The 99,132-nt window shown below is 56.2% G+C and carries 91 protein-coding genes and 2 pseudogenes; 46 read left to right on the top strand and 47 right to left on the bottom strand.

Annotation, left to right across the window (positions count from 1 at the left end; all coding sequences use genetic code 11):
• The 10 genes from G9C82_RS20480 to G9C82_RS20435 all read left to right on the top strand — a co-directional run.
• Nucleotides 1-323 (top strand): hypothetical protein (locus G9C82_RS20480; RefSeq protein ID WP_206508227.1); only part of this gene is annotated, 323 nt, incomplete at its 5' end.
• A 7-nt stretch (nucleotides 324-330) separates the two neighbouring features.
• Nucleotides 331-2,406: a hypothetical protein gene (locus tag G9C82_RS20475; protein WP_127015171.1), complete on the top strand. Its 2,076-nt coding sequence runs from the start codon at nucleotides 331-333 to the stop codon at nucleotides 2,404-2,406.
• The gene (locus G9C82_RS20470) at nucleotides 2,403-3,245 is read left to right on the top strand and encodes a hypothetical protein (RefSeq protein WP_127015170.1); all 843 of its coding nucleotides are present in this window, start codon (nucleotides 2,403-2,405) and stop codon (nucleotides 3,243-3,245) included. The genes G9C82_RS20475 and G9C82_RS20470 overlap by 4 nt, the downstream gene beginning before the upstream one ends.
• Before the next feature lie 2 nt (nucleotides 3,246-3,247).
• Nucleotides 3,248-4,924: a hypothetical protein gene (locus G9C82_RS20465; RefSeq protein ID WP_127015169.1), complete on the top strand. Its 1,677-nt coding sequence runs from the start codon at nucleotides 3,248-3,250 to the stop codon at nucleotides 4,922-4,924.
• Nucleotides 4,924-8,190, top strand: coding sequence for a VirB4 family type IV secretion system protein (locus G9C82_RS20460; protein WP_127015238.1), 3,267 nt, complete (start codon nucleotides 4,924-4,926; stop codon nucleotides 8,188-8,190). The genes G9C82_RS20465 and G9C82_RS20460 overlap by 1 nt, the downstream gene beginning before the upstream one ends.
• The gene (locus tag G9C82_RS20455) at nucleotides 8,183-8,560 is read left to right on the top strand and encodes a hypothetical protein (protein WP_008313557.1); all 378 of its coding nucleotides are present in this window, start codon (nucleotides 8,183-8,185) and stop codon (nucleotides 8,558-8,560) included. Before G9C82_RS20460 ends, G9C82_RS20455 begins: the two co-directional genes overlap by 8 nt.
• Entirely contained in the window at nucleotides 8,557-9,021 is a 465-nt protein-coding gene (locus G9C82_RS20450) for a hypothetical protein (protein ID WP_127015237.1), read from the top strand. The genes G9C82_RS20455 and G9C82_RS20450 overlap by 4 nt, the downstream gene beginning before the upstream one ends.
• A complete protein-coding gene (locus tag G9C82_RS20445; RefSeq protein WP_127015236.1) occupies nucleotides 9,018-9,755 on the top strand; it encodes a relaxase/mobilization nuclease domain-containing protein in 738 nt (245 codons plus the stop codon). The genes G9C82_RS20450 and G9C82_RS20445 overlap by 4 nt, the downstream gene beginning before the upstream one ends.
• Complete coding sequence (locus tag G9C82_RS20440; RefSeq protein WP_127015235.1) at nucleotides 9,752-11,968, top strand: type IV secretory system conjugative DNA transfer family protein; 2,217 nt, start codon at nucleotides 9,752-9,754, stop codon at nucleotides 11,966-11,968. The genes G9C82_RS20445 and G9C82_RS20440 overlap by 4 nt, the downstream gene beginning before the upstream one ends.
• 1,173 nt (nucleotides 11,969-13,141) lie before the next feature.
• The gene (locus G9C82_RS20435) at nucleotides 13,142-13,453 is read left to right on the top strand and encodes a hypothetical protein (protein ID WP_127015243.1); all 312 of its coding nucleotides are present in this window, start codon (nucleotides 13,142-13,144) and stop codon (nucleotides 13,451-13,453) included.
• A 2-nt stretch (nucleotides 13,454-13,455) separates the two neighbouring features.
• Here G9C82_RS20435 and G9C82_RS20430 read toward each other — a convergent pair whose 3' ends face one another.
• From G9C82_RS20430 to G9C82_RS20395, 8 genes are all read right to left on the bottom strand, one after another.
• A complete protein-coding gene (locus G9C82_RS20430; protein ID WP_154021066.1) occupies nucleotides 13,456-13,608 on the bottom strand; it encodes a hypothetical protein in 153 nt (50 codons plus the stop codon).
• Between the two features lie 632 nt (nucleotides 13,609-14,240).
• Nucleotides 14,241-15,383, bottom strand: coding sequence for an SOSS complex subunit B family protein (locus G9C82_RS20425; protein ID WP_127015234.1), 1,143 nt, complete (start codon nucleotides 15,381-15,383; stop codon nucleotides 14,241-14,243).
• Nucleotides 15,384-16,609: 1,226 nt separating this feature from the next.
• Nucleotides 16,610-16,762, bottom strand: coding sequence for a hypothetical protein (locus G9C82_RS20420; protein WP_155120731.1), 153 nt, complete (start codon nucleotides 16,760-16,762; stop codon nucleotides 16,610-16,612).
• A gap of 80 nt (nucleotides 16,763-16,842) precedes the next feature.
• Nucleotides 16,843-17,208, bottom strand: a complete 366-nt coding sequence (locus G9C82_RS20415) for a hypothetical protein (protein ID WP_127015233.1) — start codon at nucleotides 17,206-17,208, stop codon at nucleotides 16,843-16,845.
• Nucleotides 17,209-17,346 (bottom strand): hypothetical protein, encoded by a 138-nt coding sequence (locus G9C82_RS20410; protein WP_164734807.1) that lies wholly within the window; start codon nucleotides 17,344-17,346, stop codon nucleotides 17,209-17,211.
• Nucleotides 17,347-17,416: 70 nt separating this feature from the next.
• Nucleotides 17,417-17,572 carry a hypothetical protein gene (locus G9C82_RS20405; RefSeq protein WP_164734806.1) on the bottom strand — a complete coding sequence of 52 codons (156 nt, stop codon included), beginning with the start codon at nucleotides 17,570-17,572 and terminating at the stop codon, nucleotides 17,417-17,419.
• 23 nt (nucleotides 17,573-17,595) lie between these two features.
• Nucleotides 17,596-17,856, bottom strand: coding sequence for a hypothetical protein (locus G9C82_RS20400; RefSeq protein ID WP_127015232.1), 261 nt, complete (start codon nucleotides 17,854-17,856; stop codon nucleotides 17,596-17,598).
• Nucleotides 17,857-17,938: 82 nt separating this feature from the next.
• The gene (locus G9C82_RS20395) at nucleotides 17,939-18,184 is read right to left on the bottom strand and encodes a hypothetical protein (protein ID WP_127015231.1); all 246 of its coding nucleotides are present in this window, start codon (nucleotides 18,182-18,184) and stop codon (nucleotides 17,939-17,941) included.
• Between the two features lie 469 nt (nucleotides 18,185-18,653).
• Between G9C82_RS20395 and G9C82_RS21075 the strand changes: the two genes are divergently transcribed.
• The 4 genes from G9C82_RS21075 (at nucleotide 18,654) to G9C82_RS20375 (ending at nucleotide 22,061) form a co-directional block, all read left to right on the top strand.
• Complete coding sequence (locus tag G9C82_RS21075; RefSeq protein WP_164734805.1) at nucleotides 18,654-19,016, top strand: zinc-ribbon domain-containing protein; 363 nt, start codon at nucleotides 18,654-18,656, stop codon at nucleotides 19,014-19,016.
• A gap of 531 nt (nucleotides 19,017-19,547) precedes the next feature.
• Entirely contained in the window at nucleotides 19,548-19,700 is a 153-nt protein-coding gene (locus tag G9C82_RS20385) for a hypothetical protein (RefSeq protein ID WP_164734804.1), read from the top strand.
• Nucleotides 19,701-19,866: 166 nt separating this feature from the next.
• Nucleotides 19,867-20,994, top strand: coding sequence for a hypothetical protein (locus G9C82_RS20380; RefSeq protein WP_127015229.1), 1,128 nt, complete (start codon nucleotides 19,867-19,869; stop codon nucleotides 20,992-20,994).
• A 260-nt stretch (nucleotides 20,995-21,254) separates the two neighbouring features.
• A complete protein-coding gene (locus G9C82_RS20375; RefSeq protein ID WP_127015228.1) occupies nucleotides 21,255-22,061 on the top strand; it encodes a hypothetical protein in 807 nt (268 codons plus the stop codon).
• Between the two features lie 491 nt (nucleotides 22,062-22,552).
• Here the strand turns inward: G9C82_RS20375 and G9C82_RS20370 are convergent, their stop codons facing one another.
• The 4 genes from G9C82_RS20370 to G9C82_RS20355 all read right to left on the bottom strand — a co-directional run bounded on the left by G9C82_RS20370 (nucleotide 22,553) and on the right by G9C82_RS20355 (nucleotide 26,721).
• A complete protein-coding gene (locus G9C82_RS20370) occupies nucleotides 22,553-23,575 on the bottom strand; it encodes a hypothetical protein (RefSeq protein ID WP_127015227.1) in 1,023 nt (340 codons plus the stop codon).
• A gap of 864 nt (nucleotides 23,576-24,439) precedes the next feature.
• Nucleotides 24,440-25,021: a hypothetical protein gene (locus G9C82_RS20365; RefSeq protein ID WP_127015226.1), complete on the bottom strand. Its 582-nt coding sequence runs from the start codon at nucleotides 25,019-25,021 to the stop codon at nucleotides 24,440-24,442.
• Nucleotides 25,022-25,572: 551 nt separating this feature from the next.
• On the bottom strand, nucleotides 25,573-26,385 hold the full coding sequence (locus tag G9C82_RS20360) for a hypothetical protein (protein ID WP_127015225.1): 813 nt from the start codon (nucleotides 26,383-26,385) through the stop codon (nucleotides 25,573-25,575).
• A 57-nt stretch (nucleotides 26,386-26,442) separates the two neighbouring features.
• Nucleotides 26,443-26,721: a hypothetical protein gene (locus G9C82_RS20355; RefSeq protein WP_127015224.1), complete on the bottom strand. Its 279-nt coding sequence runs from the start codon at nucleotides 26,719-26,721 to the stop codon at nucleotides 26,443-26,445.
• Between the two features lie 154 nt (nucleotides 26,722-26,875).
• Here G9C82_RS20355 and G9C82_RS20350 point away from each other — a divergent pair, with 154 nt between their 5' ends.
• A complete protein-coding gene (locus tag G9C82_RS20350) occupies nucleotides 26,876-27,169 on the top strand; it encodes a helix-turn-helix transcriptional regulator (protein WP_127015223.1) in 294 nt (97 codons plus the stop codon).
• A gap of 322 nt (nucleotides 27,170-27,491) precedes the next feature.
• Here the strand turns inward: G9C82_RS20350 and G9C82_RS20345 are convergent, their stop codons facing one another.
• Together G9C82_RS20345 and G9C82_RS20340 are read right to left on the bottom strand one after the other, a co-directional pair.
• Nucleotides 27,492-27,797 carry a hypothetical protein gene (locus G9C82_RS20345; RefSeq protein WP_127015222.1) on the bottom strand — a complete coding sequence of 102 codons (306 nt, stop codon included), beginning with the start codon at nucleotides 27,795-27,797 and terminating at the stop codon, nucleotides 27,492-27,494.
• A 21-nt stretch (nucleotides 27,798-27,818) separates the two neighbouring features.
• Complete coding sequence (locus G9C82_RS20340; protein ID WP_127015221.1) at nucleotides 27,819-28,748, bottom strand: hypothetical protein; 930 nt, start codon at nucleotides 28,746-28,748, stop codon at nucleotides 27,819-27,821.
• A 290-nt stretch (nucleotides 28,749-29,038) separates the two neighbouring features.
• On the opposite strand from G9C82_RS20340, the gene G9C82_RS20335 reads away from it, so the two are divergent.
• Nucleotides 29,039-30,064: a site-specific integrase gene (locus G9C82_RS20335; protein ID WP_127015220.1), complete on the top strand. Its 1,026-nt coding sequence runs from the start codon at nucleotides 29,039-29,041 to the stop codon at nucleotides 30,062-30,064.
• 222 nt (nucleotides 30,065-30,286) lie between these two features.
• Nucleotides 30,287-32,650 carry a DEAD/DEAH box helicase gene (locus tag G9C82_RS20330; protein ID WP_158600532.1) on the top strand — a complete coding sequence of 788 codons (2,364 nt, stop codon included), beginning with the start codon at nucleotides 30,287-30,289 and terminating at the stop codon, nucleotides 32,648-32,650.
• 453 nt (nucleotides 32,651-33,103) lie between these two features.
• Here G9C82_RS20330 and G9C82_RS20325 read toward each other — a convergent pair whose 3' ends face one another.
• The 3 genes from G9C82_RS20325 to G9C82_RS20315 form a co-directional block, all read right to left on the bottom strand.
• Complete coding sequence (locus tag G9C82_RS20325) at nucleotides 33,104-33,391, bottom strand: helix-turn-helix transcriptional regulator (RefSeq protein ID WP_121513558.1); 288 nt, start codon at nucleotides 33,389-33,391, stop codon at nucleotides 33,104-33,106.
• A 127-nt stretch (nucleotides 33,392-33,518) separates the two neighbouring features.
• On the bottom strand, nucleotides 33,519-33,785 hold the full coding sequence (locus tag G9C82_RS20320) for a hypothetical protein (RefSeq protein ID WP_127015218.1): 267 nt from the start codon (nucleotides 33,783-33,785) through the stop codon (nucleotides 33,519-33,521).
• A 64-nt stretch (nucleotides 33,786-33,849) separates the two neighbouring features.
• Nucleotides 33,850-34,674, bottom strand: coding sequence for an N-6 DNA methylase (locus G9C82_RS20315; RefSeq protein WP_127015217.1), 825 nt, complete (start codon nucleotides 34,672-34,674; stop codon nucleotides 33,850-33,852).
• A 222-nt stretch (nucleotides 34,675-34,896) separates the two neighbouring features.
• Between G9C82_RS20315 and G9C82_RS21140 the strand changes: the two genes are divergently transcribed.
• Nucleotides 34,897-35,232 carry a HalOD1 output domain-containing protein gene (locus tag G9C82_RS21140; protein ID WP_394343591.1) on the top strand — a complete coding sequence of 112 codons (336 nt, stop codon included), beginning with the start codon at nucleotides 34,897-34,899 and terminating at the stop codon, nucleotides 35,230-35,232.
• Nucleotides 35,233-35,263: 31 nt separating this feature from the next.
• On the opposite strand, the gene G9C82_RS20305 is transcribed toward G9C82_RS21140, so the two are convergent.
• On the bottom strand, nucleotides 35,264-35,608 hold the full coding sequence (locus G9C82_RS20305; RefSeq protein WP_241244177.1) for a hypothetical protein: 345 nt from the start codon (nucleotides 35,606-35,608) through the stop codon (nucleotides 35,264-35,266).
• Nucleotides 35,609-35,756: 148 nt separating this feature from the next.
• Here G9C82_RS20305 and G9C82_RS20300 point away from each other — a divergent pair, with 148 nt between their 5' ends.
• Both G9C82_RS20300 and G9C82_RS20295 read left to right on the top strand, forming a co-directional pair.
• Nucleotides 35,757-36,008 carry a hypothetical protein gene (locus G9C82_RS20300; RefSeq protein WP_127015216.1) on the top strand — a complete coding sequence of 84 codons (252 nt, stop codon included), beginning with the start codon at nucleotides 35,757-35,759 and terminating at the stop codon, nucleotides 36,006-36,008.
• Between the two features lie 90 nt (nucleotides 36,009-36,098).
• Nucleotides 36,099-36,278, top strand: coding sequence for a hypothetical protein (locus G9C82_RS20295; protein ID WP_127015215.1), 180 nt, complete (start codon nucleotides 36,099-36,101; stop codon nucleotides 36,276-36,278).
• A 125-nt stretch (nucleotides 36,279-36,403) separates the two neighbouring features.
• Here G9C82_RS20295 and G9C82_RS21135 read toward each other — a convergent pair whose 3' ends face one another.
• Nucleotides 36,404-36,853 carry a hypothetical protein gene (locus G9C82_RS21135; RefSeq protein ID WP_127015214.1) on the bottom strand — a complete coding sequence of 150 codons (450 nt, stop codon included), beginning with the start codon at nucleotides 36,851-36,853 and terminating at the stop codon, nucleotides 36,404-36,406.
• Nucleotides 36,854-36,959: 106 nt separating this feature from the next.
• Here G9C82_RS21135 and G9C82_RS20285 point away from each other — a divergent pair, with 106 nt between their 5' ends.
• Nucleotides 36,960-37,328 carry a hypothetical protein gene (locus G9C82_RS20285; protein WP_127015213.1) on the top strand — a complete coding sequence of 123 codons (369 nt, stop codon included), beginning with the start codon at nucleotides 36,960-36,962 and terminating at the stop codon, nucleotides 37,326-37,328.
• An 8-nt stretch (nucleotides 37,329-37,336) separates the two neighbouring features.
• On the opposite strand, the gene G9C82_RS20280 is transcribed toward G9C82_RS20285, so the two are convergent.
• The 3 genes from G9C82_RS20280 to G9C82_RS20270 form a co-directional block, all read right to left on the bottom strand.
• Nucleotides 37,337-37,723 carry a hypothetical protein gene (locus G9C82_RS20280; protein WP_127015212.1) on the bottom strand — a complete coding sequence of 129 codons (387 nt, stop codon included), beginning with the start codon at nucleotides 37,721-37,723 and terminating at the stop codon, nucleotides 37,337-37,339.
• Between the two features lie 75 nt (nucleotides 37,724-37,798).
• Complete coding sequence (locus tag G9C82_RS20275) at nucleotides 37,799-38,698, bottom strand: transcription initiation factor IIB family protein (RefSeq protein ID WP_127015211.1); 900 nt, start codon at nucleotides 38,696-38,698, stop codon at nucleotides 37,799-37,801.
• 57 nt (nucleotides 38,699-38,755) lie between these two features.
• Entirely contained in the window at nucleotides 38,756-39,442 is a 687-nt protein-coding gene (locus G9C82_RS20270) for a hypothetical protein (RefSeq protein WP_127015210.1), read from the bottom strand.
• Between the two features lie 227 nt (nucleotides 39,443-39,669).
• Here G9C82_RS20270 and G9C82_RS20805 point away from each other — a divergent pair, with 227 nt between their 5' ends.
• The gene (locus G9C82_RS20805; protein ID WP_164734802.1) at nucleotides 39,670-41,562 is read left to right on the top strand and encodes an HNH endonuclease; all 1,893 of its coding nucleotides are present in this window, start codon (nucleotides 39,670-39,672) and stop codon (nucleotides 41,560-41,562) included.
• A gap of 116 nt (nucleotides 41,563-41,678) precedes the next feature.
• On the opposite strand, the gene G9C82_RS20260 is transcribed toward G9C82_RS20805, so the two are convergent.
• The 11 genes from G9C82_RS20260 to G9C82_RS20210 form a co-directional block, all read right to left on the bottom strand.
• Complete coding sequence (locus tag G9C82_RS20260) at nucleotides 41,679-41,894, bottom strand: hypothetical protein (protein ID WP_127015208.1); 216 nt, start codon at nucleotides 41,892-41,894, stop codon at nucleotides 41,679-41,681.
• Nucleotides 41,887-42,090, bottom strand: a complete 204-nt coding sequence (locus G9C82_RS20255; protein ID WP_127015207.1) for a metallophosphoesterase — start codon at nucleotides 42,088-42,090, stop codon at nucleotides 41,887-41,889. Before G9C82_RS20255 ends, G9C82_RS20260 begins: the two co-directional genes overlap by 8 nt.
• A 233-nt stretch (nucleotides 42,091-42,323) precedes the next feature.
• On the bottom strand, nucleotides 42,324-42,689 hold the full coding sequence (locus G9C82_RS20250; RefSeq protein ID WP_127015206.1) for a hypothetical protein: 366 nt from the start codon (nucleotides 42,687-42,689) through the stop codon (nucleotides 42,324-42,326).
• Between the two features lie 57 nt (nucleotides 42,690-42,746).
• The gene (locus G9C82_RS20245; RefSeq protein WP_127015205.1) at nucleotides 42,747-42,986 is read right to left on the bottom strand and encodes a hypothetical protein; all 240 of its coding nucleotides are present in this window, start codon (nucleotides 42,984-42,986) and stop codon (nucleotides 42,747-42,749) included.
• Nucleotides 42,983-43,189, bottom strand: a complete 207-nt coding sequence (locus G9C82_RS20240; RefSeq protein WP_127015204.1) for a hypothetical protein — start codon at nucleotides 43,187-43,189, stop codon at nucleotides 42,983-42,985. The genes G9C82_RS20245 and G9C82_RS20240 overlap by 4 nt, the downstream gene beginning before the upstream one ends.
• Nucleotides 43,180-43,494: a hypothetical protein gene (locus G9C82_RS20235; protein ID WP_127015203.1), complete on the bottom strand. Its 315-nt coding sequence runs from the start codon at nucleotides 43,492-43,494 to the stop codon at nucleotides 43,180-43,182. Before G9C82_RS20235 ends, G9C82_RS20240 begins: the two co-directional genes overlap by 10 nt.
• Entirely contained in the window at nucleotides 43,491-43,781 is a 291-nt protein-coding gene (locus G9C82_RS20230; protein ID WP_127015202.1) for a hypothetical protein, read from the bottom strand. Before G9C82_RS20230 ends, G9C82_RS20235 begins: the two co-directional genes overlap by 4 nt.
• 304 nt (nucleotides 43,782-44,085) lie before the next feature.
• A complete protein-coding gene (locus G9C82_RS20225) occupies nucleotides 44,086-44,613 on the bottom strand; it encodes a hypothetical protein (RefSeq protein WP_206508226.1) in 528 nt (175 codons plus the stop codon).
• Complete coding sequence (locus tag G9C82_RS20220; protein WP_127015200.1) at nucleotides 44,610-45,368, bottom strand: hypothetical protein; 759 nt, start codon at nucleotides 45,366-45,368, stop codon at nucleotides 44,610-44,612. Before G9C82_RS20220 ends, G9C82_RS20225 begins: the two co-directional genes overlap by 4 nt.
• Before the next feature lie 101 nt (nucleotides 45,369-45,469).
• Nucleotides 45,470-46,315, bottom strand: a complete 846-nt coding sequence (locus G9C82_RS20215) for a DUF6884 domain-containing protein (RefSeq protein ID WP_127015199.1) — start codon at nucleotides 46,313-46,315, stop codon at nucleotides 45,470-45,472.
• 359 nt (nucleotides 46,316-46,674) lie between these two features.
• Nucleotides 46,675-47,616, bottom strand: coding sequence for a DUF6610 family protein (locus tag G9C82_RS20210; protein WP_127015198.1), 942 nt, complete (start codon nucleotides 47,614-47,616; stop codon nucleotides 46,675-46,677).
• Between the two features lie 100 nt (nucleotides 47,617-47,716).
• Between G9C82_RS20210 and G9C82_RS20205 the strand changes: the two genes are divergently transcribed.
• Nucleotides 47,717-48,601 carry an HNH endonuclease gene (locus G9C82_RS20205; RefSeq protein ID WP_127015241.1) on the top strand — a complete coding sequence of 295 codons (885 nt, stop codon included), beginning with the start codon at nucleotides 47,717-47,719 and terminating at the stop codon, nucleotides 48,599-48,601.
• Here the strand turns inward: G9C82_RS20205 and G9C82_RS20200 are convergent.
• The 7 genes from G9C82_RS20200 to G9C82_RS20170 all read right to left on the bottom strand — a co-directional run bounded on the left by G9C82_RS20200 (nucleotide 48,566) and on the right by G9C82_RS20170 (nucleotide 54,426).
• Nucleotides 48,566-49,318, bottom strand: coding sequence for a hypothetical protein (locus G9C82_RS20200; RefSeq protein WP_241244174.1), 753 nt, complete (start codon nucleotides 49,316-49,318; stop codon nucleotides 48,566-48,568). The genes G9C82_RS20205 and G9C82_RS20200 overlap by 36 nt on opposite strands.
• 74 nt (nucleotides 49,319-49,392) lie before the next feature.
• Nucleotides 49,393-50,355 (bottom strand): ArdC-like ssDNA-binding domain-containing protein, encoded by a 963-nt coding sequence (locus G9C82_RS20195; protein ID WP_127015197.1) that lies wholly within the window; start codon nucleotides 50,353-50,355, stop codon nucleotides 49,393-49,395.
• A gap of 97 nt (nucleotides 50,356-50,452) precedes the next feature.
• Complete coding sequence (locus G9C82_RS20190) at nucleotides 50,453-51,001, bottom strand: hypothetical protein (RefSeq protein ID WP_127015196.1); 549 nt, start codon at nucleotides 50,999-51,001, stop codon at nucleotides 50,453-50,455.
• A 130-nt stretch (nucleotides 51,002-51,131) separates the two neighbouring features.
• Nucleotides 51,132-51,389 (bottom strand): hypothetical protein, encoded by a 258-nt coding sequence (locus tag G9C82_RS20185; RefSeq protein WP_127015195.1) that lies wholly within the window; start codon nucleotides 51,387-51,389, stop codon nucleotides 51,132-51,134.
• Between the two features lie 122 nt (nucleotides 51,390-51,511).
• Nucleotides 51,512-52,384: a hypothetical protein gene (locus G9C82_RS20180; RefSeq protein ID WP_127015194.1), complete on the bottom strand. Its 873-nt coding sequence runs from the start codon at nucleotides 52,382-52,384 to the stop codon at nucleotides 51,512-51,514.
• Nucleotides 52,385-52,508: 124 nt separating this feature from the next.
• Complete coding sequence (locus tag G9C82_RS20175; RefSeq protein WP_127015193.1) at nucleotides 52,509-53,228, bottom strand: hypothetical protein; 720 nt, start codon at nucleotides 53,226-53,228, stop codon at nucleotides 52,509-52,511.
• A gap of 160 nt (nucleotides 53,229-53,388) precedes the next feature.
• Nucleotides 53,389-54,426 (bottom strand): hypothetical protein, encoded by a 1,038-nt coding sequence (locus tag G9C82_RS20170; protein ID WP_127015192.1) that lies wholly within the window; start codon nucleotides 54,424-54,426, stop codon nucleotides 53,389-53,391.
• 207 nt (nucleotides 54,427-54,633) lie between these two features.
• On the opposite strand from G9C82_RS20170, the gene G9C82_RS20165 reads away from it, so the two are divergent.
• Together G9C82_RS20165 and G9C82_RS20160 are read left to right on the top strand one after the other, a co-directional pair.
• Nucleotides 54,634-55,572, top strand: a complete 939-nt coding sequence (locus G9C82_RS20165) for a replication factor A (protein ID WP_127015191.1) — start codon at nucleotides 54,634-54,636, stop codon at nucleotides 55,570-55,572.
• Between the two features lie 21 nt (nucleotides 55,573-55,593).
• Nucleotides 55,594-56,307, top strand: coding sequence for an RPA family protein (locus G9C82_RS20160; RefSeq protein ID WP_174790063.1), 714 nt, complete (start codon nucleotides 55,594-55,596; stop codon nucleotides 56,305-56,307).
• Nucleotides 56,308-56,309: 2 nt separating this feature from the next.
• Here the strand turns inward: G9C82_RS20160 and G9C82_RS20155 are convergent, their stop codons facing one another.
• Complete coding sequence (locus G9C82_RS20155; RefSeq protein WP_121304643.1) at nucleotides 56,310-56,513, bottom strand: hypothetical protein; 204 nt, start codon at nucleotides 56,511-56,513, stop codon at nucleotides 56,310-56,312.
• 645 nt (nucleotides 56,514-57,158) lie between these two features.
• Between G9C82_RS20155 and G9C82_RS20145 the strand changes: the two genes are divergently transcribed.
• The 5 genes from G9C82_RS20145 (at nucleotide 57,159) to G9C82_RS20125 (ending at nucleotide 67,037) form a co-directional block, all read left to right on the top strand.
• Nucleotides 57,159-57,710 carry a hypothetical protein gene (locus G9C82_RS20145; protein WP_167072376.1) on the top strand — a complete coding sequence of 184 codons (552 nt, stop codon included), beginning with the start codon at nucleotides 57,159-57,161 and terminating at the stop codon, nucleotides 57,708-57,710.
• Nucleotides 57,711-58,069: 359 nt separating this feature from the next.
• Entirely contained in the window at nucleotides 58,070-58,831 is a 762-nt protein-coding gene (locus G9C82_RS20140; RefSeq protein WP_127015239.1) for a BrxA family protein, read from the top strand.
• Nucleotides 58,832-58,834: 3 nt separating this feature from the next.
• Nucleotides 58,835-62,581 carry a hypothetical protein gene (locus G9C82_RS20135; RefSeq protein ID WP_127015187.1) on the top strand — a complete coding sequence of 1,249 codons (3,747 nt, stop codon included), beginning with the start codon at nucleotides 58,835-58,837 and terminating at the stop codon, nucleotides 62,579-62,581.
• On the top strand, nucleotides 62,578-63,198 hold the full coding sequence (locus G9C82_RS20130; protein ID WP_006182471.1) for a BREX protein BrxB domain-containing protein: 621 nt from the start codon (nucleotides 62,578-62,580) through the stop codon (nucleotides 63,196-63,198). The genes G9C82_RS20135 and G9C82_RS20130 overlap by 4 nt, the downstream gene beginning before the upstream one ends.
• Nucleotides 63,195-67,037, top strand: a complete 3,843-nt coding sequence (locus tag G9C82_RS20125; RefSeq protein WP_127015186.1) for a hypothetical protein — start codon at nucleotides 63,195-63,197, stop codon at nucleotides 67,035-67,037. Before G9C82_RS20130 ends, G9C82_RS20125 begins: the two co-directional genes overlap by 4 nt.
• A gap of 90 nt (nucleotides 67,038-67,127) precedes the next feature.
• Here the strand turns inward: G9C82_RS20125 and G9C82_RS20120 are convergent, their stop codons facing one another.
• The gene (locus tag G9C82_RS20120; protein WP_014865881.1) at nucleotides 67,128-67,607 is read right to left on the bottom strand and encodes a hypothetical protein; all 480 of its coding nucleotides are present in this window, start codon (nucleotides 67,605-67,607) and stop codon (nucleotides 67,128-67,130) included.
• Between the two features lie 124 nt (nucleotides 67,608-67,731).
• Between G9C82_RS20120 and pglX the strand changes: the two genes are divergently transcribed.
• The 7 genes from pglX to G9C82_RS20085 all read left to right on the top strand — a co-directional run bounded on the left by pglX (nucleotide 67,732) and on the right by G9C82_RS20085 (nucleotide 80,123).
• Nucleotides 67,732-72,048, top strand: a complete 4,317-nt coding sequence (pglX, locus tag G9C82_RS20115) for a BREX-5 system adenine-specific DNA-methyltransferase PglX (protein WP_127015185.1) — start codon at nucleotides 67,732-67,734, stop codon at nucleotides 72,046-72,048.
• Between the two features lie 74 nt (nucleotides 72,049-72,122).
• Nucleotides 72,123-72,683: a type II toxin-antitoxin system antitoxin SocA domain-containing protein gene (locus G9C82_RS20110; RefSeq protein WP_127015184.1), complete on the top strand. Its 561-nt coding sequence runs from the start codon at nucleotides 72,123-72,125 to the stop codon at nucleotides 72,681-72,683.
• A gap of 3 nt (nucleotides 72,684-72,686) precedes the next feature.
• Nucleotides 72,687-73,268, top strand: a complete 582-nt coding sequence (locus tag G9C82_RS20105; protein ID WP_127015183.1) for a hypothetical protein — start codon at nucleotides 72,687-72,689, stop codon at nucleotides 73,266-73,268.
• A 61-nt stretch (nucleotides 73,269-73,329) separates the two neighbouring features.
• The gene (locus G9C82_RS20100) at nucleotides 73,330-73,647 is read left to right on the top strand and encodes a hypothetical protein (protein ID WP_127015182.1); all 318 of its coding nucleotides are present in this window, start codon (nucleotides 73,330-73,332) and stop codon (nucleotides 73,645-73,647) included.
• Between the two features lie 398 nt (nucleotides 73,648-74,045).
• A complete protein-coding gene (gene pglZ, locus G9C82_RS20095) occupies nucleotides 74,046-76,211 on the top strand; it encodes a BREX-5 system phosphatase PglZ (RefSeq protein WP_127015181.1) in 2,166 nt (721 codons plus the stop codon).
• Between the two features lie 6 nt (nucleotides 76,212-76,217).
• Nucleotides 76,218-79,124 (top strand): helicase-related protein, encoded by a 2,907-nt coding sequence (locus tag G9C82_RS20090; protein WP_127015180.1) that lies wholly within the window; start codon nucleotides 76,218-76,220, stop codon nucleotides 79,122-79,124.
• An 87-nt stretch (nucleotides 79,125-79,211) separates the two neighbouring features.
• The gene (locus tag G9C82_RS20085) at nucleotides 79,212-80,123 is read left to right on the top strand and encodes a hypothetical protein (RefSeq protein ID WP_127015179.1); all 912 of its coding nucleotides are present in this window, start codon (nucleotides 79,212-79,214) and stop codon (nucleotides 80,121-80,123) included.
• Nucleotides 80,124-80,587: 464 nt separating this feature from the next.
• Here G9C82_RS20085 and G9C82_RS20080 read toward each other — a convergent pair.
• The 3 genes from G9C82_RS20080 to G9C82_RS20070 all read right to left on the bottom strand — a co-directional run bounded on the left by G9C82_RS20080 (nucleotide 80,588) and on the right by G9C82_RS20070 (nucleotide 84,334).
• A protein-coding gene (locus G9C82_RS20080) for an IS630 family transposase (RefSeq protein WP_206508225.1) occupies nucleotides 80,588-81,714 on the bottom strand; the annotation gives its coding sequence in 2 pieces (ribosomal slippage) (nucleotides 80,588-81,291 and nucleotides 81,291-81,714; 1,128 coding nt in all).
• A 420-nt stretch (nucleotides 81,715-82,134) separates the two neighbouring features.
• Nucleotides 82,135-83,289: a restriction endonuclease gene (locus G9C82_RS20075; protein WP_127015178.1), complete on the bottom strand. Its 1,155-nt coding sequence runs from the start codon at nucleotides 83,287-83,289 to the stop codon at nucleotides 82,135-82,137.
• 190 nt (nucleotides 83,290-83,479) lie between these two features.
• Nucleotides 83,480-84,334: a hypothetical protein gene (locus G9C82_RS20070; RefSeq protein WP_127015177.1), complete on the bottom strand. Its 855-nt coding sequence runs from the start codon at nucleotides 84,332-84,334 to the stop codon at nucleotides 83,480-83,482.
• A 351-nt stretch (nucleotides 84,335-84,685) separates the two neighbouring features.
• Here G9C82_RS20070 and G9C82_RS20065 point away from each other — a divergent pair, with 351 nt between their 5' ends.
• Both G9C82_RS20065 and G9C82_RS20060 read left to right on the top strand, forming a co-directional pair.
• A complete protein-coding gene (locus G9C82_RS20065; RefSeq protein ID WP_127015176.1) occupies nucleotides 84,686-86,653 on the top strand; it encodes an AAA family ATPase in 1,968 nt (655 codons plus the stop codon).
• A gap of 483 nt (nucleotides 86,654-87,136) precedes the next feature.
• Complete coding sequence (locus tag G9C82_RS20060) at nucleotides 87,137-87,829, top strand: hypothetical protein (RefSeq protein ID WP_127015175.1); 693 nt, start codon at nucleotides 87,137-87,139, stop codon at nucleotides 87,827-87,829.
• Here G9C82_RS20060 and G9C82_RS20055 read toward each other — a convergent pair.
• Nucleotides 87,826-89,100 (bottom strand): annotated as a pseudogene (locus G9C82_RS20055) (IS4 family transposase). The gene G9C82_RS20060 and the pseudogene G9C82_RS20055 sit on opposite strands and share 4 nt — an antisense overlap.
• A gap of 175 nt (nucleotides 89,101-89,275) precedes the next feature.
• On the opposite strand from G9C82_RS20055, the gene G9C82_RS20050 reads away from it, so the two are divergent.
• Together G9C82_RS20050 and G9C82_RS21130 are read left to right on the top strand one after the other, a co-directional pair.
• Nucleotides 89,276-89,494, top strand: a complete 219-nt coding sequence (locus G9C82_RS20050) for a hypothetical protein (protein ID WP_127015174.1) — start codon at nucleotides 89,276-89,278, stop codon at nucleotides 89,492-89,494.
• Nucleotides 89,495-89,992: 498 nt separating this feature from the next.
• The gene (locus G9C82_RS21130; RefSeq protein WP_058997938.1) at nucleotides 89,993-90,526 is read left to right on the top strand and encodes a hypothetical protein; all 534 of its coding nucleotides are present in this window, start codon (nucleotides 89,993-89,995) and stop codon (nucleotides 90,524-90,526) included.
• 136 nt (nucleotides 90,527-90,662) lie between these two features.
• Here G9C82_RS21130 and G9C82_RS20040 read toward each other — a convergent pair whose 3' ends face one another.
• Nucleotides 90,663-91,793 carry a hypothetical protein gene (locus G9C82_RS20040; RefSeq protein ID WP_127015173.1) on the bottom strand — a complete coding sequence of 377 codons (1,131 nt, stop codon included), beginning with the start codon at nucleotides 91,791-91,793 and terminating at the stop codon, nucleotides 90,663-90,665.
• A 1,045-nt stretch (nucleotides 91,794-92,838) separates the two neighbouring features.
• Here G9C82_RS20040 and G9C82_RS20035 point away from each other — a divergent pair.
• The 5 genes and pseudogenes from G9C82_RS20035 to G9C82_RS20015 form a co-directional block, all read left to right on the top strand.
• On the top strand, nucleotides 92,839-93,294 hold the full coding sequence (locus G9C82_RS20035; RefSeq protein ID WP_127015172.1) for a pilin: 456 nt from the start codon (nucleotides 92,839-92,841) through the stop codon (nucleotides 93,292-93,294).
• 7 nt (nucleotides 93,295-93,301) lie between these two features.
• Nucleotides 93,302-95,377: a hypothetical protein gene (locus G9C82_RS20030; protein WP_127015171.1), complete on the top strand. Its 2,076-nt coding sequence runs from the start codon at nucleotides 93,302-93,304 to the stop codon at nucleotides 95,375-95,377.
• Nucleotides 95,374-96,216 carry a hypothetical protein gene (locus G9C82_RS20025; protein ID WP_127015170.1) on the top strand — a complete coding sequence of 281 codons (843 nt, stop codon included), beginning with the start codon at nucleotides 95,374-95,376 and terminating at the stop codon, nucleotides 96,214-96,216. The genes G9C82_RS20030 and G9C82_RS20025 overlap by 4 nt, the downstream gene beginning before the upstream one ends.
• A 2-nt stretch (nucleotides 96,217-96,218) precedes the next feature.
• Nucleotides 96,219-97,895: a hypothetical protein gene (locus tag G9C82_RS20020; RefSeq protein ID WP_127015169.1), complete on the top strand. Its 1,677-nt coding sequence runs from the start codon at nucleotides 96,219-96,221 to the stop codon at nucleotides 97,893-97,895.
• Nucleotides 97,895-99,132: pseudogene (locus G9C82_RS20015) on the top strand (conjugal transfer protein); the annotation flags it as partial. The gene G9C82_RS20020 and the pseudogene G9C82_RS20015, both read left to right, overlap by 1 nt.

Genomic DNA, 99,132 nt, shown 5'->3' with positions numbered 1-99,132 from the left:
CGCTATTTGCTGGCTCGGCGATGGGCCAGACCGACGTCGGGAACATCTACTGTAACACTGCTGTCGAGGACGGCGTCAACGTCGTCTTTGGCGCACTGGCTGGTCTTGGCCTGCCAGCGACGATGGTATTCGTCGGGCGCAGCGGCCTGTCGTATATGCGGGCTTCTGGCAACCCGAACCAGCAAAACGAGGCCCGGCGAGACCTCATCCTCTCGCTGGTCGGCCTCGGCGTCGTCGTGCTGGCAATCGTGGCTCCAGAGCTTATCACGAAGTTCGGGGACAACGTCGGTTTCGGCTTCTCTGACTGCGTGACGCCATTCTGAAGATACGATGCCATCACTCCGCTCACTGCTGATGATCGCGGCCCTTTGCTCGCTGCTCTCGACAGCCGCAGCTGCGGGGCCTGCGTCCGCTGGTAGTAACCCAGTCCAGATTGAGCGGGGGACAGCACACTCCTACACCGACGCGAGTCACGGTGGCGTGGGGGTACTCCAGCAAAACGCCACCGCACCGAATGGCTCCAACCGCAAGGGAACACAGACGAATCGCACCGAAAACAACGACTCCAGCGTCCGAGACCCAATAGGCAACGAGACAGCAGGCAACAGGACAACAGCCAACGGAACCGAAGGCAACGAGTCTGCCGACCAGGGACCAGCGGCGAACCAGACAGATGTGAACAGGTCCGTCGAACTCGGAGCAAGGCGGAACCTCAGCGCGAAAGTCTCGTGCTACGAGAACGCCTCGAACCCGCCGGCCAATGCGTCAGTGGGAGAAAACGCGACGGCGGGTGTCCTGCCCCCGAACCGGTCCTACAACCACAACCACACGTTCTTCCGTGCGCTGTGGTCTGGCGACCCCGATCATCCGAACCTCACACGGGCTGACCGGGCTGAGGCTGAGAACGGCACGCTGGCCGTCCTCCCCTCATGCACGGGAGATATGGTTTCTCGCGAGCCCTCAAACACAACACTGTGGAACCGGCCCGAACACGACTCGTTCCGGACTGGCATCGAGAACGCCTCGTATCCAGTAAACGTCACGGACACTCGCTCTGGACTCTGGATTCGTGACGCCTACGTCGCGTTCTTTAGTATCGAGCCATCGACGGTCGTCCACAAAAAGTCGGGTACGGAGCGTCTGGTCCGTCCGAACGGGACCGTGCGTGCCATTCACGACTACCGGGTAGTCATCTCGGAGTTCTTCGAGGACGACTTCCGCGTCCTGAACACGTCGACGAACACGACGCTGTACGCCAACGGCACTACGATGGACAACAGCACTGCCGCCCAGCCCACGCTCAACTACACGGAGATCAACGGGACCACCGAACTCCAGTTGGTCACGACGATCTCGACGAATATCTCGGAGATAGGCGATGACGAGATTGACGAGTACGAACTGACGGTCACGGACTCGCGGACGGTCCGGGTGGAAAATCTCTCCGAGCGGGAGATGGTCGTCGAGCCCGGCGTCGTCCCCAACGGCAGAGGGGCCACGACCGACGACTATCGCATCGGGACCGTAATCCCCGGCAGCTGGCAGAGCGTCCAGTTCGACGCGGGATACGAAGTCCAGAGCAAGTGGCGGTTCTACACCCGCTCACCGCCGGGCTGGGCGAACTGGTCGGAGAACACGACGACCCCAGTACGACCACTCGAAACCCACGCTGTCCGAACCACGGAAGGCCCAGAGGTCACGGTCAACCGCGTCCAAAATGAGAGTTCCGACGGCTGGCGGTTCGTGCCGTCGCTCGAAGCGACGTATCCGACGAATGCGACTGTGAACACGACGGCGAACGCGACCAACAGGACGACGCTCCCGCCGGAGATTCGGATCAACCGTTCGGAGACGTTCACGACGGCAGATCGGTTTACGATTCGGAGTGCGGAACAACTCCGAACAGAGAACTTCGAAATCAACGGACTCGTCCGTGGGAACAGCATCGAACAGCCAGCGGACTCGACGAACCCGACGCCAATCCGCGAGGTCAATATCACCTCCGAGGTCGTCAGCTCGACTGATAACTCGACAGACCTGCTGGTCCGGGTCGAACCGACGGCTGGCTTCCCGATTGCGGCGGGGAACGTCACTGTCGCAACGGGACAGTCCCGGGTCGAACGGTCACTGTCTGGCGATGATGAGATTTCGGTCACCGTTGACCAGGGCGAAGTCTCCTCGGCGATAGTCACGTATCGCCCGGCTCAGATCTGGTGGGAGCAAGGGCGTGCTGTCCCGGTACGAGACACCCAAGAGCGGGTCGCCTACGAAGTGAACCTCCCAGACCTTGCGGAGTTCATTGACCTCGCTGTAGTGACGCTCCTGACGGTGTTGCCGGCTGTGCTGGCGCTGTATGGCTACGACGTCTGGACGAGAGGCAAATTTGTTGGTTGGTATAATCCATGACAAAGCAAGATATACCACGAAACAGCAGTATCGACCGCAGAACAGTGCTTGGACTCCTTAGCGGGGGTCTTGCCACGCTTGCAGGCTGCAGTGGCGGGCTGTCTGATAGCAGTGACGGAGACAGTGGAAGTGCCGGTCCGCCAGAAGAGCAGTCCGACTACATCGAAGAGACGAAAATTAAGGTGGTGAGAAATAATGAACTGGCCTTAGAAGTCGCCGTAACCGATGAGATTGACCCGTCATCGGTCAGTATCATCACAGAGTCCGGGCGAGAGTTCTCCAGCGATTACTTTAGTTCTGGTGAGACTCGGACCAGCCTATTGCTAACAGAAGGAGATGATAACAACGAGCCATTGCCCCGGGGCCAGCACACACTCTATTTCCGTGGGGATGGTGTCGAAACTGAAATTCCACTCGAACTGGGCACTACGTTTGAGTTTGAGAAAGTCGTCCCTGGGACTGAGCACGAAAAGATCCGCGACGATAGCTTGGGGGTGGTTGTCCGGAATGTGGGCCAGCGAACCGGAGCAGCGGTTCGGACAATCCTCAATGGAGAAAGAGACAGCAAACCGTTCGAACCAATAGAACCAGGTGAAACCGGTATTGTCGAATTTACTTTTCTCCTGAAAGACCGCGCACATTGCGTAAAAGTCGAAGAAACGACTGTAAGAGAAGAGGAATTGGCTGTTGGATTCCTCTGGAGTGACCCGGTTACTATCACCCAACCTATCAAATACACCGACAGGTTTGACAGCACCGGTAACGGGTGCAAACGAACCCTAGCTGGTGAGCCAGAGGAAGTCACTGCTACCTCAGTAGAGACGGAGACGGAGACGTAGCAATGCAGTCGGGAATTGCTGGGGATATCGTGAAGGAAATCGCTGAGAGGCTGATTAGAGAACTCTCATCGGCAATTGCAGCTGGTATCAGTGGCTTCCTCGATAACCTCAGAACAGACATAGTCGAGTATCTGAGCGGGTTTTTCCGAGCCATTATCGACCCGATGGTGCGGACGCCTGCTCCTGAAGGGCCGAATTCAGCAGCCCCCGTCGACATTGCATTTGAGTCTGCGAGTAATGCCCCGTGGAACTCGCTAATCTCAGGCATCTACTTCGACGCAATTGTTGGTTTAGCTCTTGCTCTCCAGTTTTCTGTTCTGGCGATGATTGGGCTCAGGTACGGGTCAATGAACCCTGTTATCCGGAAGAAACTCCTACGTCGCCTCGGAGTTGCCTTCCTTTCGTTGTTCTTCTGGCTCCCTGTGGCCTCACTGGGGACTCAGTTCTTCGACGCTATCGGCAAAATCATCTACCAAACCGGTCAGTCCGACAAAGAGATCGCCGCAATGATCGGTTCAGTTCAAGAAATCGCTTCGTTCAGCCTTGGAATATTCCTTGTCCTCATTGTTGTCGGACTGTACGTCTACCTCAAGGCGGCGTTCATCTTCATCACTCGGTGGCTGCTGGTCTTCCTGCTGACCCTCTCGATGCCGCTGGTTGCGACGTTCTGGGCAGTGGAAGTCTGGCCGCTGAACCGCTTCTCGGGACTGGCGAAACAGGTCGCCGGCGCGTACCCCGGAGTCCTCGCTGCAGGCATCCCGCCTGCAATCTTGATCCGCATGAGCTTTGAAGCGACAAACTGGGGACTGGCTTCTGAGCTGTCCCTGTTCATCAGCCTCGTGACGCTGTACTTGGCGGCAAAGTCCCAGAAGGTCCTCATCCAGCGCAGTAGCCGCGTGGCAATCCAAGTCAGCGAACAGGCCCTTGCTGGTGGGAAAAAGCCCCTCAAGATCGGTGCGGCGGCTGGTGGTGCGGCGGCGACAGCCGGCGCTGGCGCGGTCGGTGGCCCCGGCGCAGCAATGGCGACAGGTGGCACGATTCGAGCTGCCTCAAGCGCTGCAAAAGGGCGCGTCGGCAGTGCTGCCACGGGTGCTCAGATGGTCCACCGCCAGATGGCAGCTAACCCCGCTGGCATGAAGAGCGGTTCTAGCGGTTCCGGTGGCGGCAGTAGTCCCAACGGCTCCGGAGGTGGCGGCAACAGTGGTTCCGGCGGCAGTGGCTCAGGCGGTGCAGGCGGTTCCGCTCCGCCTTCTGGCGGCGGCAGTGGCAGCAGCGGGTCTGGTGGCTCACCGCCCTCTGGCGGTGGGAGCGGGTCCGGTGGAAGTCCCCTCAACAGCAGGTTCACCAACGGTGGTTCGTCCGGCTCGTCCGGCTCGTCTGGCTCGTCCGGCTCGTCTGGCTCGTCTGGCGACTCCGAGAGCGACGACACCTCAGTAAGTGAACCCCAGACCAAGATGGAGCGCCAGACGCAGATCAACTCTGGCGATACCAGAGTGTTCGAGTCTGAGGCTGACCCGCCGTTCTCCGACGATGACTTCGACGAGAACGATACCGAGACCACTGACTCCGATGAGTCCGAGTCGTACGACTCGCTCAAGGATGTGTTTGCGACTGATGACGATATATTAGGGCCGGATGTGTACCGCGACGGCTTGCCGCATAAGGAGGATGACGACTAATGGCTGACTCAGAAGAAGAGTACAACACGAACATCATCCACGAATCGCTCGGTGATTCGACCAACTTCTGGGGCGACTACACACTCGGGGAACTCATCTTGTTCCTCATCCCGCCGTTTGGCTTCCTCGTCGCGATGGGGATGCCGTTCGTGCCAGCAGCGCTGTTCTTCCCAACGTTGGCTCTCACAGCGGTCGTGGAAGTCTTCCTCTACATCCTGCACAAAGTCCGGCCAGATCACTATCGCCTGACTGAGTGGCTGCGGGTCAAACTGTTCTGGCTCGTGAAAAAGCGTCAGTACACTCACGGTCAGGGCAATCAGGATACCCGCCAGGTCACGCGACTAGAGCGGGTCATGCCCCACGGCATTGAGCGCGTCGACGGAGCGTACGTCGGCGCGGTCGAGGTCGAGCCCGCCAATATGTCGCTGCAGGACGACGAGAAATGGGACAAAGCCGTCAAGTCACTCACACGCTTGTCCGAGTCACTGACTGGCCGGGCGAAACTCCACGTCACGACGGCCGAGGTCGACAACGAGTCCCACATACAGGCACACGTCGACCGACTCGACGACCCCGACGCGGAGAGCCATTCGATCTTCCGAGGGGTGCTCATGGAGTTCGTCAACCGCTACATCGACGACAGCGGGAATGTCGAGACTGAGACTGAACTCCAGCGCAAGTACTACATCGTCGTTTGGGTGACTGACGACGACATTCACGACCTCCAGATGAACAGCGACTCCATCGCGGATTACCTGACTGGGATACCGGTTATTGGGCGGCTGTTCACTCGGTTCGACAGTGACACGCTCACTGACGCCGAGCGAGAGGAGTTCAAGGCCAAGAAGCTCCACGACCGGCTCGAAACCGTCGACAGAGCAGTCAACAATATGTTTCGGTGCCGTAGCCGGTCGGTCAGCCCGCATGAACTGGCGCACTTGACCGAGGACTACTGGGCCTGTGAAACCCGGTCGGAACGCGAGTACGAAGAGGCGGCCTCCGTCTCTCCGGTGACGTACTCCGCTCGGGAACTCATCAAGCACGGCAAGGGTGCCACAGCCCATGACGCTGCGGAGGGCATGGACACCGACGACGTCGGTGGGACCGACTACGAGGTCGACGAGACTGACTTCGTCTCACAACTGCACCGGCCCGGTGAGAACCACCGGTCATTGGTCGCGCCGACGGATATCGAGTGGGAAGCCGACCACGCCCTCATCGACCAAGAGACGTACACACGGTGCTTCTGGATCGAGACGTATCCCGAGCATCCGACCAGTGGAATGCTAGAGCAACTACTGCTGGATACGGACCTCGCTGTGGATGTCTCAATCCACATCGACCCATACGACGCTGATACAGCAGTGTCGGTGATGAAGGAGTGGATCTCCTCGCTGAAGATGCTGCAAAACGACAAAGGAGAGTTGGAAGCGGAGGATATCGAACAGGAGGTCAACCAGGCAAAGTACATCCGGCAGATGGTCCGGCGGAACCACACGTCGCTGTTCCGTGTCGGGGCGTTCATCCGCCTCACTGCGGAGACCGAAGAAGACCTCCGGAAGCAAACGAACCGGCTCGAAACGCTCCTGCGAGACTCACCGTCGAACTGCGGCGTCAAGCGAACGACCCGCCGGCAGGAAGCAGGGCTGGTGACTGTCTCGCCGATCGGGGCCAACGAACTCGGGCAAAACCGGCTTTCTTCGATGACCGGGGAAGCACTCGGGTCGCTGTTCCCGTTCTCGTCGAACTACCTGCGGATGGAGGACGGCATCGAGTACGGACTGCACGGCCACAACGACTCCTCGCTGTTGATCGACCCGTGGGAACTGGAAACCGGCCACTCGGAGCTGGTGACTGGAATGCCCGGCGGTGGGAAGACCCACGGCACGCAGGCTCGGGCGATGCGGATGCTGAAAAAACGGTCGGACGTCAAGCAGATCTACATCGACCCAGTCGGGGATATGCACGGCAGCGCGAAGATGCTGGACGCAAAGACGATCACGATCAGCGGCGAGACGCCGTTGAACCCGTGCGAGATGCATCCGACGCCGCCGCATGTCCTCGAACAGTCCCCGGATATGCAGCCCGTCTCAGCGAAGAAAGACGAAGTGTACGGGGTCATCGAGAACTTCCTGCAGTCGCGGGATGTCGATCTGGAGATGCACAGCGGCCTGATCACGTTCCTGATCGACAAGATATTCACTGAATCGGATATCGACCCAGCCGACCCGTCGACGCACACGCCGGAAAACTCGCCGGACCTGAGTGACTTCCTCGAAGTGGTCGACCGCCTCCAGGAAGAGCCAGAAATGTTCCCCGGAGCGACAACGGAGTCCTCCCAGCAGAAAATCCAGCAGTACGCAAACGAACTCTCGATTGCGCTGCATCCGTTCCGCCCGGGGAGTACGTTCGGCAACCTCTCGAAAGAGTCGGACCTGCGGCTGATCGACGACAGCAGCAAGGCCGTCTATCTGGACCTCCAGCAGGTCGAAGGCTCGGGCAGTGGCCTCGGCAAGCAGTCGTTCATCATGCAACTGCTGCTGAGCACGCTGTACCAGCAGGCCAAGAATATGCAGCAGAAGGTCGAGATCATCATCGACGAAGCTCACTACCTGTTCAACGACGACGCGAACTTGGAGTCGCTGAACCAGATTGCGCGGCACCAGCGCCACGCCGGACTCCGGCTAGTGATGCTGTCCCAGACGCTCTCTGAGTTCGAGGACAAGGGAGCCGCTGAGGAAATCGCGGGAATGTGCCCGATCAAGGTGCATCACCGCGAGCCGGAACTGGGCGACGAGACGGCAACAAGCGCCGGACTAACGGACGAACAGCAATCCTACATCCAGCACGCCGAAGCCGGCAAGGAGTCACTTGGCGACGGCCAAGGCTACTCGCAAGCGTTGGTTCGCGTCGACGAACATGGCGATTACCCGCTGACGATCAAGACGTCGTGGGAGGAAAAGCAGATCATTGACCTCGACGCTGACGCGGAAGATGCGCTTGACGTTGTTGCTCACGAGGCCGACTCCCGCGCTGCTGACTTCGAAGAGTTCGTACGCTCGAAGGCAGTCGAGCAAGAGCTAACGAATCACGGATTGTCCCCTGAGAAGGCTGAACACGTCCTCAACGGACTCAGCGAAGACGAGTTGGTGGACGTGGTGTCTGTAGCACTTGACCAGACACAGCCAGAAGCAGTTGTCGCTGACGGTGGTATCGAGACAGAGACTGATGCGGAGTTCGACACTACGGAGAATTCAAATGAGTAACGTCATCTCGATTCGATTGAACCCAGAACAGGGAGAACAGGTTGTAAAGCAGGCGCAGAAAGCAGATGAAAAGCTATCGGAGTACGTTCTGAAGGCTACGGAACAGCGCATTGACCGTGAGTTGAAAGAGCAACGAGCCAACGAATTGAATCTTGAGTCGGAACTTGATGATTTAGCAGATATTGTCGCAGCAGAGGTTGACGGAGCAACAGACATTGACACGGATCAGGAACTGTTCTACTCGGTCGCTCTGTGGGACTTAATTTCCTCTGAGTTCCCGGCAGACAAGCGCGCTGCTGCGATGGAAGGAGCGTCGGAGAAAGTCCAAGAAGAGGTTGAAAGCATCCGAAACAAGGAGGGTCAGGAATGACTGAGAGAGACACTCTACTCCAGATTTACACCACCGAAGCGTACAAAGAATGGTTTGACCAGTTGGCTGACGATGCGGGGACATCTACCTCGGAATACGGACACAAGGTTATTGAGGACCACATTGACCGGGAAACTGGAGAGAACCAGTATCGTCGGTACGACACTGATACGAGCATAGAGCTACTGCTGGAAGAGGCACAGCGCGAGGTGAAAGAGCTGGTAGCGGAGTTTGAGTCTGGAACAATGGAGGAGGTGAAGACCATCCAGGAGGTCAGAACAGCATACACCATTGCGATCTGGAAACTGCTTCAAGATAACTACTCAGCTGAGCAGCGACGGCTTGCGCTGAAATTTGCTGGTGAACACGTCGGACAAGATCCGGGTCTTGAATCGAGAGCCGAAGGCGACTCTGAGTCAGATGCCTCGACTGCTGCTGAATCGGCAGGTGAGAGTGCATGATGCTGAAAACAGATTACCGAGAAGGTGGTGCAGGGAACCTCGTCGACTACATTCAGCGTGATCGCGAACAGGATGCCGGAGCGACAGTTGACCTACGGAATCCCGCTGGCCGAGAACTGTCCGACCCAGAAGTAAATCGATTCGTCGACAAGAGCCGCGAGTTCGGATTCCAGCGGCACATGATCGTCTCCCCTGATCCTACGGGACAATATTCGCCAGAGGAAGTCCGTGCCAACACTCGGGACTTCATGAACAGTGAGTTTGCCCAGCAGCCGACGACTGACTACGTGTATGGGGTCCACCGAGACACAGAGTTTCCCCACGCACACATCGCGGCGACTGGCGAGCGCGCAGAGTTGGAGATGGATCGGGAAGATATCCGAGAGTTGCGCGAACAAGCAGCGACCGCGTATGAAGAGCCCTCCCGGACGAGGGACCCAACGACTGCCGCTCGCGATGCTCCGGAGAATCCCGGTCGGGTCGTGGATGAGGAAGCACGGGAGCAGTACCACGAGGCAGAACTATCGCTGAACCCCGAAGCAGAAAAAGCGCTCAAGCGGGCGACTGAGAAGAGTCAACAGAAAGACGTCGGACAGCCCACGGCTGAGAAAGCAAGCGATGAGCGGCAAACTGAGCCACTCTCAGAACAGCGTGAGGAACCGCGCGACGCTGACGCCGAAGCTGCCCTCAAACGCGAGCAGGAACCCGAGCGTGAAGTTGGGTGGTGGCAGTGAGTTCTAGTTCTTCTGCACCACCAGGACAACGCTCCGGAGAGGTTCCGAATAGTCTCAAGTACGACAACGTCGTCGGGTTCGTCTGGGCCGGGTTCATGCTGTTGTTCCCGCCAATGATCGTCGACAGCGACAAGGTTCTCCCAAAGCGGTTCTGGGCGTGGCGCTACATTTACCTCGGCTTTGGACTGATCAGCGCGGCGTTCTTCTACGACGTGCTTGTCCAGACACCCAGCGCAGCGCTGTTGTTCCCGTTCGCTCATGTCCTAGCTGCCGTCTCAGTGGGGACACTGTTCGCTGGCTTCACCGTGCCCGGCCTGTCACTGCCGATGGTCTCGTACTCGACCACGGTGATCCTGTATGCCATCTCAATCGGTATCGTGTTCTCTGGGGAACTACTCCGCCGAACGTCGCCGGAAATGCTCGCGATGAACCAGTGGGACCACGACGACGGGGAGTCCGTCGTCCCGCTGGAAGAGGTCTCTCACGAACACGAAGAGGCCGAAATGCCGTTCACGCTCGATCAGGATGTCTCCACAGCCGTCGTAGGGGAAACTGGGAGCGGGAAGACGTCGATGATGAAGCTGCTGGCCTACCAGTTCCCGTACTACAGTAACACGGCAGTCATCGCTCACGACACCGGCGAGGACTTTCAAGCATTCTACGAGGAGTTGGGCTTCGACGTTCAGCGCATTCGGCACGAGGATAGCGACGTAGTCTGGAATCTGTTCAAGGACGCCGATTCGGAGTCGGACTTCCGCGAGGTCGCCGGCGCGATCTTCGGCGAAGCCGACGGCCACGACCCGTTCCACCGGCCCGCCAAACAGACCTTTGCGGAGATGCTGATGTACCTGCATCTTAGCGCACAAAAGAACAATCGCCGTCACGCGCTCTGCCACGCCGATATCGTCTCGCTGCTCAACGAGGGTCATATCGCGCTCAAGAAAGCCCTTGACGAGTTCGACCGGCTGGATTCTGGTCATATCGACCCTGACAAGGGGAAAGGTGCACAGAACGTCTACCAGACCATCAAGGAGAACGTTGACCCCGTCTTCACCGGCGACTTCGGGGACTACGGAGAGTTCTCCCTGCAAGAGTACATCGAGAACCCGGAGGGTCGAGTCCTCATCATTGACTCGAACCCGACGGAACTGGAAACGCTCGGGCCGATGTACCAACTGCTCGTAGACTGGTCGATCCGCTACGCGATGAATGCCTCGAACCCGACGGTCCATATCCTCGACGAGATTGACGCGCTGCCGGCGCTCACTCAAGTAACGAATCTTACGGCGCGAGGCCGGAAACACAAGGCTCGGGCACTGGTCGGCGTACAGACAATCGGCCAGCTCAAAGACACATACAGTACAATCTCTGGCATTGTCGGCAACTGTCCACAGGGGGTTTACTTCGGGCCGGGTGACACTGAGTCGACGGACTTCATCCTCGACGAACTCGGCGAAAGCCGTCAGTACGACCGGTCGGAGATGGTGTCGATGAGTCACCAGGGGCGCGGCGAAAACCCACGAACGCAGGCTCGGGACACGTACAAAGAGAAGGACAAAACGCCGGTCACCTCTGGCTTGCTTCGAGACTTCCAGCCCGGTGAGTGCGTTGCCGTCTCACGAACGACGTGGGTCCACGGCCAGTCCTACGAACTGGCTGATGTTCGCGACAGCCTCCCGGCGCAAGGTGCGGAGTCGCCGGGCAGTTCGGAGCTGGAACCCACTGAGGATGACACCGACATCGAGAGTGACAGCTGGTTCTCGTTTACTCGGGCCCGACTCGACGATGTGCTCTATGGGTCACTTGGTGAGACCGAAGATGATGAGTCCAGAGACAGTGGCCCGGATCGTGACCCCGAAGTCGAGCCAACCGCCGACGCGACAGACGGGTTGGGCGACGACGAGTCGACCGACCCACTCGACCAGACAACAGCAAACACTGCCGTCACGTCTCCGGACACAGACCACCCAGACCTATCAGATTCAGAAGATGAGTATGACGGTGGCGATCACGACCAGCAGTCCGACGACAACACTGGAGGACTCTTCTCTGAGCCGGACCCAGATCCCAGCTTAGGTGGGACGGAATCTGCCCAGCAGGAAGGCGGTGAATCACCTACTGAATCAGATGCAGAGGGAGACTCAAACGAGACTGAAGAGCGGGACGAAACTGAGTCAAAAGAGGAGGAGCGTGACGTATCTGAGTTCATGTAACCCGCCGTTGTGAACTCGTTCCCCTGTATAGAATATCTAATAATTTTGTGCTGTTCTGCGACTGTAATTCTCTCTACTACGTTGGCAAGAGTGGATTGCAAGTACGCCTGCCTCCAATTCTATCAAATTTCAATACTTATCTTTATTGCTATCATTATATCATTGAAATCGCAAGACGGCGGCGGTTTTGGCCCGGTTTGAATCACCGACAGTGAATTACCACCCCCCTGAAACAAACCCAAACCGCAAGACGGCGTGGGTATAATTCACCGGTTACCCCCGATTAGTTACACTCTTTATCTTGTCCTCTGGTGATTCAGTCGTGAGGCAGGCGCTGGAAACAGCGATGCATAAGAAATAGAATATAATCGCCGGTAACGAGCGACGGAACTCGGATAGAGTAAAGCCCGCCCACTCAGACGCCGGCTATATTATTGGAGAACAGATATGTCTCGCCTCACTCCCCAGAGTCCGACCGGGACTGCTCACGGCGGGCCAGCCCAACCGAGCGTCATGTGAGTCCACTGCCCCACGCACGTCGCCGGCCACCGACGTCCAGGGCCACGCCGATCACGACCACACTCGAACTGAGCCAGTGCTGGCAGACCCACGCTCGACCCTCGCTCACTTCGGCCCCTCCGTGGCGCACAACCCGACAGTCACCGGTCGGCGGCCACACCACCTTGTCCGGAGCTTTGTATCCGATTCCCGACAGGTACAACGCGCCTTGTTTTCCCGTCTTCACGATATCGTAATTTAGTGTGGCATTCAGCCGGGGAACCGTCCGATTCCCGGCGGGGATCGCGCCCGCCACCGCAGGCACGATTGGACCGGCGTGAGGCGCGCGACCGCGCCGAGCGCAGCGCCCCGTCGTCCGAGTGAGCACCAGCGAACGAGGACACGACAGACGACCAGCGGGAGTCTGTCAGTGGCGTCGCGCGCTGGGACGTTCTACCAGCCATCTACTAAGCCCAGCCATTGCTGGCAGACCCACGCTCGCGACACGTCAGGGGGTAGACTCACTTCGCTATTGATCGTCGATGATCGGTGCCGGTCTAGTCCCTGCACAAGCGATTTAACCGATGCCGATAAAGAGCGATTGAAGCGATTTTCATGTCAAAGACACATCCATCTCCAGAGCGGCGGCTACCTAACGAGCGAATCGTTCCGTCAATGACTACTATCGGCCCGGTCGTTGACGAAGTCGTCGAAATCGCACAGCACAATCTTAAGCGTCCGATCTCGGTCAAGATCTGGACCTGGGAAGACGGGACATTCAAAGTTCGTGCCAAGCACTGGTATCCAGCTGGGACCACGGCCCGGTACGGCCACCGGTCGGTAATCCAGTACCACAGCGACCGTGAAGTCGTCAAAGGATACCTGCTGGAAAAAGACACAGAAACAGATGAAGAATCACTCCTCCTAGAAATGAAACTCGACAAAATCAGTGATCCAGTCCCACGAAAAAATGAGAAGGGCGACTAACCCTATTTGTCCATTACGAACCGGTAGCACTTCTCACACAGCCGGTCGAACGATTCCTCACGCTCGCTATCATAGAACGACCCCAAGCGCATTCGCTCGTCATCGAGGAAGGTATTGAACACCTTCTCGCACCGCGGACATTGGACGTTTCCCACATTTCTCACCTCCTGTGACCCCTTCTCGGGCCGCCACCTGCCTCCGGCCGCACAAAATCCACGCCGGCGGGCAGCGGCATCCGAGCGCTCCCCGACGCTTAACCAACATACCCGCGATCACCCGCCCAACGTTGGTTAAGACCGCTGCGCCACTTTCCCCGACGCCGGATCTCGACGAACCAGCCACGAATGCGGTTCCCGTCCACTTCCCGGCGGCAGGCCGGGATCGCGCCCGCTACCGCAGGCACGATGGACCGCCGCGAGGCGCGTGATAGCGCCGAGCGGAGCGTCCCGTCGTCCTCGTGAGCGACAGCGAACGAGGGCTCGACAGACGACCAGCGGGAGTCTGTCGGTGGCGTCGCGCGCTGTCGCGACCCACCAGCCACTCAGCCCCAGTTGCTCCCGGGCCGGCTGGCCAACGCTCACGCACACACCAGCACATCGGCTCTCTCACAGCCGCCACCAGACTGACCCACGTTGACGCGCTGGTGCGGTGGCGTGCCAGTCCGTGCGCGCGGTTGTCTCGCCGCCGCCCGCTGTGCCGGAGGCGGCGGCGAGGCCGCGTGCGCGAGCACCGTCGCACCGCCCGAGGAAGCCCCCCGCTCAGTGGGGGACGCCCTCGCTATCGGGCGTTAGTCTGCTTTGGAGTGGACGAGACCCTGATGGGTGGCGGCCCCATGCTCAGTGTCGAACAGGTCCGAACACTCAGGACAGCGGGCCTTCCCGAGCGTCACGGCGACCGCGTGGTCAGTGTCCCGCTCGTTGGCCCACTGATGGGTGTCTGACTCGGCTTCCCATGACGCCACCGCCGGGCTCTCACCCGAGGAGCCGAACATACTACTCCCGTGTCCAGTGGGCGCGGGACCGTCGCCGCGCTCGATGACGCACATGAGCGTGTCGCTCGTGACAGCCACCGTCTTGATACCGTTGTAGTCGTCGGGCTTGCCCCCGGAAATCCGAACTCTGTCGCCCTCGTGGAGCGTGCGGACCATCTCGCCGCCGTGCATGGACTTGCCCCAGACCGTGACCTTCGCACTCGTTCCCTCGTCGTCCTCTATATAGAGGACCTGATACTGATTGCGGGCGTCTGGCTCCTCAATGATGTGCGTGACTTCGCCCTCGACCGTACACTCGTAGCCGTAGGGCGAGACATCCGCGATAGGCGTGGGGACTTGCAGTTCGTCACGGGCGTCCCTGAACACGGTAAAGGAAGCCTCATACAGGCTGTTACAGTCGCCCATCTGCCCGGACACAAGGGCGGCGAGTCGGCGGCCTGCTGCCGCTCGTGACAGACTAGTTTTGTCTGCCAGCGTCGCGGCCTGCTGGTTGACTCGCGCCAGCGTGTCGCGGTCCATCCACTGCCGGGGGTCAGCCGGGGAGCGGAACCCATCAGCGCGTTCGGTTTCCGCGTCGGTGAGCTGGCGAGCCGAGGCTTCGCGGTCGGCACCGTCGACGTGAGCGCGTGCGACCTCGGAGTGTCGGGCTTGCTCGGCTTCTCGTCCGTGGCGTTCTTCCTGCTGTTCCAGCGTTTCGCCAAAGCGTCGGTCCGGACCAACCTCGGTCGAGCGGGTCCAGTCGTATGCCTCCTCCTGTCGGGCGTAGAAGTTGCCACGGCTATCGCTACCCCGATTCATCCTGAAATCGAGTTCGTCGCCGTTCTCTGTCTCTGCGACCGCCTCTAGAAGCTGTTCGGGGCCACCCTCAACGTGGGCCGAAAGGGAAACCGTCTGGTTGCTTGCCGATGCTTTCTTACCGCTGGAATTGCTAGCGTACATTGTCTTTCTCCATCCAACGGAAAGACACTTGTCGGGTGCTCTAACACCCGATTTCTGCGGCGTGAAACTGCCCTGCCAGCGCCGCGTGCGTCGTGTCTTTCCGTACTTAATGGCATGGGTGCCGGCTACTTAAAGATAACGGACTATTTGTATTGTTTCAAGTGCAATATTCGGGTGTCTGAGTGGTTTCTAAGCGGCGTCTTGTATTTCGCGTTTCGAGGGAGAATAGTATATAAAGACCGTAGGTGGTTGACACCCCGGCAGGCGGTCCCATCGTGTGCGGTTGCGGTGAGCCAGCATCCCGCGCGGCCAAGCGAGTGCCGGATGGGTGAAAGCCCGGCAGCGCAACGCCAGTGAGCAGCCCGGAACACAGCGACTGCAAGGAGCGTCCTCGTTCCGGCGAGGGAGCGCCGGCCGCGAGGGTTCCTCACCCGGATCGCGCGCGACTCCGACGCGTGCGTTCGGTTCTGCTGTGTTGTGCCGTAGTAGTCGGGCGGGACCGAAAGGGGCACGCCGCTGGCGCTTGTTGTAGTCGGGTCAGCGACCCCTATCCGCGTGCGGTTTGCGCGGATATGTCGCTGAGCGACCGCCAGCGGCGTGGGGCTTTCAAGATGTGCTGGTCCGACACCGAGTTTGTCGTCGCGACGTCATTCAGAGTAATCCCGTCGAAGCCAGTGGTCCCCCCGAGGTCAGTCGTGCCGCCGAGGTCAGTAGTCCCACGAGTCCTGCCATCCGAACCGTCGGCCCCCTCAACACCGTCGCGAGTGCCACACGACTCGCCTCCAGGGCCAGCAGTGCCAGAGACCACTGCCGGCCACACACGAGACACACGTCACTCGAACCCTCTCCGCCGGCCATCGGTCCACGCACCGGCTCCGCCAAGAGCGAGCGTGCCGCCCAGCGGCGGCTGCCCGGCGGTCAGGCGTCACACCAGCCAGCCACCCGTCTCTGCCCGGCCGTCAGTCCCACGCCGACACACGCTCGTCTCTCGCGCTCTCAGCCCGCCTGCCAGCCCCACGCTGCTATCCACCAGTCATACCTCTGTATCGCCCGGCCGTCTGCTCCACGCTGCTATCCATCAGGCATCCGTCTGCTTCGCCCGGCCGTCTGCCCCACGCTGAGAGGGACCGACTCCCAGCGCGAGTGCAGTCGTGTCCCTCTCGTCTCCAACCGCGCGCGACTCCGACGTGCGCGTCGTCACTCCTCGGAAACGCAGACCAGCAGTCCTACATCACCTGCTGGTGGCCCTCCGCGCAGGTGACGACAGGCTCGGTGCGCGGGTCACGAGCGCGTGGGTCTGCCTCGACGTCGACAGTCTCGGTCTTGACAATATCTGCGTCGCAATCCTCGTTCGGGCACGAATCTGGCGTCTCTGACATGAGTTCCTCACCCGCCAGGAACACACAAAAGTACGCACACGAGGTCCGTCTGACATCGAGCCCGCTCTAGAAGCTGGTGTCTACAGGAGACGAGCGAGGGACTGCTTGAGACGACCCTTCACACCGGATGATGCAACGACTTCAATCTCGACGACACAAGAGCATAGTAGCAACAGCTCGCCACACGCGGGGCATTCCTCGTAGTCGCACAACCGATGATGTATCTCGCCGTGCTCGACACCACACGCAGGACACGACTGGTCGCGCCACCGTTCGAGGTCGACGGTAACGCCCCGTTCGTTGCTCTGGAGGACTTGTAGCTTGTACGTGAGATACTGGCTGCCCTCGCCCCACGGGATCGGGTCGGAAGCCACCCCATTGACGTAGTAACGCTTGTCGACACACGCCGACGCCGACCGTGGCCGGCGGCAGTCAGGACAACACATCTATTTCTCACCCCGTGGACGCCCCGCAAAAACTTCGCCACTCGTCTGTGCCTGCCGGTGCTGGGCACGAATGTCCGGTCGGTCGTCGGCTTCGGTGCTTGGAGACTGTTCGTCGACGGACTGCTGTTCGGTACTCATAATCGGGAAAACCCCTCACCCTCTCGGGGGAACACAAAATCATCAGTACGAATATACGACCGACGGGGACTCAGGCCTCAGCGACGTCCCAGACAGAGAGATGACCGCTGGAACAGACGCCGGCGTGACGCCCGACAGCCATGCAGGGCCCGTACTCTCCGTCGACACACGCGATGCGCTCGGCGTCGAAGATCGGCGCGTCGCACACGTCGGTTCTGCAGGTCATATACTGAGACGAGTCACTGGACATCACGCAGCGCCCGCCATCGCTTGGTGACGGAGCTCACTTTCGTCTGGTAGATCCCAGCCGTGGTACTCGCGAGCGATGTGGCGTGCTCGCTTGACGGTGACCACGACGCCGGCTGCTGGTGACTGATGCGCCTCAACGCGCTCTTTCAGATATGAAGGATGGGTGCGTGTGTACGTGCCAAAGCCGAGGCTGTCTGGCCCGCTCTGAGTCATGACGGCGTAGCCCTTCAACTTGGTCTGGATCGCGTGTTTTTTCGACATAGCTGGTAGTCAAGACGCTCTCTCTGGAACGCCTCTCGCCCGGTAGAGGCTCACAAAATACGGGCGAGTCCGCGCCGTTGGGCTAGGATTGCTCTAGTGGCTCGACCCACTCGGGAGCGCAATCGTGTGTGCCGCCGTAGATCGAGTTGTCGGGATACTGGTCGTCGTCAGCCTCGACAGAGACGATCACGTTGCCGCCGGAACACGAAATTTCTGTAACGGTTCCGACGACTGCATCGAGTGGGCCGTCTCCGTCACTCCAGTCGGCTCGGACACGATCGCCGCGGTCGAAGTTATACTCCTCGAAGGAAGGTGCTGTCGTACTCATAATCTCCTCCGGCCACGAGGGAGACACAAAATGACTCGTATGCCAGCCAGAGTGCTGATAGGTTTCGCCGAGAGAAGAAGAACTGATAACCGAATTGCGGGTCCGGAAACCCGATGGCTGGACGACCGTCACGTTTCCCGATGAAGTTGCGACGATCTCGGTTGTCGGTGGGAAGGTCGACGGCCAGCTGTGCCTGACTCTCACCGCCGAACGGGAGGATGGTCCCCGTCTCGTCGAACTCGGTATTCTTGATATCGCCCCCCGAGAGACCGGTCCCGCCATCCGTGGGACAGCGTCCTCTGGAGCAATCGTTCCGTCACTGCATGGTCAGGTGGATCAAACCTGCCGTCCCTGTGGACTGTCACCCGTCCTCCGTGGGCGTCGCCGTGACGACAAAAGGGTCAGCCTTCAAAAGAGTTCATGATATACTATTGTAAGACCACAAGCTATTACGTCAGATAAGTCATATGTGAGTTATATAGTCTATGCAGTAGTTGGATTAACAATCCAGTCCATATTAGCGGTGTTTGTTGCTGGAGATGCCTCCGATAGAGGGCTTAGCGGTAGGTTTTGGGGAGCAATTACGTTTATCTCTGGGATTCCGGGGATTGTGATCTATCTCTTGTTGCGTCCCGATAGAAGCCCTGATATCATCTATGTCTGTCAAGAGTGCCGCACAAAAAACCCCGAAGAAAATAATTTTTGCTCGGAGTGTGGGACTGAACTGAAGGCGGAACAATCGAAAGACGAAGAACAGTCAGATGATGTAACTGAAAAGAAGGAAAGCATGAGCATCACTGAAGCTGTCAAATCTGGTTTCGGAATGTGGTGAAGACATAAACGAACCGTTTCGGTTAGGTCATATGCGGGGTCTCTATCAGGCTTCGGAACTAGGATTGCCCGTCGCTCCGCTTGTGGGTATGCGCTCTCAAGCTCACTCGGCCACCCATGTAAGGAGGTTCCACTTCTATGAAGATAGCCTTCAACGCGGAGCGTATTATGTACTCATTTGCGACTGTAGACTCGGACATTGATGTATTAGCCGCTTTCGTCAACAACGAATGCTCTTGGAGTGTCACAGTTCTCGGTGAGAGGTGTCGGTGACTCATGCATTGAAGAAACGTAGTGCTCAGCACCTTCCTATACCTTGGAATTCAAGGCCACCCGTACATCGTCCGAGGCAATGTTTCAGGCGCTTTTGACCGAATTTACATTCTGTAGGGCTTTGAGCTGGTGGACACAGTCTCCAAACCCTGCCGCTTCGCACGTGACGCTTTCTGTGACAGGTTCTAGTAGGTATTCAGACGGTTTGAATATAGGGCGCCCCCAGAATTATTGAAGGGCGTCTTGTAATGTGTCGTCAATGACTGACGAAGACAAAGATCCCTACCTCATCGCCATTACCGATACTACGTGCGGCTGGCCAGATGAACCTAACCACGAAAGCACTGTTGTCGGTGGCCAGTTCGGGAAAGATTCGTTCACAGAAGACCCACGCAACGACGAGGAAGGGTAACTGAAGCTCTCCGGATTCTACTTTCAGTGTGCGGCTGACCACTATGTGCGTGCTACACAAACAAATAAATAAGAAGAACGAAAACCCCCGGATGTAAAAAGGCGGAATCAGAAAGACCCGATAACAACCCAGCACTATGAATCTCGATCCCGACCGGTACCGAGACATGAGCAAACGGGAAATCCTCCGTGAACTCATCGAACACGTCGCTACCTCGGAAGAAGACCACGAGGACAAGGAACACCGGAGCGGGAGTTCTACCGATCTCAACCTCTATCTGCTGGACAACCAGGGGTTCGAGATAGGGTCGCTCGACGATCACATCAACCACATCACCCAAAGTGAACGGGTTCGTGGGCACGCGAAGAATTTCGTCGAAAAGTACACGTTCTCAGAGGAGACGTTGGGTGACGACACAGCGATTGTCAGCGTGACCGTCCCGAAGAAGTCACGCACGGACGAGGCTGTGTGGATTGCTCACGGAGAGTACATCTGGGTGCTCACGACTGTGCGGCAGAAGTGGCGCAAGAAGACAATAGAGAACCTGATCAAGTACCTCCCACAGGTCGAACGACTGTATCTTTCCTCGGACTATCTGGATGCAGTCACCGATGAAGACGTCATTCAGGACTCCTACCTCTCCGGATTCACGGCAAAATACCATGCCCCATACGCGGAGCGGAAAGCAACACTCCAGTTTCATGGCGGGCGCGAGGAAGACCTCGAAAAAGCGGAGAGATACTTTGATGCGAAGCCGACTCGGATAGAGTTCGATCAAACGAACAGTCCCACAGCAGCAATCCAAGGATCGAGTACCAACGATGGGCGCCTCTCGTTACAGTCCGTGGTTCGAGGGTCGCAGGACAAAGCTGTGGACACTCTCCTGAGTGTTTCCGAGGAGTACCAAGAACTGGACAAGGCCAGCTTCGAGATCGAACACGCGCCAACACACAGGAGCACAAAAAGCGGGTTTTCCGTAGACGGATTCACTGCGATTGAGCTGACTGACCCGGATCGGAATGCCGAGTCAGACGAGTCCCTGCTTGAGGAACTCAAAGAGAACGTTCTAAACGGGAACCAGTACCGATTCGGAGAGCGGGAGCGGGATACGCTCCGAGTGTACGACACGCACCACGACGAGATATTCGATCTTGCTGTCGAAGGCCCGAACATAATCGTCTACCCGCGTGAGACGACGACGTCGATGAGTCTGAGAGACATTGTGCAGGAGATATTCGAGTACGACTCGACGTACTCTCAAGAGAAAGTCGAGAATCCGGTTGCCTTACCCTAGTATAGATGTCAGGAGCGCCAGAAGTGGATCGGCAATTGAGAGAGAAGCAAACCTACAATCTATTTTACAGTTCTCTTACAGCTCGCGCGTCCCCTTGCCTCACTGACCACGGATGGCGTGTCCCAATCAAGTTCGGCGAGATAGACGATCCGTACGCTGGTGTTGTGGCCAGACCCGACTTTGTATTGTACGACGGGGACACGTGCCTGCTCGTAGAAGTCAAATCAGGGGACAATATTCGAGATCGAGATATTGGCCAGATGGAGCGCTGTGACCAGCTCAGTATTGATGGGGTCGAAAAGGAGCTGGAAGCGGCGGAAGTTCAAGACAAAACCCCGTACGATGGGGAAGTTCAGACTATTGATCACTGTATCGTCTATCACGATATCGATGAAGAGTGGGTTGAGCAGTGCAGGAACGAGTGGGAAAACTGTCAGGAACAACTCGAACGACTAGAGCAGGAAGCGGCAGTTCTAACACAGGACTTCGGTGGCACGTTGCGTCGTGTTGCTGGAGAGTTCGAGTCTGGGCGTCTGCAACATCGGTTTGAGGATGGTGTTGAGCTCCCCGAGAATCCCAAGGAAGAATTTGTGTTGACTGAGCAGATGGAAAAGGAGATTCTGGCTGTGGCTATCTGTGGGATTTGGGGTGAGCAGGCAGTTGGCTACGATGATGCAGTGGAGGTGAATGTGAATCAAATCCGTGATTACTTTGCGCCGACATTCAACGTTCCTCCGAAGCGGGTGAACCGAGTGCTGTACTATCTGACTGAAATCGATGCTTGCGACCATGTTGAGGACTTAACGTACGAATTCTCCCGAGATCATATCTCTGAGGTTTTGAGCATCATCGGAACAGTTCGTGATCAGCGTGTTGAGGTAGTTCTGGATGATGTCGGTGAGGATCATATCCCGGATGAACAGCAGGCGACACTCGATATGGTGTCGGACGAAGCCTTGACCAATGGTGGTGACAATGATGAGGAGGTTGTCGGTGATGGTGAAGGCGAGGAAGACAGTGACGACGGTGAATCGGAAAGCGAAGATGGGCTGGATAATGGCTCGTGACAGTTTTATCGGCAGTCCGTAAAAAATGCCATTCCGCAGTGTGTCATAGAATACGTCCCACGGCCCCTACTTGGTAATTATACAGCCCTAAATTCGCTCTTGAGCCCGTGTTTTCTCCATTCAGTATTTTTATTCAAGCTCTAAACCGTGAATGGTACTTGTTGAGAACTATTGTATGACAGGCTCTGGACTGTTGATGCGGAAGGCCACACTAGTAATTAAAACTAATTCGTCAAAGTACCGCTTCAGAGGAAGTGATGCTGAACTCTCAAAACTACCTCACGCCATCAGAGGGGCTGACCGGAGTTAGAATTGGGTTTTATACCAATCAAATTCATTTGTGACCGCTTTGTGAGTCCTCTCATCAAGCTTAGTTAACATTTGGAAATATGAACTAATCGGCCTCTCGACTAATTCAAACTCTGACTACCTCTGCTGTCTGCGGTGCTACGTCTATTAGTCGCTGAATCCACCACTCAGTTTATTCTCTCTCATAGTCGCTCCCACGGAAAGAAGCCATTCCGCTCGCGATAGGCACTGATCTGGTCCTGAAACGCTTGTTCCTGGAAGTCTGGCTCGTCGCCGTGGATATCCTCCGGTGAGACGCCGTCGGGGAGATGCTCATAGCCTGTGACTTCCTCCGTGTCATCCTCCTGGTCGGACTCGTGTCGGTGCTGTCCACACTCCCTGCAGGTCCAGATCAGCCGGTCAAGATGCGGGTGGCACTCGAAGCCATCGAGTCCGTGAGATTCGTGTCCCGTCACGGCGCCACACTGGCGACAGTGGAACCCGATACCGACTATTTCCGGTTCGGCTCTTGCCTGATGGCGCTTCACAACGCCGGGAACAAGCCAGTACGTCCCATCAGCCTCTCGGAACTCATCCGTGAGCTGCTGGAACTCCGAGCGGTCGGTGACCGGCGACCCGTCCTCGAGATAGATCCGTGGCTGGACGTCGTCCCCATCCCCGTCCCAGTTGGTCTGTTCGTCGGCTGTCTCCAAGAGCGCCTGTCCGGGTTTCTCGTCGATCGTGGTTTCGGTCGGCAGGTCGGGCCAGCCTTGCGTGAGAGTGGCGGCTGGCTCGGTCCCAAATGCTGCTCGACACTTCACGGTTCCATGGGAGACGTCCTCGCCGCTCGCGATGCTGTCGGAAACGGAGAAGGCCGCAGCGCCGAGGGCTCGTGCATGGAAGTCAGTGTTCGCTTCAACGAGCGCCAGAACAACCCGCCCGAACGTCCACTCTCCAAGTGGGCTGCTATCCTGATCGTCGGACGAAGTCTCGGAGACGCCGGTTTGAGCGCAGAACGGACACTGGCGTTCATCCCGGGGAATATCCTGTCCGCAGGTTCTACAGGTGCGAGTCTCATCCTCTGTACGGTCGGGATACTTGGTGGATTCGAGGACTCGTTCCCGTCCGTTTCCCCTCGTTTCAGGGTCGGAACTCGCGGCCCCGAGGATATCAGCGGGATCGTACTCAGGATTCCGGTCAGTCACACGCATGGTTGCGTTCGTCATCGTATTTAAACCTCGGCCCCGAGGGAAGCACAAACCGACAGGGAGCGAGAGTCTTGCCTGATCTAGTGAAACAGTTGTCGACCTGATGATGTTGTCACTGGTTGCCGTGCAAAATGTAGAGCTTGAAGTCAGCACTGTAGCTTTGTTTGTTCCAGATGTGTTCCGCTGATTCATCTACCCGACAGGTCCACATCCACATGAATAGCGACTCAGAATGGAACATTAGAACAAGCAACTATATTGAATGGGGTATAACAAAAAATATGGGAAAAGATCTGTATACATTCTATTCTCACTGCAAAGACAGTCTGTCAAAATTAATGGGTGAGATTGAAAATAGTCTTACTGATGACAAAATAGGGTTCACAGGCCCGAGTCAACTCCCTGCTGCGCATTCAAGTGCAATCAGACGTGTAGAGAATTCAAAATCACTGAATAATCATAACCTCATCTGGCTACGAAATGCAAATCCTCACCGTTTGGGGTACATTATTAGCGAATTTGCTGCTGGAACCGTTTACGGCTACGAAATACGGATTCCAAGTCGTCATACCAGAGCGAAAGACATCATATCAGAAAAAATCAACTCGTTTGAGAAAATATATTATACTAAAATCAAATCCTCTGAGACTCATCATGTACCATTCTCCTATGATCCGAGTCAAGACTTTAGCACGGAGCCAGATCGCTAAACCCGTCACATAGTTTTAAGCACTGCATTGGCCGTTCCAACTTTTTCATTTCATAGTTTTTCTATGCGAGATACGCGCTGTGCATCTTGCACAGCCCGATCTACAAACCCCGAGACAGATACCAGTGTTTGCTGTCTTCGGTAAGAGCCGAGACCAAGACAGGACGAGTTGGCTACTCGCCGTCCGTGCTGTCCGTCACTTCTGCGATGAACGTGTCCGTTGATCTGTCCAGATCGTACTGGTTGATGAGTTCGAGGGCAGCCAGCGCTGCGCCTGTGTCTACGAGGTCTGCGGCGAGCAACCGTTTGAGACGAAGAGTGCCTTTGTCGGCACGGTCGGAATCTGAACCTCGCATCTGGGAAAATTCCATCAAGAGTCGTCGCCAAGCAGTCGCCGAGCCGGTCACCGTGAGATTCCAGTCCGGGGCTTCATACCTAGAGGACGACTGCCGGCGGTAGTGGCCTTCAAGTCTGTCGAGCAAGTCGTCGATGATCGTGCCCTTCTCAACGGTCCGTCCGTGTATGGCGTAGTCTGGGTCGACGAGATTGCGCCACTCGTCGTAGGAGTCGATATCGTACTCGACAGCTAGCTCGACCTCGACTGTTTCGAGACAATCGGCCTTCCCGGGTTCATTCACGCGCCGAAGTCGGTTTGCGGTCCCCTCGGCGCGGACTGTGAGGTCTGGGAACTGCGCTTCGCTGGATGCTGATTGCTGTTCTCCGGTCTGATCGCTGTTGGTGGTCTTCGATGCCATGGGTACTGTCGGGACGCTCTCACTGGACCGCCCCGCACCCGACTGGGGGTGCAAAAACTCACAGTCTGGTCGACTAATCGCTGAAGAATTGGCACACATCACTGTCTCCGGAGAAAACCACCAGACAGCGGTGGTATTTTCACTCGAAATACGGTGTGTTAAGTCTGGGACTAAAGCCGGTCTCAAGAGGGTGTCGTAGGGACTCTCCAGAGGTTAGTTTGTCCTCATTGCTTTCCCTAACTACCTTTTATTTCATATGAATACATAAAATATTAAAACGCTAAACAGGTAGTTGTCAATTATGGATAGCAACCTCACACCCGACGAGTGGGATCGAATTAGAGCGTTCGCACGGGCTGCAGATTGCCGCCAACGGCCCGAGATACTGCTCCCTGAGGAAACGGTTAAAAGCGACTAAGATACGATCACGTTCTGGTCCGCACCTGATGACTGGCTGCTACAATGTTCTAAGCAATTCAGCAGAGCAGAATACAACCAGCTGTACTGTCGGTATTCTATGCACTCAGAGCGAGATCAACTCACACTTCAAGTCACTCTATCGGTTCGACCTCGAAGGTCAGCAGATGTGATCGAAGACGGGCGTAGGCCCCGTCCCCGTCAGTGGTGACACAGAACCGATTTGGCCTTGCCTGACGAGGATTGCCGTCGTTCTCTTGCCACTCTTCCAGCGTGAACTCAAGCGCCTCCAACTCGCTGTCAGCGTCTTCAAAGACGGCCGCGACCGACGGCGTCCCATGGTTGTCAGCGACGTAGGCAACCTCAACAGCGTCGTGGTTGGCGTCAAGTCTCGTCCACCCATCGAGCGCTTCCGGCGGGTCCTCGGCGAACTGCTCGATTTCGCGCTGAGTCAGTTCGGCTTCTGCGGCGTCGCGCCACGCTTGCTTGATGTCCTCGGCTTGGGACCGCTCGATCTCCTGAAGGACGTCGCTGTCGATACACTCTCTGGCCCACGCAAGCACGGTCTTGGCTTTCTCGTGCCTCTCCTCGGGTTCGCCGTCCAGCTGTCCGAAGTTCATCTCTTGGGGCGACATCAAGAGAACTGACGACCGCCAGTAACCGGGGTCAGCGTCGCATTCCTCGTCGGCATTGGGAGCCCACGACTCCATCGAGGTACGGACCTCTTCGTGGTGATCGAAGCCGGTTCGGACGCCGCCGGCACGCAGGATTCGCTCCGCGAGGTCGATAGTTCGCTCGCGCTCGTCAGCGGGCGCTTCATCGGGGCGGTCAACGTCGGCGTAGAATGGCAAGCCGACTTTGCTGATGATCGTCTCTTTGTAGTTTGAGATAAGCAGCGGTTCATCGACGAAGATCGGGTCAAACGGTGGTTCGGTTGTCGGCAACATACTGGAAAGCCTCCAGCCATGGAGGCGACACAAAATCGCCCTGCGGCAGAGTCCGATCTAGAGGTACTGGTCAGCGGTGTCGCCGTGGTTCGCTTCCAGGACTTCCCAGTCCGCCATCGCGTCGTACTCTGGCCGGACCTCTCCGTCAGAGAGCATATCATCGACGAAGGCTTGGACTTGTTCATCGACGGGCGCGCCCTGCAGGTCGCGCTCACGAGCGACAAACTGGATACCACAGATTGTGCGCCCGTCTGCTGCAAGCTGCCAGAGCAGGAGCTTCCGGTTCTGGTAGGTTGCGAGTTCGGTCAGCAATGCGTCGTCTGGTGGGTTGGACATTGTGTGGAACCTCCGACTGTGAGGGCTGCACAAAACGAACATTGTGAGTAAGGGAAAGAGCCGGTACAGTGCTTCAGAAGACTACCAAGCGGGTTTCCGGTGAGTGCGAATAAGTAAGATTATGGCTCCCGGACGTGGCGGTTGATTTGACAGGATGCACGATCTGAATAGTTTTAAACGTGATATGTTAGTCGTGATCGCCGGCATGGACAATCCGAAGGGGACAGAGCTCACCGCCGAGTTGCAGGAGCACTATCCTGAAGAGATCACAGCCGGACGCGTGTATCCACAGCTGGATGACTTGGTCGAGAAGGGACTTGTCGAGAAGGGGGAGAAGAATGGACGAGCAAACGAATATCGACTGACAAGGCGTGGCGTGCGAGACCTCCAAGGCCATCGAGAGTGGGAAAATCAGTATCTGGCTCCGATTGACGAGCTATCTCCGTAGTAGTGTAAGTAGTAGATACGAACCCCTCCAGAGACAGTTGATCACTCTCAAACTACAGTTTAATACTAATCTTAATATTAAGAAAGTCGTCATAGAACAGTTGGCATGGTTTTCAGATATCGGTCGTAAGGACTGTTATTGTTGCTTCTGAATAGCGGCAATAATCTCTACATCTCAGACACCGGTTTTCCGGAGACTACTGAGGTGTGTGAATCGTTTTGTAACACCTTGACGCAGTAGTGTGAGTAGTAGACACGAACCTTCTCCAGAGTCAGTTGATCACGCTCAAACCACAGTTTAATACTAATCTTAATATTAAGGACTACTCTGAATCTATCTCAAACTTCCGTCGAGCCTTGTCAGCGACCTCCGGATGCCGATTCGCTAACCGCTCCAACTGGTCGCGGAACTCGTTGCCCGGATCAACGTCAATGTCATCGCTCGCACGAAGCTCGTCGTAGAAGTATTTCATTTCTGGCCCGACAGCGAAACCGATTGTTTCTGATTTCGTACCGTCCCCAGCCATGGCCTCAATAAATTTCTCAGTTGCACCACTGCTGTCAGTCGCATCTGTTGTCTGTTCCTCCGCTGCGTCATCAAGTGCGTCGCCGAATGCGTTGTCTCCCATGGGTTAATCTTAATCTTAATATTAAACGTAGTTTTCAAACGTTTCTTCTGTAATTCGGATCTCTCCGGTGTCGACGTACTGTTCTGCTCCGCCACGGAAGCCGTGGTAGCACTGCTGTCGGACATCTCGGGGTGTACCGTCAGATCGGTCTACGACCTTCCGAATCGCGCCGGCGCTGAATGGGTCGGCTGGATATCCCTCAGTGAACTCCTCGTCTCGTGCCCACGCAAGCCACCGGCCGATTAGTTCCTCGGTCTCGGCAAACTCAAAACGTTCTAGCGACCGATGCTTCGCGACCAGTCTGGAAGATAGCGTCTCGCGAAGTTCGTCGATGCGATCTCCGGCAGTTGGTGTTCCAAACAGGAACAGCAAGAACACTGGCTCAGATTCTCCGAGGTCTCCAACACTCTGGAGGCCCGCAAGCAATTGTTCGAACGTACTCTTCCGTCGGGCGGCGTCTTCGAGCTGGTCTACTTGGATGATACAACAGCGGTCTTGAGTTTCTAGTTGGTCAGCCACATCTTCGACGACAGATCGAACCTCGTCAGTCGCGTGCGGGTATGAGTCTGGAACCTCTAAGTAGTCGTAGCGCTGAAGTTCATCCAATAGTCGGGTATAGAAGCGCCGAGTCGTGATCGACTCGACTTCTTTAATCCTCGCGATGGCGAACTCCTCGCTGCGAGGACCATCTCGAAGCGCATCGTACACGAGTTCTCGGAAGTGGGTCTTCCCAGCCCCGCGTTTGTCGATTACTGAGACGTGGCCTGCCCGATTGATGATATGGCTGGCAACCTCTTTGAGCAAATCCTGATTGACGTCAACGGCAATGCTGGTGTCAGGTAACGACTCCGCAGCAAACGGGGTCCGTTCCCCGGTGAATCCGAGCTGATTCCCGTAAGTGGCCTGGGCACTTTCTGCCGCGTCAAGTGCTTCACTGAATGTATCGGTCATTCCACGTCTGGTTTAACATTAGCCTTAGTCTTAAGATTAATCCAGACCGTCATACAAACGTCTGACGATAATTGTGGAGGCGGTCGCGAGCCATACTGATAATTATGTTGTTTCTCAAAGGTCAGAATCTAAGCGAGATCGGTATAGCGATATACAATTTACTGAAACCGGAAATGCCGTCAAATCACTGTTAGGGTGCCTGAAACGATGATATTCCGGTTTTGTAGATAGGTTTGTATTAGTGTAGTAAGCACCACCAGTTTTACCCGGACCGCCGCTGTACGGGAAGCATGGATCGGCTTCCGCCTGCATACGACGCTACTCCCGGGGATGACGCCCTCGAAACAGCCATCGAGAAACGACTGGTCGATATCGACTCCGGGCGCTACCGAACAAACGTCGCCAGCGTGCTACGGAAGTTCGCAGCTTGGTCCCGGGACCAGCACAATATCTCCAGTCCCGAGGACATCGACGACGACCTCTGTCGGCAATACGCTCGTGACCTTGCTCGAGCTGATGACCGAGACGATATTTCACCGGAGACTGCTCGTCGGTACTTCGCGTATGTCCGCTCGTTTCTCACGTGGGGTGTCTATGAGGGCTTGATCCCGACGAACCCGGCCAAGACCAACCACGCTGAAGGGCCGCTCCCGACCGATGAGACCGAAACAGACCAGCAGTACTGGACTGCACGCGACCGCGACGCCATCTGTGCCACTGCGACCGCCCGCGTCGACGACGCCGGCGAGGGCGACGACGTCGACCGCACAGCGGCCTACCGTGACCAGGCACTCGTCTTCTTGCTCGCCTACTCCGGTGCTCGCAGCGCGGAGCTCGTCGCTGTTTCTGATGATGAAGAACGGAACGGCCTGCGGTGGCGTCACGTCGATTTAGAGGCTGGTACAATGCAAGTATTCGGCAAGAACCGTTCCCGCGAGTCTGCGCCGATCCTCGACGATGCACTTCGCCCGCTTCGGCGCTGGAAGCAACTTCGAGAACCTGACGAGAATGAAGCCGTCTTCCCCAGACTCGACAACGCTGCGAAAGCGCTTGATCCCACGCCGTCGATCACCACGCAGTCGGCCCGGGATATCCTTGCCAAACTCTGCGAGTGGTCCGACTACGAGTTCGAGGAGCCACTGAAGCCACACGGTGCCCGCCGTGGCCTCGGGCGGGAGATCTATCGTGAGAATCCACAGCTGGCGCAAGATGTACTCCGTCACAAATCAATCGAAACGACCCATGAAGGGTACGCTCAGGAGGCCGCAAAGCGGACACGCGATGAAGCGAACGATATCATCGGCGATGGGCAATAAAGCCGCGACATACTTCGCGGAAGACAGCACTTGACATCATTGTTATCCTATTTCGAAATAAATAGTTTTTTCAGGAGCGGGTAGCCCAACAGGCCGGGTAAGTACTGACACAGATGGGTGTTATTTTGAATATGCACAGGCATCAGTACTGCAGTATGGTTCGATGTACGAATCGGGATAGTATTTTTATCAGACGGCATGTATTATTATCACAATTCATCAATGGTCGATATTCCAGATAGTCTCTCCCAGCTTGATGCTGAGCGGGTTGAATCATTACTTCAAAAGAAAGGATTTGACTCGATAAACAAGACACAAGCGGCGTTTCTTGAGGCAGGCGGGATGGATAAGGAGAATACCCTTCTCTGTGCAGAGACTGGAAATGGGAAGACGTTCTGTGCTGAGACTGTAGTCCAGCGGGCACTTGACAACGGGAAGTCGGTTGCGTATCTCGTCCCAAGTGTCTCGCTCACGAACGGGAAGTATGAATCCATCAACGAGTGGCTTGACGGGGAATATACCCTCGCGAATGCGACGTGGGGTGAGACAGCCGGTTATCAGCATGCCGATGTGATCGTTGCAACCTTCGACTCATATTATGAGGCAGCGATTCGCGGTGTCGGCCTCGGTATTGATACGCTCATTTTTGATGATTTCCATGAGATTTACTCAGACTTCCGTGGGGATACCATTGAAAAATGCCTGACCATTGCCCGGCAGAACGGGGTCGAGATCTTTGCTAATAGTGCGACGGTCGGGAATCCTGATGAAATTGCTCGCTGGTTAGAGTCCGATCTTGTCATCAGCCCTGCGAAACGAAGCGTTCCGATCGTCGAAAGGCCGGTAATGAAAGATGATTCACGGAAATCCTATGGCGAGTTCATCGGCGATCTGATCATGGATAATCGAGAGGTCGGCCCGTTTATGATATTCAATTTCTCGACATCGAATGCACAGACTCGGGCTCTGCGGATCAAAGACAACTGTCGGTTCGAGCGACCGGATACGGATTATCGAGAAAAGGTTGAGGCCGCAATTGATACTGTTCTCACCAGTACCCACCATGATTTAATCAACTGTCTGGAGAATGGGGTCGCTTTCCACTACGCCGGGCTCGAGAAATCTATCAAAGAACTCGTGGAAAAAGGAGTAAAAAACGGCGATATCAAGTGTATTTCCTGTACAACTACTCTCGCATACGGATTTGACTCGCCTATACAGTCGGTTATTGTTGCCGACCTCGCTCGCTTTGGGCAATTCATTGGGAAGTACGAGTACATACAATGGATCGGTCGTGCTGGTCGGGGTGGAGATATGGATGAGGCGTATGCCTACCCCATCTACACCGACGAAGAGGCTGAAGAATACTTCGAGTTTGGAACACCAATCGAAGAGAAATCGCTTGAATCTATTGGGTCACACTTCGGGCCTGTGCCTGACGACTTTCCGGGCGATGAATACATCTCAAACGCGGAGAACGCTGACACCAATCTCCGCTGGCTGCTGATTGAACTTGTTGTCAGTGGATGGAATACACTCGATAAACTGATCGAATTTGTTTCAATGACACTGTACGGGTTCTATCAGGCCGCGTCGATGTCGGCGACTCCGGCTCTCGATACTGATGAGGTCACCCAGAAGGTCATTCAGTTCACGAAGGAGCTTGATGAGAAAGGCTTCATCAACTATCGGTCGGACAACCAAATCACGCCAACCGGACTTGGAGAGGCTGTTTTCGAATATGACCATTCGACCCGTCTTGAGGCCACACCAGACGCACTCAAGGGAGTTGTCAAGATGCTCGAAAACTACCACCCAATTTCGCCTGAGCGACTGGTCAAAGAGTTTGCGATGGTCTCATACACATGTGATCTCAGTGAATCGCCGGATACCGATAACCCGCTGTGGGAGTTGCTAGAGAGACACGGCTATGAACGGTCCGACTCATCAATGACCGCGGCCGTAATGACGTGGCTCTGGTGTCAGGGTATCAATGCCGATTTAATCGAAGCCCGGGCAGAGATCGACGTGGCGCATCTCTCAACAACTGCTAACAATCTCTCTGAAGCGATCCGGGCAATTGGTGAGTTGTACGCTGCGACTCAATATCAAGAACCAACGTGGGTTGAGACGTTCGCTCAGCAACTTGCGGATGGTGTCACCGCGAAGGATCTCCATCTGACGTCCTACAATGGTGTCGCTCGTGGGCGAGTGATGGCACTCGAAGATCAGATTCAGACTGCATGGTCAGGATTAGATGAGGATACGCTGCCAGGCCACGCCGCAACAATTGAAAAACTGGCTTTCCAACAAAAGCGGGTTCCATCAACGTTTGAGGAGAATATCGTTCGGGGTGCCGATCACATCTCGACTACGACGGCACCGACCGTTGTCGAAGCTGTCGAAGACTGGGTAGCCGGCGACTCCGGAGAACGAACTCAGCCGCCGATTGCCGAATCTGGTCGTAACTTCCTTAATTTCGGGAATTCGTCTGGGACAATCGATATGCCGCAGACTGCGGGTGAGTCTACTGAGTCAGGTTCTCGTGATACGACACGTAGAACGTCGCTTGATGACTTTATATAACCAGCGTGTCATAGAATACGTCTCACACCCTCTACCTGACAATCATACACCCTTCAATTCGAACTTAGTCCCGTGGTTTCGCTATTCGCCGATTCTGTTCAAGCTAGAGACCGTGAATTATGCCTGTTGAGATCTATTGTAGGACAGGATCCTCTATACTGGGCATAGCCCCGAAACACTCTGAAAGAGCAGACTAGTTTGGATTGTCATCGCCCGCCGACTGTGTGTCATTAACTACAGGTTTTGGCCAGCAGTCATTGCAATGTTCCATCTCCTCGCGATCACCACGGATGGTTTCGCCGTCTGGAAAGTCTTCCAATCTGGTGCCACACTCTGTGAATTGCCCCTTGTGACCCTGTTCATCGTATTTTGAGACGACCGCGTGAATCACGTTCTCGATCTCGACTGCGGCGTGGCCATTCAGAGTCGGATCAAAATCAGGCGCGTTGACAGTCATCCAGAAAGCTCACTCGTTCCGTACTGTTGTTCCCACTCGTTTCGAGCAGCTATCTCTCGCTCGCCACGTTGCGTGATTGAATAGATGTTGGTCCGTCTGTCTTTGTGCGCCTTCTCAACGAGGCCTTTGTCGACAAGTGTGTCAAGACTGGGGTAGAGCCGTCCGTGGTGGATCTCTTTCTCGTAATAGTCTTCGAGCTCGTCTTTGATAGCGAGGCCATGTGGGCCGTCTAGACCGTACACCACATACAGCAGGTCACGTTGAAAACTGGTGAGGTCAAACATTTCAGGCTGGCTAACAACTTTGCGCCATTAAGTCTAATGAAATTGACCAAAATCCAGACGCATTAATGGCTACTTTGAGGGCTAGAACCAGTCTCGAAAACGGCTGAAATCTGATTGTAAACTAGTGTTAATCCTCGCCTGCCTCGTCCTCCTCGGGCTGAACATCCCGAAGCCGACCACTGATCTCCTGGTCGTACTCTTCCAAGAGCTTGTAGAACTCCACAATCGTCTCCTCGGCAGTCTCACCCTTCGATTTGATCGTCACTCTGTCTTGATCGCGAGTGTCAGTGCCTCGATCCAACCGTGCTTCCATACTGCACCCAAAGTCCGTTCGTTCGACCTTTTCAACTGTGTCTGGAGCCGCATCCGGCTCTGTGTCTGGTTCACTTGACATGGGTCTTCTCGGGGACGCTCTCACTGGAACGCCCCGCACCCCACTGGGGCACACAAAACAGCCGTCAATCGCTACTCTCGAACGCACCCAGACTGGCCTGCTCACTCGGAACAGATGTCGCGACCGGCGGCGTCCGACCATCCGACTCCGTCTCTGCCTGCTGTTCTGACCCGGGCTGGCTCCCTCCTTCGACCGTATTCTCGAAGGCGTCGGTCACCCACTCGTGAAGCTCTTCGACCTCCTCGTCGTCTAGCTCGCGAACGCTCCCACCCAGCGAAGAGTACGAGGTCTGCCATACTCGCTGGAACTCGACAGTCAGCGAGTCGCCCTGAATAACGTAGGCATCCAGATTCAGGAAACAGCAGTTCAACGCCGTCATTCGGGCACACAGTGGGTCCTTGTCTTGCCCGACAAACAGCGCGTCTGGCTGCTTTCGACCGGCGACCAGCAGTGTTCGACCGCTCCCACAGGCCGGGTCAAGGACCGTCTGTCTATCATCGCTATCACTCTCGTCGCCAACGCCGGCGATCTCGGCCATCGTCTCGCAAACAGAGTGCGGTGTAAAGTGCTGGCCGAACGCATCGCTGGACATTCCGTATTCCTCGTAGACAGCACCCAGAACGTCAGCGTCGGTAGCCGCCATCCGTTCTTGCAGCTGGCCGAACGCCTTGGCGAAGAGGTCGACCGACCGCTGCCCGCGTGGGTGGTCCATATCACCGCGCTCGCGATAGTCGTCGACAATCTCCAGATACGGGTCGTCTCGGTCTTGCAGTGCGAACAGCACGAGGTTGACCCAGTCTCGAAAGACCGTGTGCGCGCTGTGCCCGCGCTGGCGAATGTCCTCAAGCGTTGCAACAATCTCGTCGACATCGATCTGTGGCGAAGCCATGCTCTCTCAGCCACCAGAGAGTCACAAAATCTGGCCTGCTGGAGGGTATCGCTCTGGGAATTCTGCTTGTGGAATGACCTGGTCAGTACACGATGTGTGTTGTACACAGACACTGAGTTCAGAATAGTGAATATCTAAAATAGGGTTTCAGCCGGCGAAACAAGCGAATCCATGGGATATATGTAATGACACTTCTGAAAGGGCCCTAGATTGGTGTACTTCATGGACAGGTCTGCAACAAAGGAAGATGAGGTTTGCCGAAATGAGTCCGTATTGCACAAGACCCAATATGATCCAGAGAGCGATCAGCAATTGATCCACCCGATTCTGGAGGCAGTCGCCATGCTTGGAGAGCGACCGGTGAAAGCTCTCCAAAAAGACCCACTACACGAGAGTATCGATATCGAAGCCGTCGAAGCATTACTGTTTGGGCCCGGGCGAGACAGTGGTACTAATGCGTTCCGACGGACAGTCTCGTTTGAGTATAGCGGGTATCGGATACATATCCACGGCGACGGACGAATTCTTCTATCCGAACCCAACGGGCCCACGAACTAAGCAGCGACAGCGGATCTGAGACGGCGTGGCATCAGGAATCACACGGCTCCCAGTCTGCTGGAAGTTCGTCAGCATGGTTGTCCATGAGGTTGAGGACAGGCTCAATCTCGTTGAAGCGGTCACCTTTCGCAACTTCGTTGGCATCTCTGTCCCAGTCAATGTAGGCCATCCTCTCTAAGCGTGGGAGGTCAGTATGGTGAAGTGCAATTTCAACCGTCCGGCTTCCAGAAGCATTCCTTGGCAAAAAATCGACAACTGGTCGCGGTTCACTTCGCTTTATTAGAAACAAGACCTTGCGCCGCCGCGGGGTCAATAACGCTTCGAGTACCCGATCCATTCGGCTGTCTAGGAGTGCACCCGGAATCGGGTCCGTCATATTCCAATAACTCTTTGAGTACCAATAAAAATATTTTGACCAGCAGGGTGCTGTTTAGCGTGGTTTGAGATGTGATGAGACTATAATGAGATCTGTATGTTATTATTTTTGAAGGCGTACTAACTAATAGACGTGATAATGAAACCATATGTTGAACAATTTTTATCAATATGGAAATGTCATATTCATGTGTGTTGTTGACATGGATAGTACGCAGGTTTCTGGTGCCAGAGAGGAAGCACGTGAATGGACTTCCGATGAACAAGAAATAGCCACCCTGGTTGAGGCATTCATTAGCCAGGATTTAGTGCCTGCTGAGGTCGAACAGAGCGTTGAGAGACTGCAAGAAGCAGGGGACTCACACAAAGCACTCAAAGAGATCCTCAACGCACTGGACTGAGTTCGTAATTCAGTGGACTCAAATAGTCACTCCTGAATGCTAATGCCGATGTTCGTAACTTTTTATTCGAGAGAATCCTCCAAGTCTTCCATGCCAGACACTGATACTGAACGCAAATACCAGATTCCGGAGTCAGTCCTTGACCACTTGGCCGCTGCCCACGATCATGCGGAATCCGATGAGACGCTATACCACATCCGACAAGCACTCCAAATATCCGAGAGTGAGGTCGGGTCTGTCAATGATATTGGCGAGACAGTAGCCGAATAAGTCTGGAGTGAGAAACTTGCAGGCCTGTTTTCGAAATTCCTCGTCGAACTGGTCAAACTCCCGGCAGTCATTACGCATACACACTGAGCGGTCGTTTCAATCGTGTCATGAGCAAAGAAGCCGTTCTACAGCGGATACGACGGGTCGTACAGGTCTTCGACCCCCCGTCGATAGTGGTCTTGGCTGGAGTCTGGAACTGGATCAGCCTCCTCCGGGTGCTTCGCGATGATGCTGGCGAACTGCTTGGGCGGCTTCCAACTGTCATCAATTTCGCGGGCCTCCAACTGTTTCATGACCGCATTCTCACCGTCAGCGGTGACGTACAGAACACGAATCCCCGGCTTCTCGCTCAGCGGGCCCTTGAGCAGTTTCCCTGTTCGTGTATTCACCAGCCACTCAAGTAAGAGCCCAGCTCGGCACTGTATTGCATACAGTTGCACTTCGTTCTCCTTGGGAGATTCTGTGCGCCCGTTGTCGGCCCACGATTGGGGCAACGACCGATTCTCAGTCTCATCTTTCCATCGCCACTTCAACTTTTTCGGACCCGTATTCCCACGTTGGTATTTACTACTCATTGTTTGATTCTCTCAGCCACTAGAGAAACACAAAATCCACTCTCTACCGCCTCTATAGCAACTTTTTTGCTGTTTGAGAATATATGTATTAGTACGAGGACTCATCATGAAAACAGCCGAGTCCCCCACTACGACTAACGAGTGTTCGCCACCAAACCAGTGGATATCCCGCCAGCCCAGCGGCACCCGCGATCTCGACTTCCAGCGGATTCGTGACGACCGGTCAGCAACGTGGAACGCCGCCCTCGATGCCAGTGTCGACGTAACGAAGGGCGGTCGCCCGGACCTGTTTCTCGTCTCCGCCGACGGCGACTGTCCTGTGAACTGCTCGCTGGCCGAGCATCCCCACGGGACCCACGCCGGCTGGTGCAGTTGCGAAGTCTTCCAGGCGACGACTGTCTGCCCGCATCTCTGTGTTCTCCGTCAGCACGCTGCCCTCGGTGATCTCGACCTGCCGATGCGGAACCAGACCTGAAGCACAACTCAGCCGTCGCCCATCGAGACATCAGCCAGCGGCCGAACGTCGACGCGCCCAGTCCGGTCGTGGTCAAGACACTGGCACAGTCGTTCTCGAACCGTTGCCTGCGAACACGGCTCGACGTCAACCCCTAGCCGCGGATCGTCTCGAATCTGGACGTACTCTGCGTCGACGTCCAACGGCGTGTGCTCGACCCGACACCAGATCGTCTTCGCTCCGGCTTGGTCTAGATCAGTCACGTACCGAGCAGCCACCGCTTCGTGGCGAAGTTCGACAAGGACTCGTTCGACAAACGATGCGACTTTCGTTGGCGACCGTGGCGCTGGGACCGACGCAAAAACACTTGAAGAGTCGTGCTGTGTTGCCGATTCGGGAGTATCAGTAACTGACATATGTCTCTCTCAGGACGTGCTTGCTGGCTCGCCCTGCACCCTCGCCGGGGCACGCAAAACAACGGTCGCGAGAGGTCACGCAACGATATGCTCCTCGATCTCCTGGAACCACTGCCGGGCCGTCGTAATATGCACATCCAGCGGCTCGCAGATCGTCGCTTGTGTGAGCCGGATGTCTGACTCTTTCCCGGCGAGGTACAGAGCGCCGGCTGCGACACCGTCTGGTCGCCCGTTGACCGCTGTTGACTCAGTTGCCTGCTCTGCGAGTTCGAGTGCCCGCTGGCGAATCTCCGGCGCAATGTCAAATGGAAGGTCCGAACAAATCCGCGCCACCCAGTCCACCGGAAGCGACACTGGAATCGGGAGGTCAAGTTCCACCAAGAACGTCCGGTAGCAGTTCCAGACGTGCGATGCAGAACACCGGGCAACGTCGGCTACCGTCTCCATCGTCACGAGGCCGTTGCACCGGCAGGCAGCGTACACAGCGGCCGCTGCACCGCCCTCAATCGACCGTCCGATCAGGAGGTCCTCGTCCTGCGCCTCCCGGAAGAACGTGGCTGCCTGCTCTTTCACCGCCTTGCTCTCAGACAGCGCACTCGCGATGCGTCGGATTTCGCCGAGCCCGTGAGCGAGATTCCGGTCGCGCTTACTCGTGAACTTCGACCGGCCATGGAGTTGTCGCTGGCGAGCAAGCCGTCGACGCCGTCTTGGGGAAATATCTGCACTATCGACGCTTCCGATGTTCGTCGACAGGCCTCGATCATGCCGAGTGACCGTCCGGGGTGCGCCTGTCCGCTGCTGTTCCTCCTTGTCGTACGTCCGCCACGCTGGCCTGCGGTCAATCTGGTCTTGGTCGGTCACCAGGCCACAGTCCTCGCAGTTCGTTTCTCGCCCGCTGCTGTCGAGTTCGCCGCCACACTCGGGACAACCCGACGTAGCTGCAGACAACGCTGTCTGGACAGTTTGTGAAGACATATTTCGAGACATCTTCTCACCTGACCAGAGGGGCAGAAAACACGCTGCGGCCCCCGGTTAGGCGTCTGGCAGTTTTCCATCCGGGCGGGGGACTCGCTGGGCGTCGATCTCGATCTCGACCCGGCGACGGTGCTTGCATCGCTCGGCGACATCGGGACAACTGCACGTCTCCTCAAGCACGTCGACCTCGTACCGGCTATCCGACGCCGAATGAACCTCGTAGCGACCGGGCTTTGCGAGGAAGGAAACATCGATATCTTCCTGCTTCGCTCGTTTCGTGCGTGGTTCGTCCTCGGAGGTGACGGCCAAGGGGTCCTCGTTGGGGTCTGTGACACCGCCGTCGTCGAACCGGACCTGCATGACTCCACCGTCAGCGACTGCTTTGCGGGGTTCGCCGTCGACGTGCAGCCCGAACTGGTCATCGAGAGCGTCGTCGTCCACCCACTGCGGGATAGGTCGCTCGCCGGTCGCGAAGGCGACTCGCTTCTGGTGCTTGCACTCCTCGCCGGGGTTGAACTGTTTCCACTTGCACTCACAACTCCCTGTTCGAGTGTCGACAAGGTACTCTGAACCGGAGCCAGAGTTGACTAGAAAGAGGTCGTCGGCGTTTCGTGCCCGACCAATCGAGTCCAACACGGTCATGACTTCGGTCAGCGCCCGAACGGTCCGGTTGTTCGGGTCAGCCTCCTCCAGTTCGCTCTCGTCGATGCTGCCGGCGTCGCTACGGGATTCTGTGGTAGCCATGAATGACAGGCGGCACGCCCTCTGTGGGACGCCCCTCACCCCACTGGGGTGCAGAAAATTCGGCGACTATAGTCTGTCAAAGGGCGATTCTATTTCCAGACAGGAGTGGTCAGTGCACGTGAGGGCCTTATCGATTCAGTCCAATCAGCGATAATGGGAACTACCGAATGTATCACCTTATTAGTGTCACAGAAAAATGTTTTACTATTGGCAGTGCTGGCTATGGTATGGAGATTGGAAAGTCGTTTGCCCATGACGAGCTCTCGTGGAGTATAAGATACGAAGCCGATAAATTGAAACAGAATGGTGATTTCAGTGGAGAAATCGAAATAAAAATTTTAGAACCTGATGAGATGAAATTCCCAGTCAAATCTGGAATTCGCCACACAGAGAACTATATTTCATTTGAATCAGAGAACCCCGAGGTAGAATTTAATTCTGATAAAGCGAGGAAATTGGAATTCAACGTACAGAAGAGAGGTAGTACAGGCAGTCAGCAAAATGAAAATAGAGAAAAAGACGGAGAGGACAAAAAGTGTGAAATATGGTTTACCGACGGTGAAAAAGGAAGAAACTACGGCTGCACCTTTGTGCCCAAGGAGATTATCTCATTGTCTCTTCAGATCCTGAGTGAAGATACTGATGAGAATGAAGTAAAGAGGCAGATAGAAGAGGTATACGACGCGGATATACCTGCGTACACGAGTTTGAGGCGAAAATCACGCTACTGTACAGACTTTGCCGATCATGTTGAAGTACTGAATTTCTTGTATAAACACACTAATCCAGGAAGACTGGATAGGAGTATTGAGCAGGAAATATTCAGCTTCATCAAAGATAGAGTAATAGAAGGAAAGGGTGGTCACCAAGCTTATACCTCAAACTCGGTATCTGACTTGAAAGAAAAAATTGAAATATGCGAGTCGAAGTCTTTTATACCAGACATACCTAATAAGGATGAACTGATTGGTCTTCAGCATCTCAAACACACAAATAATTTTGTTGATGCTGGCGAATTTGAGGAAGCAAAGACAGAGATATCAAAGGCTATTGACCAATTTGATCAGACGGACAGTCAAGACCTACTCCCTGCTGAATTAAAAAGAGACGCAATACAGGGATTGCATGATGAGAGTAAATGCAACTTTGAGGCAGCAGCAATTCACTATTCAAGTGCGGCTGAAAAAGCGAAAGATAAGAGCAGTATCCGGGCATACAGGGTTTGGTCAAAAGTTGCCAAAATCAAAGACCGACTTAATCAGGGCGATATTAAAGAAGCCAAGTCCCTTGTCGAAAAGATAGATTATGATAACAAGGATATATATCTCATCGATCTTCAAAAATTGACCGAACTATTTGATGTTTATTCTAAATACAAACAAGGAAAACAGTCAGACCCGGCAACAATATTTAACAAGATTGAGGTTAAGGATAGGAGCAAACTACCGACCTCAGATGGGATTGTACAATTTAATACGGATTTTTCTTCTGCATTCACTATGTTAATTACAAAACAGCGACGACAGCAGTTGGGTGTCGACTCCGGGATCGACGACGACTTCCATACAATAATCAGAGACGCAATCACTCCGACAGGGATCAGTGGAAACCCCAAATCTGAGAAACAACCTGAACAAGGTAGCAAAGGTAGCACTCAGCAGCCCCAGGATGATGGCGGTATGGAAGCGCAGTCTGAGAGCGATTTTGAGCGTAGTTATACGGAAGCAAAACGTGCACAGCGAGACTCACAGTTTCAGGAAGATGTGAAGGAAGTATATAATCAGACCTGTGCTGTGTGTGGCTCAGACAGAATGACTCCTGACGGACGGCCAGAAGTAGAAGCGGCTCATATTCGACCAGTCAGCGAAGGTGGGAGGGATGTTATTACGAATGGTATCGCATTATGCCGACTGCATCACTGGGCTTTTGATAACGATTGGATAAGTATTGATGACGATTACACGGTCACAGTCAAAGATGTACCAGAAGTTAGCGGTTACGAGGACTTCGTTCAACATCAAGGGAGTAGACTGAATCTCCCAGAGTCGGACGAGGACCGACCTGACAAAGACGTAATTGAATTCCATCGGCGCCATCACAGGTTCGAAGACGACGGGTAAAGCCCTACAAGCTATTGCAGCCTCAGGATTCCGTTCTGACAGCCTTATCAATACGCCATTTGAACAGACGTTCCAGCCAGCACCACGGCTAAAGAAACTGCCTTCTCTCCGTCTGGTCAGAGCTCGGTCGCCTGCATCTGCTCGTGGGCGTCGGGATTGACCACCGGGATGACGCCCTCGATATCCTCTTTGCCGTACTCCTCACGAATTAGGTCATGGATGTCGTTCGCGAGAGCAACGGCCTCGTCTTGCGTGTTGGAACTCGCCTCGTTTTCGGGAAAATCTGCTGGCCCGACGCCCTCCACAACGATGAACAGGTGGTCGTCACTCATTTTCGACCGCCTCGACGAGCAGCGTCGTTTCGGGCAGGTCGTCGCGAGAGGTCGACAGGAACTCGGAGGTTTCCAGCGTTTCCTCGATCAACCCGACCAGTTCCTCCGAGACATCGCCAAAGTGAACGATGGCGTCGGGATCGGGGTAGTTGTCGTACTGCTGTGTAGCCGTCTTGTCTGTCTTGTTCTTACTCATAGTCAGTCGGCAGAGCGCCCTCAGTGGGACGCCCCGCACCCCACTGGGGCACAGAAATTATACGATGGCTCGTTCCCAGCCATCCGATTCATCGCGATGAGCCTCACCTACCTCCTGAAGCGGGACCGCCGGACCGGCCTGCCGGTCCAAGGTGGAGCGTGTCCCCCGAGCGCTTGCGCTCGGGAACCGTGACCGTGAGAGTGAGCGAAAGAGTGGCTGGTACGGCTCCTCGATTATTTCGCGATCACGTTCCCGTCCTCGTCGATGGCATACCTGAGTGGGTACACGTTCCCGTCGATATGCGTGGACTTCTTCGGCAGCGTCTCATTCAGCCACGCTTCCCGGTCGGCGTCGGTCTGGATGTCCTCGTTGGGCTGATGCACACTGAACAGGTCCATGCTCACCCAGCGATTGACCGTCAGCTCACCGGACGGGGAATACACCTTCACGCGCTTGTTTTCGGCGTCAACACCGACGACGGCGAGTGCAGACGTGCCCTCGGTCGTTTTCAGTCCATCACCGATATCCACGGCGTTGGGGTCGATATCGAGGTCGTCGCACTGCTGTACAGCCGTCTCGTCTGTCTTGTTTTCACACATAGTCGGTAGGCAGAGCGCCCTCTGTGGGACGCCCCTCGTCCCGCTGGGGCACAGAAATCACACGATAGCTTGCTCCTCGGTATCCGATTCATCGCGACGGATCTCGCGTGCCCGCTCTCGAAGGCGAGACTGGACTGGCGTCCGGTTCTCGTGCTGGTTCTCGTAGGCGAGATACTGCTGGATCGTCTCGATGGAGTGCATACAGTTGATGCCGGCGACGATTGGCTGGAGATGGTCGGCGTCCAGCAACCGCTCTGGCGGGAGTTTGTCGAGGATTGGGTCAGGAGTGTCGCTCATGAATCCTCCTCTCGGAAGTCATCGAGTGTCGTCCTGCGTTTGTACCGACAGCCCGGGTAATGAGCCAGAAGCGTCTCGTCGACGGCCTCCCAGAAGCCGATTTTGTGTGGCGCAACCGACTGCCAGAACCGGGCGCGTGCCAGTGCTGCCCCAACTCGCTGGCGTTCCTCGCGACGCCACTGCTCGCGCTCAATCATCGCCATGCCGACGCTCCCTCCGGTCGATCCGCCATGTACGAGCTGGCAAGCTCCAGCCCAGCATCGAGTGACCGGCGCGTCCCGACCAGTTTGGTCGCCCGTTCGAGTGCCCAGCCAGCATCGCTCCGTTTGAGCAAGACTGTGGCTCCGGTGTCGGGAATGTGCCACCCGATCGTGTCGTTGCCAGCGGCGAGAAATTCCCACTCACCGACGGCGGCCTCCCGTGCCGCGCTCTGTGTGTCAATCAACGCATCCGAGCGTGGGCCACCAGCGCCGAAATCGCCCAACGTGGCCGTTCCTGCTGCGTTCATGCAGCGACCTCCTGCCGGTCCCAACCAGCGAGTTCGGCTTCGATGATGCTGATGATGGTCGCAACTTGTTCCTCTATCGTGTCTGCCTGCTCGTCGTCGACGTCCAAGAGCGAGCGAAGTTCGAGTATGTCCAGGAGGTCGATACTCTCTGAGCGCCGGGCCACCGCACGGAGGACAACCGCTTCAACATCGGCGCTGCCGGACTGCCCCCGAACAGTCGTCGCGATGGACTCGACGAACTGCGCGGTGGGTGGCTGTGACAGGTCTTCCGAACGACGGTAGGACATATTTCGAGACATCCTCTCACCCGCCAGAGGCACACAAAATTGGGACTTGCTGCCGCTGTAGATGGATTTTTGTGATTACTGTGCTGGCTGAAATACCCGCTCAATAAGACTGCGGGTTGAAAAAGGCATAAAATTTACATATAGACACTATTCATATAATAGTGTCCAGTGATGAGGGCTGAAGGTGCTAAACTGGAAGCTAGCACCCCTGCTGAAAAAATGTCGCGGGGGGCCACTGGACACTCATTCATCTGTACTGCTCATTAGCGGAGCAGACCCATCAGTTTCGTGGAACTACCGCCGGCTACCCAGTCCACCCGCCGATCTCGACCTGTGTACTGTCTGCCGGAGCATCGTCTGCTGTCTTCCCACCTGAGTCAAACGGTAGTTCAACCAGATGGGGCACTCCGTCGTCGTATGTCCGGTCAGGGCGTTTCACACAGTCGACCGGCAGGATAGGACTGCACTCACTGCAGGAGGTTGTCGCCCCGTCGAAGCCGTTGATCGTCACCGACCAAGAGATGATGCTTGCAAGCCGATACGTCTCCGCTGCTGGACGGCGGGTGCTTGCAGACCGGCAGCCAACAGCCCCACAGACATCGCAGGTGACGAGATAGTCTCGATCTGCCTCGTGGAAGAGCGAAGCGGCCTGCTCGACGTTGTCGCGGCCCTGAAGCGCACACTCCCGGCAAATGGTGAACCGGAAGACGCCGTCCGCTCGCTCAACCTCGTCGGGCCACCGGACATACGTGTACGCCTCGCCAGAGATATCGGCTCTGTCCCCACAGAACCGACAGCACTTAGCCACTGCCTCGGGCTGGACGTCGGTCACCGAGACCACCGTGCAAGTGTTGACTGCTCGCCAACAGTGTCCACAGGACAGAGAAAGTGCCACTTGTAGCGCTCACGAATCGGCTTGTCCTCGCGGTTGCTTGCCTGCCCTGGTTCTCGATAGCCCGTACAGGTCCAGCCCTTGTCTTGCAGCGCCCGAACCATCGCGCCGTCGTAGTCCGAGCGCACCCACGTCAACAAGAAGCGAGTGTTACCGTCGTCAGCCTGCAAGAATCGCTCCTGTGAGCGTGCCAGCGCTGCCGACGCGAGGTTCGGCATCCGAACGCCCATGCAAATCCGCGCAGCCTCGATGAGCGAGTCCCCAGAAATCACCTCACTGTCAACGACTGGTGTGTCCGTCGACGGAAGCACCCGCCGGGCAGTCGTTCGTATCTCTGCTGGAAGACTGTCGATCTCGACTGGTTCAGGACAGAGCTGGCCGTCGACGCCGTACCGGATTCGCTTCTTCGAGATGAGCGGGTAGCGGTAGGTGATGGCCCCGACCAACGTGTCCTGAAAGTACAGCCCGTGGTGGGTGAGGTTGACCGACGGCAGCGACCCCATATAAGAGTGATGCGCCTCGTAGACGGCGGCTGCGGTCTCTCTGTCGATTGGCTCGACGGCGACGTGATCGGCAAATCGAATCCCGAGGGGTGCGGTGAACGGGTCACCGTTGGCGTGAATCGGACAGAAACACTCCCCTGTGTCTGCTGGCGGGCGATGCTGAAACGACTTCGACGCTGAGTGTGTGGACATCCTCTCACCCGACAGAGGAACAGAAAACCGCCCGACACAGCGCGTTAACCAACAGAAGCGATGAGTGTTGGTTAACACAGTCGGTATCGTGGGTTTGCGTGCTATCCACCCTGTTCTCCTTCCCCGCCGTCGGTCGCAAGACTCGTTTGTCTCGTGGCAAGGAACCGTTCGGGGACGTTCTCGAATGCATCCAGCCCTGCCTGCTCAGTCCCCTCGACGTCGACGCCACTGTGGCCTGTTTGCCACGTAGCAGAATCGCGCTCGAAGCCGCCGTCAAAGGCCGAGAGTTCTGATCGTCGAGCTGGAGCCGCTGCTGCCGAGAGTTCTTCGACGCGGTCTGAAAGCCAGTCCATCTGGTCGAACATCCCGTCGAAGTCACGCTCCTGGAAGGGGAAGCGGACTGTCGCTTTCGGGGGAAGAGCAGTGTAGGTGTCTCGCCCAGTCCGAATCGCAGTTGGTCGTCCGTCGAAGATGCCGCGCTTACGCAGCGCGTCGACATAGTCGCTGCCGGCCAGAACGACCAACTCCCGACAGGGGGACTCCTGCTGATCGGCAGCATAGGGCCGCCGGAGCCAATCACCGAGAGACGAGTGGACACGGAGCGCCCAGCGGTCAAGACGGGTTTCGACCTGTTCCCCTGACGGCAGCCGATAATTGGCTTCTCCCTCGATGGGGTCGTCGCGCAGGTCCTCGATGGTCGTATCGTACGGGGCGACCGTCTGCCGGGGCATCAAGATCCCGTGTTCTGCAGAGAGAACCGCCCAGGTGTTCGCTCGTCGGTCAGCAGTTCGAGCCCACTGGACAGCTGCCTCGGCATACGATCGTTTGACCGAGAAGTACGAGGATGTATAGAGATCGCGAACTGCAACTGGCTGGTCGGTTTTCGCATCGCCGCATCCAATCAGTACGAAGCGGCCACGAGTCCGCTCAGTCTGTGTGGTCGTCATCTGTATCTCCCTCACCCAGAAAGGGAGTCACAAAACTACAGCCAGAATCAGTAGTTGTGGCCGTCTGGCAACGCTTCGGGCAGGTGCTTCTCTGGGTGCTCAGCAGGTGCGTCAAGTACCTCTGGCATGATTTTGCTTGGATCCAAAATTGCACGGTAGTTCTTCCGAACTGGTGTCGCGTCGCGTCCGCATCCGGAACATTCTCTCGTACCGTTGTTTCCGTAGTCCCGAGCCTTCGTGCAACCGCAATTCGGACAACTGTACTGTGGTGCCGTCTCCTGTGACGGTTTCGCGCTCATAACTGGAACTCCCTCATCTCATGGGGAGTCACAAAACTCTCTGAGGCTGTCCGGTCGGCTCTAGCCGTGAACTTCAGCGGGAGTGAGTCCTGCCCGGTATTCCACTCTGTCTCGCTCGTGTTGGCTCCGGTACGCGAGCGTCTGTCCGTTCTCGTACTCAACGACAATCGCATCCTCAAGGCCACTCACAGTCGCTCTCGAACCGTCAGCAGCCCAGACGGGGTCCATCGGTTCCGCTGTTAGCGGGCTCCGGTCTGTCTCCACGGTCGGCCACACCCCCCGCGATTTCCAGTATGACCGGATGTGCCGCAAGCTCTCTCGAACCGTCTCCCGTATCGAAAGGTGGTCTGCGTTGCCATAGCCGTGTGGCGAAAAGTACTCGCCGTGAAGCGCCGCCAGATGAACCCCGTTCCAGTCGACACCAACGATATCGGCTGGTTCCTCACCGGTCACACGCGGCTGTGTTAGCTCCTCAATCACTGGATACTGCTTCGTCGGGCTTGCCCCCAGCAGATGCACTCGCCGCCCTCGCCAGTCCACAATGTCCGTGTACTCGTCGGCGGTCTGGTCGGAGTAGCCCATCGGGTATCCCAAGATCATATCCTCGTCGATCACGTCGATTGTGTCGCGGCACTTCGGGACGATGATAACCTCTGTCCCCGGAAACTTCCGTTTCAGCTCCCGTGCGGCTTGGTTATACCGTCGCGCTTCCTGCCGGTCGTATGCGTCGCCAAGCATCCCGACCGATGGCTCGTACTGCTCGAAGCGCTCAATGTACCGGTCCAAGTCAGGATTCCGAAAGTCGTTGTCCAGAATCTCAATCGGGACGTCGACGTTCCGAAGCGAGGACTGGTAGGTGTAGTCCTCGCGAACGCCGACGGTGAATCCAAGCCGGTAAGCATCGATTACGAACGGTTCCCGGTGAAGGAACCCGATGTACTCAGCCTGCTGTGCATCGCCGACAGCCGCCGCTGACCAAGAGTGTCGAGCCTCAGAAGACATGAACAACACCGAGCGCACCGACCGGCGCGCCCAGCTGGCAGGCGCGGCACAAAACGACCCCGCGCCTTAAATACGGAGACGGGCAGAAGTGTCTATCAGAATGAAGGAAGGTATCGAATCGCAGTACGACGACCCTGACAACTACCGGGGCGACTACCCACCAGACTGGGCGTACCGGATCGTCTTCCGGAAGCAGTTGGACAACAACACTTGCACCAACTGCGGGACGCGGTTCCCTGCGGAGGATTTGGAAGTCGTGCGACGAATCCCCGCCGAGAACGGCGGGACAAATAAAACCACGAACCTCCTGACAGTGTGCTCGTTCTGCGAAGAAGACATCACACAGACGGGACGCCTGAACCTGCCAGAGTCAGCGAAACAAGAGCCAGCAAGCAGTCCAGAAGAGGACACTCACAGGGTCCTTGCGTTGCAGAGCGAAGTCCCGATCACCGAGGAAGTCGAGGGCGAAACGGAGGGCAACGGGCAGTCTCGCAATGGCCCTCGTTCGGAGCCCAGCCACATTCAGACACAGTCGAAGAGTCCTCTTGCAGTCACCACGACGACTGGGGGAGGCGACGAGCAGTCCGTCCAGGACGACACCGACGGGCGTGCTGGATGGCGACGGCTATTCGTCGCATCTATCGGAGGCACAGCGATGTTTCTGGGATATCTCTGTGCGCTTGGCATCACCTACTTCCTGTCCTCAATTGCGGGTAATGTAGCGTTCTACGGCCTCCCGCTGGCCGGGCTTATAGCAGGAGTCCGATGGCGGCTGTCAACAGCCATTGCGTCCGTCTGCGTTGTTTTGATGTACGCTGCCCTCTGGGAGTCCATCTCGACGGAACTGTTCATGACTCCGTTTGCGTGGGTTCCCGTGGTTGCGCCACTGACTGGGGTTGCCTACGGGGTCGTAACCGAGCGTACTGAGTTCTCGCTGCGGAACCTGCCATCAGATCCGCGATTGATGGTCCAGCGCTTCCGTTGACGGGATATACGCCGACAACTGGTCCACGACCGAAGGGTCGAACGAGTCAGAAACGTGTCGCACGTTCCACAGTCCAGACTGATACACCTCAGATTTCGGCGAGTGGTATCCAAGCCAATCGAGGTCCGATGGCCCCGCGGATCGACGATACCTCGACACCATCGCGATGGTATTTGACTCAATCTCGGCTCTGTCACACTCTGGTCCGGGGTCGCCCGGAACGTCAACCCACAGAAACGGCAAATCCCGGATGTACTCCGATACGCGCTGTTCGAGTTCGTGTTCCTGCTCGCGAACAGTCGTTGTTTCCTCATCGGGATTCGGTTCGCCCCAGTGAGGATACTCGTCGTGCCAGCCGTGCTTCTCGATCAGCGCCCGTCCAACGTGCAAGCGAAAAATCGAACCACGATGGTTGCCACCGCCGGCGTACTTCCCGCGAACGTTCCCACGATGTTGCCGGAGCCGGTTCCAGAGCGTGTTCGACGAGCCGGTACTGACGCCGACGGTGCCGATTCGGGAGAGTCGCCAGTCGACCGCTGTCGTTGCCCGGAGGTCGCTTGCTGGCGAGAAAAAGAAGTACACTCCTCGGGCGGGCCAGTCCAACCGCCCGTTGACATCTCCGAGGTAGTACGGCCCTCCGATCTGGTCACGCAAGTCAGCTAAGACACTCAGAAACTGTCCGACAGGACTGCTACCCGACGCTGCTGTGGAACGCATATTCGACTCCCTCGCCCACCAGGGGAGTCACAAAACACTCCTCTCAAGAACGTCTGGAAAGATACCGCTCCCTCTCAGCTGGCACCTTCGACGGCGTCGATCAGATCCGCCGCAGTCGACGAGATACGGTCCAACCGGTCCCGAAGCGTCTCTGGTGCGTCGCCGTCCCACGCCGCCAAGTAGAACGCCGAGTTCTCTGGGTCCAGCCCGAAGTGACGACTGACGACATAGGCAACTGCCTCGGCTTCGACCTCGCGTTTCGACCGCTCCGCCTCATCCTCGACATTGAAGTGAAGATCCGCATGGGCGAACTCGTGAATCAGTGTACTCGCGAGGGCGGCCCGATTGTCTCGGTCGACCGCCTCGACCATCGGATTTGTCGTCATGACGTTCCGACGCTCGCAAACGCCCCGTGCAGACCCATGCTCCCACTCTTCGGGAGCGACGATTCTCGCGTCGACGCCGATCTCGTCGGTGGCGTCCAACAGGTCCTCGACAAGTCCATTCGGGTTGCCGTGAGCTTCTGTCTCCAGTTCGGGAAGTGGCTCGCCCTTGGTCTGGGAGATATCGAACACCGACGTTGGCCGGAACCCGACCAGTCCCCGCCGCCACTGCTCGGGGTCGGTTTCATCGTATTCGCAATCTGTGTTCTCGTGATACGACGGCGAGTTCCCACAGTCGGGGCACTTTTTCGTGATGATCGGAGCCCAGATCCAGATCGCGTCCTCGCCTTGCTGGACGTAGCGGTCGAACTCGTCTTGCCACGTATTGTATCCCGCAACTCGGGTTGCTTCGGGACACTGGAGCTTGATTAGCAGCGTATTCCGGGCCGAGTAATCGTGGAACTTGCTCTGCACATCGAGCCACTGCTGGAACTGCTCGCTGGCTTGCGCCTCGTTCGTGAGGTCGGCGAGGTCCTCGACCCACGCATCGAGTTGGTCGCGCATCTCCTCGTCCCGGGAGTCGGACTCGTCGAAGGTGCAAGTGGTCTGCTGGCTGGACGACTGCTCTGGAGTCTCTGACTGTATCGTTGACATTGGTCTGTCTTCGGGACGCGCTCTCGGGCACGCCCCCGCACCTCCACTGGGGGACAGAAAATCGACTGGCTGACTGAGCGAGAGCAGAGTGAGCTGGCTACCTGTACCGCTCCGGCGCGTAGAAAACGATGTGGACAGCCGAGCCAAGGTTGTACCACGATTTCGGGAGGACAGAGACTTCTAGTCCCCACTCGGCAGCGAACTCGAAGACGTCGAACCAGAGATTGTGGGGCGGCTCTTGCGAATCCAATCGCTCGATATTTCCCGGATAGACGTGCATCGAGTACAACGCCGGCTCGCCATCGTCAAGCCAGAGTGTCGAGTGGTCGTCTGCTGGCGGGCTGTGAGGCGGCCCCTTTGGGTCGCTGTCGGCGTCAAGCGGCGAGTGGGGGCACTCGTCGTCGCCCGTAATGAGACGCCGTATGCAGGCTGTCTCGGTAGGCGCATCGAGGTCGAAGGCTTGCACGAACGCATCGCGCTGGTATTCGCCCATGATCGCGCCGAGCGCTTTCCAAATGTCCGCCCACGTTGGGTCCTCTGGCTCGTGATCGAGGTAGTCGTGGACGGCCTCGCGCAGCTGCCGGTACTCGTCCCATGCCGGGACAGGCTCGTTCGGGCCGGGTGTCGGCCAGTCAGTGCGGTCCATACGCTTGGGGAAATTCCGATGGGGTATCAACTCTCGGGACGCGCCCATACGCCGCATCAGAGAAGAGGTCCTGACGCTAACCAACACCGAGTAGAATGTGGGGCACTGTGTTGGTTAGCCTTCGAGTTGGCTACTCCTCGCTTCTAGCCTCCCACCCCTTGTGGAAGTACACCAGCGCCACGTCGGAGTCGAAACACTGTCCGGACGGAACGTGCTGCAAGACTTCGTGTTCTGGAATTGGCTCAACGACGCCCTCGTCAAGCAGACTGGTAACCACCTCACGCCCTCGTGGCTCGTCGATCTCGACGGTATCGAGACGCCGTCGGTCACGGTCCTGTGCGATCTGTTCGCGCTCGAAGCGTTCGTAGTCTGGAACGGTCGGATTCATAGAGGGAAATCCCTCACCCGGCCGGGGAGACACAAAATTAGCGCTAACCAACAGTCGAGAAGTATGGCGGTCGCTGTTGGTTAAGACACACCACCGTTTCCGCAAAACCACGGGGAACCGAGTCAGTTCGGGAGCTTCGGTGCTATCACGAATTGCATCGCTCCATCGGCGTCGGGGAACTCCGATTTCAGCACGAGCGGCACCCCGTCTCCGATATGTAGAACCCGATTCGTGCCGTCTGGCAGGCCAGCATTCGCCGATTTGACCAGCGACGAGTCAAGTTTCACTTCGACATCCGCAGGCTCGAAGGCGATGAGATCGGTGTCGTCCCATCGGTAGGTCATTCTGTCAGTGTCGCCGTCTGCGGCAAACCGCACTTCTCCGGCATCGGAGTCAACAGAGAGGTCAAACCGGTCGGCAAGCATATCCGCTGCCTCAAGACCGAGTGAGATGTCGTCTGGACTCAGGTGGACGGTTGCCGGGATGTCTATCTCTGGCATCTCGACAGGGTAGCGGAGCGATGCAACCGCCTCAAGCTCGATGGTGCGCGTTATCCCGTCGATATTGATTTCCAGCGTGCTGTTTGCCGCATCGAGTGCGAACTGTGCAAGGTCGCCTGCATCGCCGACCGAGAGTGCATCGCGAACTCGTCCGACATCCACCCCCAACGTTCCCCTCCCTGCATCGAAAGAGGTGAACGAACTCCCAGAAACACGCAAGTCGACCATCGCGTGTCCCTGCAGGTCAGCCGCCCGGATGGCGATTCCCGACTCTGCAATCCCGAGTCGCGTCTTGTCTGCGACCGTGCCAGCCGCCGCGAAGATCCGCTCAAACAGCTGGACCTCGCCGCTGATTCGGAGATGCTGTGGGGCATCGAGCGACAGGAGGTCCGCAGTGTCGAGTTCTGCGTCACCGTCCGCCGGCGTCTCTGGTACGCTCGTTTCGGCGTCGGTGGTTGCTGCTTCGGTGCTACTGGTCGCTGTAGACTGTGACATTTCGATTTCCCTCCACTTGCCGGAGGGCACGCAAAATATGCCGTTGGCGGCGTCGATGGCACGTTTAGTGTGAATACGGTTCTGTATCCATCAGGGTGGAAGGGCTGCTCTGCTGGTGTGCGTACTACTCGTCTACGTACTGGTATGCCGGCTCTCCGTAAACCAACTCATAAACCTCGTTCACTGCTCCCGGTATCTCGTCGATACGATCCATATCTCCGTCAAGTGTGTCGAGCGTGAACCGCTCTTCTACATCGTGAACAACATCGTGGCGAATACCCCCGATATGTTGAATCGTACTCGCTGTCTCCTCACTCACCACCCCACATTGACCCAATAACTGCTGTTTCGAGAAGTACTCGTTAACTTGACTCTTCAAAGTACCTCCTGCTTTTTTCCGGTCTTCCTCGGGCAGGATAAGCGGCATTGCTTCCTCCATTAAGTCGTCCAGTAGCTCGTACGCCATTGAGTACGTCACCGTGAGGTTGTTTCCGATGGTAAACTTCCCCGCATCCTCGGCCATAGCTTCGATTTCCTCGTCATTGAGGTCATCGTGGCTTTCCTCAAACTCGTTGTACATATCCCGCGCAGTCTCCTTGTACACGCTCGAACTTCTCGAGATGTTATCGGCGATCCTGACTGCCGTGATGTAGTGATACTCGTGGTCTGCAATATCGTCGCTGTTGCCTTCCACCACGTAGCGAGAAGCTGCTGCGCGAATCACGTCGGACATTTCAAGCGGGTTCTCATCAGCGTCAAACTCGCTCTTATCAAGTACTTCCTTGATGTAGTTGTGGATGTCGTATCGCTCAGAACGAACTTCATCATCAGTATCAGCTCCCATATCGGATGGCGTGCAAGTGTGTGACTAATACTTCCCGGTTTGCTGAACCGGTATTGAGTAATGCTCGAGGTACTGGGAATTTGAGTTGACTGGGCGGATAATCGTACATCTGTACTGACACTGTCGTCATGAATGTGGTCGCCTTACTCACGACGACCGGTCAGGGGACCACCGACGCAAGGCGGTGGGTATGGTAGTCAACCGTCCATCGCGAGTAGTTCCGTGTGATTCGGTACTCGCGAACGACTGCAACGTCTTCCAGCGACTCTTCGGGCTGTTCCCACGTAAACTCGTAGCCGGCGATCACGTCTCCCTCGTCGAGATATCCAACCGGATGATCCGGCCCATCCCATTCGACTGAGATTGGGTCGCCACCGCTGGGGGGCTGGACTCCATGGCCTATCCCCGCCTGGATGATGGATGGGTCGGATGTTAACCCGTGCAACTGTGCTAAGTCACTAGCCTTGATCGGGAACTTGTCCTCCTCGCCGACGAACGAGTGCTGGGTTTGCCCGCGTACTGTTGCGTACTCTACACCCTCGATATCGATACCGAGAGCGTCGGACAGCAGGTGAGCAAACTCAGCGGCTCCCGTGCGGACTGTTTGGTTCTGTTCCTCAATCTGCAGGGTTGTCTCTGGCGTCCGAAGCTCCCTTGTGTATGGATTCTCCGGCCGTTCGACGGGCATACAGCTGCACAAGAGCGTCCCTTCTGGCCCCGTCATAATCCACGGCTGCTTCCCGCACGGGATGGCGGTATATTGCGACGCAGTGTATCGACCACCGCCAGTGAGGACTCGCAATGCCTTTTCCAGGGCCTGTGCGTCAATGCCGTACCCGTAGCTGTCAGCGAGTCCGTCGATGAATGTGACTCGGGTGTCAATGGAGTCGAACTCGCCGTACGTGTTTGGAATTTGCAGTAGGTCACCAGTTGCGTACTGTTCAACGTAGTCTCCGACGTCCCCGTCGACGACCCAGCGCGTTTGCTGTTTGGTTGCTCGACCAGCCGACGTGTTGATTGACGACGCCGGTCGCTGCGTTGTCAGCCCCCAGTCCTCGTCCGGGGCGACCCAACTGCTGTCGTCGCGGTCAGGAGCGCGACACGTCGTCGCACATCGGGCGATGCTTGCAGCATCGGGATCGAGGTCGTTGTCGGCGCTGTCTCCGTCTCCGAACGTACCGAGTGAAAGGTCAGTCATCCTCTCACCCGACAGAGGAACACAAAAATTTTTCAAACGGATCGGAGACCAGACGGTCCACACTGTGAGCCAGCCCACCGACGTCCAGTGATTGAAGCGCTTCGGGCGGAGTGGGGCAATTTCACTTCCGCCACGATTTGCATGGGTTTTAGACCACCCCAAGCGTACCGCCAGCCGTCTCCCATCGCAAACGAGACGGAGAACACTATGAGCAACTCTGATATACAGCAAGAAGCCCAAGACATACACGACCAGTTACCCGAGTCAGTCGATGCCTCCCTCGACGACATCGAGGAACGGCTCACCACACTTGCCGATGACTACAGAGTCCCACTCGACGAAGCTCGACGCAGTGTCGTGAGTACCTATCTTTCTGACAGCGATGTTGACCGCGACGAAGTTAGCAGCGAGGACGGCAACCAACAAGTCGATCTCGAGGAAATTACCGAAGCCGAACAGTGGGTCGACATTACCGCCAAAGTCACTGATCTCTGGGAGCCCCGCAGTGACTCGATTGCACAAGTTGGCCTCCTCGGTGACGAAACTGGAACCATCAAGTTCACCAAATGGGCCAAGTCTGACCTCGAAGCACTCACCGAGGGCCAAGTCTATGACCTTGGAAATGTTGTCACTGATGAGTACCAGGGCCAGTACTCGGTCAAACTCAATCGTACCACCACCATCGAATCACTCGACCGGGATATCGAAGTCGGCGACGACACCGCCGACGCTGAAGGTGCGCTCGTCGATATCCAGTCAGGCAGTGGGCTGATCAAACGCTGTCCAGAAGACGACTGCACGCGTGTCCTCCAAAACGGGCGATGCAGTGAGCACGGCGAGGGCGAAGGCGAGTTCGACCTCCGCATCAAAGGCGTGATCGACAACGGCGATACAGTCCAAGAGGTCATCTTCGACAAAGAGGCGACTGAGCAGGTCGCCGACATCACGTTGTCACAAGCCCAAGAAATGGCCATGGACGCTTTGGATACGAGCGTCGTCGCCGACGAGATACGTGAGGCGACGCTTGGGCGGTACTATCGCGTCCAAGGCCCCGAACTGGGCCGGTATCTGCTCGTCAATGAATTTGAGCAACTCGCCGAGATGCACGATCCAGAACAACTCCTCATCACTGCGAGGTCGATCTAAATGAGCCAAGGACAAGCCCCGATGCGTGAACTCGCACAGCGAGCCTTCGCTGGGGAATTCAACGATGCAGGCTATACTTTCCGGGAGTCAGACGATGACCGCGCGCCCGTCTATGCCCTGCTCCCGACAGGCGCGAAAGCAAACCGCGTGTTTGTCGTCGGCACCCTGACCGAAACCGACGATGTTGGCAGCGATGATGAGTACTGGCAAGGCCGAATTGTCGGGCCCACAGGGACGTTCTTTACGTACGCTGGGCAGTACCAGCCCGAAGCAGCCGCGATGCTGCGAGAGGTTGACCCGCCCGTCTTCGTCGCGCTTGTTGGCAAGCCCCGCACCTATGAAACCGACGACGGCGACACCAACGTCTCGCTCCGACCAGAGCACCTGACCGTTGTTGATGCAGACACCCGCAATCGGTGGGTGACAGAAACAGCGAAGCGAACTCTTGAGCGGCTCGAACGCTTCGACGACGATAGCAACGAGTACGCTGCCATGGCCCGTGAGCAGTATGAGACGACGCCCGATCAGTACCGGCAAACCGTTATCCAAGCGCTCGAAGAACTCACCGACGACGCCGAAACTGTCCCAAGCTCGCAGGACCAAACTGGTGACGCGACACCAACCACAGCAGAGGACGCATCCGGTAGTGCTACGGAAGCCTCAGCAGACGAAGACAGTACGTCACAGTCGAGCGGCGACATCGGCGACTTCGATACGACTGACCTCGACTCATAAGTTTACTGCTCGCTTTCCGGGTCTTGGGAGCCATCCCGGTGTTCGGTAATATACAGCTGTCCGTCAACCTTGTACAGGTAGCCACGGTCTACCAGTCGTTCAACTACGTGCTCGGCGGTACCGACTGACCGCTCGGTCTCACGCACTTTGGTCACGGCGGTATCAACCTCGATGCTCTCTCCGGGATTAATATCCTCATACAGCATATCATAGACAGCTCCTAACGAGCCAGGTGGTCGGTTACGCCTCATATGTCGTTAATACAGTTTCACTCATCAGTTCTTATCCAAGGGCGTTGGCTTCAGACATAGTAGCACTCAAAAACGATTAGATGTACCGGTATCTGTCGTTGCGAAAACGGTTTGTTGCTCGTGTGAGTGAATGAAACGACTGGTCAATAAGCGTGCATAGTCGGCAAACACAGCGGGGACGAACAGGCTGTTGGGTAGGCGCGCGTACTGTTCTTTAGTAATCTTGAAACTTTAATACAATTTCTAAATAGTATGCAAAACGCGGAGGAAGTTTTTATATCAGGCCATCAGCGATTTCGATGAGCCTATTCAGAGAGATCAGCATAGAACTGGGTTAATCCACACTTCGGGCAAAGGAACGCATGAATGGGGGTTTGATAATCGATACCAAGGCGGTCAAGTACACCGCCATCTCTGTCGGTTTCGACATAGAGATCTCCAACACCCTCTGCACTTACGCTTGTCTTCTTCATCTCGACATCACAGTCAGGGCACTGACGTTCGTTCATTTATTTCATCTTAGCCTTTGATACCAAGTCCTAAACATATTGGCTATTATAACAAATTTAAATAAACGTGCATCCGACCTGGCAGATAGAAATGAATGAGAATAGACAGGACATAGTAGGGGAACTGAAGAATATAGAGTCGAAAATTGACAGCGGAAGTATAGAGTCAGCGAGAGAAGAGTTGCGGGCACTGCGTAAGAGACTTGATGTGACTGAGTCGACTGGTGTGACTGGCTCGCAAGACGGGCGGACAGTAGGTGTCGAAATCGACATTTGGTCGTATGAATACAAAGACAGTATCTATTTTGTCACGTCTGATTACGCGTCAATCAGTGAGGCAGTGTCTGAATTAGTCTCCGATTATATTCCGAAGTTGGCTAATCCGGGTGTCGGAAAAAATAAGACCGCTGAAGCAGCTGCGGCAAGCATACGTGATAGTAGTGACAATATAGTGTCGAGATCTTCGTACGAGGACATTGACCTTGATGAAGAAGTATCAGTTCATACAGACGTCTACTATATGCGTGCCTCAGTTCATTACAACGGCGAAGTAGTTCAGAACATCAACAATCCAAAGTCGGACGAGATCGTCGATGCCACAAACACCGTTGTAGAGCGTGCTGGCGAAGATGAGGAGGAGTAAGGCTCGCTGTTTAGCCTTGGAGTAGATACTGGTTTGATCAAATTCGCGAAGTTCCTCAGGTTGTCCCCGTAGGTTCTTTTCTCTTGAGACACAGACGTACATCCCGATTTCAGGCATACTTCTTGCGGCGGGAGATGAGTATATAAACTGTACATCCTTTCGCGGGACCGTAGAAAGCACTACCTTTCTGTTTTTACTCAGTTATCCTACGGAAAGGTGATTGGATCTGCGTTTGGCAAATCTATAGGTGAACAATAAAGTGGGATGACAGACTTCCCCAACACATGGCATCCTTTTCAGATGACGGGGAAACTAAACTATCCTCCTTGTCCCGTCAGTTCTCACCTTCAGAAGTCAATATGGATCTTACCATGTGCGGGCTTCTGGTTGACAGAGCAGAAGAACTTGCGCACCTGTATCAAAACAAGGGAAACTGGAATGAAGTCAAGGACACCTGGTTCGAGGAACGGCGTGCGAACCGCAGCACGAAAGGGAGTTCACAGAAAATATACCGCGTTCTCTCATCACGGCTCAAAAACGCACCTGCTAGCCTTCCCAACCCAGGTAATCTTCCCAACATATTGGATACTTGTTCGTCATCACGAGACAAAGCACAAGTGCTCTACCTCTATCTAATTGCCGACGACGTTCTCGTTCGATACATCGTCCACGAATACGCCCGGCGTCTTGCTGGAGACTATCCTGAACCACTCGACTTCTCCAACGAGAAACTCACTGCTATCCTGAATCAGTTCGAATACACTGACGAGACACCGTTCGACTATGCGGACTCAACGACAGAGAGATGGTGCGAAGGACTGCGGTCAGTTATGCGCGAGATCGGCGTCCTGGAGAATCAGCAAACGGTCGTCGGTAATCCACCATCACTAGGAGAGACGCCACTCCTTGTCGCAATGGGCTACTCGTATGAGGAAGGCGACGAAGAGTGGTTCGAATCACCAACTGGACTCCAGTACCTATTCCAGCCGAGTGCCCGTTGGGAGGAACTCTACAATCGGGCAGCAGAGACTGAGGCGTGGGAGTTTGTCGAGCTCCATGGAAGTCTCCAACTGCGGCCGACCGACGAGCCGTACTCATCGATTACGAGTGGAGGGATCTGAATAATGGTCGACACAACGTGGTTTGAGGACTTACCGGAGGACTTCGAGGAATCGGTACGCATCGACCGCGAGGACCAATCTGCAGACGAGAAACGTCACCGGAAACAAGCCATCGAGTCATATCACGTTACGGCTGACTCCCAGCGGTTCCTCGAAGACTTCGTCAAACGACTGCTCGGCGAAGCAGAGGATATGCGTACGGGGTCGAACTACTGGCTCTACGGTTACTACGGGAGCGGAAAGAGCCACCTCCTAACCGTTCTGGATGGGCTGATGGATACTCAGTGGCTCCAAGATCGCTCCGACGAGGTTTGGAGTAACCTCGTCCCGAATGCGTCAGCGAGCGGGGACCTCGATACGCTCCGAACCCAGTGGGAATCCGTTCATTCCGAATATCACGTCATCCCTGTCTCAGTGAACCTGCTGAAGTATCAGGGTCAGAAGCAACGCAGCTTTAGTGAAATCGTTCTCCGGCACGCCCACCAGAATCCGATTCTCACGGGGGTCAATAACGGGGTCTCGACTGGATTGTCCTCCCAGCTTGACGTCGCATACTTCGAAGATTGGTATCAAACGACCGACGCCTGGCCGGAACGAGAGGATCGAGCTGCATCTGTCGTCGAGGGAGTGACACCGGATCAACCGCGATACGAGTGGGGAACTGACGGTCTTTGGACCGATGTCCAGGAGTTCAGTGCGCTGTCCGATGTTGTGCTTCCGAAGCTGTTCGAGGGCGTCACGGGGACACGCGATGGCTACACCGATCTCCAACCCTCGGATATTGACCCAGAAGAGGTTGTCAGTCGACTGGAAACACTGCGCCAGGAACGTGAAGCGGAGCTTGAGCAACCGGTCAAGCTCGTCCTCCTGCTCGACGAGGTGAGCCTCTTCATTGGGACTGACTTCGAGCGGCTCACCGAACTACAGACACTCGCGGAAAACGTCGACGACATCGGAGACGGCGACATTCAGCTCGTCGCGACGGCGCAGGCAAAAATCGAAGACGTCCAACCCAAGTTCGCGGCCCACGGGGCCGATTTCAGTATCGTCAAAGACCGGTTTCCACACCGGTATCAGCTTCCGAGCAAGCACGTCGGCGACATCGCCAAACGCCGGCTATTCCAGAAGTCGGAGACGGGCGAGGACGCGGTTCGGCGGGTCCTTGACGACGCCGATGTGAAACCGGGTGAGTCGCTCGTGTACAACGAAATCAAACAGAACACGAAGCCACCACTCGATGCGATTGATGATGAGGAACTCGTGGAGTTCTACCCGTTCCTTCCGTATCACGCGCCGTTGTTCCTCGAAATCCTGTTCAATCTCCGTCGAGAGGCGAACGACCCGGCAAAGTCCATCTTCTCGGGGACTGCCCGTGCCATCCTCGCACTCATGCACGGGTTGCTGGACGACTGGGTGGACGAGGGCAAGGAGGACCATATCGTCTCGCTGGTCGACTTCTTCGAGTTGATCGAGCCTGAACTCCGTGAGATCTTACCGCAGGATATGCGGGTCGTCGAGGGCGCCGAAGAGACGACCGGCATCGCTGACGAGGTAGGCGACGACGAAAGTGAGCTGCAAGAGTTCGACCTCGACGTTGCGAAGGCCGTACTCCTGCTCCAGCACGTCCACGAAATCGTTCCCCTGAACGAGGGGAATATCGCAGTCGCCGTCATGGACGACCTGAACGGCCAATCGTGGATTAGCACGACCAATCGGGTCGAGGAATCACTGGATCGACTGCAGAAGTTCATTCGACCGACGCAAGACGAAAGTGGGCCTCGCTATCGGTTCGCGACACAGGAAGAACGCCTCATCTACGACGAGACCGAGGAGAATGAAGCCGACCCCGACTGGGACGACGTCGTCGATACCTTGGACGAGCATCTCTGGAATCGCATCACCCAGGACCTATCGCTACCAGAGTCAGTCCCATACGGAGAATCCAGTGACGAGTACCCCGTTTCGTATCACTTCGGACTCGACGGGACAGCATTCGAGAGCAGTATTGAAGCCGAAGGGGGGCTGGACATCGACGTCGATGTGCAGGGCGTCCGCCCAGATATAGAACCAGAACAAACCGACGAGGACACGCTCTACTGGGAGATCGATACGGATGGCCTCCAAGATCTTCGCAAACGAATGATTGAGTGGTGGGCACTTCGCGACGCAATTGCGACGCGTGACGCCCCACCAGCCGTCGAGCGTGACCTCGAACAGCGTGCCAACGCCGTCCGAAGTAAGCTGACGAGCGCAATGATGAGTGGCTCCTATACCGTGAAAGATCGGACGGACATCGGTGGTCTCTCGAAGGCGATACAGGCCACTGTCGACGTCGCCTATCCCGACGACTTCCACCCGATGATGCTCCAGGTCGACGAAAGTCGGCTGCGGGAACTACGCGAACTCGACAGCGATGCACCGCTCCCGCCGTGGGCACGAACAATCCAAGTCCCCTCGTCGAACCAGAATGGTGGGCAGGGTAAACAGACGATTCAACGAAACGTATTGTCCCTCACCGGCCGGCAGCTGAAAGGCCGCGACGAAGGGCTCAATATGAACACCGTTCTCGACGGGATCGTTGAGGAGAAGCCATTCTACGACGAGGCCCGGCCTGCTCTCTGTGCGATCATCTGGGGATTCTGTCGGGAGGGGAGGCTACTGCCAATCAACGAAGACGGAAACACGCTGGAGGACGAAGCCGTCCTTGACCTCGATAGCCTCTCGACGACGAGGTTGAAACTCCTTCCACGTACAAACTTGAGCAAGCTGCTGGAAGAGGGTGGATTCAAAGAGACAACTGAAACGGTCGCGGATGGTCTCATCCACCTCCAAGAAGCTAACCAGCAGATTCGCTCGAAGCTGACCGGACTTCGCGAGGACGTCACGCTAGTCGTCGACACCGACGTGCGAACCGACGAAGTCGCTGGCTTACTCAATGCGTTTGCTGATGAGCTGGCGGAGCGAATCAATACTACCGAAAATCGCATCTCAACCGTCAAGTCACAAGATGACGGTATCGAGGAGGTCATCGACGAGACCAACGAGGCCCAAGAGTGGGTTGAAGAGGTAACCGACGTCTGGAACCGGCGTCTTTCGACACTACACCAGCTCGACGCGGTACTAACGATTCGAAACCGCCAGTTCGACTGGGTTGACGACGACGCTCAAGCATCTATCGAGTCCCGCTCATCTGCGGTCTCATCGTTCGATGGGGAGTGGTGGACGACCGATGGGTGGAGTACACTCTCCGGAGAATTAGTTCCCGACCTCGCACCCGAACTTAAGAGGTCGTGGAACGCGTTCGTTGACGAACGGGGCCTGCGTGAACTAGTCAGTCGTATTGAGGAGCATCCATGGATTCTTCCAGCAACTGATCTCCCCGCAGGCGTCCACGTCGCCTTCGAAGGCGAATACATCACTCCGATGCGCCACCTCCAGCAGTGGTACGAAACCATCGAGAGCGCGATCACGGTGTTGTCTACCGATCCTGATTCAGACGATATCGTCGAGATCACTGACGACGTGGCGCAGTTAGAGCCGCTCGCTGAAACCATCGAGTACAGCCCGAGTGAACTGGATGGCCGGCTCGATGAACTGTCGTCGATCGTTGGGGATCGATCGCCGGACGACGTCGATCAAATCGGTATCGTTCCTGACGATCGGCAGAAACTGAACCGGCGGTTGGAGCGTCTCGTGGAACAGCAAGATCTTGATATCGAGGAGACTGACGAAGGGGTGATTATTCGATGAGCCAGACGAGTTCGTCGCCGTATCGTGAATTCAAGGAGAAGCTACGGACATTCGCTCAGGGGCAACACGGGATTCGTAACCCGTTCGTCATCGCTGCTGTCGACCCAGCAGTCGAGCATCGGGTCGCAGATAGGCTCGCGACCTGGTCCGATGGACGAAAGGAAGCCCCAGAGATCCCTGACAACGTAACCGTCCAGCCGATCTGGCTTGACGAACTCCTGCCACGGACCGATGTGTACAAACTCCTCGTCGACCTGGGCGAACCCCTGGCTGAACTCGAGGGCGATACGTCGCCAGGTGAGCGTATCGAGGAGACGATGCAGGACCGGCTTGCTGAAGAACTTGTTCAGCAAATGATCGAACACGAGCTCAGCGAAGCCCAGCTGGAGACCCAGAGCCATGTGGTACTCTTGCTAAATCTTGGCAGTCTGTATCCGTTCACGCGTGCATCGGAACTGCTGGACGAGCTTGACCGTCGGAACGTAAAGTCTACCATCGGAATCCCATTCCCGGGGGACGTCGTCGGCGGGAAGCTGAGCTTCTTCGGCGGTGAATCACGCCATTACTATCCCGCCCACCAGATTGACGGCCAGATCCAGGGGGTGCATCTCCAATGACTATCGACGACCTCTTCCACAGCGATCCGACGCGACAGCTCGAAGAAGTACAGAAGGTCAACGCTCGCGAGCGAGCCGAGACCGACGTGAGAGAGTTCTACGAAACCGACAGTGCCGAGCAGGTCCTCGAAACGCTCGGCGAAGCTATCCAGACCCATCCCGGTGAGGCCGCGCGGTTCCTCTACATCCACGCGACGTTCGGTTCGGGGAAGACCCACCTCCTGAAGCTGGTCGGCCTCCTCGCCGACGACGAATCCGAGTTCGCCTACCTGGGTGATCGACTGGCCGAACAGTGGCCGGGGTTCGACGAACTCCAGCAGTCAATCACAGACTCTCACGTCGATCGCCTCAAGCCAGTTTTCCTCAACCTGCTTGACCGTGATGCGTCGAAAGAGCCGCCGCTGCCGTTCCTCATCTTCGAGGCGATTGGTCGGGATCTCGGATATCCGACCGACCCGAACTGGCTGCTCGAGTGGGCCTGGACGCTGGACATGGAGTACGATGGGGTCTGGGAGGCGCTTCAAGCGTTCGAGCATGACGGGAAAACATTCGACGACGTACTCTCCGAACGGGCGTCCCTCCGCAGCTGGCTCTACGAGGCGTTGCCGGCGATGGAAGAGACATCCGGGACGGAACTCAACAGTCGTTCTGGCGTGAAAGCCTCCATCGAGACCGCAGAAGCGGATGTCGATCCAGAGGAATTCGATCCCGAGGACCTCGTCTCACGGGTCGAGACTGCAACGGCGGCTCTCAACGACGGCAGCAAACGAACCGAATTGCTGCTCGGCTTAGACGAGGTGGCGCTCTTCGTCGGCGATAGTCGCCATCGCTATCGTGAGTTCGAGGATACAATGGAGGCACTGCAGCGTGGGCCGAACCCGGTCGTGGTCACTACCGGGCAGTACTCCCTCCCGGATACACGGGAGAGTCTCATCGGTGAGCCGCCCGAAGATCACTGGACGCATCAACAGGTCCGGCTTGAAGGAGCAGACACCGAGATCATTGTCCGGAAGCGATGGCTCCAGAAGTCGGATCCCGAGGGACGCGAACGTGTCGAGTCACTGGTGGCGTCGATGCCCGATCTCTCACTCGATACGTACTCGTCGGTGACGAGCGCGGATCCAGACCCAGTCGAGTCCTATCCGTTCCGCGAGTACGACCTGTCGCTCCTGCGGGCGGTGATGCAGGAACTCATCACGCAGGGCCGGTCGACCGATCGCGACTACATTCAGGGTCGAGCACTGCTCGTCCTCGTTCGGTCGCTGTTCACGAAGTTCGGGTGGGCGTCGAAGGAGGAGGGCTCGCTCGTCACGTGGGACGTTCTGTTCGACCTGTTGGTCGAGGAGACCACGTACCTCCCGCTCTGGGTCCAGGAGATGATCGACAACACGCTCGTCCCGACGTTCGACGGTGACGAGGATGCGTGGGAAGTCCGCCTCGCGAAAGGACTCTACCTTCTGAACCAGACGCCCGCTGTCCCGTCGACCCCAGAGAACCTCGGTCGGTTGATGGTCGACGACGTCACGGCGTCCGTCGACGACGTCGTCGAGCAAACCGAATCGGGACTAGAGACGCTCGTCGACAAGCAGAAGGCTCTCACCGAGACGAACGACCAAGGCGACGAGGTGTACACGCTCGTCTCCGAGGAACAGGAGAGCATCCTCAGTCGCGCGCAGGACAAGGCCGCGAAGATCTCGCCGCATCAGCTGTCGGCGTGGGTGGAAACACGGCTGCGGGAGAACGACGCGTTCTTCAGAAGTGACGGCAGCCGCCACGAGGTCGATGTCGGCGACGAGCGCCTCGTCCCACTGCGGTACGAGTACTCCATCCTCGAACCAGTCGACCGAGCCCCGTCACCCGAGTACGACGCGCTTCGCGTTCGTGTGCTGGCCGATGATCACGATACTGTCTCGGAGCAGATCGAGACGTGGCAGGACGTGAATAATGGTCGCGATGGTGGCGAGCACATCCTGATCACCGTCGACGTCCCGGAGACGATGCTGGAGCGGATCCGGAACGTCATCGGGATGGGACAAGTGTTGGACGAGGAGACCGAATCCCACGAGGAACTCGAACGCGAACACCGTGCCGACAAACGCCGCCTCGAATCCTCGGTGACGGAGATACTCAAAGACGCGTCAGTGTACACGGTACACGAACACCGTGGTGCGCGCTCGAGCGTGCTTGACAGCGTCGTCGAAGACCAGGTCAACGCTGTCTTCGGGTCGTCTCGAAAGACGCTCTCGCGGCCGCTCGTCGAGGTCGACGACGCAAAGGCGATGGCGAAGTTCTTCCGCGGGAGCGGTGAGTGGCCTCTTTCGGACGCGGACGCCGCGATGCTTGGTGTCGACACTGTCACCGCAGAAGTCGCAGATACGGGCTGGTGTCGCGAGTTCATCGAGACGTACGAGGCACAGAAATCCGTCGACGTCGAGACAATCCTCCAGCAAACTCAGACTGCCAACGGGGACTACCGCGGGACGCCACAGGAGTCGATCGCGGCGCTGCTCATTACACTTGCGACCTCCAACGAATCGGTTGCGCTCAAGCAGGATACGGAGTACGTGTCTGATCCCGCCGCCATCGGTCGACAAGTGCGGACCAAAGGGGGACTGACCTCACTCCAGGTCCGCTTCGGCGTCGAGGTTATCGATCCGAAGACGGTGCGAGAACTCGTTACGACGGTACTCGGCGAACAGCCGTCGGGTGACGGACCAGACGAGTGGCTGGGCGAGCTCGGCCAATGGGTCAATGAGAACAGTGCGACTGTCAAGCGGACGCTGAAAGGCGCCAGCCGTGAGTTCGATGTGACGCTCAGCGCCTTCGAGGCAACGGTCGACCCAGCCCTCGGCGGGGACGAGCTTTCCACGTCCGACCTCGGAAGTGAGGATGACCTCGAAACGATACTCGAGGAGGCGAAAACCTTCGCGAACGCTCGTGAACTCTTCGGCGCCAGCGAAGACGGGACGACACTCTGGGAACGGTTCAGCGACGAGCTCGACACGATGACCTCGCTCTATCCGAACGCGTCAATCACTGCCAGTATGCGAGCGACAGCGGAAGGCGATACTGTCCCCAGCGTTTCGACGGTCGAGTCACGGCTTGAGGACGCGAAGGGACATCGCGCCGACGAAACGTCGGCGCAGTACCGGCTGATCACAGGTGAGACCGTCGCTGACTCTGACCCGGAAGCCATCTGTGACGATTTGAGCGCGTGGCTCCGGTCGAACGAGGACAACGTACGAGGAATCGTTGATGGTGCTACTGATGAGTTCGACGACGTCGTGCTTGGCGACCTGGAGGACGTGTTCGAAGCTGTGTGGGCCGGTGAGGATCTGTCGGAAGGTGATGTCGTCGACTCTGCTGTCGTCCAACAGGCCGAAACGTACGAGCAGGTTCGCGACCTCCTCGACGACTCTGACGGTTCGGCTCTCTGGTCGCAGCTACGGGCAGCCGGCGAAGAGCTGCGCGAGGAGCACCCAGACTCACCGACGACGGAGTCCGTCGAGACTACGCTCGCCGCATCACGGCCACCCTCGAAGCGACGTGTGCGCCAGCTCATCGAACGGGCAAAAGACCCGAGACCGCCAGATGCGGACGACGATGCGTGGGCCGAACTTCAGATGGTCGCTGAAGAGCTGCGCCAAGAGCTTCCGAACGCCGACGTGACCGAGGAGGTTACTACGGCCGTCGACGCCGACGACAGGCCGAGTGAAGAACGTGTGAACGAACTGCTCTCAGGGGCGAGGACTGTGTTGGATCGGATTCGAGGTGTGAAAGGACAGCTGGACGATCTCGAAGAGGGAAGCATCGTCCTCTTAGAGAACAATCCTGAGTAAGACGGAAATTGAGATTCAGAGACTTCCGTGGAAGAGGGAGACGCCGGTAGTCGAAGAAATCACCAACAGTAGCTTCCCTCTATCTAATACTCACTCAGGTTCAATCTGGTCCCACTCGGCAGGGTCAGTTTGGAAGTCGTTCTGCTCTAATCGGCGAAGTTCTTGAAAGGTGTCAGAACGATCCTTGATCTCATTCCAGGCCATTCGAAATGCAGGTCGCTTCAAGTTCGATTCGATGCCATCCTGCCAGTTCTCCCACGTTTCCTTGCTAACCCGCTCCTCAAATCGCAAAAACACCTGTTCGTTCGAGAGATCGACGTAGTAGTAGAGATCAGGGAACTCCTCTTTGAATTCCTCGTCGGTCAATTCGTCCCCCAAGAGTGCTTTCACCGGTAATTCCCGAGCCAATTCTCTATATTCACGAGAGAGCTCATCTTCGAACTGGGTTGTCGCCTGTTCCTTTCGAAGCTTTACCTGCCGATATGTCAAAAATACAGTTCCAACCGCTACAACAACGGCTCCAGCCTGAATAATTGGTGCCCAGATGCGGAGGGCGTCAATCAAATCCATATGCAGGCAATTATCTCCATCGGGAAAAGTTTCGACTCAATAGTCAACCGCCATCTCCGAGTTCACCTTTCGGCAACATTAATGGTGGTTGTGTGATTCGGACATAGCATACACATTACCTCCTATGGAAAGCGATTCTCTCTCCCAGCGGAAGGCTCAATTGGACAAAGAAGAACGTGAACACCTCGAAGACATCGTCACCGAGATGCGCGAGCGCGTCGAGGACAACGTCGAGTTCCAGCTCACGCAGAACGGTCTCGACGACGAGCCCGAGGACATCGACTCGCTGGACGAGGACACCCAGCAACTCGTAGAGGCGATCGAACTCGAAGCCGTCGACGGCGAAACTTGGTCTGAAGCCTTCGATCAGTACGTCACGGGTGTGGGATACACCATCGTCAATCGCCTGGCAGCACTGCGCTGCATGGAAGTGCGGGGGTTCATCGACGAGGAGGTCACCGTCTTCAAGGATAACGGTCTGACGCCCGCCGCCGAGACCCTCGTCCATGAGGAGTTCCTGCTGGAGGACGAAGCCATTCTGGAGGCGTATCACAACGCCTGTGACGAACTCGCTGAGGAAATCGAGATTCTGTTCGATCGCTCCTCAGCGTACAGTCTCATCGATCCCGACGACGATACCTTCGAGGAACTCTGCGGGATGCTCGACAGTGTTGAAGACGTAGTTTGGCGGGCCGACGACGTGCTCGGCTGGGTCTACGAATACTACAACGTCAAACTTCTCGACGATCTGCGTCGCAAGGGCGACCGCGAAGGGCTTGATCCCGAGGACGTCCCGCCGGCGAACCAGTTCTACACCCCCCACTGGGTCGTCCGGATGCTCACCGACAACTCCCTCGGAAAGCTCTACCTCGAACACACCGGCGAGCTGCAGGAGGTCGTCGACACCCAGGATTCGTTGGCTCCCGAGGAGCGCAAAAACCGCCCACTCTCACCGGACGAGTCGCCCGACATCGCCGACTTCTGTACCTACCTCGTTCCGAGTGAGGAAGCAGGCGATCCGACCGACTTCGACCACCCTCGGGAGCTGCGGGTCATCGACCCGGCATGTGGCAGCGGCCACTTCCTCCTCTACGCCTTCGACGTGCTCGAACGCATCTGGCGCGCCGAAACAGACCTCCCAACCGAGCAGATTCCCAGAAAGATTCTGCAGCACAACCTCTACGGCGTCGACCTGGATATGCGGGCCTGCCAGCTCGCAGCGTTCAATCTCTACCTCAAAGGTCGCACCCGGGCCGAAGCCGAGGGCGCCGATGGCTTCGATATGCCGGAGGTGGGAATCGTCTGTGCCGACGCCTCCATCGCGGAGATCGACGGCGTCGAGGCGGTGTTCGACGAGGTCGCCGGCGACGATCCCGAGGTCCAGCAGGCGCTTGAGCGCATCCTCGACGCTTTCGAGGAGGTCCACGGTCTCGGCAGCTTGCTCGACGTGCGCGGCACCCTCGGCGACCTGTTCGAGGACGACGCCGACATCGGTGGTACACAGCTGACCCTTGGCGACGACCCCCGCGAGAGCCACACGCTTGGACAAGTGCTACACAGCCTCCGCGAGGCTGTCGAGGAGCACCGCGAGACTGGTTCGTTCTTAGCCCAGGACCTGCGGAGTTTTGTTCGGCTGTTGGACATTCTGGCCCAGGATTACGACGTTGCGCTGATGAATCCGCCGTATGGTGGTGGAGGAAAGATGCCGGACGTTGTCCAGAATTATGTCCGAGAGAACTACCAATACAAAGCAAACTACTATGTATCATTCTTTGAAGTATGTGAAAATCTAGTCGCAGATTCTGGACGAGTCGGTATGCTAATCCCCCGGTCATTCCTATTCAAAGGCCGATTTACCAAATTCAGGACTGACTTTGTCGGGTCGAAGGGAGGGTTCGATTTCCTAGCTGAATTTGGCCTAGGAGTACTGGATAATGCAACTGTGAGAACTGTCGGTAGCGTAGTCAGAATTGGAGGCGAACCAAACCCCACGGGTATATTCTACCGTCTCTACGACCTTCCAACGGAAAGAAAGGAGTCTGGGTATATAGACACTCTATCTGATCAGGATACGGATGTTCAGAGGGAATTCTCGGTTGAGCTGAATGAATTCGCAAAAATCCCTCGAACCCCGATATGCTACTCAACCCCCTCCGAAATCCGTGATTTATACTCCACCGACCAGTTTATTGATGCTGATCAAGCAGGTATCCAAGGTGATTCTATTGGAGATGCGGTTTCTGGACTAGTTACTGGAGGAGATAGTCGATTTGTAAGAAGATTCTGGGAGACCGAGAATAACGAAAGATTCCAACCACTTGCGTATGGTGGCTCTGATGCGTGGATTACCCCAAAAATTCAGGATGTCGTGGAATGGGGCGAGGATGGCTCAGTAATCAAACGATCAAGCGTATCGGCTCGGACCCCTAACGATGAATTCTATGGTCATCCGGGGCTGACATGGACAAGAATCAAAGACACTGCTAGACGTTTCGGATATTATGGGGGTGGGCTTTTCGAAACAAGTAGTTTCATGCTCTTCCCAGCGGATGGAGAGATACTGTGGAATTTGCTTGCAGCACTGAATTCTGACTTGTATACTTCGCTATTCCTATCACAAACCCCTGAGAAAGAATGGGATGCTGATGTTCTTGGCTGCTTACCGTGGAATTGCGAACTTGAGAACATCTCAGAGCTAGAAACCTCGACTAAGAAACAATACCGACTTGTTGTTGAAAAACAGATTCGTGATCCAACAAGTCCCTACTATATTCATCCCCCGATCTATCCTGAGACGGATTCTGGTTTCTTTTACAACCACCCACATACAGACCTAGTCGAGGACGAATTAGATCTGGACAGAGGTGGTAACAACCCAGACTCAACTATTCTAGAAGCAAGTAGACTGCAGAATAAGCGAGATCTCCGACAGCAAAAGCAATTGGAGCAGCTGTCTCAGAATGTCAGCCAATCTGTGTTTGATGCTGTTGACCTTAGCCAAGAATCACGCGAGGCGGCTCTCACAGAAATCTTCCTCCGAACGTCCGAATCCCCCGAGGACCGCGAGATCCCGGACCCCGACTCCGTCCCCGAAACCCCGGAGAACATCGAGCAGCAGGTCAAGGACCTCGTCCACCACTTCGCGATGGAGGCCGTCCGGAAGGAGGACGACGGCATCGTCCCCCTCCACGGTGTCGACGGCCAGCCGAACATGCTGGACCGAATTGTCGAGCGGTTCGAGGACGCCTACGGGGAGCACGCCGAAGACCGACTAGTCGAGGTCGACGAGATTCTTGGCGCCGAGTCCGCCACTGAGGAAGCCTATCCGAACCTCCGGGCGTGGATTGAGGACGACTTGTTCGACTATCACGTGAACCGGATGGAGAACACGCCCATCGTCTGGAAGCTGACGACCGAGCGCTTGCTTGCCGACTCAACCGGCGAGGGGTTCGCGTGCTTCCTCGATTACCACAGCCTCGATTCGGGGCTGTTCGACCGTCTCTCGAATCAGTATCTCGAACCGCGGAAGGCCGAACTCCGGGAGCAGCGCAGCGCCGCGAACCGTCGCCGGAGCGACGAGTCGCTGTCCGCCAGCGAGCAAGCAGAGGCAGCCGAGCAGTACGAGCGCTGTGCGAGCGGGCTCGACCAGATCGCTGTCTTCGAGGACGTCGTGCAGGAGCTCGGGAGCGTCGACGAACGCGAGTTCGACGAATCGGATCGTGCGCTGGTGGAGGACCTCGCGCCGAAAGTCGCCGTGTTCCGCGAGGAGACCCGCGAGCGCGTAGACACGCTCGAGGAACTGCACGAGCGCAAGGACTCGACGTGGTTCAAGGATACCTTCTCGGAGAAATTCTGGGAGACCGTCGACGAGTGGCGCGACGAGTGGCTCGACGCGCTTGCGGAACTCGAAGGTGCCTGTGAAGCATACGCCAAGCCGACCGACGAGCCTGTAGAAGCACACCTCGCCGACCTGTTCGACTACTTCAACTGGCGGCTCAAGGGTTCGGACCACTACTCCAGTTCAGGCATCCTGTTCATGACCTACTACTTCGAGCGTGAAGGTTCCGACCTGCTCAACGAGAACGGACAACCCCACGATCACCTCTCCGAAGACGAACGCCGCCTCGCTTCGTTGGCAATGGGGCTTGACGATGTCTCCATAGTAGACGAGGAGTACCTCGAAGCAGTCGCCGACGACAAGAACGTGGATGACATCGAGGATCTACCGCCGCTGGCCGGGTTCAAGGCGCTGGCCGAAGAGATCGACGACCGCTGCCAGACAATCGACAAGCGCGTTCCATCGGACTGGGCTGACCGCGCGCTCTCAGAGATAACGACTGCAGGCTACCAGCCGAACCACAAGCACGGCGTCGAAATCAACATCACACCGCTCGCCGACGCCGAGATTGTCCCGAAAACCGTCGACGATGATGTGCTCTAACTCGCAAATTGACCGGGCATATCTGTTATACACCAAACTTATGCCCATTCCCGCCTGACGTATAATAGAGAGTTATGTCCACACCAGAATCCTCTCCGGATCGCTCTGTCGATCTTGACGAGGATGACTGGGAGGAACTCAAGGAGATAATCATCGAGTTCCTCTCCAAGTACGATGCACTCTATGAGAAGCGAGTGCAGAAGCTGATTTTCTACTGTGAGATCAAGACCGCTATCAAGACCGGACAGCGGCTAACCGATGCCACGTTTATGCCGTACGATTACGGTCCTTATTCCAGAACCGTTACTGCAGCCCTCGAGGAGCTGGATGAGGAGGGGCGAATCTCCGTTCGGGATAACGGTCAGTATGCGACTGCCCTCGATGGCGGCTCCCTATCGCCGAAAAAGAAGTATCTGATCGAACGGTTCCACGAGGAAACGAAGCGGATGAGCACTGACGAGTTAGTCGACCGCGCAAAGGATACCTGGCTGTGGAAGCATTTCGAATATTCCGAGGACATGGACTTTGCGACGTATATCGATGACGTGATTATGTCTCCGGAAGTCCGTCATTGCTTGGAAGACCCTGACCGGGATCCTGTCGACGAGCCGGATCTGGAGCGATTGCTTTCCTGATGGATGTGTGAAATTCCGACGGATACTCCCTGGGACATCAACTGGGATCGGGATTTCGAAGCCACCGTCCAAGAGCTAAAACAGAGTGGCTCCTTCGATACGTACCGGAAGAAAATCATCCGGATTATGCGCAATCCGGTTCGCGAGGGGTCCTACAAGAGTGAAAACCTGAAAGGACTCAAGACGGCCCATATACCGGGAAACCGGCAGCATATCATCTGTTTTGAGATCACTCCGGGGATCAACGATGAGTCCCAGAAAGACGATCTCGAAGAGCTGTACTTCCATTTCATCGACCATTGGGACAACTACGATTCAGCATTAACGCGCCGTGACCCTGCAGATCAGGAAGATGGATTCGAGATCCACATCCCGTATTACGGTGGCCCATTCGACGTTGAGAAAGTAATCCACACGGTCTATCAATCTGCGAAGGAGCATGACGGACTTCGAGTCGCTGCTCAAGAATGGGACGACGAGTACGTAAGAATGACCGGAGAGGCAGATCCGGATGTTAGACACGTATTCGATGAGATTCTACCTGACGCTGCAACCATAGAATACGACGAGAACACGCTATTTTGAGGCGCTCTGGTGACCTCCGAGGTCCCCGAGGTTTTTAGAATTCCTACGGTTGAATTGAGGTATGACAAAACGAGGAACAATTCTAGAGTGGGCGATTGAACGGAGCTTCAAGGCAAAAACAGGAATCCTGTTTTTCGGAGCGATATTGATCTTAGTGGGTACTGAGCTACGGATTGACTATCCGCTCGCCGGTTACTCTCTGACGTTTGTAGGCTTAGTAACTGACTGGGGAATTGTCTACCTTGTTTACCGTGAAATAAGCCAGATCCGAGATGAGGTTGAACAAACGAAATATGAGATCGAAGATGCTCGGTCAGAACTTGAGGATACAAGATCACTAGCTGAAGAAGCAGAGGAAAAGGCAGGAACTTGGAGATGAACCAGAAAGTTAGTCTCTATTGAAATCCTCAGCAAATCGCATAATTTGACAGTTTTTCTATCAATAAGAGACTCACTGGACTTCAAATTGTTACCCTTTCTGCCGTTCTATTTGTCCAAGGGCCGCAGCACCGCAGAGAGACACAGACAATTTTGAATATCGAGTTCCGAAGGACGTCAGTTCTCCATCTCGTTTTCACCGCCAGTTTAGTCGTGGTTCTCTGATTGTTGAGGTACATTAAAGGCAATTGTGTGGGTCCTTTAGTGTACGAATCAACCTCATATGGGATATGATGCTCATCTGTGTCGGTGTCCTACGTTGATTGAGAGTCAATTGACTCCTCAGCTAATTCCAAGTATCCAAGTGAACTATCCAACGGACGGCATGAAGCGATAATTATGCCCGCAACGAAGACCCTTCCGCAGTGTGCTGAAGACGCCATCGAGACTGCCATCGACGAGGCAGCCGACAAAGACCCAGTCGTGCTCTGGTGGGACGACGGTGGCTACCTTCGCGACGTCGTCGAGAGCGTAAGCCACTCGCTGGGCTGTGAGTTCCACGCAGCCGAACAGACGCCACTTGAGCTGCGCGCCGACGCACCCCGAGACCGAACCGTCTGGTACGTACCACAGGCCCACAGCGACGACGTAGACTGGTTCAAGGATGTCGAGAACACCGGCGGTGTCGTCGAAGCGCACATCGGCAAGCTCGCCGCACGCTGCTTCGAGAACGACCGCATTCAGGCGGCGTCGATCCGCACGGCCTACGAGGACGTCGGCAAAGGTGACCGCGAACAGGTCGCCAAAACGCTCTTCCAAGAACTCAACGGCGATGGCGGTCTCCCAACGCTCCAGGGCCTCCAGACGAAGATCGTCCTCGATGGCCACGAGGACCCGGTTCAGTTCGTTCTCGAACACGGCGCCGAGAACCTTCCCGACGAGACCGGCGAACTGCTACAGATTCGCGATCTGTTGATCGACAACGGCGTCGCCGCCGTCGACGGCGTCACCGACGAGGACGTGCTCGTGACGCGTACGCGGCGCTGGGCCGTCGCCGAATGGCTCGTCGAAGAAGGACTCGACAAGTCGCTCCTCGACGCCGAATACCGACCCGAGTCCAGTTCGGGACTCGGAATCTCTCGACCTGAACTCCAGTCGCTACTGAGCAAGGTCGACCCAGAACGGGCCGAAGAGCTGGCGCACGTGTACCTCGATCCGGACGCGCAGTTCTGGCACGACATCCTTCGGTCCTACGACGACCCGTGGGAACTGTCCGACTGTCCCGTCGACGCCTCGCTCGAACACGAACTCTGGAACGAGTGGCTGCAAGCGTTCCACGACGGGGAGTACGAGACGTGTACGACCCGAGCGGCCACACGCTACCAGCGTCTCGAAACGACCTACGGTGACGTCCCGTGGACGAGCGTCTGGAACCAGGCTGTCGAGGTTGCCAAGCTTGCACACGAACTCGAAACATGGGAAGAACGCGGCGATACGACTGACGTCGTCGACCTCTACGGTGACGTCGACGATGGGACTTGGCAAATCGACAACGCCGTGTTCAACCTCATCATCTCGGGCGAGCCCGAGCACGGTCTCCCCGAGGAGCATCCCGCGACGGCGAGTCTCGACGACCTGCGCACGTCGTTGACTGAGTCACGCTACCTCGACTACCTCAGCGACCTCGGCGACTTGGTCGTCGACCAGATCGAGGCAGGCTCACCGTTCGTCGGCGAAAACTACGCCCACCAGTTCTTCGACCAAGAGCAAGAACACCTCCAAAGTGGCCAGAGCGTCGCGTTGTTCATCGTCGACGCGCTACGTTTCGACCTCGCTCACGAACTGGCAGAATCTGTCCGTCGTGAACTCCCCGGCCTCGAAGTCGACGAGACCGCGTGGGTCGGAACACTCCCCTCGGATACTGAGTTTGGGAAGGCAGCACTCACACCCGGGAGCAAGTTCAGCTTCAACATCGAACTTGACGACGGGGAACTCGTTCCGGAACGCAACGGCCGCGAGATCACTAACTACCAGCGCGAGAAGATGCTGAAGGACGATGGCTGGAGTTACATCATGCAGAGCGAGGACGACGCCTCGGGATGGAGCAACACCCGCGTCGCGTACTACTGGAACGATCTCGACAAAGCTGGTGAAAAAGAGCTAACCGACTTCGAGGCGCTGTTCAGCGACCGTATCGAGAAGATATCAGACATCATCTGCGAGAAGCTCGACCAGGGAGAGTGGGACCGCGCATACATCCTCGCCGACCACGGCTTTGTCTCGCTTCCCCAGAGCATCGATCTTGATGGCATCTATCCACCGGACGAGGCGGAGCAGGTGACCCGCCGTTGGGTGGCCGGAACAGACATCGACGAGGATGCACCTGGCGTCCTCCTCGATGAGAACACTCATCTCGGCTACCTTGACGATGACACGAAAATTAGTGTCCTCGCTGATCCGATTCAGCGCTTCCGCAATCAGGGAATTCCCGATGCTCGCTTCTACCACGGTGGGGTTCTCCCACAGGAATTCGTGCTAAACTTCGTCACGATCACGCAGGAATGACCGCTTATGACTAACTTCGATCCCGGTGATACGGTCCTCCTCAATGGACGCACTGCCGAGGTCATTAAGACCTACTCCGTCGGCGATCTCGACTACCTCCGGGCTTACGTCGAAGACGCCGGCGTGAAAACCGTCTGTATCGACGACGTCGAGGTCGAGCCAAAACGCGATCAACTTGGTGAACTGCGCTCGGCGTCAGCCGAACAGCTACATCCCGACCACGAATTGGTCTCGGCCGAGTGGTTCGACCTACGTTCGCAAGCCCTTCAGCTTCAGATCGCCCACGAGCAGGGACAACTACTGAGCATCTCGAACTCGCTGGTTCGCCTCGAACCCTACCAGCTCGCCGCGGTCAACTGGGTGATGCAGAAGCTGCGCCAACGCGCGCTCATCGCCGACGACGTCGGCCTCGGGAAGACCATCGAAGCGGGTCTCATCCTCAAAGAGCTCACCGCTCGCAACCGTGCTGACCGTGTCCTGTTCGTCGTCCCCGCCCACCTCCAGAAGAAGTGGATTCGGGACATGGACCGATTCTTCGACATCGACCTCACGCCGGCCGACCGACAGTGGGTCGAGGGTGAACGCCGGCGACTCGGCGAGGAGGCCAACATCTGGGACCAAGACCACCAGCAGATGGTCACCAGTCAGGCCTTCCTCCGACAGGACGAGTTCCAGCCTGCCCTCGAGGGAGCGTTCTGGGACGTCGTGATAGTCGATGAGGCACACAAAGCCGCCAAACGGGGTGAGTCCCCCAGTAAGACGTCGAAGATGGTCGAACGGGTCGCCGGTAACTCTGACTCCTTGCTGCTCCTCAGCGCGACCCCACACGACGGCAAGGGCGAGGCGTTCCGCTCGCTCGTCGAGTACATCGATCCCTTCCTCGTCGCTGAGGACCAAGACCTCTCGAAGGAGGCCGTCGACCGCGTGATGATTCGTCGCGGGAAGCAAACGCTGTACGACGATGACGGCGAGCGCATCTTCCCCGACCGTGAGGTCAACACCGTTCCCGTGGAGATGACCCACGATGAGCGGCAGTTCTACCGGGCCGTTACTGACTACGTCCAGAACGTCTACAACCGCTCCGAGAAGCTGAACGAGCCAGCGGTCGGGTTCGCGATGGCACTGATGCAGAAGCGCCTTGTCAGCAGCATCGGCGCCATCCAAGCGACGCTGAGTCGTCGTTTGGGTGACCTCGTCGATGAGCAGTCGACCTCCACGAGCCTCTCGGAGGAAGCGTCCGCGTACCTCGACGGCGAGGATCTCGACGAAGAGGACAAACAACGAGCCGAGGAGGAACTCTCGGCGCTGACCGTCACCGAGAGCGATGCGCAACTCGAAGAGGAGATCGAAACGCTCCGCGACCTCGTCTCACTCGCCGAGGGCATCTCCGTCGACTCGAAGGCCCAGAAGGTCCGCCGCTACATCCAGCAGTTGCTAGAGGAGCAACCCGACGAGAAACTCCTGCTGTTCACCGAGTATCGGGACACGCTGGATTACCTCCTCGACCTCGTGAAGGACGAACCTTGGGCCGACGAGATCCTCGTCATCCACGGTGACGTCGACAAGGAGGAACGCGCCCGCATCGAGGAGGAATTCAACCACGGCCAGTCCCGGCTGCTATTTGCGACCGACGCAGCGAGCGAGGGGATTGACCTCCAGCACAGCTGCCACATCATGGTGAACTACGAGCTGCCGTGGAACCCGAACCGCCTGGAGCAGCGCATCGGCCGGCTCCACCGCTACGGCCAGGACAAGGAGGTCAAGGTCTGGAACTTCACGTTCGAGGACACTCGTGAGGGCGAGATCTTCGACATGCTCCAGAACAAGGTCGAGAACATCCGCGGCAAACTCGGCAACACGGCTGACGTGTTGGGGATGCTCGACGACATCAACGTCGACTCGCTCATCATGGAGTCCATCCAGAACGACGAACCAGCGAGTGCAACCAAGGAGGAACTCGAGGAGCTCATCGACGAGCGTCAACGTACGCTCCAGGAGTGGTACGAACGCAGCCTCATCGACACGAGTACGTTTGACCGGGAGAGCCGAGAGAAGATTCAGGAGGTGATGGACGAGTCCGAGGATGTCTACGGGACGGAGGCCGACATCCACGAGTTCGTTGAGCGCGGCGTCGAGGCGCTCGGTGGCAACGTCGAGAAAGCCGGGAGCAACCTCTACAGGGCCCAGCTGCCACGCTCCCTACGTCAAGGAACGGACGAGGAGTACGGGCCATTCACCTTCAGCCGAGACTTCGCGATGGACCACGATGGTATCGACTACGTCTCACCCGATGATGATCTGGTCCAGCGGCTTATGCAGCAAATCCTGGATAGTGAGCACGGCGATGTTGGCCTAAAGCTCCTCCCGTTCGTCGACGAGCCAGGGATTGCGTACAACTACCGCGTGACGTTCGAGGACGGGACGGGCGAGGTAATCCGGGAAGATATGATCCCCGTGTATGTCGATGCCCACCATCAAGACCCCCGGCAGCGGATGGGTCAGCGTGTTGTTCAGGGTGACAGTATCAAAGGGTCGCCCGACGCTGACCGGGTACGATCGCTGATACAGAGTCAGGGTCAGCTTCGAGAAGCCGCTGACCGGTACATCAGCCAGCAAGTTACTTCCTTAAGAGAGGAACTACACGAACGCCGCCGAGAGGAGACCCAGCAAGAACTAGATGACCTTGAGGAGTATGCGGAAGCTGAACGACGGCGGATCGAGGAGTTTATCGAGAACTACGAGCGGAAAGCAGAGGCTGGGTCGAATATGGACATCGCGATCCGGGGTCAACAAGAACGGCTCAACAAACTTGAGCAACGTATCGAAGCCCGGCGTCAAGAATTGCAGCGGAAGGCTCGAGTCATTTCTCTCGCGCCCGAAGTTGAGAACCTTTGCTTTGCTCTCACGGTCTAATCGACTATAGAAAGTTAGTGAAAACCCTGCTTCTGGATTATGTAATTATGATAAGCCCTAATAAATAGACTCTACTCCAATTATCTAATGCCAAATGCACCTGACGCCATATTAGAGCTTCAGAACGAAATAGAGGAACTGAAAAGTCGTAAAAACGAGGTAGCGGAGAGACTTCAAGAAGTAGATTCTAGACTAAATAATAGTGATGCTGATAACCCAAGTGATTTAGTTCAGAAAAAACAACAATTGGAGCAGGAGCTTGAGGGATTAAATGAGGCAATTGTCACTAATGAAGAGAAAATATCTGAGTTAGAGGGTACTGACGAAGCCAAAGAAGACCTATCTGATGTGGCGAAACAAGCAGATTCCTTAATTTCTGATTTGAATGATGAGTATGATACGATCCAAAACAAGCAAGATCTGATTGATGATAGAATTGATGAGATAGATACCAAACAAGAAGCACTTAATGAATTAGAGGAAACTGCGAGAGGATTGTTGGAAAAGTCAACTGGCGCAGCGCTTGGTGCGCAATTCTCTGAGCGAAAGTCCGAGCTAGAAGAGAGCTTGAAATATTGGAAAGTAGCATCAATTTTGTCTATCGCATTCCTACTGGGGTCAGCAGTTGTACTATATTATAATATTATAAATGGTAGTGCAGATCCGCTATCCAACGTTTCTAAGATTGCACTAATACTTCCAATTTCGGTCGCAGTCTGGTTTTCTGTATCCAACTACAATAGACAAAAGAGGCTAATGGAAGAATACGAATTTAAGGCGAGAATGGCTCTGTCTCTCACCGGATTTAGAGAAGTTTTACAAGATGAGATAGGTGATGAGAATGATGATCTAATTGCAGAATTTATCATTGAAACTATGGATAAAATATATGCTAACCCACAAATAAATATACAATCTGACAAAGGCAGCAATCAGGACATGCCCCTTACTAACGGTCAGGCTCCCTTGGTCGAATTTATTAAACGCCTTGGGAAGTAGTCACAATAATACCGAGATTACCTATCGTCTTCAAATACTCTCATACCCTACTTCGGGTGCTACATGCCCTATATACAAAACTCCGGCCGAGACTACACTGGTCGTGATTCTTACGCTCTAAGCATCACCAGAATAGCATGATTTTACCTCTGCCCGATCCAGATATACTACTTTCTATAGCTCCAGCCGGACCTTGAGAGCTGTGTCCTGTGACCGATCCGTATCCTTGATCGACGGCATTACGTCCGATAGAGGAGATTGTGCCGACAGTTTCTGTACCGACTTCATCCAGATCTTCCTCGACCGTTTTTTCTCCGGCGCTGGGAAGCCTGTTTGTACAAAGCTTCTCAATGGAGTCGACTACCGGGGTTTCGTCTTCCAGTTGATCTGTAAAAGCGTATTCTAGCAGTTTTTCAACTTGATTGTCAATTACGTTGAGGCCTCGTGTCGCAGCTAGTGCTCTGTCAATCGTCAATTGATGGGTACAGTCGCCGTAGTTTGATCCGTGCGTCTTCGGAAGTGAATCGCCAGTCAATGTCGGTATCCTCGCTATTCAGGGAATTCTTCCACGCGGCGACCTCCTGATGGAGTGTCGCCGCGTCCGGAATACGTCGATCAAGGCACTGCTGTTGGAGGCGGTTGAACTCGATTTCGGCCATGTTGAGCCAGCTCCCGTGGACTGGCGTGAAGTGGAATTCGAGTTTGTCCAACAGCCGGCGTGCCTCGCCTGGGTCGAAGTACTCGTAGAATGCTGCCGGTTTGTGTGTGCTGAGATTGTCCAGCACCACCCGGATGCAGTCCGCATCCGGGTAGTGCTCATCCACGAGAGACTTCATGAAGGTCACCCAGTCTTCGGTTGTCCGGCGGTCTTTGACTGTAACGGTTCGCCAGCCTTCGAGCGGTTCCGAAGCGAGAAAGAGATTTTTCGTGCCCTGTCGCTCGTAGTGATAATCTTCACGTGCGACCGTGCCCGGCTCTGCCGGGCGCGGGTCGCGCACGTGTGCGACGAGTTGAACAGGGTGTTCGTCGAAGCAAACGAGCGGTCGATCTGGATCGTACGGTTCCTGGTACAGCGAGAGTACTTCTTCCATGTGGTAGACGAACTCGGTACTTTGTCCAGGCGGGATCACCCATTGCTTGGATCGGTGAGGCTTGAGTTCGTTTTTTTGAGTGTTTTGCGGACGGTCTCGTGCGAAACCGACTCAACGTCGGTTTCTTCGAGGGCGACAAGCTCGTCTGCAAGCAGACGAAGTGTCCAACGACGGCGGCCATCCGGTGGATCACCACAAGCGAGTGCGATAAGGTGAGCTTCATCCTCACCGTTGAGCTTGCGCTCGTACTCGCGGTCGGGATCGCGGCGATGAATCCCCGCGATCCCGTGCTTATTATAGCGTTTTCTGGCTCGTTGGGCTGTGATCGAACTACAGTCAAGGACTTCAGCGATCTCTGGATCGCTGAGGTCTTCGTCCGCTCGAAGTAGCGCTCTGGCTCGAGTGATCGCTTGAGCGCTCCGTTTGCCATGAGAGACAAACGACTCGAGTTCCTCCCGCTCATCTTCCGACAGATCAACCGTGTACTTCTTTTTTCCCATACGTCTACGTTGTCGTCTAGCCTTATCAATCTATAATTGACAGAGCACTAGTACGTCTCTATCACTGATTGCTGCCCGGATGATGGATACAGGTACGAGAAACGAGTCTGTCTCCGATAGATCATTGTCCGCGGCCTCACGTTTGACGATATCAAGCGGGCAATCAACGGTGCGACCGACTCGAAAGAACGGCATGTCTCGCAGCATCTAGCCCGGGGCCTCCGACCCCGCGAAGTAGTCAAAATATCCCGGGTCGACGTCTCACCCCAGGAGGTCCAGCTCATCGTGAAGCAGCACCTGGGACCCGAGGTGGCACCGATCGACATCTGGAAAGCAGTCACACATCGGCTGCTGTACAGCGACTTGTCGCGGTACGAGGTCGATCTACTTCTCGGGAATAGAACCGTCCTGTAGACTGGTTCAGTAACCGCGTGGCTTGCTCCACCCGTCCTCAGTGTAGAACGGCGACCCGTCATTCCACCGGGCTTTTGTCCAGATTCGGTTCACTGGCTCCCGCAACAATTCTGGGACGGACGTGTCAAGGTCGGAGATTTCGACGGCTGGCGGCGCATAGCTGTCCGTCCCGAACCCACCGCCACCCATTGGGCTATTCCCCTCAGAACTCTGCAGCTGGACGCCTTGCACGTCCTGGACCGTAACGTAGAGATAGACCGGTGGGCTGACCTCCAGTGACCTTAGACAGCGAAGTGCGCCCTTGAGTGTGTAGGCGAGGTCAACCTCCATGTCCCCGCCAGTGAGTGCAACCTCGCCGGTCCGTGGATCCTGCATGAAGGGTGAGGTCCCGGCTACTTCGAACCGGCCGTGCTCGTCGAGCCGCGTGTACCCTGGTTGGTCCCGGGAAGTGTCGCCCATGTACGTGAGCCGGTCACCGACCGAGTATACGCCATCGCCGACCTGGACCTTTTCGACACTTTTGTCCTTGCCGTACATCGGGGGCAGCGGCAACTCAGAGGGGGTGTCGACGTACCGGACCGTGTCGTGGCCGTTCGGAAGCAGGTGCATAGTGAGGACCGGTCCATCGGCGAGCGGGATGTCAAGCCGGTCGCGGCTGGCAATGTTCTGGACGCGGTCCTCGTGGTAGTCGTCGATCTGCTGTTTGCCGTCGGGATAGGAGGCCCGTGGGTCGACACCGAGATGGGAGGCTGCGAGTTCGGGTTTGCTGCCCATGAGGAAGTTGCGGATGGTTTCCCGGTGCCAGACCCTGAGCTCCCAGCCGTATTTCTCTCGGTGGTCGTCTACTAGGTCGTCGACAACCGCACCGCCGATGTTCCGGTTCGTCATGAAGACGAACATGTCGTAGTCCCGGTCGTGGGCTGCCGCCTTGTCTGCATCTTTCTTGAGCTTGGCTTTGGTACCTGACTTCTTCCGCGTGGTATAGTGGGCGATTCCGTTGCGTCCACCGCGGGATATCAAGGCGTCTTTGCCGCCGTCTCCTCCGCTTCCCGACGCTGTGGGTTTGACGTCGTAGTCGTCGGCGCGGAGAATGTCGGAGCAGAGTTGCTCCCAGTCATCGGCGTCGATGTCGCGGATAGCGTTCTCGACCTGCTCTTTCATTGATTGGTGATACTGGAGTGGTTATTAAAGGCCTATCGGGGCCTCAAGCCTCCATTCTGTCGTTCTCCTCTGACACGGAAGACGAGGTGCCGAAATTCGAGACACAACTCCATTTCTGCGAGATAACCAACGCTCAGGAGGGCACCGGCATTCGCGTATCCGACGAGCCAGTCTAGGAAAAACAAGAGAATCATGCTTCGTCCGGAGCAGCGGCGAGTTCCGACATCTCCTGTGGCGATATCCCATCCAAGTCGCCATCGTATCTGGAGATAGCTGGGGACTCGATCTGCCAACAGTCCACGCCATCCTGTTCGGCGAGAACGGAAATTCCCGAGAAATGGCCTGCCCCGACGATCAGCAACCCATCCGTGGCCGACCGCTCCGCGGCTATCTCTTTGAGTCGTTCATACATCGCCTCGTCTCGGAGATCACGGATAGCATCGCGAAACCAATACCCGATTTTGCCGATGGCGTATAGTGTGGGGAGCCGTCCAGCGTGGCCGAGGATGGCTGCCACTCCGACGCCCAGCACCGTAGCGAGTATCCCCTGACTCGTGAGTCCGTACTCTACGAGGTTCTGGAGTCCCCCGAATGCCAGCAGTAGAGCGACGACCCACACAGCTACTGTTACTGCAATACCGATGAGGAGGACCACAGCATCTCGGAGGCGGCGCGGCCAGGTGGCGTAATAGTTCGCTACTTCCGCCCGGTCCAGGTCGACCGCCACATCGGGGATATTATGCTGATTGGCATACTGGCGTCCGGCCTGGAACTCTGCGTCACCTCTGTCTGCGGTGCCCTCGGTGTTCTCGTATTCTTGTTTGTTGATGCGCTCGACGATATACCAGACAAGCCCTGTCGCGGGTGACTGGCGGGCGAGTTTCCGCTTGAATGAGTCGATGTCCTCGGTAACATCCTCGACGTCCGGAAGCTCTAAGGCGACGAATTCGGGGGAGAAATCGCTTGTTTCGAGTTGATCGAGATGATCGTCGACGGAATCAATGCCGTGAGCAGTAGTATAGATAGCGAGGCGGGACAATGGCATCTATTTGTTCGTTGGAATGTAGATGCAGGTTTAAATATTCAGTTCTACGTGGATGTATTGAGCCCGTCGAGACAGTACAGAGACTCTACAGCTCAATTAAGGGGAGAACAGTCTTGTTGCGTGTGGAGTTCTGGCGGCTGTGTTCGTAAGTTCTAAATCTAGTACCAAATATCTGATATCAAGGGGACGGCCTCGTCACTCACGACTCGCAATCTATCCATAGTGTATGTGATTAGCGCAGCTATAGACTTCTCTCGGACAGTAATCCGAGACACATAGCCGGGAAATCTTCATTTCCACGTTATCTGATAGCAAAGTGCTAAGTGGTGATAGTTTAATTACCGGGATAATATGGAGCTTCAACAAGTCCGGGTTCAGAATTACAAGTGTATCGAGGACTCTGGCTGGGTTGATTTCGAGCAGGTTACCTGTATGGTTGGGAAGAACGAGTCCGGTAAAACGGCATTCCTGCAAGCATTGCAGAAGTTGAACCCAGTAGATGAGTCAGGTGATTATGATCCATTGGTAGAGTATCCTAGACGACGATTCAAACGGTACGAGAATACTCGGCACGAAGAAAATCCGGATCCGGTAGCAAGTGCGCAATTCCAGTTGACTGATTCTGAGGTTAAACTCGTCGAAGAGGAGCATGGAGAGGATTTACTGACGGATAGGTCGGTGACGGTTACAAAGGACTACAAGAACCAGCTTCACTGGGAGATGGATGTTGACGAAGAGCAGTTGTGCAGTAACTTGCTTGAGGGACGGGATCTGCAATGGAAGAATGCTGAGTTTCTGGAAGAAGCGGAGTCTATTGATGAGTTTGCGGAGAGAATGGAAGAGTCGGATGCCAGCGGCGAGGAGTTTGAACGGTTGAAGACGGATGTGGAGAGCTACCAGGAAGAAGCGTTGAGTGACAAAATCGGTTCGGGAATACTTGGATCTCGGCTACCTGAGTTCTTCTACTTTGACGAGTACTCCCTGATGAACGGAAAGGTAGATATCTCTCAATTGATGCAGCGTCAGAACCAAAACGATTTGAGCGACTCGGATGAAACCTTTCTTTCGCTTCTGTCTATCGCCGGTTTGTCGTTACAGGACATCAGGAACTCAACCAACTTCGAGCGCATTATCGCTGAGCTGGAGGCCTCGTCGAACCTTATCTCGGATGAGGTGTTTGAGTACTGGTCGCAAGGCCCGAATCTGGAGGTGCAATTCAAGAGAGCGGATGAAGATTCCGGGTTAAATAACAGGCAAAACCAGAACCAGAATCAAAACCAGAACAACAGTGGCCCTGTACTGCACGTCCGGGTCAGGAACAACAGACATCGTGTCAGTGTCTCGTTCGATGAGCGTTCCAGCGGCTTCATCTGGTTCTTCTCTTTCCTGTCCTACTTCTCCGACTTAGATACAGAGAACCGGGACCTGATTCTGCTACTGGATGAGCCAGGTTTGAATCTGCACGCAAAAGCTCAGCATGACTTCCTACGGTTCATCAACGAACGCTTGGCTACGGAGCATCCGGTTGTGTACACGACTCATTCTCCGTTTATGTTGGAGCCAGGGAACTTGCATCGGGCACGACTGGTTCTTGACGACCCGGAAGATGGTACGCAGATTTCGGAGGATATCTTGGGTTCGGATGAGGACACGGTATTCCCGCTTCAAGCGGTTCTCGGGTACGATTTGATTCGTACTTTGTTAATCGGGCCGGAGTGTCTCTTGGTGGAGGGTAAGTCGGATATGACGTACTTCCAGGTGATGTCCGAGATCTTGGAGAGGAAGGATCGGACTCCGTTGAGTCACCAGTGGACGATTGTACCGGTAAACGGTGCTGACAACGTTCCTACTTTCGTTTCACTGTTTGGAGCCAGTGACCTAGAGATAGCAGTGATGTTGGATGATGACAGCAGAATCAATCAACGATTGCAGGATATCGAGTCGCGGGGAGTCCTTGATACCGATAACGTGTACACCGTCTCGGATTTCATTGGCGGCAGTGAAGGTGATACTGAGGATTTGTTCTCAAAGGAGTTCTACTTGGAGCTGGTGAATCATACGTACCGGTTTGAGCTCCAGCAAGAACGGATGGTGCCGACTGAGTTGAGCTTGGATGATATTGAGAATCAGCATCCTCGGATTGCGAAACGATTAGAGTTTTTCTTTGAAGATAAGCAGGTGAATGATGGACGGTTTGAGCATCACCGACCTGCTTCCTATTTCCAGAAAAACCGAAAGGATTTCGAGGAGCAACTTGATGCGGATACGTTAGACCGGTTTGAAGACTTGTTTGAGGAATTAAACGGTATCCTGGAATAACACCTGTTCCGTCTCTTTTTAAGTGTTTGTCCGTTTCAATGTTATGCGGAAAGCTTTCGAATCACGCACCCCACCTTTCTAGTAGCGTGTTTCTTCGAAGTCTCCCGATCTGTCTGGTAGTCCACGGCGACAGGGACGATCAGTTACTGAGTTAGCAAAGGAGAATATCTCTCAAATTCAGCCACTCATGATCAGGTACCCCTCGGAGTTACGAAGCCCATGTGATATCTCAGAGCGTGTTCTTATCCACCTCAAATAACAACTGAACCTTCTCAGAGGGTAGCAGACACGATTCGCCGACGTTCTTTCGCTTCTTTCGAAGAATGTATCGATAGAAAGGTGGCCACAGCACTCATTGGGCTCTTCACTTTCTTGTAGTCAAGGACAACAGAGTGGCCGCGGTGTGATCGTGATTATCTGCGAGTGTTTTAATCAAAACAAGGGTAACAATAAGCCGATGGGTTCGTTTAGCTTACTCGACTGATGACGGGAAACTCACTCGACCCAGCCCAAATAGAGGTCGAAGCAGAATTTTATTTCATTCAGGACAGCGGTAGTCCGTCTCTCAGTTCTAAACAACTGCAACTCGCGGAGGTAATGACAAGACGCGGATACGACGTTCTACACAAAGGTCAACGAGTCTGGGAATATATCCTCCAAAACCGTCAGCCCCCGCCGGGATATTGGTGGCGGCTGAAGCAGAAAATTGGGCTGGTGAATGAAGCTGAAACGAAGAATAGACAGAGCATGGAGAATTTGAGGGGGACTCGAAATGACCATCCGTATCGCATCAAGTTCAGATTCATTCCTACGTCGTGGGACAACGGTGACGAGGGCTATATCGTGGAAGTTGAATGCATCCCTGCACTTCGAGACAAAATTGGCCAACTAAGTGGAGATTTCGAGGACGCAGACCCCAAGAGTGCAGTAAGGACAAGCAAGAGTGAGCTACGGGATATTGCTGCAGAAGGCGGATATAGTATTCTTCAGGAACCGTTCACCCGTAGTGAAAACCACGAGCCGACGTTGGAACAGCACCTCCGTAGGGAGCTCCAAGACTACAAATATGGCTCATACGTGACTCAGTTCGCCGATGATGCAGATGAGGCACTTCGGTATTCCCTCTTCCGACCAGCGATTAGCGCGTATGTCCACGGTACATTGGTCTTTAGCTAAGACTCACACCTCGGTTGCGTAGCGGTAGCGAGCGTCTCCTGTAAGATCGGTCGTTGCTTGTGGATCTTCTGTGCATCGTCGATCAGCCGCTCCAGCAGTGGCGGTGGCGAGTAGCCGAGGTACTCACCGAGTTCGTGGAGGATAAGCTGGGCGTGCGACCGGAAGGTCGCCGCCCAGCGTTCTGGCGGAAACACGATCTCATCGGCAGCCTGCTCGGTGATCAGATCCAACAGATCACGACTCACCAGCAGTGACAGCAACGCCGCGTACAACAGAATTTTCACGACATCCGGATCGCTTGTGTCGAACTCGTCCAACTCGTACTGCGTCTTCAGCTCACGAAACAGCGTTTCTACCTCCCACCGGCACCGATAGACCGTTGCTAGATCAGCCGGGAGAAACTCGTCTCGCGGCAGATTTGTGATGTACAGATGGTAGTCGTCGGCGTCCTCGTCGCGGACGCCGACGACGCGGAACCGCTTCGTGTCCAGCGAACGAGTTCCCTCGTACTGTCTGCGCTTGAACTCCGCTTCGACCTCTACGTCGATGTACTGTCGGTGAAGATCGCCGACAACATCGTGGATCTGTTCGCCCACCAAGGGCCTGGCGCGGCCGCGCCAGGCCCGTAACTCCTCTGTTATCACTGGGTTCGCATTGTCCTTCAGCCGACTCACGAAGTAGCCGTCGTTCTCATCGATCAACGCAAAGCGGCGGTACTTGAACTACGCCAGATCAAGCAAAACGAGCCGTCCGTGCAGCCACGAACCCGTTTTGAACAACGTGCTATCGTGCGTTTTCTCGTCGGTCACATCGATCCGTTCAACCGTCTCATCGGTGGCGTTGTGGAGCAGGTGGAGCTTCGCTCCAGCCTGCTCCTCGTGACGGGCTTGGAACTCCTCAGAGAGGAACTCGTGCAACCGCAGCACCGTTCCATCAGCGATCATCACGTCCCTGAATCGGTCGATATCAGCGTCAACAGCATCGGGAACAGCGACCTCGTCGAGGCCGTGCTCGACGAGGTCGCGGAGATATTCTGCGAGCGTCGGCGTCAACCGGTGGTAGAAGCCGCCTGGTGAGATCGTCTCATCAGCCGTCGAGTTGTAGCTCCGTCTGAAGCCGGCGAGTGTTCGGCTCTCGCCTGCGGCGAAGCCGAACACGAGCGCCCACACGAGAACTGGAACCTGAAGCTTCCCTTCACGCTCGACCACGCCGAGTTCCTCGGCGTGCTCTTCGAGGAACTCGGAGGGAAACAGTGTAGTGAGCCGACGCATGATTCTCGATGAGGAGGCTTTGGTGTGCACAGCCGTCGCCTCCTCATTCCTCTCGAAAAATAGCCTCGATAAGCCACCGCTGTCATGTGGTTGTCCTCTTAGCTAAAGACGGATGGTCCACGGTATAGAATGGGCTATCATCTGCTATATTGCTGAGATAGAGAACCGCGATTTGATGGAAGAAGAAGGCTATGGGCGGGGGAAAGGGTTCAAAGGGCTAATTGAAGAAATCGAAGACACGGGCCAAATCAAGCAGACCACCTCAGAGGCATTGCGACAGATGAATACGGAGCGTATTTGGATGGCTCACCACAAAGAAGGAAAAGTATCCGAGATTGAGGTGAGGCGCGTTAAGCAACGCTTCTCTATTCTGCTGGAAGAACTATTCCTCTGAATCTTAAGCCCTTTTCTGGACACTCGGTGGCTCTTCTTTTGCTATCCACCGTAAAAATTCTAATCAGGCATTCGGGTCTCAAGTGTCCTAGTATCCGCCAGAAGAGGTGACTACCATACCGCACAATTCATGTTCGTAGACGGTTTGCCTGTCTCCTCTATCTTCACGAATGATTTTTGAGGGTTTCGTGAACCTCGCTCGCTTCGATCCATTTAGTGCATTCTCCGCAACAGAACTCATCTGACATATGGGTGTAGTGTCAATTGACTGTTTTCAAATCTGAGTGATGGTGATGACTAATCTCGTATAGCTCCTTCATTCCTACTCGCCAGCAGTCAGGGGACAAAACAGTGACTGTAATGTGGTCGTGATTATCGCGCTAATGCTCCTGGTTCCGCCAATTTACTGAAGAGTGTGTCCGGTTGATAGACTCAATTGCTGGTAGCTGGTAACTTCGGTTTGCAAATTATCAAGTTCTAAGCGGATTTTTATGCGAATATGTCGGACGACGATTCCCATTCTGCTGTTGAGCTTGTCGAAGAGGCCGCCGACCACCTGCAGACCAGCTCTGAGCACGAGCGCCGAGCTAAAGAACTGAGTTATCAGGCTGAGGAAGAGCTGGAAGCTACACTCGCGGAAGAGTTGCCAGATTCAGTAAAGGTCAATGTTGATGCAGAAGCAGACAGGGAAGGTGCGCGGTTGGTAGTTAGCCTGTATGACGATGCAACAATGGAGACCGTCAGTGACGTTGTCGGCGATGATGTCGGTGTCGGTTCGCCCCATCCACAGCAGTTCATTATTGGAGACGATATCGTTGGAGAAGAGTCATCTCAGCGTGAGCGGATTCAGAACGTTAAGGGGATAATTGCAGATATAGAGGATCGATTCGATGCAGGAGCACCGGTACAGCAGGTGATTCGAGATGCCAGAAGGATTGGAATGGATAAGTCGGAAGCCAAACACGAGATTGACAAGCTCAAGCAGAAGGGAGAGGTGTATGAGCCACGCACCGACTACCTTCGAACGACTTGAGGTACTTTGACGAGCTATCTGACGGTGTTGTCAGAAGCTTTCATCTCCCGGTAGCCGTCGAACGGCATAGCTGAAGCTAACAGCCGGCACAATGGCGTGCCCGCGAGTGCGCTGGCAAGCGGTTCAGTGCGAGTATTCAGTCGGCGACAGTACCTCCGTCAGTCATTGCCGCCGGCTGCTGACCACCGCCATAGGAGCCCAGCGTGGTCTCGCCGCTGTCAGCGAGCTTTGAGTCGCCGTCGGCGTTCGCGAACTCTCTGATGGTCCGGGCCATATCGGGGTGGTCGATTTCGAGTTCGGTCAGATTCAGGCGCAGCACCTGTTGTCTGTCCGGTTTGCCAGTCCCGATCCCGAAGTGCTCGGCGGCTTCTTGCATCACTTCATGCATCACTGGTCTCGAAATTTCGTCGTCGAACACCTCCTGACGAAGTTCTCGCTCAGGGAGCGTCACGTCCTTTGAGGACGTCGCCATTGCGCGGCGGCCAACGGTGTAGATGAGACGGCGCTTCATCTCGTCAGTATCCAGTAGGTCAACCGAGCGGCGGCACTCAGCGGGCGTTGCGTCGGGGGCGATCTCTTCGGCCTGGTCGCGAGAGATCCACAGCTCCTCGTTGTTCGGGTGGCGTTCGTAGTCGAGGCGGTCGATCACGAGGTCGCGGTACTTCTCCAGCGTTGGGTCGGATGCCTTTGGTCCCTCGGCGGCGATGTTGTGGATGCTCTCGTTCAGGACCTCGTCAGTGAACGACTCACCGACATCGTGGCAGATGGCGATAGTCTTGCGCTGGACGCTGCTGAGACTCTTATCGGAGTCGTCATTGAGCTCGCCCAGCATGGATTCGGCGTCGTCGACGACGCGGTCGAGCTTGTCTTCTACGCGGCGAGATCGCCCGCCATCCCGATAAACGTTCAGTGCGCGTGCGAGGGCGACGCCGTAGTTGTAGTCCGTGTGCTCGTCGACGTATGCGCAGAACTCCTCTTTGAGTGGCGTCCCGACACGGATGCCGATGCGGGTCGGTTCCTGAGACGACAGATCAGATTTTATTTTTTCGCTGGCGTGGTCCGGAGAGCGGCCGGCGGCTGAGACGAGGCGGTCGACGAGCGTCTCAACGCGAGCATAGCCGTCCGCATCGATGTATTGCTTCATCGCGAGTTCGGCTTCACGGCCCAGATAGCCCTCAGCAACCCCGAATTGGGAGTGGACGTGCTGACGGAACTGCTCCCACTCGTCTGCAGGAACCATCCAGTCCAGCTTGGAGGTGTCTCGCATCAGGACTGCACCTCCCGGAGGGCGGACCCGCACCCACACACCATCTCGGTGTGTGCGGGGGGGTTCACACCCACACCACACACACCTTCTTGGTGTGTGGGTGGGGTGGGGGTGCAGACCCCCACCCCGCCTGCGGTTGCGTCTTGCGACGGACCGCAGTGCGGGTAGACGGCCTGACGGCCGCCTTCGGGGGTCCAGGGGACCCCCGGGGGACACTCCAGTCCTCCGCACAGCGAAAAAATAAAATTCTGCGTGGGGTGGTCGTTCGTGGACGGTGCTGACCGCATGTCTCTATGCGTACGCTCTCGTTCGTAGTGCTCCATATCCTGTGTAGTGAGCACCCTCCGCCTCTCGACGGCGGCAGATATGGCTGGGGATACCTGTTGCTGGTGGGTAACGCTTAAGCCATTCTGCCGAGAAGGAACCGGTACAGACGAAGGGTTCGTTCCCAGCGATTCCCGCGCCAACGGGTTCGAGCTGGGAACGCCGGTCCGTTCTCAGGCAAGTTGCTTTCTCGTAGTGTCTTCTCTGTCCTGCGACTTGCACATCCGGTGACTTAAAACCGCTAGGAGCGTCAGACATCCCGACTGACCTCATCCAGTCGAGGATATCTGTGTCCGTTGCGGCTGTCAGCGGTGCAGGTCTTGTCTTAAACATAAATTTATAGACTAGACGTATATACCTTATCATGTCAGCAAACTGGTATCACTTTCGATTTACTTACCAACTATATAGTCTATATTGTCTAGATTTGTACTGTATAAGAAATCCTATATTAGACCTAATTTACCGCTCTTATTTCACTCTGAGAACGCATTAATAATCAAGTGACTGCATCGGGCCAAGCAACCCGATATAATACAAAAGTATTATATAGAAATAGAGTTTGTTTGTCTCACAAGTTTTTAGTTAATCCCACTGTCATAATCTGCTGCCAAATCCAAGATAGGGTTCAACAATAGTATTAGAAATCTAACACACAATCGGTAGCGGATTACCGGTGGGGAATCGGCGGGCAAGCAAGACCGCAAAATCAGAGACATCTATGTCAACACGGACCAACGCATCGAACGCATCGACCACACAACCAACACTCTACACTCACGCAAAGCGGCGGTTTGCTGACGCCTGGCTCACGCCCGGCGTGCGACAGGCGACCCAACTGCTGTTGATCCTCACGCTATTTGCTGGCTCGGCGATGGGCCAGACCGACGTCGGGAACATCTACTGTAACACTGCTGTCGAGGACGGCGTCAACGTCGTCTTTGGCGCACTGGCTGGTCTTGGCCTGCCAGCGACGATGGTATTCGTCGGGCGCAGCGGCCTGTCGTATATGCGGGCTTCTGGCAACCCGAACCAGCAAAACGAGGCCCGGCGAGACCTCATCCTCTCGCTGGTCGGCCTCGGCGTCGTCGTGCTGGCAATCGTGGCTCCAGAGCTTATCACGAAGTTCGGGGACAACGTCGGTTTCGGCTTCTCTGACTGCGTGACGCCATTCTGAAGATACGATGCCATCACTCCGCTCACTGCTGATGATCGCGGCCCTTTGCTCGCTGCTCTCGACAGCCGCAGCTGCGGGGCCTGCGTCCGCTGGTAGTAACCCAGTCCAGATTGAGCGGGGGACAGCACACTCCTACACCGACGCGAGTCACGGTGGCGTGGGGGTACTCCAGCAAAACGCCACCGCACCGAATGGCTCCAACCGCAAGGGAACACAGACGAATCGCACCGAAAACAACGACTCCAGCGTCCGAGACCCAATAGGCAACGAGACAGCAGGCAACAGGACAACAGCCAACGGAACCGAAGGCAACGAGTCTGCCGACCAGGGACCAGCGGCGAACCAGACAGATGTGAACAGGTCCGTCGAACTCGGAGCAAGGCGGAACCTCAGCGCGAAAGTCTCGTGCTACGAGAACGCCTCGAACCCGCCGGCCAATGCGTCAGTGGGAGAAAACGCGACGGCGGGTGTCCTGCCCCCGAACCGGTCCTACAACCACAACCACACGTTCTTCCGTGCGCTGTGGTCTGGCGACCCCGATCATCCGAACCTCACACGGGCTGACCGGGCTGAGGCTGAGAACGGCACGCTGGCCGTCCTCCCCTCATGCACGGGAGATATGGTTTCTCGCGAGCCCTCAAACACAACACTGTGGAACCGGCCCGAACACGACTCGTTCCGGACTGGCATCGAGAACGCCTCGTATCCAGTAAACGTCACGGACACTCGCTCTGGACTCTGGATTCGTGACGCCTACGTCGCGTTCTTTAGTATCGAGCCATCGACGGTCGTCCACAAAAAGTCGGGTACGGAGCGTCTGGTCCGTCCGAACGGGACCGTGCGTGCCATTCACGACTACCGGGTAGTCATCTCGGAGTTCTTCGAGGACGACTTCCGCGTCCTGAACACGTCGACGAACACGACGCTGTACGCCAACGGCACTACGATGGACAACAGCACTGCCGCCCAGCCCACGCTCAACTACACGGAGATCAACGGGACCACCGAACTCCAGTTGGTCACGACGATCTCGACGAATATCTCGGAGATAGGCGATGACGAGATTGACGAGTACGAACTGACGGTCACGGACTCGCGGACGGTCCGGGTGGAAAATCTCTCCGAGCGGGAGATGGTCGTCGAGCCCGGCGTCGTCCCCAACGGCAGAGGGGCCACGACCGACGACTATCGCATCGGGACCGTAATCCCCGGCAGCTGGCAGAGCGTCCAGTTCGACGCGGGATACGAAGTCCAGAGCAAGTGGCGGTTCTACACCCGCTCACCGCCGGGCTGGGCGAACTGGTCGGAGAACACGACGACCCCAGTACGACCACTCGAAACCCACGCTGTCCGAACCACGGAAGGCCCAGAGGTCACGGTCAACCGCGTCCAAAATGAGAGTTCCGACGGCTGGCGGTTCGTGCCGTCGCTCGAAGCGACGTATCCGACGAATGCGACTGTGAACACGACGGCGAACGCGACCAACAGGACGACGCTCCCGCCGGAGATTCGGATCAACCGTTCGGAGACGTTCACGACGGCAGATCGGTTTACGATTCGGAGTGCGGAACAACTCCGAACAGAGAACTTCGAAATCAACGGACTCGTCCGTGGGAACAGCATCGAACAGCCAGCGGACTCGACGAACCCGACGCCAATCCGCGAGGTCAATATCACCTCCGAGGTCGTCAGCTCGACTGATAACTCGACAGACCTGCTGGTCCGGGTCGAACCGACGGCTGGCTTCCCGATTGCGGCGGGGAACGTCACTGTCGCAACGGGACAGTCCCGGGTCGAACGGTCACTGTCTGGCGATGATGAGATTTCGGTCACCGTTGACCAGGGCGAAGTCTCCTCGGCGATAGTCACGTATCGCCCGGCTCAGATCTGGTGGGAGCAAGGGCGTGCTGTCCCGGTACGAGACACCCAAGAGCGGGTCGCCTACGAAGTGAACCTCCCAGACCTTGCGGAGTTCATTGACCTCGCTGTAGTGACGCTCCTGACGGTGTTGCCGGCTGTGCTGGCGCTGTATGGCTACGACGTCTGGACGAGAGGCAAATTTGTTGGTTGGTATAATCCATGACAAAGCAAGATATACCACGAAACAGCAGTATCGACCGCAGAACAGTGCTTGGACTCCTTAGCGGGGGTCTTGCCACGCTTGCAGGCTGCAGTGGCGGGCTGTCTGATAGCAGTGACGGAGACAGTGGAAGTGCCGGTCCGCCAGAAGAGCAGTCCGACTACATCGAAGAGACGAAAATTAAGGTGGTGAGAAATAATGAACTGGCCTTAGAAGTCGCCGTAACCGATGAGATTGACCCGTCATCGGTCAGTATCATCACAGAGTCCGGGCGAGAGTTCTCCAGCGATTACTTTAGTTCTGGTGAGACTCGGACCAGCCTATTGCTAACAGAAGGAGATGATAACAACGAGCCATTGCCCCGGGGCCAGCACACACTCTATTTCCGTGGGGATGGTGTCGAAACTGAAATTCCACTCGAACTGGGCACTACGTTTGAGTTTGAGAAAGTCGTCCCTGGGACTGAGCACGAAAAGATCCGCGACGATAGCTTGGGGGTGGTTGTCCGGAATGTGGGCCAGCGAACCGGAGCAGCGGTTCGGACAATCCTCAATGGAGAAAGAGACAGCAAACCGTTCGAACCAATAGAACCAGGTGAAACCGGTATTGTCGAATTTACTTTTCTCCTGAAAGACCGCGCACATTGCGTAAAAGTCGAAGAAACGACTGTAAGAGAAGAGGAATTGGCTGTTGGATTCCTCTGGAGTGACCCGGTTACTATCACCCAACCTATCAAATACACCGACAGGTTTGACAGCACCGGTAACGGGTGCAAACGAACCCTAGCTGGTGAGCCAGAGGAAGTCACTGCTACCTCAGTAGAGACGGAGACGGAGACGTAGCAATGCAGTCGGGAATTGCTGGGGATATCGTGAAGGAAATCGCTGAGAGGCTGATTAGAGAACTCTCATCGGCAATTGCAGCTGGTATCAGTGGCTTCCTCGATAACCTCAGAACAGACATAGTCGAGTATCTGAGCGGGTTTTTCCGAGCCATTATCGACCCGATGGTGCGGACGCCTGCTCCTGAAGGGCCGAATTCAGCAGCCCCCGTCGACATTGCATTTGAGTCTGCGAGTAATGCCCCGTGGAACTCGCTAATCTCAGGCATCTACTTCGACGCAATTGTTGGTTTAGCTCTTGCTCTCCAGTTTTCTGTTCTGGCGATGATTGGGCTCAGGTACGGGTCAATGAACCCTGTTATCCGGAAGAAACTCCTACGTCGCCTCGGAGTTGCCTTCCTTTCGTTGTTCTTCTGGCTCCCTGTGGCCTCACTGGGGACTCAGTTCTTCGACGCTATCGGCAAAATCATCTACCAAACCGGTCAGTCCGACAAAGAGATCGCCGCAATGATCGGTTCAGTTCAAGAAATCGCTTCGTTCAGCCTTGGAATATTCCTTGTCCTCATTGTTGTCGGACTGTACGTCTACCTCAAGGCGGCGTTCATCTTCATCACTCGGTGGCTGCTGGTCTTCCTGCTGACCCTCTCGATGCCGCTGGTTGCGACGTTCTGGGCAGTGGAAGTCTGGCCGCTGAACCGCTTCTCGGGACTGGCGAAACAGGTCGCCGGCGCGTACCCCGGAGTCCTCGCTGCAGGCATCCCGCCTGCAATCTTGATCCGCATGAGCTTTGAAGCGACAAACTGGGGACTGGCTTCTGAGCTGTCCCTGTTCATCAGCCTCGTGACGCTGTACTTGGCGGCAAAGTCCCAGAAGGTCCTCATCCAGCGCAGTAGCCGCGTGGCAATCCAAGTCAGCGAACAGGCCCTTGCTGGTGGGAAAAAGCCCCTCAAGATCGGTGCGGCGGCTGGTGGTGCGGCGGCGACAGCCGGCGCTGGCGCGGTCGGTGGCCCCGGCGCAGCAATGGCGACAGGTGGCACGATTCGAGCTGCCTCAAGCGCTGCAAAAGGGCGCGTCGGCAGTGCTGCCACGGGTGCTCAGATGGTCCACCGCCAGATGGCAGCTAACCCCGCTGGCATGAAGAGCGGTTCTAGCGGTTCCGGTGGCGGCAGTAGTCCCAACGGCTCCGGAGGTGGCGGCAACAGTGGTTCCGGCGGCAGTGGCTCAGGCGGTGCAGGCGGTTCCGCTCCGCCTTCTGGCGGCGGCAGTGGCAGCAGCGGGTCTGGTGGCTCACCGCCCTCTGGCGGTGGGAGCGGGTCCGGTGGAAGTCCCCTCAACAGCAGGTTCACCAACGGTGGTTCGTCCGGCTCGTCCGGCTCGTCTGGCTCGTCCGGCTCGTCTGGCTCGTCTGGCGACTCCGAGAGCGACGACACCTCAGTAAGTGAACCCCAGACCAAGATGGAGCGCCAGACGCAGATCAACTCTGGCGATACCAGAGTGTTCGAGTCTGAGGCTGACCCGCCGTTCTCCGACGATGACTTCGACGAGAACGATACCGAGACCACTGACTCCGATGAGTCCGAGTCGTACGACTCGCTCAAGGATGTGTTTGCGACTGATGACGATATATTAGGGCCGGATGTGTACCGCGACGGCTTGCCGCATAAGGAGGATGACGACTAATGGCTGACTCAGAAGAAGAGTACAACACGAACATCATCCACGAATCGCTCGGTGATTCGACCAACTTCTGGGGCGACTACACACTCGGGGAACTCATCTTGTTCCTCATCCCGCCGTTTGGCTTCCTCGTCGCGATGGGGATGCCGTTCGTGCCAGCAGCGCTGTTCTTCCCAACGTTGGCTCTCACAGCGGTCGTGGAAGTCTTCCTCTACATCCTGCACAAAGTCCGGCCAGATCACTATCGCCTGACTGAGTGGCTGCGGGTCAAACTGTTCTGGCTCGTGAAAAAGCGTCAGTACACTCACGGTCAGGGCAATCAGGATACCCGCCAGGTCACGCGACTAGAGCGGGTCATGCCCCACGGCATTGAGCGCGTCGACGGAGCGTACGTCGGCGCGGTCGAGGTCGAGCCCGCCAATATGTCGCTGCAGGACGACGAGAAATGGGACAAAGCCGTCAAGTCACTCACACGCTTGTCCGAGTCACTGACTGGCCGGGCGAAACTCCACGTCACGACGGCCGAGGTCGACAACGAGTCCCACATACAGGCACACGTCGACCGACTCGACGACCCCGACGCGGAGAGCCATTCGATCTTCCGAGGGGTGCTCATGGAGTTCGTCAACCGCTACATCGACGACAGCGGGAATGTCGAGACTGAGACTGAACTCCAGCGCAAGTACTACATCGTCGTTTGGGTGACTGACGACGACATTCACGACCTCCAGATGAACAGCGACTCCATCGCGGATTACCTGACTGGGATACCGGTTATTGGGCGGCTGTTCACTCGGTTCGACAGTGACACGCTCACTGACGCCGAGCGAGAGGAGTTCAAGGCCAAGAAGCTCCACGACCGGCTCGAAACCGTCGACAGAGCAGTCAACAATATGTTTCGGTGCCGTAGCCGGTCGGTCAGCCCGCATGAACTGGCGCACTTGACCGAGGACTACTGGGCCTGTGAAACCCGGTCGGAACGCGAGTACGAAGAGGCGGCCTCCGTCTCTCCGGTGACGTACTCCGCTCGGGAACTCATCAAGCACGGCAAGGGTGCCACAGCCCATGACGCTGCGGAGGGCATGGACACCGACGACGTCGGTGGGACCGACTACGAGGTCGACGAGACTGACTTCGTCTCACAACTGCACCGGCCCGGTGAGAACCACCGGTCATTGGTCGCGCCGACGGATATCGAGTGGGAAGCCGACCACGCCCTCATCGACCAAGAGACGTACAC

This window comes from Haloarcula sp. R1-2 (genome assembly GCF_011627385.1).
GTDB lineage: Archaea > Halobacteriota > Halobacteria > Halobacteriales > Haloarculaceae > Haloarcula > Haloarcula marismortui.
Note: the sequence above shows the minus strand (reverse complement) of the source record. Positions and strands in the feature narration are given on the sequence as shown.

Coding starts and splice junctions, on each gene's coding strand:
- G9C82_RS20175 (WP_127015193.1), bottom strand. CDS start 53,228: ATGGGAGCTGATACTGATGATGAAGTTCGTTCTGAGCGATACGACATC.
- G9C82_RS20120 (WP_014865881.1), bottom strand. CDS start 67,607: ATGGATTTGATTGACGCCCTCCGCATCTGGGCACCAATTATTCAGGCT.
- G9C82_RS20130 (WP_006182471.1), top strand. CDS start 62,578: ATGAGCCAGACGAGTTCGTCGCCGTATCGTGAATTCAAGGAGAAGCTA.
- G9C82_RS20410 (WP_164734807.1), bottom strand. CDS start 17,346: ATGAGTACCGAACAGCAGTCCGTCGACGAACAGTCTCCAAGCACCGAA.
- G9C82_RS20415 (WP_127015233.1), bottom strand. CDS start 17,208: ATGTGTTGTCCTGACTGCCGCCGGCCACGGTCGGCGTCGGCGTGTGTC.
- pglX (WP_127015185.1), top strand. CDS start 67,732: ATGGAAAGCGATTCTCTCTCCCAGCGGAAGGCTCAATTGGACAAAGAA.
- G9C82_RS20400 (WP_127015232.1), bottom strand. CDS start 17,856: ATGTCGAAAAAACACGCGATCCAGACCAAGTTGAAGGGCTACGCCGTC.
- G9C82_RS20340 (WP_127015221.1), bottom strand. CDS start 28,748: ATGACCGATACATTCAGTGAAGCACTTGACGCGGCAGAAAGTGCCCAG.
- G9C82_RS20370 (WP_127015227.1), bottom strand. CDS start 23,575: ATGACGAACGCAACCATGCGTGTGACTGACCGGAATCCTGAGTACGAT.
- G9C82_RS20250 (WP_127015206.1), bottom strand. CDS start 42,689: ATGTGTGAAAACAAGACAGACGAGACGGCTGTACAGCAGTGCGACGAC.
- G9C82_RS20380 (WP_127015229.1), top strand. CDS start 19,867: ATGAGCAAACGGGAAATCCTCCGTGAACTCATCGAACACGTCGCTACC.
- G9C82_RS20270 (WP_127015210.1), bottom strand. CDS start 39,442: ATGGCTACCACAGAATCCCGTAGCGACGCCGGCAGCATCGACGAGAGC.
- G9C82_RS20070 (WP_127015177.1), bottom strand. CDS start 84,334: ATGCCATTGTCCCGCCTCGCTATCTATACTACTGCTCACGGCATTGAT.
- G9C82_RS20470 (WP_127015170.1), top strand. CDS start 2,403: ATGACAAAGCAAGATATACCACGAAACAGCAGTATCGACCGCAGAACA.
- G9C82_RS20125 (WP_127015186.1), top strand. CDS start 63,195: ATGACTATCGACGACCTCTTCCACAGCGATCCGACGCGACAGCTCGAA.
- G9C82_RS20330 (WP_158600532.1), top strand. CDS start 30,287: ATGGTCGATATTCCAGATAGTCTCTCCCAGCTTGATGCTGAGCGGGTT.
- G9C82_RS20805 (WP_164734802.1), top strand. CDS start 39,670: ATGGAGATTGGAAAGTCGTTTGCCCATGACGAGCTCTCGTGGAGTATA.
- G9C82_RS20425 (WP_127015234.1), bottom strand. CDS start 15,383: ATGTACGCTAGCAATTCCAGCGGTAAGAAAGCATCGGCAAGCAACCAG.
- G9C82_RS20235 (WP_127015203.1), bottom strand. CDS start 43,494: ATGAACGCAGCAGGAACGGCCACGTTGGGCGATTTCGGCGCTGGTGGC.
- G9C82_RS21130 (WP_058997938.1), top strand. CDS start 89,993: ATGTCGGACGACGATTCCCATTCTGCTGTTGAGCTTGTCGAAGAGGCC.
- G9C82_RS20315 (WP_127015217.1), bottom strand. CDS start 34,674: ATGGCTTCGCCACAGATCGATGTCGACGAGATTGTTGCAACGCTTGAG.
- G9C82_RS20405 (WP_164734806.1), bottom strand. CDS start 17,572: ATGACCTGCAGAACCGACGTGTGCGACGCGCCGATCTTCGACGCCGAG.
- G9C82_RS20085 (WP_127015179.1), top strand. CDS start 79,212: ATGCCAAATGCACCTGACGCCATATTAGAGCTTCAGAACGAAATAGAG.
- G9C82_RS20325 (WP_121513558.1), bottom strand. CDS start 33,391: ATGTTTGACCTCACCAGTTTTCAACGTGACCTGCTGTATGTGGTGTAC.
- G9C82_RS20110 (WP_127015184.1), top strand. CDS start 72,123: ATGTCCACACCAGAATCCTCTCCGGATCGCTCTGTCGATCTTGACGAG.
- G9C82_RS20050 (WP_127015174.1), top strand. CDS start 89,276: ATGGAAGAAGAAGGCTATGGGCGGGGGAAAGGGTTCAAAGGGCTAATT.
- G9C82_RS20020 (WP_127015169.1), top strand. CDS start 96,219: ATGCAGTCGGGAATTGCTGGGGATATCGTGAAGGAAATCGCTGAGAGG.
- G9C82_RS20205 (WP_127015241.1), top strand. CDS start 47,717: ATGAAGGAAGGTATCGAATCGCAGTACGACGACCCTGACAACTACCGG.
- G9C82_RS20435 (WP_127015243.1), top strand. CDS start 13,142: ATGACTACTATCGGCCCGGTCGTTGACGAAGTCGTCGAAATCGCACAG.
- G9C82_RS20160 (WP_174790063.1), top strand. CDS start 55,594: ATGCGTGAACTCGCACAGCGAGCCTTCGCTGGGGAATTCAACGATGCA.
- G9C82_RS20475 (WP_127015171.1), top strand. CDS start 331: ATGCCATCACTCCGCTCACTGCTGATGATCGCGGCCCTTTGCTCGCTG.
- G9C82_RS20275 (WP_127015211.1), bottom strand. CDS start 38,698: ATGTCTTCACAAACTGTCCAGACAGCGTTGTCTGCAGCTACGTCGGGT.
- G9C82_RS20195 (WP_127015197.1), bottom strand. CDS start 50,355: ATGTCAACGATACAGTCAGAGACTCCAGAGCAGTCGTCCAGCCAGCAG.
- G9C82_RS20420 (WP_155120731.1), bottom strand. CDS start 16,762: ATGTCAGAGACGCCAGATTCGTGCCCGAACGAGGATTGCGACGCAGAT.
- G9C82_RS20245 (WP_127015205.1), bottom strand. CDS start 42,986: ATGAGCGACACTCCTGACCCAATCCTCGACAAACTCCCGCCAGAGCGG.
- G9C82_RS20255 (WP_127015207.1), bottom strand. CDS start 42,090: ATGAGTAAGAACAAGACAGACAAGACGGCTACACAGCAGTACGACAAC.
- G9C82_RS20025 (WP_127015170.1), top strand. CDS start 95,374: ATGACAAAGCAAGATATACCACGAAACAGCAGTATCGACCGCAGAACA.
- G9C82_RS20295 (WP_127015215.1), top strand. CDS start 36,099: ATGCCAGACACTGATACTGAACGCAAATACCAGATTCCGGAGTCAGTC.
- G9C82_RS21135 (WP_127015214.1), bottom strand. CDS start 36,853: ATGAGTAGTAAATACCAACGTGGGAATACGGGTCCGAAAAAGTTGAAG.
- G9C82_RS20105 (WP_127015183.1), top strand. CDS start 72,687: ATGTGTGAAATTCCGACGGATACTCCCTGGGACATCAACTGGGATCGG.
- G9C82_RS20200 (WP_241244174.1), bottom strand. CDS start 49,318: ATGCGTTCCACAGCAGCGTCGGGTAGCAGTCCTGTCGGACAGTTTCTG.
- G9C82_RS20345 (WP_127015222.1), bottom strand. CDS start 27,797: ATGGGAGACAACGCATTCGGCGACGCACTTGATGACGCAGCGGAGGAA.
- G9C82_RS20360 (WP_127015225.1), bottom strand. CDS start 26,385: ATGTTGCCGACAACCGAACCACCGTTTGACCCGATCTTCGTCGATGAA.
- G9C82_RS20335 (WP_127015220.1), top strand. CDS start 29,039: ATGGATCGGCTTCCGCCTGCATACGACGCTACTCCCGGGGATGACGCC.
- G9C82_RS20395 (WP_127015231.1), bottom strand. CDS start 18,184: ATGAGTACGACAGCACCTTCCTTCGAGGAGTATAACTTCGACCGCGGC.
- pglZ (WP_127015181.1), top strand. CDS start 74,046: ATGCCCGCAACGAAGACCCTTCCGCAGTGTGCTGAAGACGCCATCGAG.
- G9C82_RS20170 (WP_127015192.1), bottom strand. CDS start 54,426: ATGACTGACCTTTCACTCGGTACGTTCGGAGACGGAGACAGCGCCGAC.
- G9C82_RS20100 (WP_127015182.1), top strand. CDS start 73,330: ATGACAAAACGAGGAACAATTCTAGAGTGGGCGATTGAACGGAGCTTC.
- G9C82_RS20260 (WP_127015208.1), bottom strand. CDS start 41,894: ATGAGTGACGACCACCTGTTCATCGTTGTGGAGGGCGTCGGGCCAGCA.
- G9C82_RS20165 (WP_127015191.1), top strand. CDS start 54,634: ATGAGCAACTCTGATATACAGCAAGAAGCCCAAGACATACACGACCAG.
- G9C82_RS20385 (WP_164734804.1), top strand. CDS start 19,548: ATGACTGACGAAGACAAAGATCCCTACCTCATCGCCATTACCGATACT.
- G9C82_RS20320 (WP_127015218.1), bottom strand. CDS start 33,785: ATGTCAAGTGAACCAGACACAGAGCCGGATGCGGCTCCAGACACAGTT.
- G9C82_RS20040 (WP_127015173.1), bottom strand. CDS start 91,793: ATGCGAGACACCTCCAAGCTGGACTGGATGGTTCCTGCAGACGAGTGG.
- G9C82_RS20030 (WP_127015171.1), top strand. CDS start 93,302: ATGCCATCACTCCGCTCACTGCTGATGATCGCGGCCCTTTGCTCGCTG.
- G9C82_RS20145 (WP_167072376.1), top strand. CDS start 57,159: ATGAATGAGAATAGACAGGACATAGTAGGGGAACTGAAGAATATAGAG.
- G9C82_RS20180 (WP_127015194.1), bottom strand. CDS start 52,384: ATGTCACAGTCTACAGCGACCAGTAGCACCGAAGCAGCAACCACCGAC.
- G9C82_RS20455 (WP_008313557.1), top strand. CDS start 8,183: ATGAGTAACGTCATCTCGATTCGATTGAACCCAGAACAGGGAGAACAG.
- G9C82_RS20240 (WP_127015204.1), bottom strand. CDS start 43,189: ATGGCGATGATTGAGCGCGAGCAGTGGCGTCGCGAGGAACGCCAGCGA.
- G9C82_RS20035 (WP_127015172.1), top strand. CDS start 92,839: ATGTCAACACGGACCAACGCATCGAACGCATCGACCACACAACCAACA.
- G9C82_RS20090 (WP_127015180.1), top strand. CDS start 76,218: ATGACTAACTTCGATCCCGGTGATACGGTCCTCCTCAATGGACGCACT.
- G9C82_RS20460 (WP_127015238.1), top strand. CDS start 4,924: ATGGCTGACTCAGAAGAAGAGTACAACACGAACATCATCCACGAATCG.
- G9C82_RS20215 (WP_127015199.1), bottom strand. CDS start 46,315: ATGACGACCACACAGACTGAGCGGACTCGTGGCCGCTTCGTACTGATT.
- G9C82_RS20305 (WP_241244177.1), bottom strand. CDS start 35,608: ATGACGGACCCGATTCCGGGTGCACTCCTAGACAGCCGAATGGATCGG.
- G9C82_RS20190 (WP_127015196.1), bottom strand. CDS start 51,001: ATGGACCGCACTGACTGGCCGACACCCGGCCCGAACGAGCCTGTCCCG.
- G9C82_RS20350 (WP_127015223.1), top strand. CDS start 26,876: ATGCACGATCTGAATAGTTTTAAACGTGATATGTTAGTCGTGATCGCC.
- G9C82_RS20065 (WP_127015176.1), top strand. CDS start 84,686: ATGGAGCTTCAACAAGTCCGGGTTCAGAATTACAAGTGTATCGAGGAC.
- G9C82_RS20210 (WP_127015198.1), bottom strand. CDS start 47,616: ATGTCTTCTGAGGCTCGACACTCTTGGTCAGCGGCGGCTGTCGGCGAT.
- G9C82_RS20060 (WP_127015175.1), top strand. CDS start 87,137: ATGACGGGAAACTCACTCGACCCAGCCCAAATAGAGGTCGAAGCAGAA.
- G9C82_RS20300 (WP_127015216.1), top strand. CDS start 35,757: ATGTTGAACAATTTTTATCAATATGGAAATGTCATATTCATGTGTGTT.
- G9C82_RS20465 (WP_127015169.1), top strand. CDS start 3,248: ATGCAGTCGGGAATTGCTGGGGATATCGTGAAGGAAATCGCTGAGAGG.
- G9C82_RS20285 (WP_127015213.1), top strand. CDS start 36,960: ATGAAAACAGCCGAGTCCCCCACTACGACTAACGAGTGTTCGCCACCA.
- G9C82_RS20230 (WP_127015202.1), bottom strand. CDS start 43,781: ATGTCCTACCGTCGTTCGGAAGACCTGTCACAGCCACCCACCGCGCAG.
- G9C82_RS20450 (WP_127015237.1), top strand. CDS start 8,557: ATGACTGAGAGAGACACTCTACTCCAGATTTACACCACCGAAGCGTAC.
- G9C82_RS20140 (WP_127015239.1), top strand. CDS start 58,070: ATGGATCTTACCATGTGCGGGCTTCTGGTTGACAGAGCAGAAGAACTT.
- G9C82_RS20220 (WP_127015200.1), bottom strand. CDS start 45,368: ATGTCCACACACTCAGCGTCGAAGTCGTTTCAGCATCGCCCGCCAGCA.
- G9C82_RS20280 (WP_127015212.1), bottom strand. CDS start 37,723: ATGTCAGTTACTGATACTCCCGAATCGGCAACACAGCACGACTCTTCA.
- G9C82_RS20185 (WP_127015195.1), bottom strand. CDS start 51,389: ATGAATCCGACCGTTCCAGACTACGAACGCTTCGAGCGCGAACAGATC.
- G9C82_RS20135 (WP_127015187.1), top strand. CDS start 58,835: ATGGTCGACACAACGTGGTTTGAGGACTTACCGGAGGACTTCGAGGAA.
- G9C82_RS20155 (WP_121304643.1), bottom strand. CDS start 56,513: ATGCTGTATGAGGATATTAATCCCGGAGAGAGCATCGAGGTTGATACC.
- G9C82_RS20445 (WP_127015236.1), top strand. CDS start 9,018: ATGATGCTGAAAACAGATTACCGAGAAGGTGGTGCAGGGAACCTCGTC.
- G9C82_RS20375 (WP_127015228.1), top strand. CDS start 21,255: ATGGAGCGCTGTGACCAGCTCAGTATTGATGGGGTCGAAAAGGAGCTG.
- G9C82_RS20355 (WP_127015224.1), bottom strand. CDS start 26,721: ATGTCCAACCCACCAGACGACGCATTGCTGACCGAACTCGCAACCTAC.
- G9C82_RS21140 (WP_394343591.1), top strand. CDS start 34,897: ATGGACAGGTCTGCAACAAAGGAAGATGAGGTTTGCCGAAATGAGTCC.
- G9C82_RS20075 (WP_127015178.1), bottom strand. CDS start 83,289: ATGAAAGAGCAGGTCGAGAACGCTATCCGCGACATCGACGCCGATGAC.
- G9C82_RS20365 (WP_127015226.1), bottom strand. CDS start 25,021: ATGGCATCGAAGACCACCAACAGCGATCAGACCGGAGAACAGCAATCA.